Source organism: Cohnella luojiensis (assembly GCF_004564235.1).
GTDB classification, from domain to species: domain Bacteria; phylum Bacillota; class Bacilli; order Paenibacillales; family Paenibacillaceae; genus Cohnella; species Cohnella luojiensis.
The window spans coordinates 115,343-203,522 of the sequence record NZ_SOMN01000005.1 but is presented as its reverse complement, the minus strand read 5'-3'; the positions used below and the strand labels follow the sequence as shown (position 1 = coordinate 203,522).

Sequence of the window (88,180 nt, the reverse complement as noted above, 5' to 3'; positions counted from 1 at the left end):
TGCGCCGTGTTTCCCAATCCGCCCATGCGGGCGAATTGTTTATCCGGTCTTAGCATCCGTTTCCGAATGTTATCCCGATCTTGGGGGCAGGTTGCCTACGTGTTACTCACCCGTCCGCCACTAACCTAAAAGTTAGCAAGCTAACTTCTAGATTCGTTCGACTTGCATGTATTAGGCACGCCGCCAGCGTTCGTCCTGAGCCAGGATCAAACTCTCCATAATAGAGAGCCAAAAGGCTCATTCAATGCTGGTCTTACTTGTTTGTTTCTTACGCTCAATGTTCAGTTTTCAAAGAACAATTCGTGTTTCTTTTTTCTTGTTTATCGTGTGCCCTCTTGAAGCGGCTTAAATAATATATCACAGCCTATAACCCGATTGCAACCCTTTTTATACAGGAAATATAATACAGTTAATAATGCTTAGAAAACGCATGTCCGTAGGTTCACTACATTAATAATGATAACTACGGCACTACCCATTGCTATATCCCTTACAAACGGTTACATTAAATACAAGTAAACATATTGATAAAGAGGTGATTATGCATGCGTGAAGTTCCAATGCGTTATGTTAAAGCCAACCAGATAGGAATCGTTCTAACCGTTATCCTCTCATTGCTTTTCCAACAACCATGGATATTGGCCGCATTATGGGTAATTCAACTAGCGGGTCTATTATCGGAAGGCCGGTTGAATCTCTTCGTATTCGTTGCCAAGCGTCTTATTAAGGATAAGGGACGAGAGACGCAAGCCGCCGAACTTCAAAGATTCAATAATACGTTAGCCGTCCTCTTCTTAACTCTTGCCCTCATCTCTTTCGGTTTCGATTGGCAGATAGCCGGATATGCCTTTGCTGTCATGCTCCTCCTTGCAGCTGGAGCCGCGGTACTCGGTTATTGCATCGGATGCACCATTTACTTCTGGATCAAACAAATTCGTGCAGGTCGCTTTAGAAGAACTTAACAGTGCTTCAATTAGAAACAGGGTCGCCTCCATTCGGAAGCGACCCTGTTTCTAATTGCAACCTATTCCATTTCGTTTCGTCTTCTTTCCTATAAGGAGGAAGATGCGATATGCGATCCCTATTGCTTTTCGCGTTAGCGTGTCTGATACTCGCCGCATATAATCAAACAATACCGCAGAGCCAATTCACACCTGACAGAAACTTAATCCTGGAACTAAGCAAGCCGGATATAAGAGGCAGACACTACGAAATTTACAAAACGATTAAAGATGCGACGATTGCTGCAGAGATCAAGTTTATGCTGAAGCAGGCCGACGAGAGCAAGATGATGGTTTCTATGTCCCGTAATCCGGATCGAAGGATTTCAATCATCAATACGAGTCCGCTCGCATCAGCGGAACCGAGGATTTAAGGGATCTGGCGTTCATCGAACTCAAAAACCGCAGAAATCGTTAGCGAGTCTGCCGGAGGAGGTTACGTTAAGCTTAACGCGGAGGATAGCAGAAAAATATTAGACGTGTTGTATTAAGGTATATAACTATATAAACATGCAAATATATAAATGAAGATGAATGCACGTACGATCAAATAATCTCGCGCTGCTTCTCGTCGGGAAAAGAAAACCGGATGCGTAATTGATCCGCCTAAGGAAAGCTTCGTCCATATTCTGCAAGTAGTTGGCAGCCAGTATCAGAAAAAGGGGTGAATCCGAATTCGGATTCACCCCTGGGAATTCCTTTTTTACGCTCCGCCCAACAGCCGAACCAGCTCCGCCTCGTCTTCGAGGACCGGAACGCCAAGATCGCGAGCTTTGGTCAGCTTGCTCCCCGCGCTTTCGCCGGCAATGACAAGGTCGGTTTTCTTCGAAACGCTTCCCGACACTTTGGCCCCGAGGGCCTCTAGCTTCTGCGCAGCCTCGTCCCGCGTCATGACCGAAAGCGTTCCGGTTAGCACGACGGTTTTACCGAACAGCGGATGACTTGCATCCGCGCTCGCCGCCGCAGGCGAAGCGGCTTCGGCTTTTACGCCCAGCTCGCGCATGCGGGCGATGCTCTCTTGCACGAGCGGATCGCGGAAATAGCCGTAAATGCTCTCCGCCACGATACCGCCCACATCCGGTAATCCCACCAGCTCTTCCGCTTCCGCCGCCATCAAACGATCCAAATCCCCGAAGTGGTCGGCTAGCATTTTCGTGGTAGCCTTGCCCGTATTCGGGATGCCCAACGCATTCAGGAAAGGAGCGAGACCTCGCGACTTGGATTTTTCCAACGCCGCAAGTAAGTTAGTTGCCTTCTTCTCGCCAAATCGTTGTAATTTAACCAAATCATCATAGTTAAGGCTATATAAGTCCGCAGGCTCGCGAACTTTCAATTCCTCGTACAGCTGCTCCGCGGTTTTCCCGCTGAAGGTTTCGATGTCCATGCAATCCCGGGACGCGAAGTGCGTGATCCGGCCGATGATCTGCGGTTTGCAGCCTAGTCGGTTATTGCAGAATAAATGCGCCCCTCTCATTTCGAGCGGGGAACCGCAACCCGGACAAACGGTCGGAACCTCGATCGTACCGCCTTCCTCGTCGTCCGCCTTGCCAAGAATCTCGGGAATAACATCATTAGAACGGCGGATGAATACGCGCGTACCCAAGGCATGCGACAAGTTCTTGCGTTCGATATCTCCGATGTTGTTAAGCGTGCAATTCTGTACCGTAACGCCGGCCAGCTCAACGGCTTCGACTCGCGCAAGCGGAGTCACCTTGCCCGTCCTGCCTAATTCCCAAGACACCGATTCCAATACCGTCGTCGTTTCTTCCGCTTCGAATTTGAACGCGACAGCCCAACGCGGGAACTTGTCCGTATACCCGAGAACCTCTCTAGTCCTCATATCCGCAAGCTTGATTACCGCACCATCTATCAGATAATCCAGCGTATTGCGCCGCTCGACGATGGATTCCAACTCGGCGACAAGATCATCGGCGGATGAAAAATAAGCGATATAAGGATTAACCGGGAACTTGTTATCGCGCAAGAAAGCCATCATCTCGCGATGATTAGCGAAAGAGACGCCTTCAGAATAACCGACGTTATAGAAAAAAGCATCCAGCCTACGGGATGCCGTGACCCGAGGATCTTGATTGCGAAGCGCTCCTGCCGCACCGTTGCGCGCGTTCTTGAGAGGTTCGGCCGCCGTCTTGTTGTACTCGTCGAGAACGGATAAGCGCATAAATCCCTCTCCTTGCACTTCAATCGTCCCGCCAGCGAAATCGATCGTTAACGGAATCGTACGAATCGTGCGAGCTTGCGCCAAAATCCCTTCGCCGATTTCCCCGTTCCCCCTCGTAGCGGATTGGGTAAGCTCACCACCGCTATAAGTTAAGTTGAGCGAAAGGCCGTCGAACTTCAGTTCCACCACGTATTCCGGGGGAGGAAGCCGCCGGTTCGGATTCTTGGCATTATAATCGGCAATCAGGCGATTCGCCCGCGCCGTCCAAGCCTTTAGGTCTTCAATATCTTGAGCTTTGTCCAGGCTCCATAACCGGGACAGATGACGGTGCGGCTCAAAGCCCTTAAGAATATCGCCGCCAACCCTGCGGGTCGGAGAGTTCGGCAAAATGGTCCCGCTCTCCGCCTCCAATTGGCACAATTCATCGTAAAGCACGTCGTATTCTTTATCGCTGATCGTTGGATTATCTTCCGTATAGTAACGATGGCTATGCGCGTTGAGCTCAGCGACGAGCTCCCGCATCCGCTCCAGAAATCCCGTTTGCGCCATGCTTGATCGACCTCGCTTTTATCAAATAATGGTAGGCTTTTTCCCTAGTCTATTTCAGCTCCGGAAGCGTGTCAAATCCGACTTTAGAGCCCTCATTCCAAGCTGCCGCTTGTTTCACTCCCCAGACCCCGGTTTAATGATTGTTAGCCACACAACTTAGGAGGTGAGGGAGATGGACAAGCAACGTTATTACGTCTCCGTCTCTGAAAGCATGGTAGGCAAGGAGCCTTCGTTGACGGACCAGCTTACCGTATTTGCATCGGAGGACGAACGCGACCACTTGCTCGCGCTATTGAATCGGGAACAGAAAGCTATGGAGAAGACTTACATCCGGGCGCAAATTCCGTATAAATCCGCGGACCATGATAAAGCCACAAATAGTTACAACGATAGCATGGTCGAGATTTACCGATACATTTATAAGATCGGTACCATCGAGACCAAAAGGCATATCGAGTATATGGATATTTTGCAGGAGTTGCGCAATCCGGACTATCACCATCAAGGCTATGGGCATAAGGGAGATAACAGCCCACGCGTGCAATAAATACAAAACGGGCTCCTTGGAGCCCGCGGAAGGCCGCCGGTCATGACTGGCGGTCTTTTGTTATATCTTGGTCACCGGAGCGAAGGCAGCGAGCAGCCTCTTGACCCCGGTCGGCGCCGGAAACGCGATTTGCAATTCCGCGTCGTTGCCCGTTCCTTTGACGGCCACGACGGTGCCGACGCCCCACTTCGCATGCTGAACCTTATCGCCGGCAGCGATAGCCATTCCGTCTCCAACTGGTTTGGCTGCGGAAGGAGTCTGCGGACGGATAACGGAACCGCTATTCGTCGGACTAACGGCAGGCCGGGCTCCGAAGCCCGACGTTGCGCCTCCGCCTGCGTTGGGAGATACCGGGCGCGCTCCGAATCCGCTGCCGCTTCCGCCGCCGAGTCGGGAGCTATATCCTCCGTAAGAGCCGAAACGTCCCCCGCTCGCCGATTCGACCGCTTCCTTCAACTCGCTTGGAATTTCCTCCAGGAAGCGCGAAGGCGCGTTCGTACTCGTCCGACCATAGAGTAATCGCATCCGGGCACAGGTGAGATAGAGCTTCTTCTCTGCCCTTGTAATTCCAACGTAAGCGAGCCTGCGCTCTTCCTCCATCTCCGCGTTGTCCATGAACGAACGACTGCTCGGGAACAAGCCTTCCTCCATCCCGACGATGAAAACGACCGGGAACTCCAGTCCTTTGGCGCTATGCATCGTCATAAGAATGACGGCGTCTCCGCCATCCTCATCGTCATCATCCATTGAATCGATATCCGCGACCAAAGCCAATTCCGTCAAGAATGAGATCAGGGACTTGTCTTCGTTGCGCTTCTCGAATTCCTGCGTAACCGATAGGAACTCTTCGATATTTTCCAACCGCGACTTGGATTCGAGCGTATTCTCCCGTTGCAGCTCCAAACGGTATTCGGTGAGTTCAAGCAGCTTCTCGGTCAATTCCGTTACGGACAAATATTCTACCATCGCGCTTATATTATTAATGAGATCGCGGAATTCGGATAATGCTGCCTTGGCACGGGATTGGATGTCCAAGCGGTACAACCCGTCACCGAGCAATCCGTCCCCTTCGTTAAGGAGTTTGAGGATGGATATGCCTTTGCGCGACGCTTCTTCCTGTACTTTCGCCATCGTCGTATCGCCTAAGCCCCGTTTCGGCACGTTCACGATCCGATTCAAGCTATTATCGTCATCCGGGTTGGACACTAATCTTAAATAAGAAAGGATGTCCTTGATCTCTTTGCGATCGTAGAACTTGATGCCGCCGACGATCTGGTACGGAATCTCAGACTTGATCAGAATTTCCTCCACGACCCGGGACTGCGCGTTCGTCCGGTATAGGATCGCATGATCGGCGTAACGCCGAGCGTTCTGGCGGTTCTTGCGAATCTCCCCGGCGATGAAGTAACCTTCCTCGTGTTCGGAATCGCCTTGATAGACCGTAATCTTGTCGCCGCCGTTCTGATCCGTCCAGAGGTTTTTCGCTTTGCGGCCTATATTGTTCTTAATGACCGCATTCGCCGCGTCCAGGATATTCGAGGTGGAACGATAATTCTGCTCGAGCAAGATGCTTTGAGCTTCCGGATAATCGGCTTCGAAATTCAGAATATTCGTAATGTCCGCTCCGCGCCAACGGTAGATCGACTGATCGCTGTCTCCGACTACGCAGATATTGTGATGCTTTTCCGCCAACATTTTGCACAACGTGTATTGCGCTTTGTTGGTATCCTGATACTCGTCGACATGGATGTATTTGAATTTGTTCTGATAAAATTCCAGCACCTCGGGAACGTCCTTGAACAGTTGGATGGTCAGAAGCAACAAATCGTCGAAGTCGAGCGAGTTGTTAGCTTTAAGTCTCCGTTGATATTGCGTATACACTTTGGCAACGATCGATTCGAAGTAATCCCCTTGGCGTTGCTCATACTGCTGCGGGGTTACTAATTCGTTTTTCGCCGCTCCGATAGCCCCTTGAACGGCTTTGGGCTCTATTTTCTTCGTGTCGATGTTGTTGTCCTTCATGACGTTCCGAATAACGGACAGTTGGTCCGTGGAATCCAAAATGCTGAAGTTGGAGCCGAATCCAATGCGCTCGATATCCTTGCGAAGAATGCGCACGCACATCGAGTGGAAGGTGCTTACCCAAATGTCTTTGCCGGATGGGCCGATAAGCTTGGCAACCCGCTCTTGCATTTCCCGGGCGGCTTTATTCGTAAACGTAATGGCCAAAATGCTCCAAGGGGCAGCAAGACGCTTGGAGATCAGATACGCGATACGGTGCGTCAGCACCCGCGTCTTGCCGCTCCCCGCGCCTGCCATGATGAGGAGTGGGCCGTTGGTGGCAATCGCCGCTTCCTTCTGCTTCGGATTTAGCTTATTAATAGAGGCATCGATATCTACCGAATTCGTGTTATCCCGTTCAAAAAACATGATCTTGCTCCTTTATCGAAGGATGAACAGCGCCTACCGTAGAGAGCGCGGCATCCAGATTTTCATAGATGATGTTGCCCACGACGACCGTGTCCGCCGCTTGTGCCGCTTGCGCCGCCCGTTCGGGACTATCGATTCCGCCGCCGTAGAATAAATGCGCCTGTTTCAAGTTAGATTTAATGCGCTTAAGAATCTCCATATCGCCGAAAGCTCCACTATATTCCACGTATAGAACAGGCACATTCCATAACCTGTCCGCCACTTGGCTATAGGCGACTGCATCCGCGCTCGTGATGTTCGCCTCTGCTCCGGTGATGCGCGCAACCGTCGAATCCGGGTTCAGAACCAAGTAAGCTTCTCCTACGATCGACTCCCATGGGAGCAAATGACCGAAGTCTCGTAATGCTTCGACATGATGGCCAATGAGCCATTCGGATCGCTTCGTATTGAGCACGCTTGGAATAAAATAACCGTCGAATCCCGGCACGCCGCAAGTAGGATCGGATAGCTCGAACGCACATGGCACCTCGTATCTGCGAATCCGCGACATCAAATCCACCGTGTTATCGAAGGTAACCCCGCTTGATCCGCCAACAAGGATCGCGTCCGTGCCAGATGTGCATATCGCGTCTAAAGTTGCGTCGTCTATCGGACGTTCCGGGTCTAGCTTAAACACGTGTCTCCAGCTGCTGTAAAAGGAAGGGAGCATATAGCCTCCATCGGTGTAGGTATTTAAGGTTTCGTATCCCTTTAGTCTACAGGAATTCGAGGCTTCTTCCAAGAAGGAATGAGAGGGAGTTGGGGTGTAAGGGGCGAAAGGTTCAGATTCTGAACCTTCGGGCGGTTCGTGCGCGCTTTGTGGCGATGCAGGTTCAGATTCTGAACCTGCGGGCGGTTCGTGCGCGCTTTGTGGCGATGCAGGTTCAGATTCTGAACCTGCGGGCGGTACGTGCGCGCTTTGCGGCGATGCAGGTTCAGATTCTGAACCTGCGGGCAGTTCGTGCACTCGCTGAGGCGCTTTAGGTTCAGATTCTGAACCTGCGGGCGATTCGTGCACTCGCTGAGGCGATGCAGGTTCAGAATCTGAACCTGCGGGCGATTCGTGCACTCGCTGAGGCGATGCAGGTTCAGAATCTGAACCTGCGTGCGAAAATCATAAAAACAATGATCTAGCAGCATCTTCTAACTCATAGGCATGAATCCGAAGTTTAGCGTCCCCTACCGGTCTAATTAAACCTTTTCCCAATAATGTCTTTAGTACTTTTATACTTGTCGTTCTCCCCATCTGCAAGCAGTAACAAGCATCAGCCAGGTCGAACGGGCGATTCAGCCGTATCGCATAGCGAATGATTTCTCGTTCGTAAACCGATAGTTGATATGGGGTTGCCGCGCCCGAGCTGCTATATTGGCCAATGATCGCATACAACTGCCGCCTGCAGACTTCAGATTTCTTGTCTATTTCATTCCAGCTAAAAGGAATGAATCTATATTCGTACTGAGCAATCGTGCGGATTCTCATTTTCTCGAAGTCGAACCTGTCCCGGGTGATCACCTCCGCATGGGTAACGAAGCCTTCGCATTCGATGATCATCCGAAGCGGCTCGTAAAAGAAATCACCGAATATCCTCACTCCCGTCAAACCCATCATTTCATACTCCATTTCCAACCCATGGAATGAACCTAATACCGGATAGATCACCTCTTTAAGCAGCTCGATCTCTCCCGTTAATTTCCTGTTTAACATCTCCAATCTCCTTGGGTTGGCCAAACGCTTCTGCTCGCTGAAATACTCCTTAAACTGCCTCTCAAACATTCTGCCCATCTCCTCATTCCGAAAATAAAAAACGCCACCTGCTCCCTTAGGGGAACAAGCGGCGTGTGCTTCACGCTGTACGATATATAACGATATTAACAATTAATGGAGTTGATGTAAACTAGCTGTAAACAAACTGTCGACAAGCTAACCCTTTAGCTTCTCCATCAAATAGGCGCGTACATCGTCCTTTAAGTCGGGACGCTCCAACGCGAAGTCGATGATCGTCTTCAGGTAACCCAGCTTCTCGCCGGTATCGTAGCGGGTCCCGCGGAACTTATAGGCGTAAACCGATTCGTCGCGCATCAGACGATAGATCGCGTCGGTTAATTGAATTTCCCCGCCGGCGCCAACGTCCTGGTTTTCTAAGATAGCGAAGATAGCCGGTGTTAAAATATAACGGCCGATAATCGCAATGTTGGACGGAGCATAGTCCGGTGCCGGCTTCTCTACGACGCCGCGCACTCTCATAACCCGATCTCCATCGCCGCCCGAAGAATCCGGATCGACGATTCCGTATCTAGACACCTCGTCATCAGATACTTTTTTCACCGCGAGCACCGAGCCTTGGACTTTATCATAGACGTCCATCATTTGTTTGAGACAGGGCACATCGTCGGATTGAACAATGTCGTCGCCTAGAAGCACCGCGAACGGCTCATCGCCGATGAACTTACGGGCACACCAAATGGCGTGACCTAACCCGCGCGGCTCCTTCTGCCGAATATAGTGAATATCGATCAGATCGGAAGGCTTCTGCACCTCCGAGAGAAGGTCCAGCTTGCCTTTGGATAACAGGCTTTGCTCGAGCTCGTAAGAGCTGTCGAAATGATCCTCGATGGCGCGCTTGCCTTTGCCCGTTACGATGAGAATGTCTTCAATGCCCGACGCAACCGCTTCTTCGACGATATATTGAATTCCGGGCTTGTCGATAATCGGCAGCATTTCCTTGGGCATCGCTTTCGTGGCCGGAAGGAATCGCGTTCCCATTCCCGCTGCGGGTATGATGGCCTTGCGAATTCTCATGACTGGCATCCTCTCTAGACTTTCGGTACGAGATCCCCGGACTTCCGCGCAGACTCATTCGGAACGACCGGCAAACGTCCGACTCCAATGCATACGACGCCTTGCGCGTTAAGCGCTGCGGCGTCAAGCGCATTTCTTCCATCCATAATTATAGGGCGATTCATCCAAATTTTAAAGTCGTCCGCCTTAATCTGACGAAACTCTCGCCACTCGGTCACTAATATCGCCGCATCGGCACCCTTCAGAGCCTCTTCCGCGGAATCGCATATCTTTACGCTCGATGGCAGCAGCTTGCGCGCGGCGTGGTTAGCTTCCGGATCGTACGCGGTTAACGTAATTCCCGGATGACGCCGGCTAAGCTCCGCGATAAGACGCAGGGACGGGGCTTCGCGCATGTCGTCCGTCCCCGGCTTGAAGGCAAGGCCAAGAAGCGCAACTCTGCGGCGTCCAGGATCGGAGAGCGCTGCCTCCAGCTTGCGAACCATACGCAACGGAAGCATGGCGTTAGCGCGAACGGCCGCCTCCACAAGAGTTTGCGGCGCTCCCGCCTCATCAGCCATTCTTACGAGCGCGCGAGTATCCTTTGGAAGGCAGGATCCTCCGAATCCTAGTCCGGCGGCAAGAAAATGCGGACCGATCCGCGGATCCAATCCCAGCGAATGCGCTACGGAAGGATAATCCGCACCCGTCTGTTCCGCAAGCGCGGCGATCTCGTTAGCGAAGGAGATCTTTACCGCAAGGCATGCGTTCGCGGCTAGCTTCGCAAGCTCCGCGCTCCGGCGATCCGTTGCCAGAATCGGACCCGGCAACCTTTGATGCAGCTGCGTTAACCGTTCCTCCGCATCAACCGAGGCGGTTCCGATCACGATTCGCGAAGGCTCGAAAAAGTCCCGCACCGCGCTCCCTTCCCTCATGAATTCGGGAATGGAAACCACGTCGACCAAGCAATTGTCCGGAAGACGACTCCTCAGCCTCAATTCCACTCTCTCCGCCGTACCGACGGGAACGGTGCTCTTTATCGCAATCATTCGTCTAATATCCGTATCCGGCCACGCCTCGATTTGGTCGATTACCGACCAGAGAGCCGCAAGAGACATCTCGCCCGTGTCGCCGGAGGGAGTGCCGACCGTAATAAATAAAAGCTCCACGTCATTCAGAAGCTTGGAGGGATTATGTCCGAAGGTAAGCCGCCCGGCGGACGTATTTCGAAGGACCAACGCCTCCAAGCCCGGTTCGTGGTAGGGGATGCTTCCCCGGGATAATAGAGCGATCTTCCCCGTATCGATATCCACGCAATGGACCGAGTGCCCAAGATCCGCAAACCCCGCTCCTGTAGCCAGCCCCACGACACCTGCTCCTACGATTGCCATTTTCATGGATTGCGCCTCCTCTATGTCTACCGCTCGCTATAACGCGGATTTGCTTTGTTCCGATTGTAGCACCGGATTGAAAACGAACTTCGATGTTTGTGTTAGAGGGAGGTAAATTATCCGGCAGGCAGCAAGATAAAAAAGAGACCGTCTCCTACTTGCTCTAGGAAACGGCTCCCTCTTACCGGTTACTTCACCAATTGACCGCGAGTGACCCCGAGTTGATTGATGGCTTTAAGCTTACGCCATACTTCCGTACCGCCGATCTTGCCGTCGATGGCTGCGCGGTAGAGCGTCAGGACCTCGCGCACTTTGTCGGCGGGTTCTTCCAGGAACTCGACACGGTAAGACCGTACGCCAAGCTCCATGAACGTGCTCAGGTACTCCGCGCCGGATTGCTCGATCGCGTTGTACACCGTGTTCCGGCATCCTTCATCTACGCGAACGGGATGGGACATCCCGATCCGGTCCTGCAACGATGCCCGCTTCTCCTCGCACGGACGTCCGCAGTTGGTGTAATCCGTTCCTTCGCTCATGAAGGTGCAGTACACGCAATGCTCCGTATGGAACATAGGCATATGCTGGTGGATGACCATCTCCAACCGGGAGGTATCGGCACGGCGAAGCATGTCGACCATCTGCTGAATGTTCAAATCATAGGATGGAGTGACCCAATCGCACCCCGCTTCGCGGAAAAGATTAACGGTCTTATGGTTCGCCACGTTCAGCGAGAAATCGCCGATCAGAAGCGGATGCTCGGCATCCGGCTTCTCCATGCGTTCCTTCAAATAATAGTAAAGAGCGCCCGTATTGCGGACGAGCACGGCATCCGGCTTCAGGTTCAAGATATTGCGGTGATACCCGTTCTCTCCCGGCATATGAATGCGCGGGGTAACGAGCGCGATACGTTTGCCCGCTTCGCGGCAGACGGCAATCGCGTCCGGAAACTGCTTGATGAATTCGAAGTCCGCATAGACGAGCGATATGTCCGTCTGGACGACGGCTTTTACCTGCTCGAGCGTCCGGCAGAGAGCCGTCATCTCCACTTCGCTCGGCTGTACGGAGACGTCATGATCGGCTGTAAACGAATCCGCGTATTCATCCACTTGACGCTTAATGTATTTCGGAGGCTGCTCCCGAAGGATCTCCAGCTGTTCCGCTGCCTCCCGGCGCATCCGGTTCAATTCGCGCATTGGAACGATAACTTCGCCTTTAAGAGCAACTTCCAACTGATCCAAATAGTAAAGCGTCCCGCCCAATCGGCCGAGCTGCTCTTGAAGTACTTCTTGACCGAGCGGGCGTTTTTCCGCGCGCTCCAACGGAATTTCGGATTCCACGGCTACCGTCGTACCTTTGCCGATATCCGTCCAGATCGTACGCAATGGCAAACCTTCTTGTCCGAACACCGATACGGCAAGCGGGAACGTCCGATAAGGCTTCTCCGTCTCATAGCTGCTGCGGAGCCTTCTATCCAAAGCTGGATCGCTTGTTTTCCAGATCCGGTCTCCCTCATGGATCCGGTTCAGATCCACGTCGTTCCTACCCGGAACGATCTCGATGAGCTCGCCCTCGGCCGCTTCGCCTTCCAGCTTCACGCCCGAGTCGCGAACGTCGTACACCCGTCCGCCTTCTTCTTTTTTCGTCGGATCCCCCGCATCGAAAACAATTCCGTCTCCGCGCTTAAGCGGGGCTTCCAATCGACAGACGACCGCATCGCGAAGGATTTTCTCTACGGTACCGAGGTAGACTCCCCGACTCTTCGGGAAAGTTCCTTCCACGAGCTGCTTATTGTTCGTACCGTCCAGGAATCCGTGCGTGAATCCCCTGGAGAAGCTTTGCTGCAGCTCCCGAACTTCTTCCTTCGAAGGCTCGGACTCGTCGCCGCCGAAGTATTTGTCGATCTCTTTGCCATACTTGCTTACGACGTTCGCCACGTACTCGGGGCTTTTCAGACGCCCTTCTATCTTGAAAGAGGTAACCCCTGCTTCGATTAATTCCGGAACGATGTCGATGGCTGCGAGATCCTTAGGAGAGAGTAGATAAGCGATGTCCCCCATCGGCTGATGCACGCCGTCCACCATCAGATCGTATGGCAAACGGCAAGCCTGCGCGCACTCCCCGCGATTGGCGGAACGTCCTCCCCATACCTCGGAGGTCAAGCATTGTCCGGAATAGGAAACGCAGAGAGCGCCATGCACGAACACTTCCATCGGAAGCTTCGCCTGATCGCCGATCTTCTGGATTTGCTTCAGATTGTTTTCCCGGCCGAGAACGACCCTCTCCAGAGCGAATGGCTTCGTAAACTCGACAGCCTCGGGAGAGGTGATCGTCATCTGCGTCGAGCCGTGGATCGGGAAGTCCGGCGAGATCTCCCTAATCATTTTCACTAGGCCAAGATCCTGAACGATAACCGCATCCACGCCCGCGTCGATACAAGCCTCGATAAGCTTGCGCGCCTCAGGAAGCTCGTCCTCGAATACGAGGATATTAAAGGTTAGGAAACCTTTCACTCCGTACTTGTGCAAGAAACCCATGATCTCCGGAAGCTCATTCGTTTGAAAATTGCGAGCGCGAGCCCGGGCGTTAAACTTCTCCACGCCGAAGAAAACAGCGTCCGCTCCGTTCGCGACCGCCGCCCGCATGCATTCCCAGTCCCCTGCCGGTGCCAACAACTCAATATCTTCACGCCTCAAGGCGTTCTTGTCCGTCATTAGTGCGTACCCTCCAAACCGCGTCTTTATGCGGCAATCTTCTCCTGCTAGTATACCAAAGTCCGCGCTAAGGGGCCAAGAAAAGCGGAAAACCGCCCTCCGGAGGAAGATCCCTCCAAAGGGCGGCCTGAGTCTGCCGCTTACTTGCTCGTGAACTGGAATGAATTTATCGCGGCATTGAAATGATTACGATTCATCTCGGTGCCGCTAAAATCGTTCATGCTGCCTTGAATCAAGTATACTTTACCTTTATTCTCGAAGAGATATGATGTAATTCGCATATTGCTGTAGGTAGAAGATATTTCATACTTTGTCGCATTAACGCCCGCAAACGTTACGTTCGTCTTAGAATCTACCTTATATTCTCTAATCTCAAAACCCGTTTCCATCGACTCCTGAAGCTCACTTAGCGATGATTCCGGGTCAATCCCTATATAGATATCCAACCCGTAACCTGAGAACAGAATACTCCCGGACTCCATGTCCGTAAGTCCCTTTGTCCAATACTTAGGTACCGTTATGCTGAATTCGTCCGTTTTGCTCGTTTTGGTAACCAAGGCTTGGTAGTCCGCCGTATCATTCGGATCGGGGATCTCCCCAAAGGACTTCTCGATCACGGAGAAATCAACCTTCATTCCATGCAGGATCTCCTCCAGAACGCCTTTTACCTCATCCGTGTCTTTGTCTTTATCTTCGAACGTGTAGTTGAGATAATACTTGTTATTACCCTTAATGGCGTAAACCTCGTATTCGCTCCACCAGGTTTCTTTATCGTAAGTATAGGAATACTCCACTAATGTCGCCGGAATACCATTCCACGTAATAGCGGTCGTGATCGGATCCTTCTGATAAGTCTGCACGATCTGATCTTTATAAAATTGAAGCTTGCGCTTGATTAAATCTTCCAGCGTATCCCCCGGCTTAATAGAATTCACCTGGAACATAAGGGAAGTACTATCTGGGCCGTAAAAATAAGGATTCGTATCCTCCGTATCTTCGGACCATTCTTTAGGAAGATGAATTTTCAGTCCATAATCTTTATTCTCGAACACGACTTTGCCATTTATTATTCGCGCCAAATCTTTAAGCGATTTGTTAGACGAATCGTATTTAGGTTGGAAGCTGTCAAGCAGACCGGCATGCTGGTTCAATTCCGAAGCCGACTTGGCTTGCTTGCCGAATACGACCGTATAAAAATAACCGTTTGCTTGGATTCCCCGATACTCGTAAAAGAAATCGTATTGTTTCGTAACGATTCGCTCGAACGATCCGCCAGAACGCGTAATTGTTTTTACGTCGACAATCGTTTCATCATCTTCCATGTTTTCTTTAATAAGGTCGCGTTTATCCTCGACGTCTAATGGATCTTCAGCCTCCATTATGCTGATCGCCATGTAGTAATCGCCCTTCACGTCGCTGAAGGATATCCATTCTCCATTAGTAAATTGAACATCTTGCACCAGTCCGGTAGGATAATTCATCGACCATTTATAATGGCTATCTCCGATTTGGGACTTGCCGGAGTCCGTATCGATCCCCGACTGAGAGCCTGTACTGTCTGAAGCTACCGTCGCTTTTATGACGATTTCTTTAGTCTTGGCATCGATAGCTTGTTTCGCTCCGAAGGTTTTAACGAGGATCGTCAGAGGAACCATCGTAACCCCTTGTTTATTGACCGGAGCTGCCGCCAGCGTCACTTTTTTGCCGTCGATGGTCGCCGATTTGCTGCCTAGGGTCAGAACTACGATATGCTTCTCGTATGTTAACGTAATGATTTTATTATTCTTTAATTGCACCTTCGCTCCGAAGCCTTTCGTATTCGTGAATACGCTTAGCGGAACCATGACATTGCCGGCGGATTTGAACGGAGGCTGGACTTTAACGGCTGCTCCGTTGATTTTCATCTGATTGCTCCCAACCTTTACGCGAACTTCAAGGCTGGTTCCGCTTTCCGCGGAAGAAACAGGAATGGCGGCAAGAACGAACAAAACCGCCGCCAGCAATAAAGCGACCAAACCTTTGCCTTTTAAACGAATGAATGCTGACATGATTGTGTACTCCCCTCGACGTTACGATGATGTTTAATTCGCTAGGCTTTCGGATAAAACAAGCTTCTTGGTAATCAAATCTCCATCGGATAACAGAGTCACGTCAACGGTTTGGCCTGGCAAATGCGCCTTCAACAGCTCATTAAGCTCTACGGCCGATGCTACTTGCTTCCCGTTAACGGAATAGAGTTGATCTCCTGCCTTGACTCCCGCTTTGCCCGCATTGGCGGAGGATACCGCTATGACTGTCATCGGTTCTTCCGTAGGAAGTCCCACGACCGCCGACCAGCTTTCCTCCAGCTCCAAGCCCAAGGATGGACGCTTGACCTTGCCGTATTTATAGAAATGATCCAGAACGTACTGTACGGTATCGGCTGGAATCGCAAAGCCCATGCTATCAATATCGACGTCCACGAACTTCATGGAGTTAATGCCTACGACCTCGCCTTTCAAATTCACCAACGGACCGCCGCTATTTCCCGGATTAATGGCGGCATCCGTCTGCAGCAAGTTATAGTCGGACGTTACCGAACGATTCATCCCGCTAATAACCCCAACCGTTGCCGTGTTGCGAAGGGAAAATGACACCGGTGTTCCGATGGCAATAACAGACTCTCCTACCTGCACTTTAAACGGATTTGAAGCTAACTTGGCTATTTTCAGTTTCGTTGCGTTAATCTTCACCAACGCAAGATCGCTCGTGTAATCGATTTGCTTGCGGGTTCCCGCATACTCTTTGCCGTCCGCCGTCACGACAACGATCTTGTCCATATCTTTGACGACATGGGCATTCGTAACGATCCAGCCGTCGCTCTTCACGATTACCCCGGTACCATGAGCAAGCGAAAATCGGTTGCTTGAATGCTCATCCGCGGGTTTGCCGATGATGGCTACGACCGAGGGGGAAACCTTCTTAATGACATCCGGTATGATCGAATTTGGCGAATAGGTATATTTCTTGGTTGAAGAGTTATACGTACCCGTTCCTCCGATTTGGGACAACAGGGATGCTGCTTTCACATACACTTCGCCATCAATTACTTTGGCGTCTATTGCCACGCTATTTCCCGCAGCCGCTGCCCCCAGCGTTCCGCCCAAAGCCAAAAATGCCGATATCACGATGCCTAGCATCCAATTTCGACGATTTCTCTTTCTCAACTCGTCTCTCTCCCAACATCATCTAATACAAAATAGGTTATCTTTTCCATGTATTTATATCGGCACCTCAACTTGAAGTTATTAGGGGAATATTAAAAAAAAAAAAGGGCCGAGAGCAAAAGCTCTCGACCCATTCGCGTTACATGGATTCTTTTACCAACCGCTAACCATTTTGTAATCGGCAATCAAAAATACGAGAAGCGCAACGGTTGAAAATCCGATCGCCAGCACGTTTTTGCGAGGCCTTTGCATTAACAAACGTACCAATCCTATGGCGATGAGAACCGTGAATATAACCATAAAGATATCGAAGTTTGTGTACGTGCTCTCTACAGCCGCCTCCGTTACCGGTACTGTCTCAGCGAAATACATAAAGGGGACCTCCTTTATCGACCTAATGAACCCATCTTCATCTATGTTAGCTTCTGGACGCCCGGCTTGCAAGTCCGAAGTTCATGCCGTAACAACTTTGTCACACATTTAACCTAAAAGCCGAGAAGTCCCGCACCTCTAAACACTACCATACTCACGTAGTGAGCGTGAAGGTGGGGGATGAATCGGTGCATGTAGATTTTGGTTTGTCGACAAAAAAGCGAACAAATATTCCCCTATTTGTGGTATAATCTACCTAAGGGGTGATCACATGAATAAAGCTTATCGGTTCCGAATTTATCCCTCAACAGAGCAGTTGGCGATGATTCGTAAGACGTTTGGCTGTGTTCGGTTTCTCTACAATCAGATGCTGGCAGAACGTCAGACGAAGGTTGAACGATACAAAGACGATAAAGAACAGCTGAAGCAGCAGAGGTACCGGACACCGGCTGGATTCAAGAACGAGTTCGACTGGCTGCGAGAAGTAGACAGCCTCGCGCTGTGCAATGCGGAGTTGAACCTGAAGACGGCCTTCCGGAACTTCTTCCGTGACAAGCGCCTCGGGTATCCGAAGTTCAAAAGTCGGAAAAACCCGGTTCAGAGCTACACGACCAACAATCAAAATGGGACGGTTCGAATTGCAGAAGACGGGAAACATGTCCGTGTCCCTAAACTTGGGTGTATCCGAATTAAGCTCCACCGACAGATTCCAGATGGACATGCCATCAAATCAGCGACAATCAGCCGTAACCCAAGTGGGAAATACCATATATCCATACTGACAGAATACAAGGCAAACTTGGAGCTTTTCATCCCCCGCCTTGAAAGCGTACTGGGTCTGGACTACAGTTCACCGTCGCTGTACATCGACCACATGGGCACATCCGCAGACTATCCGAAATATTTCCGCCAGATGGAAGCCCGGCTGAAAAGAGAACAGAGAATACTCTCCAGAAGGAAAAAGGGTGGCTCAAACTGGCAGAAACAAAAACTTCGGGTAGCCCGGCTCCATGAGAAGATATCCAACCAGCGGAAAGATTTCCTGCACAAAGAGAGTAGACGGTTAGTTGAAGCATGGGATGCAGTAGCTGTGGAAGATCTAAACATGAAAGCGATGTCCCGAACGTTTTCCCTCGGAAAAGCAACGATGGATAACGGAAACGGAATGTTCAGAGCATTCCTCAGCTACAAACTGACCGAACGAGGAAAACCGCTTGTTCGGATCGACAAATGGTTTCCTTCCAGCAAACGCTGCAGAGCATGCGGAACGATCAACACGGGACTGATGCTGAAGGATCGCGTTTGGGTATGTGACGGTTGTGGCACCACCCATCAGAGGGATGAAAATGCTGCCGGAAACATACGGGACGAAGGGATTAGAATACTAGGCATTGCATAGATGAATAGAGAACCGCCGGGCTGGCGGGGATCGCCCAGTAATGATATTCTGTTAACAGGTATGTCCTGGGAAGCCCCCACTTCTATAAGTGATGGGAGCATGTCACCAATCTACTATAAGTAGGGATTACAAATAGTATCAGTAACTTTTATGGATCGTATTCCCGTATCCTCATTGTCCCCCCGTGTAAACTATGATACGATTTAAACACTATTCAAACAAAGGGTATCGGAATTGATTGATATCCCGACGAGGGGAGTCGCAATAAATGGCTTACGAAGCGGTGTGGATGGATCGCGATCCGTCCAAGTTGAATAAATTCGAGTTCTATAAGATGGAGAAAGACGGCCTTGATATTATTCGGGATATCGTCGAGAAATACTCCAAGGAGGGCTTCGCTTCCATTCCTCAGGAGGATTTCAACCTGTTCAAATGGGCGGGCGTCTATCAGCAAAAGCCGAACACCGGCCATTTTATGATGCGTATCCGTATTCCCGGCGGCGTTCTTACGTCTGCTCAAGCACGGGTGCTTGCTCAAATCGGACGCGATTACGGACGCGATCTAATCGACGTTACCACGCGTCAAGCCATTCAATATCACTGGTTGGAAATCGAGCATATGCCGGACATCTTCAACCGTCTGGAAGCCGTCGGCATGTCCGCTTTCGAAGCGTGCGGCGACTGTCCCCGTACGATCGTCGGCAATCCGCTTGCCGGAATCGACCCTAACGAGCTGTTCGACACGACTCCTTGGGTGGATGAGCTTGAGCGCTTCTTCCTTGGCAACCGCGACTTCTCCAACCTGCCCCGGAAATATAAAATGTCCGTATCCACCAATATTTATAACAGCGCGAACGCGGAGATCCAATGCTTATCGTTCACGCCTGCTTCGAAAATCATCGACGGCCAAGAGGTGCTGGGCTTCCATGTCATGGTAGGCGGCGGATTGTCCGCTAAGCCGCATCTTGCCCGCCGGTTGGATATGTTCGTTAGACCCGAAGAGATGCTTAAAGTAGCTATCGGCGTAACCACTCTATTCCGCGACCATGGATACCGCGAAAAGCGCCACTACGCGCGCTTGAAATACCTCGTAGCCGAATGGGGCATCGAGAAATTCCAGGAGGAGCTGATCAAGCTGATCGGCGAAATGCCTTCCTTGGGCGACGATCGCACGGTTGGCTGGAACGCTGCCTACTTCGACGGCGTACATCCTCAGAACGCGCCCGGCCTTAATTATGTTGGCCTGAACGTTCCCGTAGGACGCACGAACAGCGATGAATTCGATCTTCTTGCCGACTACGCGGACAAATACGGCGACGGAACGATTCGTACGACCGTTTCGCAGAACGTCATGCTAACCGGCGTGCCGGACGATCAAGTACAGGCCTTGCTGAGTGAACCGTTGCTTCAACGTTTGAACCCGAATCCGAACCGCTTCATGAGCCGGACGGTTTCTTGCACGGGTAACGAGTTCTGCAACCTTGCCATCGTCGAAACCAAAGAATACGCTCGCCGCGTGGCTTTGTACCTTGATGAACACGTACAATTGGATGAGCCGGTACGCATTCACTTCATCGGTTGCCCGAACAGTTGCGGACAGAAGCATGTAGCCGATATCGGCCTGCAAGGTTCATTGGTGAAAACACCAGAAGGCATGGTCGATGCTTACGACATCGCGGTCGGCGGCACGCTCGGCCCTGGCGCCAAATATAACACGGCTTTGAAAGGCCGCGTCAAAAGCACGGACGTACCTAACGTCCTGGAGCAACTCATTAATTTCTACAAGGATTCCCGTCAGTCCGACGAAAGCTTCCACCAGTTTGTGGAGCGCGTAGGCATCGAGACGATGCAAGGCAAATTAACTGAAATCCTTTCCGTTGCATCCTAAGGACTAATACCGAAGACCTCCCGCTTGCCGGGGGTTCTTTTTTTTCAGGAAAAGGACTTAAACAGAGAAGGATTTCCCATACTATGATCAAAAAACTGGAGGAATCCACATGCACGAGGAGTCGTTCTCTTTAGCTGCATTGCAGCCGGAGGAAGTCGAAGAAATCAAGGAAATGGAGCTGAGGATGTCGGAGAAGGTAGGTCATCCTATCAGCTTGATCGCTTACCAAGCGGACTTGGCCAATAACGGAAAACCAGATTAGAAATGATGGCCCAAAGAATGGAAAATGATTTGTTGTCCATACTAGTGGGGAATCCATCAATTGGGAGGAACCCCCTATGAAGAACAGACTGTCGGCGCTCCTCGCGCTTATCTTGTTAACGATCAGCGTACCGGCTCTCGCCTTGGCCGAGCCCACGCCTGCGCCCGTTCCCGCGCCGAAAGGAGGACATTTTCACGAGCAAAGGTCTCCGCTCGACTGGAAGTCCTATCCCGCGGACATCCAAGCTCTTAAAGGGCAATTGGATCAGATTAGAACCGAGCAGAAGGGCTTGTTCGAACAGATGAAATCGCAGAACGAAACCATTCGCGAGGTTCGCAAGACGCTTTCGCCGGATAAACAAAAAACGCTAATCAAGCCGGCAAAACAGCTTATCAACCAAATGAAAGCTTCGCGAAACGAGATTCGCTCTCTACGCAGTCAGAAGCATGAAGCCTGGGATAGCTTTCATGAGCATGCCGAAGGGAAACAGTGGAGCTCCGCGAAAAGCGACTTGCAGACAATCATTAAGCAGAAGCAGCAGATTCTCGAGAAGCAGCGGACTATCGTGAAACTGCAAAAGCAGTTAATCACGCTAATTAATCCCTCGCAACAATCTCACGTCCATATCGGCGACTAGAATCGAGGAATAAAAGAAAAGACGAATCTCCCCTTTGCGAAGGAAGGAGATTCGTCTTTTTTACTTAAATGTTGGGAATTTGTTTACACTTTCGTTAATGCCGCTTCCGTCCTCACGCGATCGCGTTCCAGAACGGGACCTAAATACTTGCCCGTATAGGAGCCGGCTACCTTGGAAACATCCTCCGGCGTGCCGGTAGCCACGATCGTTCCGCCGCCGTTTCCGCCTTCGGGACCGAGGTCCACGAGATAGTCCGCCGTCTTGATGACATCCAGGTTATGCTCGATAACGAGCACGCTCTCTCCGGAGTCTACCAGGCGATGCAGCACTTGCAGCAGCCGGTCGATATCGTCCACGTGAAGACCCGTTGTCGGTTCATCAAGAATGTAGAGCATCTTACCCGTGCTGCGCCGATAGAGCTCAGCTGCGAGCTTCACGCGTTGGGCCTCGCCCCCGGACAGGGTTGTTGCCGGCTGTCCAAGATCCATGTAGCCCAAGCCGACATCCATCAAGGTCTGCATCTTCCGGTGAATCCGCGGAATGTTGACGAAGAACTCGGTCGCGTCCTCGATCGTCATCTCAAGCACTTCGGAAATGCTCTTGCCTTTGTACTTCACTTCCAGCGTCTCGCGGTTGTACCTCTTTCCTTTGCAAATCTCGCAAGGGACGTATACGTCCGGCAAGAAGTGCATCTCGATCTTGATGATTCCGTCTCCCTTGCACGCTTCGCAGCGTCCGCCCTTGACGTTGAAGCTGAACCGGCCCTTCTTATAGCCGCGTACTTTGGACTCGTTCGTCATCGCGAATACGTCGCGGATATCATCGAACACTCCGGTGTAGGTAGCCGGGTTGGACCGCGGCGTACGTCCGATCGGAGATTGATCGATGTCGATCACTTTCTCCAGATGCTCAAGGCCGTTGAATTCCTTGTGCGCTCCCGGTCTTGTCTTCGCCCTGTTCAAATCCCGCGCAAGCGTCTTGTACAGGATTTCGTTGACTAGCGTCGACTTACCCGATCCCGAAACGCCGGTGACGGCGGTAAAGACCCCGAGAGGAAACTTGGCGTTCAGATTTCTGAGGTTGTTTTCCTTGGCGCCTTTAATCTCCAACCATCTGCCGTCAGGCTTGCGTCTCTCCACGGGGACGGGGATAAACTTGCGACCACTCAGATAAGCGCCGGTCAGCGATTTCTCGTTAGCCATCACTTGTTCCGGGGTGCCTTCCGCGATGACCATTCCACCGTGCACGCCCGCTCCAGGTCCGATATCGATGATCCAATCCGCGGCCATCATCGTATCTTCGTCATGCTCGACGACGATAAGCGTATTTCCAAGATCGCGCATATGGTTAAGCGTCTGGATCAGCCTGTCATTATCCCGCTGATGTAATCCGATGCTTGGCTCGTCAAGAATATAAAGTACGCCCATGAGGCTAGAACCGATCTGGGTCGCGAGCCGGATCCGCTGCGCTTCTCCGCCGGAAAGCGTTCCGGCAGCGCGCGACAGCGTCAGATAATTCAAACCTACGTTCACGAGGAAGCCGAGTCGATTATTAATCTCCTTAAGAATTAGGCTTGCGATGGCCTTTTCCTTCTCGCTTAGTTCAAGTCCGGAGAAAAACTTCTGCGCTTCGCCAATCGACAAGGAGGTCACGTACGAGATATTCTCCTTGCCGATCGTAACGGCCAGAGATTCCTTCTTCAAGCGTTGTCCTTTGCATTTGCCGCACGGCTTCGCGCTCATGTAGACTTCGATGAACTCGCGAATGCCCTCCGAGCCGGTTTCCCGGTAACGGCGCTCCAGGTTATGAACGACGCCTTCGAAAGGAACCTGTGCGTCGCGGGTGTGGCCGAATTCGTTCTCGTAGCGGAAACGAATTCTCTCCCCGCCCGTTCCGTACAGAATGACCTGCATTTGCTTATCGTTAATCTCTTCGACAGGCACGTCAGTCGGGATACCGTAATGGGAGCATACGGCATTCAGAAATTGCGGGTAGTAGTTGGACGTGCTTCCCGCCCATGCCTCGAAAGCTCCGTCATCGATGCTCTTGCTGCGGTCCGGGATAAGCAGGTCGGGATCGACGACCATCTTCACGCCAAGACCGTCACATTCCGGACAAGCTCCGTAAGGGGAGTTGAACGAGAACATCCGGGGTGCCAGCTCATCTATGGAGAAACCGCATTCCGGACAAGCCAGATTGGAGTTAAACATGAGTTCTTCTTTGTCTATGATATCCACGATGATCTGCCCGCCGGAAAGCTTCAAGCCGGTCTCCAAGGAATCGGCAAGCCTGGAGGCTACGTCATCTTTGACCACGATGCGATCCACGACGACTTCGATGGAATGCTTCTTATTCTTCTCGAGCTCGATGGTATCGGATAGATCCCGAATTTCGCCGTTGACGCGCACCCGCACGAAACCTTGCTTCTGGATATCCGCGAGAAGCTTGGTATGCTCGCCTTTGCGACCCGAGACGATAGGCGCCAGTATCTGAAGGCGCGTCCTTTCGGGATACTCCATAATGCGATCGACCATTTGCTCTACCGTCTGCGAAGTGATCTCGAGACCATGATCCGGACAATGCGGTTTTCCTACACGCGCGAACATCAAGCGCAAGTAATCGTAGATTTCCGTTACCGTACCCACGGTAGACCGCGGGTTTCTGCTGGTCGTCTTCTGATCGATGGAGATGGCCGGAGACAATCCGTCGATGGAATCCACGTCCGGTTTGTCCATCTGGCCGAGGAACTGCCTCGCGTATGCGGATAACGACTCCACGTATCTGCGTTGCCCTTCCGCGTAAATCGTATCGAACGCCAGCGAGGATTTACCGGAACCGGACAACCCCGTCAAGACGACGAATTTGTCGCGCGGGATCGTTACGTCGATATTTTTCAAGTTATGGGCGCGTGCGCCCTTGATCACGATTTTCTCGTTAGCCAAAGCTAAAAAGCCCCTTTCGCGACATGGCGGGAGGCTTCTCTCGAACAACCCGGCCGCAGTCGCACACAAATAGGAATGTGTGTTCCCGTTCATTATACAGAACTACGGCGGGTCATGCAAATGATTTGTAAATTAGTGTAACTCTCTAAGATGCCGCGGCTACATGCTCGCCTTGAGCTCCAGCAAAGCATCGCGAAGCTCGGCGGCGCGCTCGAACTGAAGGCTCTTCGCCGCTTCCTTCATCTCGAATTCCAACCGCTCGATGATGGATGCGCGATCCTTCTTCGACAGCTTGCTGAGATCCTCGGCCCCGGTCAGGTAGGTGCTCTTCGTCTCGGCGACTTTGGTCGCTTCGATCAAATCCCTGACTCTCTTCACGATCGTCTGCGGTGTAATGCCGTGTTTCTCGTTGTACGCGAGCTGTATCGTACGGCGACGATCGGTCTCGCCGATCGCCTTCTCCATGGAATCGGTTATTTTGTCCCCGTACATGATCACTCGGCCGCTGGAATTCCGCGCGGCTCTGCCGATCGTCTGAATGAGCGAACGTTCCGAACGAAGGAACCCTTCCTTGTCGGCGTCGAGTATCGCCACCAGCGATACTTCCGGCAAATCGAGACCTTCCCTGAGCAAGTTGATCCCGATAAGCACGTCGAACACGCCAAGACGCAGATCGCGCAAAATCGCCATCCGCTCCAGAGTCTTGATATCAGAATGGAGATAACGCACTTTGATTCCGACTTCCTTCATGTAATCGGTCAGGTCCTCGGACATTTTCTTCGTTAAGGTCGTCACGAGCACCCTCTCGTCCTTGGCGATCCGATCGCGAATCTCGCCGAGCAGGTCGTCGATCTGTCCCTTCGTCGGACGAATCTCGATAATGGGATCGATCAAACCTGTAGGACGAATGATCTGTTCCACGACGGTCGGACAATGCTCCAGCTCGTACGGACCCGGCGTAGCGGATACGAAGACGAGCTGCTTGGCCTTCTCTTCGAACTCCTCGAACCTCAAAGGCCGATTGTCCTTAGCGGACGGCAACCTAAAGCCATGGTCGACCAGCACGGATTTACGGGCTTGGTCGCCGTTATACATAGCGCGCAATTGTGGCAGCGTCACGTGGGACTCATCGATTACGATCATGTAATCATCCGGGAAAAAGTCCATCAACGTATACGGCGTCGCCCCGCGCTCGCGGAACGTCATCGGTCCGGAATAGTTCTCGATACCGGAGCAGAAGCCCATCTCGGCCATCATCTCCAGATCGTAACGGGTCCGTTGTTCCAGGCGTTGCGCTTCCAGAAGCTTGCCGGCGTCCCGCAACTCGACGAGTCTCTCTTCCAGCTCCCGTTCTATATTCACAAGCGCTCGCTTCATCTTCTCCTCGCCCGTCACGAAGTGGGATCCCGGGAAAATAACGACGTGATCCCGCTGGCCGGTAATCTCGCCCGTCAGGACGTCGATTTCCGTGATCCGTTCAATTTCGTCCCCGAACATCTCCACGCGGATCGCCGAATCTCCCCGCGATACCGGGAAAATCTCGATAACGTCCCCGCGTACGCGGAACGTTCCGCGCACGAAGTTCAAATCGTTCCGTTCGTATTGAATGTCGATCAGCCTATGAAGGATAGCGTTCCTCGACTTCTCCATCCCGACGCGCAAGCTCAGTCGCAAATCCCGGTATTCCTCCGGGGAACCGAGGCCATAGATGCAGGATACGCTCGCTACGATAATGACGTCCCGTCTCTCGAATAACGAGGCCGTGGAGGAATGTCGCATCTTATCGATCTCGTCGTTGATGCTAGAGTCTTTCTCGATGTAGGTATCGGTGGACGGAATGTAAGCCTCCGGCTGGTAGTAATCATAGTAACTTACGAAATATTCAACCGCATTCTCAGGGAAAAATTCCTTGAACTCGCTGCAAAGCTGCATCGCCAGCGTCTTGTTGTGCGCGATGATAAGCGTCGGCTTGTTTACCTTGGCGATCGTCTGCGCGATCGTGAACGTCTTCCCCGTGCCTGTCGCCCCGAGCAAGGTTTGATACCTCGCCCCAGCCGTTATCCCTTCCGCCAGTTGCTTGATCGCCCCCGGTTGGTCCCCATCCGGCTGATACTCCGATACCAGCTTGAAAGGTTTATCCGCTATATCCGATACGGACATGATCCATTTTCCCCCTCTCGACTCGCTCGTTATTCAGAATGTATGTTCTCATCTTCATCCATTATATCTTTATCCGTTAGCACCGTCAAAAGCAACAAGCAGCCGTAAACCAATAGGTTATCGAATGGCTGGACGACAAGGGGGTCCTCGTATACAGATTCCCCGCTTACGACAACGCGATCAAGATGGGCGCCAAGCTCGTCGTTCGCGAATCGCAGAATTCGTCCGTATTTGCGTAGTCCAAACTAATTGGGTGCTCGGAGTCGGCGCGGTGGGGCGTTGTTGGCTTTAGTCTAACTAATTGGGTGCTCGGAGTCGGCTCGGAGGGAGGTTGCTCGGAGTCGGCGCAGAGGGCCGTAGTTAGCTTTAGTCAAACTAATTGGGTGCTCGGAGTCGCGCGGTGGGGCGTAGTTGGCTTTAGTCTAATTAATTGGGTGCTCGGAGTCGCATCGGAGGGTCGTAGTTAGCTTTAGTCTTAACTAAATGGGTGCTCGGAGTCGCGCGGTGGGGCGTAGTTGGCTTTAGTCTTAACTAAATGGGTGCTCGGAGTCGCGCGGTGGGGCGTAGTTGGCTTTAGTCTAATTAATTGGGTGCTCGGAGTCGGCGCGGTGGGACGTAGTTAGCTTTAGTCTAACTAAATAGGTGCTCGGAATCGGCGCGGTAGTTCGTAGTTGGCTTTAGTCTAATTAATTGGGTGCTCGGAGTCGCATCGGAGGGTCGTAGTTAGCTTTAGTCAAACTAATTGGGTGCTCGGAGTCGGCGCGGTGGGGCGTAGTTAGCTTTAGTCTAAATAAATAGGTGCTCGGAATCGGCGCGGTAGTTCGTAGTTAGCTTAAGTCTAACTAAATAGGTGCTCGGAGTCGGCGCGGAGGGTCGTAGTTAGCTTTAGTCTAACTAAATGGGTGCTCGGAGTCGGCATGGTGGGGCGTAGTTAGCTTTAGTCTAACTAAATAGGTGCTCGGAGTCGGCTCGGAGGGTCGTAGTTAGCTTTAGTCTAACTAATTATTGGGTGCTCGGAGTCGGCTCGGAGGGTCGTAGTTGGCTTTAGTCTAACTAAATAGGTGTTCGGAGTCGGCGCGGTAGTTCGTAGTTAGCTTTAGTCTAACTAATTGGGTGCTCGGAGTCGGCGCGGTAGTTCGTAGTTAGCTTTAGTCTAACTAAACGTGTGCCTTTTTCGCGCGAAAAAAGGTTGACGATGTTCAATATTTAGCTTATCATCTAAATATAAGATTTAGACGTTTATCTAAACATTAAATTAAAATCCCTCATGAAAGGAGGAATTCCATCCATGAACGATGCATTCAAGGCATTATCCGACCCCACACGCAGAAAGATTCTCCAACTTTTAAAAGAGAAAGACCTCTCCGCAGGCGACATCGCCGACCAATTCAACATATCTAAACCGAGTATCTCGCACCATCTGAATATCCTAAAGCAAGCAAGGTTAGTCGAAGACGAAAGACAAGGTCAGAGCATCATTTATTCCATTAACCTTACCGTCATGCAGGAAGCCATGGGTTGGTTCCTCGGCATGATCGGAACAAAAGGAGAGTCACATGATGACGAACGCAAATGAAAATCCGAAAATGACCTGGTCGAGGAAAGACTGGATTCTGCTCGGCGCGAACGTGCTGTTATTCGCGATCCTATACCTTATTTTCAACGATCAACTTCCCGATACCGTCAATTCGCACTACAATACGAAGGGCGAAGCGGACGACACCATGGCCAAAAGGAGCTTCTGGCTATTGTATGCCGGTATAGGCTTAGTGTTGCCGACAGTCCTTTCCTTATTGAGATATATCGATCCCCGCAAAGGCAACTATACCCGTTTCGAAGGCTATTACAATCTAATGCGCTGGTCTATCAGCTTTTTTATCCACGCCATTATGTTGGTCGTCATTATGGATAACCTCGGAGAAAAATTACCGGTTGTAAACCTGATCAACGGCGGACTGGGTATTCTCTGGATCATTATCGGAAACCGAATGGGCCAATTGCGCAGCAATTTCTTTATCGGAATCAAGACGCCTTGGGCTTTATCCGACGACAATAACTGGCGGATGACTCATCGCTTGGCCGGACGGTTATGGGTAATAGCCGGACTGGTTATGTTCGTCAGCGCCTGGTTCGTTCCGGCGACTTGGACTATTGCGGTGTTGCTGATTTGTACAATGGGGAGCTCTCTCATCCCTCTTGCGTACTCCTATCTCCTCCACAAACGCAAGGCAGCTGTCTAGCATTCATTAGCCACGGGTCAGTTTCCAAGAATCTTAAGCCCGATAACGGCTCCGACGACCATACAGAGGAAAAAAATCCGGCGGATCTGGCGGGACTCTCCGTAAAATAACATTCCAACGAGAGTCCCTCCCACCGTTCCGATCGCCGTCCATATCGCATACGCCGTCCCCATGGAGATGTCCTTCATAGCAATGGACAATAGGATGAAGCTAGCTGTAAATCCTCCAAGCATCAGAACCATGCTGAGAACGCCTTTGTTATTATTCAGCCGATTGATTCCGAGTACGCCGACGACCTCGAACAACCCCGCTAACACCAATACGATCCACGCCATTATTCCTCCACCTCCCCCGTCGCAACCTTTGTCGTCATCTTAAGCCCAGCTATTCCGATGATCATCACGATAACCAAAGCCAGCTTACCCGCTTCCAAAGTAACGCCAAAGAAGATCGACTCCGCCAGTACCGTGCCCGCAGCCCCTATTCCCGTAAAAACCGCATAGGCGGTGCCCACCGGAAGGACGCGGGTCGAATAGATCAAACCCAAGAAGCTCAATAGGATTCCGATCGCGGTCAGCGCCCATTCTCCAGCGTTAGTCGCGTGCTTCAGACCCGACACCCAACCAATTTCGCATAGCCCCGCTAACCAGAGCAACAACCAATAACGATTCATGCCGCACCTCCACCTCGTATTTTCTCCCCGCTTGCTTAAGGAATTCGTCTCTTTGAGAAGACGCAACAAACCCGAAAGCACCGGAGGCATGAGCAACGCGAAACGTCGCTGCTAGCCGTCATCGATACTCCCGGGTTTTTATCCCGCCGTGTTCATCTTAGCCGATGGCCAAGACGCGCTTCCTCTCGGACCTAACCGATACCATTCCATGTATCGTGGAACCCTAGAAAGCCTGCTTCCTGATGATGTCATTACAAAATACATCACACGACATGTTAAGTCAAGGGTTTTTTCGCGATTGCGTGCCGCGAGGCGGAAGACCGGCATCCTCCGCGATCTGCTCTGCTTCGGCAGCCAGAGCCAGTGCTGCAGCTTCTTCAGCCGCTGCCTGCTCCGCTGCCGCTTGCTTGGCTTCCCTGCGGGCCATCATCGTCGGCGAATTTCCGAGCCTGCGCGCGCCCGCTTCCCTGAGCCCTTGCCAGATCGATGCAGATCGGGGCGCCGCAACGTATTCTACATCCTCGTCCGGTGCCAGAATCAGGCCGAGCTGGTAGTGCTCTCCTTCGTATCTTGCGCGCTGCAAAAACTTGATATGACCGTCTCGATTAACAACCTCAAGCTTGCAGAACGCGGATTGCCGTTGAAGGGCCGCATGCAAATCTTCTTTATTTCGTACGGAAATTCCGTTTACTTTCTTTATCAGCTCGCCTACTTGAAAACCCATCTCGAACGCGGGAGTGTTGGGCAGAACGGCCAACACTTTAACGCCGCTTCCGTCCTGGGAGTATCGGGGATCCCTGCCCGCTTCTTTCATGCGACTAAACCACAGCAATCCTTCATGCAAGACGAATGCCGCCAAGGATGCGACGACGGTTAACGGGGACCAGAATTCGGAGCCTGCAGCCAATGCAGCTAATACAATGCCGTATAGGATAAGCATATTACCCGAAGAACGGGCTTTTTCCTCCGGCCAGTATGCCGTCGTCCGGTCGCTGAAACCGATTAGCACGGGGAAGGCCAACAAGCTCCAAGCCGCCGTCTCTCCTCCGCCGCCGAACAAGGGAATCCACGGCAACGTGAACCCCTCTCCCCCTGCCGGGATGAGCCATAACAAAGGAATCGGCCACACTCCTGATAACGCGTATGCTCCCATCGGTTTTCCGCGCTTGCCTTGAAGAAACAAGGGGATGGCCAGCTTCGAGCCTTGGAACCTTACCAATAAACCTTCGGCAATATGCAACAAGCCCGCCATGAAGAGCAATCCGGGAACATCGATAGCGGATAGCGTGCTAAGCGCATCGGCGAATGTACCCTCCGAGGTCTCCATGCCCGTCCTTTGAAAGATGACCTGAAGCAAACCTAAAGCACCCGCGGCATAGGCAAGACATATATAACGCAGTTGGAACAAAGCCAATACTCCCATGGCGATCCATAAGAACATTAGCGTTTCCGAAGTCAGACCCGCGCCGGCTCCAAGCCCCGCTAAGGAAAGCACGAGCCCGACGGCCATGCCGGCAACGACTCTTGTTAACGTTAAATACAGGGTGCTGTAGAGCCTAACGTGAAACAGCTTGCGCTGTAACGTCACTCCTAAGCGCGCATGCCACCAAACAAGACCGATCGCGATATAGAGATACGGCAACGTGAACAATCCGATTACGGCTTGTCCCGCTTCCCGCAATACATTCAGCAGAGGATCCACTTGCCCCTCCCCTTTCATTAAGTAAAACGTCTTCCCCGTCCTTCAGACAGCGGAATACGTTTGTATTGAGCAATAAGTTTGAGCTGTAAGTAAATGCTCGAGGCCCAATTGCAAAGTCTGCTTAGATTGACCGATGAAAACAGGGTTGCACGCAGGTCCGTGCAGGTCGGCCAAGTCCACCCTTCATTTCTAGTTGCACAATATACACTAAGAAACTCAATACTCACTCGTTTGAAGAAACTAGTTGTAGAAAATACACTTATATCCTTCAAAATTCTGATATTCGGACTCCATTCATTCAACTAACTGTATGTTCTGCAATTAGATTCGGATAGGCTGCCTTTTCCTTCAAACTAACTGACTATTTTACACTTAGCTTTCTGCCGATGATGGTGGGGTTGCGGGGGTGCTGCCAGCCGAGCTGGTTGCTAGTTGGTTAATTTTATACTTTCTGAATGTTAAAAAGGAAGTTGACCTAAGGTCAACCTCCTAAGTATTCGACAATAGCGGGAAAATTCCTTCTGCCAAGTATAAACGGCTTTCTATTCAAGGCGATACTTGGATCTTTTCCCGCGCTTCTGTTAATGCCGCTTGCAATTGTTTATCATGAACGGGATTCTGCAAATTAATGTAAAGTGCTTCTTCAAGCCGTTGCGCCGTCTCGGCGTTGACGTCGCCCGTTACCGGCAACGACTCGCTCGCTTGGAATTGCTCCAAAGCCGATTTGGTCGCTTGGCTGAAATAACCGTCCGTACGATCCGCGGGAAATCCGACACCTGCTAAGATATTCTGAAGATTCGTAACCGCTTCTCCGGTGGTATCGTATTTAAGGACGTAATCCCTGGGAAGGCGCGAGGCAAGGAAATATTCAGGCTGGATAACCTCGATGTCCGGCGTAATGCCTTTCTCATGGATCCAGGTTCCGTCCGGCAGAAGCCACTTGTACACCGTAAGCTTGACCATGCTGCGATCGCCCAACTCATCGTTGAAGGGTACTTGAACCGTCCCTTTGCCATAGGTGGTTTCGCCCATAATCACCGCGTTCGCCGATTGCTTCAGCGCTCCCGCCAAAATTTCCGCGGCGCTGGCGCTGCCATTGTTGACCAGCACGATCAGCGGGTAGAACTTATCGTTCTTCGCTCCGTTCGCGGCCACGTCGACTTTGCGCTTGCCGTTCCGATACTCGGACTGCACGATGACTTTTCCTTTCTCCATGAACTGATCCGCAACATCGATCACGGACTGGAGCAGTCCCCCCGGATTATCCCGGACGTCGATGACGAGAGCCTTAAGCCCTTTCTCCTCCATCGCTTTCAGTTCCTCCGCGACTTGAACGGAGGTATCCTCGCCGAATTGATTAATGATGAGATGACCGACTCCGTCTGAACCTATCTCGGAGTGCACGGTTTCCAAGTCGATACGATCCCGAACAAGCTCGAGTTCTATCGGGTCCGCCGCTCCACCGCGCTGTACTTTCAGTTTGGCCTTAGTACCCTTGGGACCTCGAATTTTGCCAACGGCCTCGCTCAGCGTCAGCCCATGCAAGCTTTCCCCGTTAATGGATAGCAAAATATCATCCGGCTGCAGTCCAGCCCTCTCCGCAGGAGATCCGCGAATGGGCGCTTCTACCACAATCGATCCGTTATCGACCCTAAGGTTGGCGCCAATCCCCGTGAATGCCCCTTGGAGCATTTCGTTGAACTGATCTGCTTCAACTTCCGGCTTATATACGGAATAGGGATCGCGCAATGACTCCACCATTCCTTGGATAGCTCCGTCGACTAGCTTCTCCCGATCCATTGGATCGATAAAACGATTTTCGATCAGACCTAAGGCCTTATTCAATTTATCGAGCTCATCCTGGCTCAGCCCGTCCTTTATATAAGGGGCAGCCGTGCCTGTTTGCGCTGAGGAAGATTGAAATCCCCACTCCGGAAGCTCGAAATAAGCGTAAGTCGCCATACAGGCGGCAATGGTTGTCAGCACCATCATGGCCACAACGGTGCGACCTCGGAACCACACGCGCAACCCACTCCTCGATTGATGGCATATTGTTAGATTATTACATATTCGGACCGTTTATCCTAGTATAAAATAAAGGAAAACAGCCGACGCCCGACTATCGGAGTCGGGGTATCGGCTGCCCTCTTGCGGTTATTTCAAATAAGGCGCGGGATTGACCGGTTCGGAATTTTTGCGGACTTCGAAGTGCAAATGATTGCCCGTCGATTGGCCGGTCGAGCCGACCTGACCAATCTTCTCTCCCCGCTTGACGGTCTCGCCTTTCTCCACGAGAATGCCGCCGTTCATCAGATGCCCGTACAACGTCCACAATCCGCCGCCATGATCGATGATGATACAGTTTCCGTAGCCGCTCCACGATTGGGCGACAATTACGACGCCCGTCTCTGCCGCGTATACCGCCGTCCCCTTAGGCGCTGCCATATCCATGCCGGCGTGCAGCTTCTTCTTCCCGGTTATCGGATGTATACGGTATCCGAACTGCGAAGACAACCGGTATTCCGATTTCAAAGGCATGCCCAGTTTGCCGCCCTTGTAATAATTCTTGATCCGGTTCTTCTTCGCTTCCAAGGCAGAGGCTTGCTTCGCGAGCTCCGTCAGTTGTCTCGCGGATTCCTCGCTAATTTCCTCCAGGTCTTCGATATCCTTGGCAATCTTGGAGACCAACACTTCCTTGTCGTTCTCGTCTTGACGAAGCTGCGCCTGGTGCCCTTCGAGTTCTTCGTAAAGATTCTTGATTTCCTTAAGCTCTTGCTCCCTTTGCAGCTTCATATCGGCGACTTCGTCCGTATATTTCTTCTTCTCTTCGGCGATGTTGCGATCTTGGGCAGCGATCGACTCGACCGCGTCGAAGCGATCCAGGAAATCGGAGAAGCTCGTCGAACTCAGGAGCACGTCAAGATAGGATACCGGACCAGCGGTATAAGCCATCCGAACGCGCGAGTCCATCAGTTCCATCCGGTTATCCCGTTGCTTGATCGCACCCTCTAGCTCTTGCCCCGTAAGGAAAAGCTTTTCTTCCGCCGCCGCGATTTTGCCTTGCGTCGTTTCGAGCCGTTTCTGAACCGCGTCGATGCGATTCAGCAAATTCTGAATATCTTCCTTGGTTGCTTGCTGCTTGCCGGTTAAATCCTTGACCGTATTTTCCGCGTATCTCTGGTTGTGCGCAGCGCGTTCCATGTCCTTCTTCAGCTTCTTCAGGTCCTGCTCGATCTTCTCGACCTCGGAGAGAGCTTGACCATCGTATGGCTTGGCTATAAGTCCGGTAACCAATAGCATGGCCACCAGCAGCAATAATCTTCTTTTCACGGGAGTCCTCCTTCGAAAACGGGTTTATCGCTTCCAAATACCGGTTAATAACCATTAGACTTTCAAATATCTGCGAACCGAGATCGTGCTGCCCCATACTCCGAGCAGCGTTCCCAAGGCAATAATCGTTCCGCCAACCAGTACTCTGATCTCGTCTAAGGACGAAAATTCGATCATATATAAACCAACGGCCGCGCTAGTCGATTGCACCAGCTGGGAATATCCATACAGTAGGACCGCGGTACTGATGAAAGATCCGCCGAACCCGATAATCGCGCCTTCAATGAAGAACGGCCATCTAATGAAGCTATTCGTTGCGCCTACCAGCTTCATAATCGAGATCTCGCGGCGACGGGCGATGATGGTCATCTTGATCGTGGTCGAAATCAGGAACATGGCCATAACGGCAAGGCCCAACACGATGAAAATTCCGATATTGCGCACGGCGTTCGTTATGCTGAACAGCTTCTCGATCGTTTCTTTGCCGTATTTTACCTTGGATATGGATTTAGATGGATCGGTTAAATTAATGGCTTCGATCTGTTTGGCTACGTATGCTACCTTCTGAGGATCGAAGGCTTCAACCTCGAAGGCATCGGGCAATGGATTATTTTCCTTCTCGTAGCCTTCCAATGCTTCCTTGCCCTCTTCGCCCATGCTTTCGCGGAATCGCTTCAAGCCTTCTTCCTTAGGGACGTAAGTGACCGACTTGACCTCGGGTATTCTCTTGATCGTGCGTTCGATTTCTTCCGCCTTTTGTTTCGCCGTATCGACCTGGAGATAGACGTTGATCTGAACCTGGTTGTCCAATTGATCGGCTAGCTTGTTCACGTTAAGCGCGAGCAACATGAAAATCCCGAGAATAAACAACGATACCGCGATGGAGCTCATTGAGGCGAATGTCATCCAGCCGTTACGGCCGACATTCTTAACGCCTTCGCGAATATGGCGGGTTACGGTACTAAATTTCATAGCCGTATTCCCCTCTCTGTTGATCGCGAACGATGCTGCCCCGTTCAATGGCAATGACGCGTTTGCGCAGCGTGTTCACGATCTCTTTGTTGTGGGTGGCCATGACGATCGTCGTACCGCGGAAATTAATCTCTTCCAGCAGATTCATGATGCCCCATGAGGTTTCAGGGTCCAAATTCCCCGTCGGTTCATCGGCGACGATAACCGCGGGACTGTTGACGATAGCGCGGGCAATCGCCACGCGTTGCTGTTCTCCCCCCGAGAGTTGGGCAGGCAGGCTGCTTGCCTTATGCTTGAGTCCTACGAGCTCCAACACTTCCATCGTGCGCCTGCGAATCAAACGGCGAGGCGTCTCGATAACCTCCATGGCGAATGCCACGTTTTCGAATGCGGAAAGCTTCGGCAACAGCTTGTAATCTTGAAAAATAACTCCGATATTGCGACGAACGTAAGGAATCTTACGATGCTTCAGCTTGCCTATATTGAATCCGTTGACGGAAATTTGCCCTTTGGTCGGCACTTCTTCCCTGTAAATCAGCTTCATGAACGTGGACTTCCCAGCACCGGAAGGACCCACTATGTACACGAACTCGTTACGGTCAATGACGACGTTAACGCCTTGAAGCGCGGTCGTACCGTCGGCATAGGTCTTCCAAATGTCCTGCATTTCAATCACGGTATCACTTCCTGTTAAGATTCAGACCTTAGTTACTTCGACATCATGCCTGATAATCCTCTCTTTGTCGATCTTTAAACTGGAGAATTATGTCGAGTCGTGGGCGGCGAACCTATGGCGGGCTTGGGCTTTAGTTGAATTTTAAGAATTTTTTAATATTTGGTGAAAACGATTCGCGAGATTCGTTGTATATATAATTAGAAAGATTTGTAAGATAGATGGAGTGTAGAAAGAGGGGTTCCCGCATGAAAAAAGGTTGGTTCATCGCAGGCTTGCTGACACTCGTCCTCATTGGCGCAGGGGTTGGCGGAGCGATCAGTTACGGCAGCGTCGATACGCTGCCGGATAACTTTATCGTTGGCGGTTTGAATGTCGGGGGGCAGTCGGCCGAGGAAGCTCTGAAAGAAGTACGGGAACAGGTTGCGAAGATGGAATCGACTTCCGTGAGCGTGGATCCGAAGGAGCTTGGCGATGATGGTGCGGTCGAGTCTGCCATACCCTCTCTGACTCTTAAGCAGCTTGGGCTTAAAGTAGACGCAGCGGAAGCCATGAACTCAATCGAGCGCTTCCGGGATTATTCCTGGTGGGAAAGAGCTAAACTTCGTTACCGAGGGGATATCGAATCGACCTATGGAATGAAGGTGTCTTGGGATGATGGAGTGTTCGATAAGGCAGCTGGCGAGGCTTGGGGCTCTCTCGTGACGGGTCGTTCTGAGAATGCTGCACGGACGATTAACGATCAGGACATCGTCGTATATACCGAAGAAAAGCTAGGGCGCCAGCTTGATTTACCTGCTTTATTCGAGCAATTGAAGAAGCACGAGCCGGCTAACTTGACTGCAGTACCGAAAGAGACACTGTTGTTGGAAACCGAAGTAATAGAGACTCCACCCGAAATAACGGTAGCTAAGCTAAAAGAAGAAGGCATAGAGCGCAAGATCGTCGAATTCACGACCTCCTTCGCGACAAGCGGCGAAGGACGCACGCACAACGTGACGGTAGCCGCCAAAGCGTTAAACGAAACGTTGCTCATGCCGGACGAAGTATTCGAATACGGGAAGATCGTCGCCAAAGCGGAGAAAGAATTCGGCTACAAAGAAGCTCCGGTTATTCTTAAGGGGAAGCTGACACCCGGTATCGGCGGGGGAATCTGCCAAGTATCCAGTACGCTGTATAATGCCGCGTTATTGACCGGCCTTGATATCGTCGAACGCCGCAATCACTCGCTCGTCGTGCACTATTTGCCTAAAGGGCTCGACGCGACGTTCGCAGACGGCTACGTCAACTTCAAGTTTCGAAATTCGACAGGAAAGCAATTATTAATTCGTACTGTAGTGAAGGATAAGACGCTCACCGTTAAATTTTTCGGCACTATGCCGGACAATGTGTCCTATCGCACGGAAACGGAGGAAGTGAAGGTTAATCCTCCGAAAACCGTTTACGTCGCCAACGCCATAATTGCGCCAGGTAAGCAGGACACCATGCAGAAGGGCGAAGCTGGTTATGTGGTTGAATCGTATCTGGTGAAATTGGTAGACGGGGAGTTCGTCGAGCGTAAGAAGCTGTCCAAGGATACTTACCGCTCGCAGGACACGCTGATCGCGGTCAATCCGAGCGATCCGAGGCTGCACCCGGAAGGCGCGACGCCTACGCCTACGCCGAGCGAAACTCCCGATCCCGACGAGGATGAAGGGCCTGTCGAGCCGGTTTGATACAATCGCAATGCAAAAGCCCTCCTGTGAAGAAAATTTTTCATGGCCGGGTGTTTAGTTGACCGTCGAGACTTTCTCGACAGTCTGAGGCTATCGAGATCATATCTCGATAGCCTTTTTCCGATTGCATGGCCGCGTGTCATGAAAATGTTATGTTGCTATCATAAAAATCGAAAGCGCTGCCATAGTCTATAGAAAGGAGGGGATTGCGTCCGGTCGGACAACCAGAAAAGGTATCGTACTTAAAAAATTTTAAATGATGGAGGTTACGATGATAACTAAGAAATGGATTCGGAAGTTGGCCGCAATCGTTGGAATGTTAGCTTTAATCGCGCCAATTGTCATACCTGCAGAATCGGCAAACGCAGGCACTCCTTGGAGAAGTTCTTTATATCCATCCGATTGGACTCCGGGGTATAAAGATGCGCAAGGCCGGATTCTTCAGGACTTTGCATATGCCGGCTATTGGAGAGGCGAGAAAAGCATCCCCGCCACTCCGCCAGGCGCCACCTATAACGTCGTCACCCAGTATGGGGCGGATCCAAGCGGGGCCGCCGATTCCACGAATGCCATTCAGAATGCCATCAATGCTGCCGGAGCAGCCGGCGGAGGCATTGTGTATTTGCCTGCGGGGACGTATCGCGTGAAGCCTCAAGGAACAAATACCAGTGCACTTTGGATCAATCAAAACAATGTCGTGCTTCGGGGCACAGGAAAAACATCGACGTTCATTTACAACGATTCAACGAGCATGCGGACGAAATCGGTCATCCGTATGGCTCCGATCTCATCTGCGGATTGGTTTACGCCAACGAATACCTCTACCTCCATCCGAAGCGATGTACCGCCGCTTGCGATGACCATCCCCGTTAACAGCGTCACTGGGTATAACGTCAACGAATTTATCATCGTTCACTCCGATTGCACAGCTGAGTTCATTGCGGAGCACGGGATGACCGGCAAATGGGATGCATCGCTGAAGGGACCGACGTTCTATCGGAAAATTACGGCGATTAATGCAACCGCCAACACGCTGACGATAGACATTCCGATCCGTTACGACTTGAAAACAAGGGATAATGCGCGCGTATACAAAATAGGAGAACCGATTTCAGAGGCAGGGATCGAAGCTTTGTCGATCGGCATGAGACAGCATACGGGAACAGGCTGGGGAGATTTGGACTTTAACACGCCTGGCACAGGGGCTTACGATGTTCACGCCTCCAAGGCGATTTTAATCTCAAACGCCAGAAACAGCTGGGTAGATAACGTGAATAGCTACAAGCCTGGCTCAAACAGCGGGGATTATCATTTGCTATCCCACGGTATAGCGGTATACCAATCCCGAACGGTTACCGTTCAGAATACCCATTTTCAGAAACCGCAGTATCGAGGCGAAGGCGGTAACGGGTACATGTACTTGGCGCAGGGCTCGGATAATTTGGTGCAAAACGCTGCGGCCACGAACGGAAGACATAACTTCACTTTCCAATACATGTGGTCGAGCGGAAACGTCATCCACAACAGCACATCGAACACTCCCCGTCTCGCCTCGGATTTCCATATGCACTTAAGCATGGCCAATTTATTCGATAACATGACGATGAACGGAGACTTTATCCAAGCCGTATATAGACCGTATGGAACGATAGAGCATGGGTGGACGACAACGCAATCGGTCATCTGGAATACGAACGGTATCGCCTATGCACCCGGTCAGTCGTCTATCGTGACATCGAAGCAATTCGGTCAGGGCTATGTGATCGGAACCCGCGGAGCGGCAAATGGCGTGACGTATACGGTGCCGGGCTCCGACGGCTCCGCACCTCAGGACCTGGTGGAGGGGATCGGTACGGGAGCAGATTTGTCGCCGCAATCCTTGTATCTGGACCAAAAAGCGAAGAGAGATTCTCGTCTGAATGCTTCCACAACAATCCCTGCCCAAATCGAAGCCGAAAACTACAGCGCCATGAACGGCATCCAGTTGGAAACCACTTCGGATACGGGCGGAGGACTCAACGCAGGCTGGATCGACGCAGAAGACTGGATGGACTATAATGTCAACGTACCGGCAGCCGGAACCTATACGGTGCAATACCGTGTTGCCAGTCCGTCAACGTCCGGCCAGATCCAATTGAAGTCGGGAGATACGGTTTTGGACACGACAGCCGTACCGAATACGGGAGGCTGGCAGAGCTGGGAGACGTTGACCTCTTCGGTTAACCTGAACGCCGGACAGACCACTTTACGCGTATTTGCAAGCGGATCGGGGTTCAACCTCAATTGGATCAATTTCGGTGGAAGCACTCCGCCACCCCCGCCTCCTCCTACAAACCTCTTAACGAATCCCGGGTTTGAAACCGGAGATTTGACGGGATGGACGGAATGGCACAGTGGCGCTCTGGCGCAAAAAGTAGACACGGATAGCCCATTAAGCGGAAGTTTTAAGCTGACCCATTGGGCTTCCACCAGCTACAAGCAGCTCACGGGTCAGGCGAAGACAGTGCCCAACGGACTCTATTCAGTCAGCGTATGGGTCCGCTCCGGCGGAGGTCAGAACGTGCTGCAGCTATACGCCAAAAACTACGGCGCTGCAGAGCTCGATGCCGTTATGGGATCCGGTCCAATCACGACTTATACGAAATATACGATCGACAACATCAACGTGACTACCGGTCAAATCGAGATCGGCATCTGGAATGACGCGAATGCGAATAACTGGGCGGTATTCGATGATTTCGAATTGGTGAAGAAGTAAGAAGGCAAAACGATCGTCATTTTTTCAGAGGCCACAAGTTTTATACAGGATACCTTGCCTCAAATTAGAGGAAGGGTATCCTGTGTTCCTGTATAATAAAGCTTTATTATGCTAATATAGCACGGGCGTTACGGAGTACCGCCTTAAGGAACGACTCGTGTTCCGGCTGAACGCTGCCTATAATTCTGACCCTGCGTTTGATGTAGTCTAAGCTTTTTAATTGGTCCGTTAGCACAACACCGGATACAGGAAGTCCTTCCGGGACCGTTACCTCAAAGGGGTAATTTTTTGCATTACTCGTTATCGGACACATGACCGCGAAGCCTGTCAGTTGGTTAAATGCTAATTCCGAAAGTACGATTGCCGGACGCCGTCCCGCTTGTTCATGTCCTGCTTGTGGATCAAAATCCATAACAACTAAATCTCCGCGAGCTGGGACGCTCAAATCAACTCGTCTCCTTCAACGCCATAATCGACCTCTTCGTGACGCTTCGTTTCTGGCTTTATCTGATCAAGAAGCGTCTTCAGGTGAGCACGCAAGTCTTCATTCGACTCCTCAGGTCTTGACGAAGGCCTTATAAGGATTTCATTGTCCGTAGTCATCATAATCTGCAGCTCTGCCCCCTCTTCCAAATTAAGCCTCTTCAGGAATTGGTTCGGAATTCGAATTGCGCTACTGTTTCCCCACTTGCTTAACGTAACAGTCGCCATACCTAACACATCCTTCCCTTTCTTATTTCCCAATTATATCTCACCACCCGCAAAAATGTATATACTCATGATATACATTAATGGACTTAATAATGCTTTGCTTAAAAGAAAAAGACGCAGCTCTCAATAGCCACGCCTATTTGAATCCAATAATAAGTTACCGACTCTTCGCCTCGTACTCCGAAATCCATTCCACTGTGCGGGAAAGCTCGATTTGAGCGCGAGAGATTGCGGCTTCCACCTGGGGAGTCGCCGTACCGCCGTACACGTTGCGGGCGTTTACCACCGCTTCCGGCTGGAGCACCGCGTAGATCCGGTCGTCGAACAGCTCGGAGAACTGCTTAAATTCTTCTAAGGTCAGGTCGAGCAGGAACTTGTTCTGCTGGATGCAGTACAGTACCGTTTTCCCGATAACTTCATGAGCTTGACGGAATGGCAGGCCTTTGCCTACGAGGAAATCGGCGATGTCCGTCGCATTAGAGAAGTCTTGATCAACCGCGCGACGCATCTTCTCCTTGCGTACCTTCATCGTCTCGATCATCGAGGCGAATAGCTGGAGCGCTCCCTGCAACGTTTTAACGGTATCGAACATGCCTTCCTTGTCTTCCTGCATATCCTTGTTGTATGCCAGCGGCAGCGACTTCAGCACGGTTAGAAGGCCAACCAAGTTGCCGTACACGCGGCCGGTCTTCCCTCGCACGAGTTCAGGTACGTCCGGATTCTTCTTCTGCGGCATAATGCTGGAGCCCGTGCAGAACGCATCGTCGAGCTCCACGAACTGGAACTCGGTGCTGGACCAGAGGATGAGCTCCTCGCTAAGACGAGACAAGTGCATCATGATCAGCGAAGCTCCGCTCAGGAATTCAACGATGAAATCGCGGTCGCTGACGGCATCCAGGCTATTCTCGTAGACGCGGCCGAAGTTCAATTGCTGTGCCGTGAATTGGCGATCGATCGCGAAGGTCGTGCCCGCAAGCGCGCCCGCTCCAAGAGGCAGCGTGTCGATACGCTTGTAGCTGTCCTGAAGGCGCTCGATATCGCGACCGAACATGGACACGTAAGCCATCAAGTGATGAGCGAACAAGATTGGTTGAGCACGCTGGAGGTGAGTATAACCCGGCACGATCGTATCCAGGTTCTGCTTAGCTTGTCCGATGAGGGCAGCCTGCAGCTTATGCAGCTGATCGACGAACTCGACGACGCGTTTGCGCAAGTACAAATGCATGTCCGTCGCTACTTGGTCGTTGCGGCTGCGTCCCGTATGAAGCTTGCCGCCGACCGGACCGATTTCGTCGATCAAAGCTTTCTCGATATTCATGTGAATATCTTCGTCCGCGATCAGGAATTGCTGTTCCCCGCTCGCGATGCGTTGGCGTACTTTCAAGAGACCGTCCTTGATCTTCTCGACGTCCTCGGCCGGAAGGATGCCGCACTTGCCCAGCATCGTCACGTGCGCCAAGCTGCCTTGGATGTCCTCCTGCGCCAACTCCTTGTCGAACGTGATCGAAGCCGTATATTCTTCCACAAGCTGGTCCGTTTTTTTCGTAAAACGGCCGCCCCATAGCTTACTCATTCGGTATACCCCTCTCTCGTGTATCGCGCTTAAACGGCAAAAGGGGAGCGCCGGCTAGCGAAAGTGCCTCCCGCATTGCCCCGCCAAGCGGGGGATGGTTCGGCAGGCTGCGCGCCCGGTTCTCCCTTTTGTCTTTATCAGTTAATGCCGGAGGCGCCGTTGACGCCCGAAGAAACCTTCAGACGCAGCGCGTTAAGGCGGATAAAGCCGGTAGCGTCGCCTTGATCGTACGCTTTCGTAGGATCCGCTTCCATCGTTGCGATGTGCGGATTGTAGAGGCTTACGGGGCTCTTGAGTCCCGCCGCCATGATGTTGCCTTTGTACAGCTTCAGACGGACGGTACCCGTCACGTTCTTCTGGCTTTCGTTCACGAGCGCTTGAATAGCGATACGCTCGGGAGCGAACCAGAAGCCGTTGTATACCAAAGTGCTATATTTGGAGATCAAGGAGTCGCGAAGATGCATAACGTCGCGGTCCATGGTCAACGATTCGATCTTACGGTGAGCGGTGAAAAGAATGCTGCCGCCCGGGGTTTCGTACACGCCGCGGCTCTTCATGCCGACGAAACGGTTCTCCACCATGTCGACTCGGCCAACGCCGTGTTTGCCGCCGATTTCATTCAATTTCTCCATGACGGCTAGCGGACTCAGGCTTTCTCCGTTTACCGCGACGCAGTTGCCGCCTTCGAAATCCAGCTCGATGTACTCGGCTTGATCCGGCGCTTTCTCCGGAGAGACGCTTAGTACGTACATATCTTCCACGTCGGCCGCGCTGGAGTCGAACCATGGATCCTCCAGCATGCCGCTCTCAAAGCTGATATGCAGCAGGTTGCGGTCCGTCGAGTACGGCTTGGAAGCCGAAGCTTGAACCGGGATGCCATGCTTCTCGGCATAGGCGATCATCTCCGCGCGACCCGGAAAAGCTTCGCGAAACGCTTCGTCGCGCCATGGAGCGATGACTTCGATGTTCGGAGTTAAAGCCGCAGCCGTCAGTTCGAAGCGAACCTGGTCGTTTCCTTTGCCCGTCGCGCCGTGCGCGATAGCCGTCGCGCCTTCGGCAATGGCGATTTCCACCATGCGCTTGGCGATGAGAGGACGGGCGATGCTTGTGCCGAGCAGGTATTGGCCTTCGTACAGCGCGCCTGCTTGGAACATTGGATAGATGAAGTCCTTCGCGAACTCCTCGCGGAGGTCGTCGATGTATACTTTGGATGCTCCGGTTTTGAGCGCTTTTTCCTCCAAGCCGTCCAATTCGTCCTTCTGGCCGATATCGGCGGTGAAGGTAATGATCTCGGCATCGTACGTTTCCTTCAGCCATGTCAGGATGACCGAGGTGTCCAGGCCTCCGGAGTAGGCTAGAACGATTTTATTTTTCGCCATTAGAATGAGAGCTCCTTTAGTCTTGATTGATGTCCCTACCTACATAATCGCGGCCATGACCGCTTTCTGCGCGTGCAGGCGATTCTCGGCTTCGTCGAAAATAACAGAATGCTTGCCGTCGATTACGCCTTCGCTTACTTCTTCCCCGCGATGGGCAGGCAGGCAATGCATGAACATATAGTCGGACTTTGCATGCTTCACGAGCTGCTCGTTGACTTGATAGTCCTTAAACGCCTTCTCGCGTTCCTTCTGCTCTTCCTCGAAACCCATGCTTGCCCAGACGTCCGTGTAGATGATATCGGCGCCTTCGACGGCTTCGCGAGGATCTCTCAGTACATCTATGCGTCCACCGGTTTGGGCTGCAGCTTCTTTAGCCAGTTGAATGATGTCGGCAGCGGGTTCATACCCTGCGGGGGAAGCGCTGGTGAAATGCATGCCCAGCTTAGCCGCTCCCATCATCAAGGAATGGGTCATGTTGTTGCCGTCTCCGATGTAGGAAATCTTAAGGCCTTCCAGCTTACCCTTCATCTCGAGCACCGTCTGGTAATCCGCAAGCGCTTGGCATGGATGCGATTGGTCGGACAAAGCGTTAATGACCGGAACGGTCGCTCCGCGAGCTAGCTCGACTACGTTGCGATGACCGAACGTACGTATGATGATGCCGTCCAAATACCGGGACATCGTCTGAGCGGTATCGCGAATCGTCTCCCCGCGTCCCATCTGAATGTCGTTCTTGCTTAAAAATAACGCTTGACCGCCCAGTTGATACATTCCGACTTCGAAGGAAACTCGCGTGCGGGTGGACGATTTTTCGAAAATCATCCCCAGTGACTTCCCTTTGAGCGGTTGGTATACCTCTCCGGATTTCTGCTTGCGCTTAAGCTCGATGGCTAAATCCAGCAAATAACGGATTTCTTCCGGCGAGTAATCGATAAGGCCCAGAAAATCGCGGCCTTTCAACTGCAATGCCATATCTTCCAGGTTTGCCGTCGTGGATGTCATAGCAAAACCCTCCTTTATCCTTAAGGGCTGACGGACTTCGCCGCCGCCTGTTCCGTAAGCACGGACGCGATTAAACTTACCGCCGTATCGATATCCTCGCGAGTAACGAGCAGGTTCGGGAGCAACCGGATGACGTTAGGACCCGCAGGCACGACCAACAATCCGCGGTTATGCAGCTCCGCAAGCGCTTCTGCGACTGGTCCGGTGCAGACGATACCGATCAGCAGCCCTTTGCCGCGAATTCCCGTTACGTTCGGCAGACCGCTTACTTTCTCTTGCAGCCGTGCCATGAGATAATCGGAAGCTTCTGCCGCTCGTTCTACGACTTTCTCCTTGAGCATCGTTTCGATCGTGGCCGCGACGGCAGCCATGGCGATCGGAGTTCCTCCGAAGGTCGTCGCATGGGCACCGGGCACGAAAGCCTGTTTAACATGAGCTTTAGCGAGCATCGCTCCGACCGGGAACCCGCTTCCGATTCCTTTGGCTAAGGTGAATACGTCCGGTTCCACGTCATAGTGTTCATAAGCGAACAGCTTGCCCGTACGGCCCATGCCGGTCTGGATTTCATCCAAAATAAGCAGAATCCCGTGACGATCGCACAGCGCGCGCACTTTCCGCAAGAAGTCCTGATCGACGGGGATAACTCCGCCTTCGGCTTGGACCAGCTCCAGCATAACGGCAGCCGTCTTGTCGTTCACCGTCGCTTCCAAAGCATCGATATCGTGAAGAGGCACATGGCGAAAGCCTTCCGGCAAAGGCAGGAAACCTTCCTTCACTTTATCTTGCCCCGTTGCGGTCAGCGTCGCCAAAGTGCGACCATGGAACGATTGATTAAACGTAATGATCTCGTACCGGTCGTTGCCTTTTACCTTCTGGTGATAACGGCGCGCGATCTTGATCGCCGCTTCGTTCGCTTCCGCGCCGCTGTTGCAGAAGAACACCGCGTCGGCGCAACTGTTATCGACAAGCAATCTCGCCGCCTTCTCTTGGGTCGGATTACTGAACAGGTTGGATACGTGCCACAGCTGGTCGAGCTGCTGAACGAGAGCGTTCTTGACGGCGTCCGGCACGTGCCCTAAGTTCGTAACCGCTAAGCCGCTCATAAAATCAAGATATTCCTTCCCTTGATCATCCCATAGCCGGCTTCCTTTTCCTTTCACCAACGTGATTGGAAACCTCGCATAGGTCGGAAACAACGCGCTGTCACTCATCCCGATCACTCCTTTTTCCCTAGTAAAACGGCTTCGCCGGCCATTGGACGGCAGTATACGTTTGTATCGAGCGATAAGATGAGTATAAGGACTTAGAAACTTATACTTTCTTATTGTCCAAAAATGACTTAAGACCGTATGATCCGTGTACCAATGTCGCCTTCCGTCACCGCTCGGCTAAGCACGCGATCCGCGGAGCCGTTGACGATCAGCACTTCTTTGACGTTGCCGTGCAGACAGCTCATCGCAGCTCGAACCTTCGGAATCATGCCGCCGTAAATTTCCTCGCTTCGGATCATTTCTTCTATGTCTGCGAAAGTAACCTGCGGCAAAACGATTTTCTCCCCGTCCACCGTGCGCATGATCCCCGGAACGTCCGTCACGACGATCATCGTATCCACACCCAGCTCAGAGGCGACTGCGCCAGCCGCGGTATCCGCATTGATGTTATAACGTTGGCCTTCTTCATCGATGCCGATCGGAGCAATGACCGGGATAAAACCAAGCTCGATGATGCCCTCTACCAACGACGCGTTCACTCCGGTTACGTCGCCGACAAGCCCGACTTCGTGGGCATTCGCCACAGGTTTCGCCAAGATAAGCTTACCGTCCGTACCCGATAGCCCGATCGCCTGGGCGCCGTTCTTCTGCAGCTTGCGAACGATTTCCTTATTGATGCGTCCCGCCAGCACCATCTCAACGACGTCTAGCGTAGGCTCATCCGTCACGCGTAATCCGCCCACGAATCGGCTTTCGATGCCAAGCTTCCCGAGCGTCTCGTTGATTGCCGGACCTCCGCCATGCACGATGACGGGCTGAATGCCTTTCTCCTGCATGTCGCGCAAATCCTCGAAAAAAGCATCCGGCAACGCGGCTAGCGTGCTTCCGCCGCATTTCATTACAAAACGTTGATCCTTCATGCGTCGCGACCTCCTTACGTCCGATATGCGGCGTTGATGCGAACGTAATCGTACGTGAGGTCACAGCCCCATGCCGTCGCTTGCCCGCTTCCCATGTTCAGGTTGACGTTGATGCCGACGGTATCGCCTTTTAAGTACTCTAATGCTATTTCTTCGTCGAAGGGAATCGGCCGCGACTGCTCCAGCACCAGAATATTCCCCAGACGGATGTCTACCGTACCCACGTTAACCGGCTGTCCTGCCCGGCCGACCGCGGCGATAATCCTTCCCCAGTTGGCGTCAGCTCCATAAACCGCCGACTTAACCAAGCTAGAGCCGATGATCGTCTTCGCGATCGCTTGCGCCGCTTCGTCGCTTGCAGCGCCGATAACGGTCGTCTCGATTAATTTCGTCGCCCCTTCGCCGTCGCGCGCGATTGCCTTGGCCAGTTCCGCGCACACATGCCGTAAGCCGTCCACGAACGCCGGGAAGTCAGGGTGGTTCCGGGTAAGCTCCTCATTTTCCGCTAATCCGCTTGCCATCGCCACCAGCATATCGTTCGTGCTCGTATCGCCATCGACGGTAATCATGTTGAAGCTGACGTTCGTTACTTCGCGAAGAACTTCTTGCAGAAGGGCGGACCCAATCCGCGCATCCGTCGTAACGAATCCGAGCATCGTCGCCATGTTCGGATGAATCATCCCCGAGCCTTTGGCAGCGCCCGCGATCGTCACTTGCCGGCCATCTACCGATAGGGACACGCAGCTTACCTTTTTCACGAGATCCGTCGTCAGAATTGCCTGGCAGAAATCGTCCGAGCCTTGAATGTCCGATCGCAACCTCCCGGGAAGCTTCTCGATGCCGGGAATTACCCGATCCATCTTCAGCAACTCCCCGATGACGCCGGTCGAAGCGACGGCTACCTGATCCTTACTCACTCCTAGCGCTTCCGCCGTATTCGCCTGCATCGCGCGGGCGTCGGTTTCCCCTTGCTCTCCCGTACATGCGTTGGCGTTGCCGCTGTTCACGATAACCGCGCGCAGGGTGCCGCCTTCGCTTAGAGATTCGCGAGTCACCAGAAGCGGTGCCGCTTGAAACAAGTTGGTCGTATATACGGCTGCCGCAGCCGCGGGAACCTCGCAAACGATCATTCCGAGATCGTGGCGATCCGTTTTTTTCAAACCGCAATGAAGGCCTCCGGCTTTAAAGCCCTTAGGCGTCGTAACGCCTCCGCCTTCCACTATGGAGTAACTCTTGTGTCCCATGATAACAAGTCCGTTCCTCTCATCCGCTAATTAAGGGTAAACCGGCGTGAATTGAAGCCCGAGGGTTTCGTCCCATTTCATTAGCAAATTTAGATTTTGAATCGCTTGACCGGCCGCTCCCTTGACCAAATTGTCGGTAACCGATATGAAAGTAATGCGTCCCGTTCTCTCGTCGACGGAAAAGCCGATGTCGCAGTAATTCGTGCCGTATACTTCTTTAGTCGCCGGCCAATTGCCGTCCGGACGAATGCGGACGAACTTGCGGCCTTCATAAAATTGCCGGTATAGCTCCACGAATTCCGCGCTTGAACGTCTTTCGGTCAGCGTGGCGTACATCGTGCACATGATCCCTCTCGTCATCGGCACGAGATGCGTCGTGAACGTCGTGATGACGGGGCGTCCCGCCGCTTCCGTAAGCACTTGCTCGATCTCCGGCGTGTGCTGGTGCTTGTTTATTTTGTAAGCCTTGAAGTTCTCGTTAATCTCGGAGTAATGGGAGCTTAGATTCAATCCCCGTCCCGCTCCGGACACGCCGGACTTCGCGTCAATGATAATGCTGTCCGGGTTAATCCAACCTGACTTGACCGCCGGATATAATCCGAGGAGAGACGTCGTCGTAAAGCATCCGGGATTGGAGATGAAATCCGAGTTGGCCACCTGCTCGCCGTAAACCTCAGCCAAACCGTATACCGCGCGTTCTACTAGCGTTTGATCGGCCGGTTCATGCTTATACCATTGCTTGTAAGTATCGCCGGACTTTAATCGGAAATCGCCGGACAAGTCGATGACCTTAAGACCGGCATCAAGGAAATCCGGTGCCAGCTTCATGCTGATGCCGTGCGGCGTCGCAAGGAAAACCACGTCAGCCTTGGCACGGATGAGCTCCACGTCGATCCCGTCTAGCAGGTCGGTACGAATTTCCGTTAAATGTGGAAAACCCTCCGCAATAGGCGCTCCTGAATTAGAAGAGGAAATCACCGAAGTGACGGTCACCTTTGGATGAGATTGCAGTAAGCGAATAAGTTCGACGCCGCCGTAGCCTGTAGATCCAACGATAGCCGCGCGGATTTGTGATGATGACATAATGATTCCCCCGATTTCCCCATACCTAGGAACGAAGCTTCTCAATTAATAACTATGTATGATTATACACTGTATGTATTATTTATTCAATGGTTGGAAACATTTTTAGACTCCCTTTTTAACCCGTGAATTGCTCCGTTATAATATCCTTTCATCGTGGAATCCTTCGCCCAACACTTCCGCGGCATTGGTGATGATGACGAAAGCATCCGGATCCGCATCGCGGACGAGCAGCTTCAATCTTACTACTTCATTCTGCGCTACCACAGCTAACAACACAGGACGGTCATCGCCGGTATATCCCCCAACCCCCTGCAGCTTCGTAAGTCCTCGGTCCAACTCATGGAGAATCGCACTAGTTACGCGATCCGGGTTCTTGGATATGATAAACGCCGCTTTCGAGGTTTGAAGTCCGGACTGAATGATATCGATAGTCTTGCTCGTAGCAAATAAACCGATCAACGCATAGAGCGCGTTCTCCAGAGAAATGAATAAACCGGCGGATAAAATGACAAGGCCGTCGAGAGCGGCGACCGCTAGTCCGAGCCGAATGCCGAGGACCCGGTGAACAATCTGAGCGGCCACGTCCAATCCGCCGGTCGAGCCTCTTCCCCGAAACACGAGTCCGAGACCAATCCCAACGCCGAGACCGCCATATAGGGCCCCAAGAAGAGGATCTTCAGTCGGAGGAGTCCAATGGGCGGTCATCAGCACGAACAACGGGAGCACGACGGAGCCAATCGCCGTTTTCACGCCAAACTGTTTGCCGAGTACAAGAACGCCCGCTACGAAAAGCGGAATGTTAAGCGCCCATTGCGTATAGGCAGGAGGAATCTGGGTGAGCGTGTTCAGGATGATGGAAATGCCCGACACTCCCCCCGAAGCAATCCGGTTAGGCAATAGGAACAGATTAAAGCTGGCCGCTATGAAAAAAGAACCGACCAGCATAGCCAGGTAGCTAAACAGCGTTCTTACGCCACGCGAGAACCGCGGAGTTGCTCTCTTGTTGGTTAGCGTGGGGATTACTGATCTTTCATGATCTGGTGTCGCGGACATGGATGTTCCTCTTTCCAAGTTTATGCATTACCTCGTTAAAGTCGTCGTTATACTAAGAAAACTTCCCACACCTGTTCAGTGTAAGAAGTTTCCGGGTAAGCTATGCATTTCTATTGAACTTCCTGCTTGATCTGGCTCCTGAGGTAGCCGTCAATGAAGGCATTGAGGTCGCCGTCCATGACCGCTCCGATGTTGCCGGTTTCCACAGAAGTGCGGTGATCCTTGACCATGCTGTACGGGTGGAAAACGTAAGAGCGAATCTGGCTCCCCCATGCGATCTCCATCTGTTCCCCGCGCACTTCCGCCAGTTCCTTCTGCTGCTCCTGAATCTTCAGCTCGTAGAGCTTGGACTGGAGCATCTTCATGGCCTTGTCACGGTTCTGAATCTGGGAACGCTGGGTCTGGCAAGCTACCACGATACCCGTCGGGATATGCGTGATTCGGATGGCTGAGTCCGTCTTGTTGATATGCTGGCCTCCGGCTCCACTGGCACGGTAAGTATCGACCCGCAAATCCTCCTGACGAATCTCAATATTAATCTCGTCATTGATCTCGGGAACGACATCGCAGGATACGAAGGAAGTGTGACGTCTGCCCGATGCGTCGAACGGAGATATCCGCACGAGCCGGTGAACGCCTTTCTCCGCTTTGAGATATCCATATGCGTTATGGCCTTTGACGAGTATCGTGACGCTCTTGATTCCCGCTTCGTCTCCAGGAAGATAATCGAGCAGTTCGACCTTGAAGCCGCGCTTCTCCGCCCATCTCGTATACATCCGATATAACATCTGCGCCCAATCCTGCGACTCGGTACCGCCAGCTCCGGGATGAAGCTCCAGGATGGCATCGAGCTTGTCATAAGGCTGGTTGAGCAGGAGCTGAAGCTCGAAGGAGTCGACCTTGGCGGTCAGACCCTTCACGCTATCCGTCCATTCGGTTGCCATAGATTCGTCGGATTCCTCTTCCAGAATCTCAAGCATATCCTCTAGATCCTTGCATTCGCTCTCTAAACCCTCGAATTGATCGACGACCGCTTTAAGGGCGTTCATCTCGCCGATGGTGGCTTGCGCCTTCTCGTTGTCGTCCCAGAAATCAGACTCGCTCATCTTGACTTCATAGTTCTCGATCTGTTCTTTCTTCAGATCTAAGTCAAAGCGACCCCCTGAGTTGCTGAAGTCGCTTCGCGTTTCCGCGAAGGTCTTGCTTAACCGATACGTCTAGCTCGAACATGTTGAAATCACCTCATGAAGTCTTGTGCATGCAGCTTAGCGAACGGAACGCTCAGCTTAGGTCTATTCTATGCGACCGTGGCACAATTTGTATTTCTTCCCGCTTCCGCACGGGCATGGATCATTCCGTCCAACCGCGTTTGCGCTGCGGGTCTTCGGCTTCTTCGGACCTTCCTCCGCTTTCGCGTCGACGGCTTGGCCTTCCGCCACCGCCTCGCGCTTAGGAGGCGTCTGTACTTGAGCCCGCATGATATACATCGTAATTTCTTCTTCGATGCGCTCGATCATGGCCAGGAACATGTTATGGCCTTCGAATTGATACTCGCGAAGCGGATCGTTTCCGCCGTAAGCGCGCAAGTGAATCCCTTGGCGCAGATGATCCATGGAATCGATATGGTCCATCCATTTGCTATCTACGGCGCGTAGTACGACTACCTTCTCGAATTCGCGCATCGTGTCGACGCCGATAGTCTCCTCGCGCTCATCGTATAATTTCTCGACTTGCTCCAAGAGGAATTCGACGATCTCTTCTTTTTCCTTGCCCCACAAGTCATCCTTGCTCAGGCGATCCTCAGGCAAGAAATGCGCATGAGCGTAAGTTACGAGGCTATCCATATCCCAATCTTCCGGCACGTCGCTTTCGGAGCAATGGCTATCTACCGCACGGGTGATGACGGACCGGATCATTCCGGTAATGACGTCGCGGATATTGTCGGAGCTAAGAATTGCGCGGCGATCTCCGTAAATCTTCTCCCGTTGCAGGTTAATGACGTCATCGTATTGGAGTACGATTCGGCGAGTATCGAAGTTGTTGCCTTCTACGCGCTTCTGAGCGGACTCGATGGCGCGGGAGATCAGGCGGCTCTCGATCGGGGAATCCTCGTCAAAGCCCAGACGCTCCATCATGCCCATGATATTGTCCGCGCCGAAACGGCGCATGAGCTCATCCTGCATCGACAGGTAAAATTGCGAAGAACCAGGGTCCCCTTGGCGACCCGCACGACCCCGCAGCTGGTTATCGATCCGGCGGGATTCATGGCGCTCGGTACCCATAATATGAAGTCCGCCAGTCTCGACCACGCCAGTTCCGAGATGAATATCCGTTCCCCGTCCGGCCATGTTCGTGGCGATCGTAACGGTGCCATGCTGTCCGGCTCCCGAGATGATCTCAGCTTCCTCTGCATGGTACTTCGCATTCAGCACCTTGTGCTGGATGCCCTTCTTCTTCAGCATCTCCGAGATGCGCTCGGAGTTCTCGATCGAAACGGTACCGACGAGCACGGGTTGTCCCGTCGCATGACGGCGCACGATTTCTTCGACAACGGCACGGTACTTGCCATTCTCCGATTTGTAGACGACGTCCGGAATATCGCTTCGAATCATTTGACGGTTCGTCGGCACCTGAATAACATCCAAGCCATATATACGCTTGAACTCTTCTTCCTCCGTCTTTGCCGTACCGGTCATGCCGGCCAGCTTGCGATACATCCGGAAATAGTTCTGGAACGTAATCGTCGCGAGCGTCATGCTCTCGTTCTGTACGGTCAGCTGTTCTTTCGCCTCGATTGCTTGATGAAGGCCTTCGCTATAACGTCGACCCGCCATCAGACGTCCCGTAAATTCATCGACGATGACGACTTCGTCCTCTTGAACGACATAATCGACATCGCGTTTCATGATATATCTAGCGCGGAGTGCCTGATTGATATGATGGTTAAGCGTCACGTTGTCATGAGCGAACAGGTTCTCGATATTGAAGGCGCGTTCCACTTTCGTAACCCCTGCTTCGGTCAGGGCTACGCTGCGCATTTTGATATCCACCGTGAAATCTTCGACGTCCGTAAGACGGCTGATCATCCGATCTGCGGCGTAATACAACTCGGTAGACTTCTGCGCTTGCCCCGAAATGATTAGCGGAGTCCGAGCCTCGTCGACGAGAATGGAATCCACTTCATCGATGATAGCGTATTGCAGCGGGCGCTGAACCATCTGTTCTTTGTAAAGGACCATGTTGTCTCGCAGGTAATCGAATCCGAATTCGTTATTCGTACCATAAGTAATGTCGCAAGCGTACGCTTCCTGTTTCTCTTCATGGGTAAGGCCATGTAAGTTACAGCCGACGGTCATACCTAGGAATGAATAGATTTGTCCCATAAGTGCGCTATCGCGTTGGGCAAGATAATCGTTGACGGTGACGACGTGCACGCCTTCGCCTTGAAGGGCATTCAAATAAACGGCTAGAGTTCCGACCAGCGTCTTCCCTTCGCCCGTTTTCATCTCGGCGATCTTGCCGTGGTGCAGCACCATACCGCCGATTAATTGCACGTCGAAATGACGCATCTTCAGCACGCGTTTGGACGCTTCTCTGACAACGGCGAACGCCTCTGGAAGAATATCATCAAGGGACTCGCCTTTGGCGATGCGGCCGCGGAATTCATCCGTCTTCGCGCGAAGTTGTTCATCGTTTAGCGGTGCAACGGAAGACTCCAAGCCATTGATCTGATCGACTGTTTTAAGCAGCCGCTTCACTTCACGTTCATTGGCATCTCCGAATATTTTTTTAACAAGTCCCAGCATTAGGATGTACCCCTCTCTCTCGCGGGTCTAACAACATCTTCTCATTTTATCAGTTTGGGGAAAAGGGGGCAAGGAAGGGCTATTGGAAATGGTAGGCGCAGCAAAAAAGCGCGATTAGGATCAAAGTATCCCGGTCGCGCAGATGTATGATTATTCTTGGTGCAAAGTCGTCACTTGCTTCTCTGCAACTCCCTAATTACCGTTTCTTGCTCCAGAGAATGAAGTGCCAAGGACTCTAAAATGCGGTCTTGTCTTTCTTGGCCTTTTTTCAACTCGGCTACATCCGACTTCAATACGGCTACATCCGACTTCAATACGGCTACATCCGACTTCAATACGGCTACATCATGTTGAATAGAGGTGATTTTTGCATCCATGACTTCGACGACATGTTTGATAGCTAAAAGGATTTCTTTCGTTTCATCCACATGATCAGCCCCTTTATTGCATTATAGCAGATTGATTAATTTACATCATTATTTCATATGTCTACGTTTGTTCATTGCGCAAAAAAGCCCCGGCAATGGGAGCCGAGGCTTACATATATTCAATGTATTTATTCAGCGGATTCGATTAGTCCGTATTTGCCGTCGTTCCTGCGATACACGACGCTTACTTCTTTCGTTTCCGTATTCGCGAATACGTAGAAATTGTGCCCTACCAGATTCATTTGAAGAATCGCTTCTTCAACGTCCATCGGTTTCAAATTAAAGCGTTTCGTACGAACGAGCTCCAGATCGTCCTCTTCATCCCTTGCGAGCGTAGTAACGGCTTGGCCGTTGCCGAAATCCTCCTTAAAGAGAGCCCTTGCCGAACCGGCTTCCCGGAAATTACGGTTGATTTTCGTTTTGTGTTTGCGAATTTGCCGTTCGAGTTTGTCCACTACAAAGTCAATCGATGCGTACATATCCTCTCTTTTCTCCTCTGCGCGCAATAGCGCTCCGGGAAGTGGAATGGTAACCTCGATGGCCTGCTGGCCTTTGGTGACGCTTAAGGTTACGGATACATCTGATTGGGGAGGCGCTTCAAAATACCGCTCTAGACGACTTAGCTTCTTCTCAACATACTCACGAAGAGCATCTGTCACTTCCAAACGTTGGCCACGAATGTTGTATTTCATGGGCATTCCTCCTTTGCATGACTCTATGATAACATACCCGGAGGAGGGGTTTCAAAACATTCCGAAAATAAATTTGAATTATCTGAAAACTTGTCTCTCCAGCCAATAATTAGAAAATCCGCATAAAAAAACCCTGGATTTCTCCAGGGCAGCACAGCATTGCTTAACTACATGAAAGCCACATCTTGTATGATTGTTCGACGACGATGCGTCGGTATGATTACAGTCTTGTAACGTTAGCCGCTTGAGGGCCTCTTGCGCCTTGAACGATGTCAAACTCAACAGTTTGGCCTTCTTCAAGAGCTTTGTAGCCGTCCATTTGAATAGCGGAGAAGTGAACGAACACGTCGCCGCCTTGCTCTGTTTCAATGAAGCCGTAACCTTTTTCTGCGTTGAACCATTTAACTTTACCTTGCATGCGTTAAACATTCCCTTCATATTCAAATGACGTTAAGTCTAGGCAAAATTGCCCAGCCCACATTTCGAATATAACATTTGTGAAAGATTTGTGTCAACGGTTTTTTGTAAGCGGTGTCATTCCGTTTTCCAAAGTTTAAACCCACACTAGTCTGAAATGAGTTGTATCTGCATTTCGGCCATTGCAAAATCAAACAAAGTGTCAATATCCAGAGACCTTTCCCGGGGCATCATGTATGCTTTCGTCTCGGGCTGCAAAAAACCTCTATGTTCCTCCAAATGCTCGCGAGTTGCAACGTATATAGCCCCGTTTAAAACGTAAATGGGAGGAAGCTTTTGACGAGAAACGTTCCGGTCCTCAATATCCAGCAATGGTCGCATCGTACCGAGTTCATTAACGTGATACATCCAGAAAGGAGATTTATCCACTGTAGTGACCGATACGCATGAAGAGGCACTAGAATCGACCATACGCTCCAAACAACCATCTATATCGGCAGCAACCCGCAATGGTGACGTTGGTTGAAGAAAAACTATAATACCATAACCGGAAACTGAACGAATGGCATGCAGCACAGGATCGATGCCGGGCGTATCATCCAGCGCAAGCTCTGCAGGACGAATAAACGGAACATCTCCTCCAAAACGGCGGGACACTTCGGCTATTTCCGAATCGTCAGTGCTAATGATACATCGGTCAATATAGCGCGAAGAGGATGCACAGGCAATGGTCCATGCGATCAGCGGTTTTCCTGCAAGTTCGCGGATGTTTTTGCGGGGGACCCCTTTGGAGCCTCCACGAGCCGGGATGACGGCCAGCACTTTTTGACCGTTAATCATAGGAACCCCTCTTGATACACTTCGACATTCGCCCGTTCAAAGTCATCCATCCGTCCGATATCGATCCAGTACTCTCGGATAGGAAATACGGATGTATGCAGTTCCTTTTGGATGATCGCTTCGAAAAGGCTTGGCATATCGAAATAAGTGTCTTGCGGAATCATGTGAAGAACCTCGGGATCCAAAACGTATATGCCGCCATTGATAAAAAACTTTTGCATTGGTTTTTCTTCGATTTTACGCAGTTTGTTATTATCCACCTGAACGACACCGTATGGAATTTGAATCTCGTATTCACGGACGCACATCGTCGCCTTCGCTTTCGAATCCGAATGGAAATCAACCAATTGGCGAAAATTCACCCTGGTCAGCAAATCCCCGTTCATCACGATTAACGGCTGACCCGGAATTCCCGGAATCAGACTTAGCGCTCCCGCTGTACCCAACCGCTTATCCTCATGTATATAGCGGATTTCGACGCCCCAGCGAGAACCGTCTCCAAAGTAGTCTTTGAGCATTTCCCCTTTGTAATTGACGGATAAATAAAACCGGTGAAATCCGTTGGCTATGAAGCTTTCCAAGATCACTTCCAGAATCGGCTTCGTCCCGACTTTCAGCAATGGCTTTGGAAGGTCTTTCGTCAGTTCTCCCAGCCGCGTTCCGAGTCCCCCGGCCATAAGCACGACCCAGTTGTCCCGACTGTTCCGCTGCAACAGTTCATCAATCAGCTCAAGCCGTACAACTCGGCCCGACTCGTCCAGCACGGGAAATTGGCGTAAATTCAAATATTGCATAACACTCAAGATCATGTCCCGATCCATATCAGTCTTAGCTGTACGCGGTTCGCGGTTCATCACTTGCGATACAGGTGAATCCAGGCCGACTCCACGTAAAATACCCCGCCGAACGTCGCCATCCGTAACGGTTCCAATCAAACGCCGTTCGCCATCCACGACAAGTGCAATTTGCACCGATCCTCTATCAATAATTTGGAGAGCCTCCAGAATAGTTGTTTCTTGGGAGATAAATACATCTTCGACTTTTTTCATCGGGTTCTCTCCTTCGCTGGTACGCCGACGACAAGCGTGTCTGCCGGTACGTTTCTCACGACGACCGATCCGGCGCCGACCACGCTGCGCTCTCCGATCGAAATACTCTGGATGACCGTCGACCCGGCGCCGATCAATACCCCGTTTCCGACATGGACGCCGCCACACAATGTCGTTCCCGGCGCAACATGGGTATGGGCGCCGATCCAGCTTTCATGATCGACAGATGCTCGGGTATTGATCACACTGTTGGCACCGATCAAAGCTCCAGCCTGAATAACCGCTCCCGCCATCACCTGTACGCCTTCAGCAAGGATTGCGCTATCCGCCACAATCGCATGATCATGAATCAGCGTTGCAAAAGAATAGCCTTGTCGCTTCATCTCTTCAAATAGATGCTGCCTGCGAGAGGAACCAACAGCCCCTCCTACCCCGTTGACTAGCTCGAAATCTTGCGGCGGGTATGCGTCGGCAATAAGCTCGTTTCCAAGGAACGGAATCAACGGCTTCTCCATTTGTTCCGTAGGCGTCAGTGCCACATAACCGATAATCTGCCGTTTGCAGCGAATCAACAAATCCAAACACACAAGAGCGTGGCCGCCGCCGCCAAGTAAAATAATAGGCTTCGAATCTACCATCGTTCAATCAACTCATCTATCTCGTAGGATCGCTGTGCGGTACGACCAAGCAACTCCCAGAACGCGGACGGTGGAAGCCCGGTTCCCGGACGCTTAAAGGTCAGGTTGTTTTCATCCAGCCGTTCTCCCGCTTTAATAGATCGGGAGGCTACGATGCTCTTTCTTGCCGGAGCGATGTTTTTCAATTCCGATACGGCTGGCTTCTTCACGCGGCTGCCTAGAGCCCGTTCCACATTTCGCACCTGACGCACGAATTCCGCCAGTTCATGTGGCTCAAGCGACGCTTGATGATCGGGGCCTTCCATCGTTTTGTCCAACGTGAAATGCTTTTCAACGACGGTCGCACCCAGCGCAACAGCCGCTGCCGAAACTTCGGACCCCAAGGTGTGATCGGAATATCCCGTGCGCAGTCCGAATGCTTGCACCATGGTTATCATTTTGTTCAAGTGAACGTCTTCATATGGCGCAGGATATTCCGTCGTGCAGTGCAGAAGAATTACGTTGGCCTTGATCGCTTCCTGCCCGGCAACTGAACTGTATGCACTGTGAAAAGAAGACAAAGAAGGCTGTTCATTTCTGCTGGCTGTATAACCGAATGCCACCGCTCCCAATGCTTCTTCCACTTCTCCAAGCGTTGCCATGCCCGTCGATAGAATAAGTTTGCATCCCGATCGAGCTGCCGCCAGCAGCAGAGGCAAGTTCGTTAAATCTCCGGATGAAAACTTTAATTTACTTAACCCGAATTCATGAACCAGAAGGTGAAAGCTTTCTTCATCGAAAGGAGTGGAAAGAAACTCGATGCCTTTTTCCCGACAATAAGAGATGATAGCCCGATGATCAGCGACCGACAGCTCCAACCGACGAATCATTTCCAATTGGGACTCATTCCGATCCGTCAACTTTTTCTGATACTCCGCTTTCTCCGCATGCCGAGAAACGAGCTTGTCCGCTTTAAAGGTTTGGAATTTTATCGCGTCCGCTCCGGCTTCAGCCGCTTTTTCTACTAGCTTCAGAGCCAGGTTAAGCGATCCGTTATGATTGACTCCCGCTTCCGCAATGATGAATACGGGTGAACTCATTCCACTACCTCCTTTAGAAGCTTTATAAGCTGATTATGTGATCTTAGCTTCATAAAAAGTTTTGAATAAAATTCCTTCCAAAGGAACTGTCTTTAATATCTCTTTAATAACCGGCGCCGAATTTCCTTCTCCATATAAGGACTTGCAATCCGGCAGCTTAGCTTGAAATTCCGGAGACAATGCCAATTGCACCGATTCAATAATCTCCTGACATGTATCGCCGCAGTCGATTACGGAAGAACCTTTGACCCTGCCCTTCTGCCTTTGTCCGATGTTTACTGTAGGTTTGCGAAACATTGGCACTTCGATAATGCCGCTGGACGAATTTCCGATCACCGCATCCACATATTTCAGAAGACTTAAATATTTCAACTGACCGAGAGAAACGAACGATACGGCCCGCTCCCGGTTCTCGTTCACATATTCATCGATCATCCGTGAGATGATGCGACCGTCCGTATCGGCATTCGATTTAGTGAAGATTATCTTCGCATCCTTGAAATGATCCAGAGCGCGAAGAAGCATTTCCATATACTCAGCAGGAGATTGACGGGACAACGTTAAAGGGTGATAGGTAACGAGAAAACAGCGAATTCCCAGCTCAAATGAAAGCGATTGCTCCAACTGTTCCCGATTCAATAAAGTTAACCGATGAACATTATCCAATCCTACGGCTCCCACATTAAACACCTTGTCCGGCTGCTCCCCCAATTGAATCACTCTTTGGCGGTATTTCTCCGTGGCGGTAAAGTGCAAATGCGCCATTTTCGATATGGAGTGTCGGATAGCTTCATCCATAACTCCCTCGGTACTTTCCCCGCCATGAAGATGGGCGATGGGAATTCTGGCGATCATAGCCGCTTGGGCCGCAACCATGATTTCATAACGATCTCCGAGCAATACTACGGTATCCGGACGCAGACGTTCAAACACATCGGCAAACCCGATTAGTCCCAGCCCCATCGACTTCGTTAGTCCGACCGGAGTGTCGCTAGAAAGCAGCATTTCCACCTTCGCATCGATTTGTAAGCCGTCCTGCTCAATTTGGCGGTACGTCAAACCGAACTCGGGAGACAGATGCATTCCAGTGACGACAAGCTGCAACCCCAGCTCCGGATCATCCTGTATTTCCTTCATGAGCCAGAAAAGCAGCCCGTATTCAGCACGGGAGCCGGTTACTACACATAGCTTTCTCATATTCCCTCCCGGAAGATCGAAGGACCGCTTGGCAGGTTAATGATCTTCCCTAGTAGATCGGCGGTTACTGGCAATTCCATGCGAGGACATTGTTGATACATGGGAAGTTGATGCAATGGCGTCCACACCGGTCTTGTCAATATACCTGCTTCGTTGGTGAGCCGTAATATTTCATCTCTCAGTATTAGATCCGATTTATCCAGAATGATGGCATTCAACCAGTAATTGCTTGTCGCATAATCTGGTTCTTTGAGGAAAGAAACACCTGGCACCGACAGAAAACGTTGTTCGTAAGCTTCCGCCAATCGTCTTTTCCGGGTCAAAAATTCAGGAACTTTTTCCAACTGCGCGCAGCCTAGAGCCGCGTTGATGTTGGGCATCCGATAGTTATACCCGACGCGATCATGCTCAAACGCCCACGAATGCGGAATTTTGGCGGTCGTCGTCAGATGTTTGGCCATAGCGGCCATCTCTTTGTCTTGCGTGAGAATGGCGCCGCCCCCGCCGGTGGTCATGATCTTGTTTCCGTTAAAACTCAGTATTCCAAAAAGACCGAAGGTTCCCGTCGATTTGCCTTTATAGAGGGAACCCAGTGACTCCGCCGCATCCTCGATGACAGCGAGACCATATTGCTCCCCAAGATCGAGAAGAGCTTCCATATCTAAAGGATGTCCGAATGTGTGCATAGGGACGATGGCGCGAATTCGCTTGCCTGTTTTCCGGTTGTACAACGCCCCATCGCGCGTTCGCTCGCCAATTTCCCGCAAATATTCGCCTAGCCGAATCGTATCCAGCCCCAACGTTGAAGAGGAAACATCCGCAAAATGAGGAACAGCCTGACAATAGGCTATCGCATTCGCCGTGGCTACAAAAGTGAGTGACGGAACGATCACCTCTTCTCCAGGCTTGACTCCCGACAATAGCAAAGCGATATGAAGCGCAGCCGTACCGTTCACAACGGCAACCGCGTGCCGAGAGTTCGTGAACGCGGCCAGTTCGCTTTCCAATCGGTCGACGAACCGCCCAGCGGAAGAAACCCATCCGGTATCCAGACACTCCTTGACATATAGCCATTCGTTTCCGGAAAATTCGGGTTCATGCAAAGAAAGGATCCCGCTATCGCTCCCGGCGATTTGCCTGATCACGTCTACGATTATCGATCCCAACAGTTGTGTATCTTTAATCAAGAGACCGACTCCCTCTTATCACGATGAATTTCATATATTGTATAAATCGGCTTTATAATGTTTCAGATTCGAAGAATGCGTGAACCACTCGATCGTCTGTCGAAGTCCCGTTTCCAACCCGGACTGCCCTGCATATTGAGGCTTCCAGTTTAGCAGCAACTCCGCTTTCCGATTGTCAGCCCATAGCCGCTCTACTTCACTCTTTTCAGGGCGCAAACGCTGATGATCCATATTCATTTCCAGATCCACATTCATCAGACGGGCAATCATGTCAGCAGTTTCTCCAACGGATATTTCGTAATTGCTTCCGATATTGATCTCTTCTCCGATACTCCGTTCCGATTCCATGAACGCGATAAATCCGCGGACGGTATCCTCGACAAAATTGAAATCCCGAGTTGGATGGACGGATCCCAGTTTAATTTTATTTTTCCCTTGAGCGAGCTGGGTAATGATCGTCGGGATGACGGCCCGGGCTGACTGGCGGGGACCATATGTGTTAAATGGGCGAATGATCCCAACCGGCAATCCGAACGAGCGGTAAAACGAAAGAGCCATTTGATCGGCTCCGATTTTGGACGCGGAATAAGGGGATTGTCCTTGCAAAGGGTGTTTTTCATCTATCGGCACATACAGAGCGGTTCCATACACCTCGCTTGTGGAAGTATGCACCACTTTGCTGAGTTCAAGCTGCCTTGCGGCCTGGAGAACATTTAGCGTCCCCTTGATATTCGTATCCACATAAGTATCCGGAGAATGGTAGGAGTATGGAATGGCGATCAGTGCCGCCAAATGCAGGACGGCATCGCAGCCTTTCATCGCCTCAGTTACACCGTGCGGGTCTCTTACATCTCCGGAAAAGACTTCAAAGCTTCCCCGCACATCTTCCGAACAATGATCAAGCCAGCCCCAGGTGTTAAAAGAGTTATAAAGTACAAAAGCGCGCACGTCGTATCCTCGACGAACGAGCGCTTCTGTCAAGTGAGAGCCGATAAAGCCGTCAGCTCCCGTAACCAACACTTTGCGAAATCCAACCATAAATTGCTGCTCCTTATCGGGACAGCCCTTCTGCTGCCGTTATTTGCGTTTGCAACTCTACTCTGCGCACAGCTTCCTGCACAATTACATTTAACTGAGGAAAACAGTCTTTCATTGCTTTAATAAAGGTTCCCAGCACTTCGCAGAACAAATCAGCCTTTTTGACGATATTTTTCTCTTGAGCCAGCTCTGGAAGATTACGATCATATTCAATAACTTCGATGGGAATAGCCACTCCGATTAAGGCGGTGAACAGCTCGTTATTCATAATTGGTTCCCACATCTCTTCGATTTCCACCATTGTATTTTGACACTTGTTCGGCTTCATTCGCCCTAACTCCCGAAGCCCTCCAAGCTTATGTTCGATCCGCTTCAGTTTCGTTTCCATCTCTGCAAGCTTCCCTGGCATTTGAAACAAGCGATTTGTTATTTCCGTCTTGCGCGATTCACTATAAGGTTGCAAATGATTTGCCATCGACTCGTCCATGAAATCATGAGGAACGATTACTTTATCTAATCGCGCAAGAACACTCTCCATAGATTGCCATTCGGTATGTTCGATTTTGGCGCCCGATTGGGAAGTATTGATAAACCGGATTTCCGGATAACTTTCAAGAAGTTTTTCAATTTCCCTTAACGTAACGCGCATCATACTATTCGTCCGATTCATTCCGCCCTGAACATTTTCAACCTGCATGTCAGCATTTTCTATCATGAAATCGCTTTTTTCCTGGCTTACATGTTTGGCGCCGGGAGCATAAATGTGTTCGCCGGGGTACGACAAGTCCTGGCCCGTAAAAACAATTTCCTTGCATCCCATATAGATCGCTGCTTGAATCGCCGGTCCGGTTACGGAAGGAGGAGAACTAAAAACGGGGTCATCCATTTTCCATCCGACCGTGTAACGGGAGGTCAAATCACCATCAATCAAAAAGTGAAACAACTTATTCTTGTTCTCGATAATTTTGTTGTGTATCAGCGGATTATACAAAAAGGGAACATCATTCACATCCAGATGACTAAACGCATCGTAGTTGGCTTCCGAACCATCTACGGATACTATCAAATGCGGGGCGATATTGAAATGCATTAAAGATTGAACTGAAGTACCGGCAGCAATGATCAGCGCATGCTCTTTCAGTTTCCGCAAATTCTTGATGTCTGCTTCCAAAGAAGGGCCTGCGCCTACAATGACAGCGGTTATGCCCGTCAGCTTGTCTTGTAATCCACGAATCGAGGGGGTATTCATTATATGAGCCAAATTGTACAGCTTGTTTTGGAGCCATTGAAAGCCGAACACATTTCGAGTCCGTGTCGATACCTCAAATAGCATAATGGCTGTTTTGGCATCTTCAAAAAACTCCAGTTTTTTGCGGATATCCAGTTTATCATACACGGGAATTGCGGTGATAGCTGTTTCGCCTTTTTCACGTCTCGCGAAATAATAAAACGCGGAATCCCTTAGCGTTTTATTCCAACCCACAATAAACAATTTGATATTGATCTTAGAGAATAACTCCTGAAAATCGACAGCTTCCATAGCCGCAAGAAGTAATTGTTCATCCGGCTCGAAAATAACCAGCTGATGTTCCGGATACTTTCGGTTCAATTGCAGCAAGTGGTAACCCAAACCGAATCCGAAAACGAGCACATTTGATTTACCGTTTATGGTATCGTCAATCGATTCTACCCATCGTTCAGCTTCGTGATACGGATCATAATTGCTGTATATATTAATCTTTTGGTTGCTTGCCGTTAATACGCAAAGATTGGGAAGCCCATTTCGGGTATAAGTTACTTGATAGCGGGAACGATCTGGTTTCAAGCCGCGAACAACTTCGTACACATAAGCAAAATGTTGCTCCAGAAAAGCAAGATTAGCAGCAAACCTACGTTCTTTAACCGCTTGCTCATCGCCAAGAAATGACTTCAGATGTTGAAACAATGAAGCAAGTTCATACCTGATATGATCCCCAGCTTGGACATACTCCTCTTTATCAACGTGACTGTTCAAAGTTTCAAATTGCTCTGTCATTTGCGAAATAAAATTTGCAAATACAGGGTGAATGGCAGCATAATCTCCTGATTGCACAAGTTCGTTATGAATGGTTTTTGATGCTCTATATAGATCGTCCATTGCTTGCACAAATTGACCAAACATCTGCCAGCTCTGCTCCGTAACCGACTCGTAAAATATATCCGAGACGTCTTCACTGGCTTCAATCAATCCCGGTAAAAATCGTATTATTTCATCCACTGCGGATTCAATTTCAAAAGTCTCGCCGCCCATACCCGTACCTCCATCTATTCTTAAACACGAAATGAGCACGGATCTTTTGCCCGCTATTTTCGCTTATTAAACATAATACTTTCATGGAAACCTGAAGTATTATACGCCGCTTTCTGTTTTTTGGAGGCATTCAGGCGGTTCAATCCTTGCATAGCCTCATCTTTCAAACTTTGCATATGACGCATAATGATCGGATCATATTGTAAGATCTCACGAATCAGACGCTTTTCCTGCTGCGTCAAATCCCCTTTTTGCTCTACCGCTACAGTCAATAACTGCCTTGTTTCTACAAAACGTTCAAATCGTTCATAATCTTCCGGTTGAATCAATTGACTTAACTGCTTCGACTCATCCAGCACCAGCCTCAGCAGTTCATCCATGATGCGACGAGATCGAAACAACCTGTTTAGCGGCTTGTGCCCAAGCTTCCTTTAAATCCATCATATACGACAGCGCTTCGATTGCGGGTTCTTTTCTCTTATTCACATTCGCCGTTATGAGCAAGTGTACTATATACTCATAAATACGCGCCAGATCCGTTGACAACGGGTACTGGAAATTAAGCGAGGCGGTTAGTTCATTAGTGATTTTTTGCGCCTTAATTAAGCTGCTGTTGGCTTTTTCAATGTTGTTACTCTCAATGGATTCAATGCTCTGCCTAATAAACCTGATTGCGCCGTCATACAGCATGAGTGTTAGTTGTGCTGGAGACGCCGTCTGGACGGTAGACTGTTGATATTTCTGGTAAGGGTTCGAAACCATGTCTTTCACTCCTCATTAATTCGAAGCTCCGAATAGACTGCCGGCTTGCGCGTTATACTTGTTCATGGCAACCTCCATGGCCGTAAATTGTTTAAAGTAACGCGTCTCAATCAAGCTCAGTCGACGGTTTAAATCAGCTACTCTCGAATCGATCGACGTCAATTTTTCACCAATATTACTGGTCGGAAGAAATGCAGCGTTTATGTCCGTACTGTATTTGATCGTACCTGCTTTTGTCGCAAGTTCGTCCAACGCAGTCATGACGACGTTAGTAAGACGGTTAAACAAGCCGTTGTCGGGATTGGTCGGCAAAACCTTTAAGGTCGGATCGGTTTCCGCCGTTGGTTGCGTGAAAAACTTCATGACCTGATCCGGATCCGCTTCAATCGCTGCGCGAAGCTTTGCTTCATCCTGAATAACCAGCTTGCCGCGCTGTTCCCATGTTCCTGTCACAATGCCTAGTGAAGCCAATTCAACTTGCGTACCGCCAACCGTTACGCTGGTAATGGAAGCCAGCCGCGCATCACTAATCAGTTTTGAAAGAGTAGAATCATTACGGAGAAGGCCGCTCTTCGCTTTTTCCTCCCACAGCCTAATCTCGTCTTCTTTCATATCTGCCCTCTGGTCAGCGGTCAAAGGCGGATATTTGCGGTCTCGCTCTTCATTGATCTTGTTGTTAACTGAATCGAATACATCATTATAATCTTTGATAAAGGACTTTATCGTATCGACAATTTTATCCGTATTTGATACAACGTTTAAAGAAGCTTCGGCGCCCCCGGCTGCATTCAGCGTAATTTCGACACCGTTTTCCGTGAAGGTGTTGGTTTTGCGAGTCGTTGCAATCCCGTTGATTATTACATTGGCATCTGTTCCCGCAGTTGAGACGGTCATATCGAAATTATCCAGCAGATCTCCAGCAAACGTTATGTTACCTGCCCCGGTTGTCTTGGATGTAATCGACATTTTACCGGTTTCGCTGTCTACGAACGCATTGGCATTTGCGGTGCTGTTGCCGTTAATCGCCGCAGCCATCGAAGCCAATGTATCGGTAGTTTCATTCAGTGTAATGGAAGCGCCGTTAACCGTAAAGGTGACATTTCCGGATCCATCCGCCGTATAATTAATCGTCCCTGCTCCCTTAAGAGCGCTAAGCGTCTGGCTGGTGTCTACTGCACCAATTCCTCCGCCGTTGGAGCTTCTTACGGAAGCCGCGGTCGCAAGTGCGTCCACTTCGACGGTTATCGTGCCCGCTACGGCGCTGGAAGTCGCTTTGGCGCTGACGGCGGTCGTATTGCCGGTGATGTTGACTTGCTTGGCATTGATCGATCCTTCTAAGCCGTAATTGAACAGTTTGTTGTTGCGGAAATCAACTAATTTAATATTTATGTCCCGGAACTGCTCTCTCTGCCATTCTAGCGTCGTTTTCTGCTGCGTCAACTTATCGAGCGGTACGCGCTTAGCCTTCATTAAATCCTTGACAATTTGATCAATGTCCAGCCCTGACGAAAAACCTGAAATCCTCATATTGGCGCCTCCTTAGTCATACTTTCTCATCAATTAATATGCCGGCGAACTCCATCATCTTTGCGACCAAATCCAGCGTTTTCTCCGGAGGAATTTCACGAATGACTTCACCAGTGTCCTTGTTGATGACTTTCACCATGATGGTGTTAGTCTGATCGTGCACCTTCATTTCGAAAGACGTAGATGGGCCTTCTAACGCTTTAATAGCCCGGTCGATCGCCCTGACCAACTGCTCTTGGCCAACTGAAATTTTGGTTCCCTGATCTTCTGCTTTTTGTAAATCCTTTCCTGTTCGAACCTGAACTTCTTTCGCGATCGAATCCCGCGATCCGGTAGCCAACTGATAGGTTTGCTTTGCGGGTGCTGCTGGTTGAACTGCCGATTGGGAGGTGTTATTGGTTATTTGCACCTTCATTTCGCTCACTCCGTTCTTCAATATTGTTACTCTATATATCGACGGATGGAGGCGCATTGTTTAGTTTTATTTTTCGCTGCGTACGTAAACAAAAACAGAGACCCCGGATAATCCGAGGTCTCTGTCAGATTGCTTTGAACGATTAACGAAGGAGCGAGAGAACGCCTTGCGGTGCAGAGTTCGCTTGCGCCAGCATCGCTTGTGCTGATTGAAGCAGGATTTGGTTCTTCGAAAGATTAACCATCTCTTTCGCCATGTCCGTGTCGCGAATACGGGATTCGGAAGCAGTCAAGTTCTCAACTGTCGTGCCTAAGTTGTTGGAAGTGTACTCTAGACGGTTTTGTTTAGCACCGAGTTTGGCGCGTTCCGTGGAAGCGTTGGTGATCGCCGTCTCGATGTTAGCCAATGTCGTTGCACCATTCAGACCCGTCAGACCAGCGTTTGACACCCCTGTGATAAGGATAGATTGAGCGTTATCATCAGTTTGAATCGTCACGTTGGCCGTAATATTAATGCCATTAAATGTAGTGTTATTAATAATGCTGTCAATCTGTGATCCTAGTTGTGTCATCTCGGCGGTGATATTCGCTTTGTCGGTTGCTGAATAAGTTCCGTTGGCCTTCTGAACGCTTAGTTCTTTCAACCGCGAAAGCATTGAACTCACTTCGTTCATTGCACCTTCCGCCGTCTGCACGAAGGAAATACCGTCCTGCGTGTTGCGCTGTGCTTGTTCCAAACCGCGGATTTGTCCGCGCATTTTCTCGGATACCGCCAAGCCGGCTGCATCGTCACCCGCACGGTTGATACGCAATCCGGAAGACAACTTCTCCATACTTTTGCCTGCAGCAGTGTTGTTCAATAGCAGGTTACGGTGGGTGTTCAAAGCTTCGATGTTGTGATTAATACGCATGATTAATTTCCTCCTTGAGTGTGTGTTCTTCCACATCCATGTGGTTTTGGCTTGTTCCGATCGGCCGCCCGGAACCTGCTCTTATTACTTTATCGGACGCTGGTTAGGATTGCATTATAGCTATTCGGAAAAATTTTTCATTTTTTTGATTTTGTCAGACAGACTGCGGACATCCAGTTGTAATCCCGCAGCATCCCGGTTCGTTTCCTTGATCGAGGCGAGCAGTTCCTTACGTACGATTTGGACTTCCCTCGGAGCGGATATTCCCAATTTTATTGTCTCGCCGTCAATTTCCAGTATGGTCACTTCAATCTGATCTTGTATGATAACAGACTGTCCTTTCTTGCGGGAAAGCACCAGCATCTATTTCCGCCCCCTTCTATTTCGTAGCATCCGGCGCTAACAAACGGTGTTTCGTCGTATAGTTTGTTTGCGAGAGGACCACTTGCTTGCCTGACCTTGAACTCTTATTCATGACAATGGGAGCAACCAAGTTGGCAGTCGCGTGCTCAAGTTCGCCAGTAACGCTTACAATTGTCCGGACGATGATTTGGTCTGCGGACTCCATTTGCAATTCCTTCATCGCAAGCTCGGGCAATTCGAATTCGTAATTCGGAAAAAATTCAAACGGATCGACCACAATGAATGCAAGTTCTCCATCATCAACTGATTGTAAATAGGCCAAAGGAGAATGATCCTCGTTTGCAATCAGCACAAACTGGTGTGACTGCTCAAATCCAGGTATCCCCGCAGAAAACTGTACAACGTCCTCTTCCCTTACTTCGAGCTCACCAAACCTCGCCGTGTCCAGTTTCATATAACTTCCTCCATTGTTGAAAATAAGAAAATAGCTACGGCGCGCGATCTCGCCTATAGCTATCATACCCTGAACCTGTTTTATACCCTAATATTAATCTGAGGCGGCGTAATAGTCACCTTAGGGTAATGCATCATTTCAACCTTCACACTTCCCCGGTGGTACGTCACTTCCGGACGATGTACCTGTACATTCATATTTTGTTTACCTGGTTGCACTTGCATGTTTAAATCTCTTGGTACATAGTCGATGTCGACGTTATCCGGCGAAGCTTCGCCATACACTTGCAAGTCGGGAGCACCTTCCACAAATTCATCTAGCGCCAGATCCGGAATCAGGTTGCCGGATATCCTTAAATCGCCTAAACGGTTGCCTTCCTCCACAATCCGTATCCTGTTTTGCAGCGCGATATCCTTATACTGCGAATAAATTCGCTTCCAGAACGCATCCGGTTTCCCGCCGGTCAGCGCGTTTAAAGATCTCGACTGGTCGATAATCAGTTCGCCTGGCCCGTTATTAGCAGTGATGACCGGCAAAGTCGATTCAACATGGACATCTGGTCGAGGTCTTCGTATATCAACGCGAGCCGGCTCGGATTCTACACTAATGAGCCCCCTCTGGGACTGTATGGATAAGAAGGGAACCACGCGGCAATCACCTCAGCCTTGTTCTATCTCAGAAAATCCACTAAAGACGGCGCTATTATTTTGGCCCCGACTGAGAGCGAAGCTTGATAAACGCTCTCATTTACTTTGGACTTGATAATCAAGTCTTCCATATCCGCATCCTCGGTCTTAGATTGCAAGGTCTCTAGATTAAGATTCAAGTCTTTCAATCTCTGTTCCATCAGTTCGACGCGATTGACACGCGCACCGACTTCCGCTTGCTGTGTAAGCACCTTACTTATTCTGGTTTCAAGCGCAGGGAGTTGTCCAGATACTCCTGCATTATTGCCAATCGTCAGGTTCGCTACCATCTGATCGATAACATGGAATAAATTATCATCTTCATTCTTTGGAGCCGCAACGCCGGTTGGCGGGTAACCGAACACATTATTGCCCGTAAGATTAACTGTAAGCTGGATACCTGTATTAATAGCATAATCAAGATTTCCGTTATCTGTAATAACAGTTGCAGGGTTAACTGCAGGATCGTACGTTACTTTGTCCGTAAATTGCCCGTTAAACACGTATTTCCCCTTGAATTGACTGTTGGCAATATCGACAAGCTGCCCTTTCAATTGCTTCATCTCGCTTGCGATATTATCCAAAGCGACTTGTGGATTTGTTCCATTGGAACCTTGTACGGCCAATTCCTTAAGTCGCTTCGTAATATCACCTACTTGAGAAAGCATTGTATCATTGAAATCCAACCACGCGGTGGCCGAATCCACGTTACCTTGATAGCGTTCATTAAGCGACAGGTCGCTCCGGTAACGAAGCGAATAAGTGATTCCTACAGGATCATCGGAGGGACGGTTGATCTTCATACCCGTAGACAGTTGCTCTTGCAGACTCTGCATCTGTCCCATGTTTTTATTAATGTTGCGCAGCAATTGGTTAGTTATGCTACCTTGCGTAACGCGTCCTACCATTTTAATCATCCTCTCAATCGGGAGATGCTAATGATTATCTGCCAACGGTACCCATTCCGTTAATTATTTTGTCTAAGGTTTCATCAATCGTGGTCATGAAACGGGCTGCTGCATTATAAGCATGCTGATACTTAATCATGTTGCTCATTTCCTCGTCCAAAGACACGCCGCTAACGGATTGCCTACGGGAATCCACTTGGTCTACGACGATCTTGGAGTTGCCCTCTTGCCTATTGGCTTCATCCGTTTCCACACCCAATTGTCCTACTACGGATCTGAAAAAGTCATTCACCGTTCCTATTGCGGTCGCGGCACCAGTAGATACCGAAGAGTAGTCGATTTTCATCTCGCTAAACTGAGCAATCAACATCGCCAAATCTTTGTTACCTTTCACGACCTCTTCCGGCGTTCCCGCGGTGCGCATGGAAGAGGCAATATTGCCAGCATCCGCTAGAATATCCGTGCTCAACGTAATATTTCCAGCTGTGATCGGTCCCCCGTCCTTGGAAGCGAAAAACGCGCCGCCAGCCTTCGGAGGATCCATCATGGTATAACCTAATTTATGCAACCCGTTAAGCCCTTTAACAGTTGCGGTTAAATCCGAAGCCAATGTACGAGACGCACCTGTATAAGTGACGCCGTCCAGTGTCGTTCCCTCCGGCAATACGGAACCTGCCGGAATCGTGACCTTGATATCCCCGTTAGCCAGCCCGTTTACTAACGTGTTTAATTGCTGTTGATAGTTAGTGACGAATTGGTCACGAGATACAATCATTCCGTAAACTTCGCCGCCATTGAGATCGCCGGCTTCAGCGCTAGCCTGTAGCCCCTCAACGGTCACGGGTGTAAAAGCATTGTCCGCAACTAGCACCGTACCGCCCATGGATACTTGAAACCCGCCGTCCGCGGTTTCTACGCTCGTCACGTTAATAACCTTGGATATTTCGTCCATCAGCAAATCCCTTTGGTCGCGAAGATCGTTAGCGCTATCGCCGAGACCTTCGATCCGTCTGATCTGAAGATTTAAATTAGAGATGGTCTCTAGGGATGTGTTGATCTGGTTCGCTTTGACTCCGATGTTCTCGGTGATATCCGCGCTAAGTTCATCCAGTTGCCTGCCGGTTTGGTTGAATGCATCCGTTACCGCCTTCGCGGTTTCTCGAACCAGCTTCCTAGCCGTGATATCTTCCGGATTCTCGCTTAGATCATGCCAGGATTTCCAAAAGTTATCCATAACGGCACGTAATCCGGTATCGGAAGGCTCGTTAACGATCGTCTCTAACTTCTGCAAGGTGTCGGCTTGAATTGACCAGCTGCCGTAGGTCTTATTCTCATTTCGAAATTGCGTATCGAGGAATTTCTCGCGAATACGAGTGATGGAATTAAACTCAACGCCCGTTCCCAACTGGCCTTTAGCAGTAGAACGCGACATTCCCACCGCTTCCATCGGTTTGGACGCTATCATATTAACGGTCTGGCGAGAATAGCCTGCCGTGTTCGCGTTCGCAACGTTATGTCCGGTCGTCTGGAGAGCGGCTTGTTGCGTAAATAGACTGCGCCTCGCCGTTTCTATCCCGTGGAAGGTAGATCTCATCATTCTCTTCCCCATTTCGCCTTGAAGATGTGTGTTCTATGCTTTCGAATCGAATAGTTTGAGATTGTGCTGCGCATGCGATTGATCCGATGGCCGCTTATACACATAATCCTGATCGTCGTATGCGCCTGCCAACAAATCCAGGGAAAAGTCGTTGAATTCGATCGATTGTTGAGTCAGTCTCATGTTCACGTCGTTAAGAGCTCTTAACCGTTCGACGGCAGCGCTCAATCTGTCGGCTAAATCGGACATCCTAAGCTTGTCCTCCGCGTTCGTGATCATGCGGATGATGTTGGCTACATTAGTGGAAGGGGTCGAACTTAATCCCCTCTCCTTGAGAAAGTCGTTAACGGCTTGAACCCGTTTATTTTCCGTCTCGACGATTAACCGTAACAGTCTGGATTCCTTATTGACCATTTCATTCAGGACATCCACGTTATTCGCGATTAAGGCCTCTTTCTTCTGTTCCGCAAATGAGATCATCTGCTCGTGCTGAAGCAGTAAAGTTTCTAAGGCTTCGCACAATTCGTGAAGTGCCATTTCGTCACCTTCTGCCCTGTATATTACATCTGCTACTCTCTCACGAATGGCAACAGTTTCTCGGCAAGCTTGCCCGAATCCACTTTATAAGTTCCAGCAGCAACTTCCTTCTTCAATGCCTCAATACGCTGAGCGCGATTTGGATCTTCTGTGCGTTGCGCTCCCAACAGTTCCATAGCCTCTGCGGAAAATTGAACCTCATCCTTGCGGCGTTTGCCGGAGGTTTGGCTTGCACGCGTTTCGGATTGCTGTTGATAAGTGCGATACGCACCAATACGCTGGGAATCGTTAATTTTCATTTATATCACTCCAATATATAAAAAAACCGATAATGTCTACCCCTATTATCGGTCAATGTTTATGAAATGTTTAGAGTTGCGTTTATTTCCGGTCATTCAGATGATTTCCGATCTGGTATGCACCTTTGCCCTTGTCATCCGGATTGTGTTGAAGTATTCCGGTCGAGCTTACATTCTTTAAATCTCGGTTAAGACGTTTTTTACACGAATCGCAAATGTGCCCTTCACGGATAAGCGTTCCGCAGGCTTCGCAAGGATAAGACATATTCGGAGCATTCATCAACGATATTCGGCCTTCGCGGATCCATTTGGTAATCTGCTTGATGCTGATCTCCATTTCATCGGATAGCTGCTGGATATCCATGCCTTTATGCAAGCGGAGATGCGCAACGCATCTCTCGTAATCTTTCTCCAATTGTTGGTAGCAATTATTGCAGACATCGCGGAAATTCTTGTTGAACAACTTCCCGCATTTTGGACAGTTGATTAAATTCACGCAAATATCTCCCTGATCTCCGACATTAATCGACCTTCGCCACATTATTGTACTAAATTTTTCTAATTCTTGCTATCGATTTATTTAGGCTGTAGCAGAAGGCGTTGCGGCTGGCGTCTCTATCACTGGCTTCCGTTGCGTTGCAGCTCTCATCTGCGCAGGAACACTGCCGAACAGCAGCCACGACCAATTTGTCATTCGGCTAAGAATCGTTACGACGATCCAGGAGATGACTAGAGCGCATAGAAAGCCCCCGGCATACCACGCATGATGGATCATCGTACCTCCGCCCTGCAACGGAAACTTCCTATATACTAGCAAGACGAGCGGATGGAACAAGTAAACGCCGAACGATACAATCCCCAGATGGCGAAGCCTTCCAACCCAGAACGAGCTGTACATCCGGCCTCCGATAAGGAAAGCGATCTGAATCAGAATTATCGACGTGAGCATCGTATATATATCCCACAGGCCGTCATAAAGGGCATTGTGATAGACCGTCTGGTACATTCTCTGATTGTAGAAAATCGTAACATAGGCGATCCCTGAAGCCAGCCAAACTGCCCATAGGCTAACCCACGCGATAACTTTGGACTTCGTCATGTTTTCTTTTGCGATGATCAGCCAGGATTTAATACGGTCGAAGTAAATGCCAAGCCACGCCCCGAGAAAATATTGCCCGAAGTAGGTCGGCGACCAGCTGCCGCGATTCGTAACCTGCCAATACTCCCTGTTGTAGAGAAAGAATGCCCATTGCAGCCCCACGCCCACGATGACTGCGGAAGCCGCCAACCATCGGAATCGCTTGAACAGAAATAGCAGAATCGGAAACAGCAGGTATAGCTGAATGCTGATGAACACAAAATATAAATGCGTATACGCCTGCCCCGTCAATATTTTGTCCCGGAAGCTTGGCCACATCAAGGATAAATCCCAAGCAGCTCCGTTCTGGTACCAACGCAATGCGAAATACAGCGCCGAGAAGAGCAAGTACGGAACCAATATATACATCAAGCGGTTGCGATAAAATTTCTTGAATCGCTGAACCGTTAACGGTTGCGGATAGTAGTTATAGAACAATACGAAGCTGCTGAGAAGGATGAATGACGTCGTCCCGATCTTGAAGAAGATGTTGAGGAAATTATATACGCCATATAAGCTCGCTTCCTTCATATCCACCGTTGCGAACGAGGTGGAGTGCACCATCAATACGCCCAAGATGGCGATGCCGCGTATGATATCGATTTCCGTTAATTTAGCGCGACGTTCCATGACTCCTCCTTCTGGTATTCACCCGATATATTTTCCTATCATTTGGCAAGTCTCTCTATCATAACATAGGATGAAATACGTCGAAAAGAATATTCTTTTGTCAGCAATGACGGAAATTGCTATGAACGCGCCCATAAAAGTCCATATATCTCCGCCGTAGTTTCCGACCGGGAAGCTAACTTCAACACCCGCGCGCATTCGTCCAAGGTACTGCCGGTCGTGTAGATGTCGTCAATTAGAATAATTCGTGGGGACGCAACATTTGAAAATAATTCCGAGGTTGCGGCCGAAAAATTGCCTCTCATGTCGACTACGCGGCTGCGACGGGTTTTGAGGCTTTGTTTCTCGGTGTGACGCAGGCGGCTAAGCATCGGACGGTATTCCACCCCATACCATCCGGATAACCTAAGCGCTAATCGTTCTGCTTGGTTAAAGCCTCTGTCTTGTAATCTCTCTGGCGCTAAAGGCACGGAAGTTATTGCGTGAAACTCGGAATGAGCGGCTGCTTCGCACAGACGCTCATAAGCGAATGCTAGCATCGCGGTCAGGATGGATTCGACGCCTTCGTTGCCCCGGTACTTGTAGAGCGCTAACCAATCTTTCATCCGATCGTCGTAGCGTACGGCGCATCGGCTGATTGAATAGTACCTAGTTTGCCTGCGGATACAGTCCTCGCAGCGTTCCGCCCTGCCGCAGATTCGGCATACCGGATGAGCGATCCACGGAATAGATTGTCTACAGGAGCCGCACAGGGAAGTAATCGCTTGACGTGCTTCCGGATGTTTGATCGGGATGCTAGCCGTGACTTGTGCGGAGTCTCGTCCGCAGATCAGGCAAGCTCGTTTAGCAGGGGCGAACCAGGAACTGATTTTCAATGGCATATGAGGAGCACTCCTATTAAACGAATATTGAGGTTGTATTGTTTCGAACGTTGGAGTCTAAACGCTAAATCAAGTAACCATCTCGCTTAGCCAAGATGTTCATGTCCCGGATCTGGCGGATCGAGCTTTTCTGGGAGGTTGTCCATGCCGGACCTCCGTAGTAGACAAATCCAGAAGGATCCGACGCTGAGCGGCCAGCTCGCCCGGCCATTTGAACCAATGATGCCGAGTCGAACATCGGGTTATGCGAATCGAGAATAAATACGTCGCTCTTTGGAATCGTAACTCCGCGCTCCAGAATGGTAGTTGTAACGAGCAGGCCAATTGAATGCTCACGGAACGAAACTACTTTATCCGTGCGATCGGCATCCTTTGAAGAGGTACCTGCTATCGCAATCGGATCGATACCTAGCTTCGCTGCATGGCGATGAAGAAGCATGACAAGCGGTTCTACTTGTTTGACATACGGGACGAATAGGAAGATTTGCGCGCCTCTCTTAGCTGATCGCTCGAGGGCTTTCAGCAGCTTGGATGGCAGCTTTCGCTTGCGTAGAAGGTCTGATACGGCAGGAAAAACAAGCCTCTTAGGTACCGGCAGTGGATGCCTATGATATCTAACCGGCACGCGCGCGCAGGGAAGTCGCCTCCTAATGGCTGCCCTCTGAATAGTTGATGGAGGGGTGGCGCTTAGCAGGACGGTTGTTCCCGTTGTTTTGCGGCATTTGTCTGCGGCGTAATGCAGCATCGGATCGTTGTGATAGGGAAAAGCGTCTAATTCGTCGATCAGCACGAGGTCGAAAGCCTCTTGGAATCTAAGCAATTGGTGCGTCGTAGCGAGCGTAAGAGCCCCGTTCTCCCAGCGATCCGCGCTCCCGCCGTAGAGAACGGTCCGAGCGGAATCCGGAAAAGCCTTGGCCAACCTCGGCGCAAGCTCGAGCACCACATCCCGGCGGGGAGTCGCTACGAGAGCTCGACCGCCTCTGGCAAGTACGGACTCGAGAAGCGGGAAAATCATCTCGGTTTTTCCCGCTCCCGTGACCGCCCAGAGCAGGAAGGTATGGCCACTACGGGAAAAGGAAGGGCGGTTTAAGAACTGTAGCGCTTGGGCTGCCGCGGCGCTTTGGGCTGGACTGAGGCCCCAGCGCTTGGCAAGGGCGTTGGGGGTGACAGGCTGGAATGATTGGCTACGCTGGCTTGTATATGCGGTAAGAGACTGGGCGGAATAAGTTGGGGCATGCTGGGTAATGTGGGTAACGAGAGACTTGGCAGAATACGTAGGGGCAGGCTGGCTCGTGTTGGCAGCAAGAGACTGGGCGGTATCCGCAAGGGCAGGCTGGTTCGTGTTGGCAGCAAAAGACTGGGCGGTATCCACAGGGGCAGGCTGGCTCGTGTTGGCAGCAAGAGACAGGGCGGTATCCGCAGGGGCAGGCTGGCTCGAGTTGGCAGCAAGAGACTGGGCGGTATCCGCAGGGGCAGGCTGGCTCGTGTTGGCAGCAAGAGACTGGGCGGTATCCGCAGGGGCAGGCTGGCTCGAGTAGACGGGAACAGGGATGGGCAGGTCCTTACCTGCCCCGGCTACGCCGATGACGAGCAGCCCGCACTCGCGGCTGCGTCCCATCGTCAGGCAAGCCTCGCAATACGCGCAGGCTTGCCCGCAAGCGGCGCAAGGCGTTCGCCGCAGCTTGTCCTTGCCGCTGCCGCATCGCCGGCAGGCAAGCTCTTCCGCGGGACGGCGGCGCGAAGCCGCTAGCCCCGTCGGGCGAGCGAGGCGCAGCCGCTCGGCCCAAGCGCGCAGCCCGCTCCGCGGCGGAGCGGATGGCTTGGGGGCCACGGCAGCGGCGAGCTGCAGGGCCCCGGTTAGCGACGCGAGCTGCAGCGTCGCGAGGTAGGCGGAGGCGTCGGCCGTCGGCAAAACGCCGTCCAGCAGCTGCGTTGCTTCCTCCCGAAGCAACGCACGCCCCGCTAGATTAAGGCTGGCTAACCGAGCCGTCTCGACAAGGTACTCCATGTCGCGTAACGCATGCCTATGCGGGTCTAGCGTCACATCTTCCACATCGAGGGACAAGCTATTGCCCGCCTCGCCCTCCCCGCTCACCCATCGAACAGCCAACTTCAAATCGTCATTCCAATCCTGAGCCGGCGAATGCCCTTTCCTTTTTTCAACGACAACATTGCTCCACTGCTCCCCTAACAGCCCATAAACTCTCTCGGCCCATCCAAGCGGTATCTTCTCCCTCAACCGTATGATGCGCTCCGCCTTGTCACTCCAATAACACTCGTCCACCTCCCAAGCAACAGAGAAGAACGCCTTGCGACTAGCCCCGATTTGTACCGCATAGAGAACGACCTTCATTTTTCCACCCTCCCCCTCCGAACCGATTAAGCCAACAACAAAAAACACACCCCCGATCGCCATCAGCAGCGACCCAGAGTGTGCTTCACCCGGATTTCCATTCTTGTTCAGTTACCCGTATTGTATGATACATTTCTCGCTGCGGCAACCCTTTTTCAATCCTCCTTCTATTCTTCAACCATTCAGAGCGGCAATCGATTCACGGCGTCCGTGCGGCTCAATTCCACCCAAACTACTTTCTTGTCTCCAACCTGTCTGCCATCTTCTTCCGTAACCCTATCCTCCTGCTCAAGGCCAGCGGCTATGTCGGTTAGCGGATACTCGGCTTCTTTCCTAATCCACTCTATTCCGGCATGGCTTCGAGCAAATCGTTCCATGATCTTCCCCGTATCGTCCGTCGATTGATCCAGCACGACCGTTATTCCGATTTCCGTCCCCGTCCGTCTCGAAAATTGCTGCAGCGCCCTGATATACCATTCAATCTGCATTTGGTGGTTGCCCGCGACCAGCACGTAATGACGACGATTTTCTCCCGAGCCTCGCCGTATGATCCAATGCGCCAATGCCGCAGCCGCTGCGTAAAAGCCGATTATCCACAAAAGATCGGGAATCACGGCGGCCACCTCCTTTGGGTGTATGAAGGTGAGCGACTAACCGCCGAACGGCCGATACTCAGCCATCTCAAGCGCTCCGTCTACTCGTTCCACAATATATGCCGCAAGCGAGACGGGAGTTCCCGCAGGCGGTTTCTCATTTGTTTGCGACGGAATATATTGACAGATTTTAGGCTGCGGAATACAATAAGCTTGAATTTCATCATATTTAGGGTCGTGAAGCACACGCCGCTTTCTCGTCAGCTCTCGCTGAACGGGTGAGTGGCTATTTCTATTTATTGGGGGCTAAGGATATGAGTTTCGAAAGCGCACACTCTTTGTTCATGGACAAACATAAGAAAGGTCGTCGCGGAGAAAGACTACGGAGATTAATTGAAGGTCATAGTCATGGCGAAAAAATGTTGCTTGAAAAGGTATGGTGGCCAGCATTCCAGAACTTCGACGGCTTGCATCCGGAATACGAAGTGAGCGACTTTAAAGATGGTAACCGATTTCTGGATTTCGCTTTTCTCTCGGGCAATATTATGTTGAATATCGAGCTGGATGGTTACAACTCCCACGCAAAAGAAATCAGCCGCACTAAATTCTCGGACAACCTGATGAGGCAAAATCACCTCATCCTAGATGGTTGGAAGGTTATTCGTTTTTCTTATGATGACGTGAACGATAGACCGCGGATGTGCCAGCAGATTTTATTGCAGTTCATAGGAAGGTGGGTAAATCATAGACAAGTAGATCAACTATCTGATCTTTCGGCAGAAGAGAGGGACATTTTACGGCTCGGCCTACGTAAAGCAAACAAATTATATGTGTCTGACGTATGTCTGCACCTTAAGATTGGGGATAAAAAAGCGCGCAAGTTACTCCATCGCCTCTTAGATCAACAGTTTCTTCTTCCGCCCAACGAACGGTCCAAACAAATTAAATACTACCTTGTAAACCCCATAGTTAATCTTGACCTTCTGGGTGTTTAGAATGTAACGGTCAGTTTGGCCGTATGGCGCTTGGCTGGATCGACTTTACTTTATGAGACGGTCATATTGACTGTTACAAGCTACATGTTGCGCCAAAATGTGATATTTTGCTGTCTGTGACGGTCATAAACTCCGTCTCATGAGCTCAATTATGTCAAAGTTGCCTTGTAACAGTCAGAATCACCGCCTCAATAAAGAAAAGGATGGTTACTTGAGTTGGCGGCAAGCGGGTGGTGGTTGGCGGGTGACGGGTGATGGGTGGCGGATGCCGGGTGGCGGGTGGCGGATCCCGGGTGCGATCGTAATTGAGGAACAAATCAAAATTCGCGCCTCCTTGGCCGGTGAGAGACCAAAGAAGACGCGAACGAAGCAGAGTTGCGTTATGTAGTTAATACTTGATAAAGTTAATACTTAGCTGAGTTTAGACAGTCACCCAGCCGTATTTAATCGAATTAATTACGGCTTGCGTGCGGTCGTCCACTTCCATCTTCTGCAGAATGCTGCTGACGTGGTTTTTGACCGTTTTCTCGCTGATGAACAGGTTCTCCCCGATCGACTTGTTGCTCTTGCCCTCTGCCATTAGGCGAAGGACTTCGGCTTCCCGACGGGTCAAAGGATTGTTGCCGCGCGGGATGAACTTCGTAACCGTCTCCCGGCTAGCCGCAGCTCCCGAAGAGGCTCCGATCTCGTCCAGATAAGTCATCCGTCGAAGCTGGTTGATCAATTTGCCCGTAACCTTCGGATGTATGTATGCATGTCCTTCCGCTACCGTGCGGATCGCATTGATGAGAGATTCCGCCTCCATGTCCTTAAGCAGGTAACCCGTCGCGCCCTTGCGAAGAGTTTCGAACACGTAGCTCTCGTCGTCGTGGATCGAGAGAATGATAACCTTGATCTCCGGAAAAATATCGCGAAGACGCTCGGTCGCCACCACCCCGTTCTCCGTCGGCATGTTAATGTCGAGCAGGACAACGTCCGGTCTCTCGTGATTGCAGAATTCTAGAACCTGAATTCCGTCACCGCACTCGCCAATAACCTCCAAGTCGCTCTCCATGTTCAGAATGCGCTTCAGCCCTTCTCGGAAAAGCTGATGATCGTCAGCCAGGAGAACCTTAATCTTTCGTAACGCTGGTTTATTTTCCATGTGCGATTAACTCCTTTCCCGGCTCTGCTTTAATGGGGACATTTATATATATTTTCGTGCCTTGTCCTAGTATGGATTCGAACTCGATCTTGCCTTGCAGCAATTCTACACGTTCCTTCATCCCTAAGAGTCCGAAATGAGCATGCGACTTACCCTTTGTTTCCAAGACATCCGGATGGAACCCGACGCCATTGTCTTCAATGAGCATTTGCATGGTCTCTTCCAGAAAAATAAGCTCTAGCGAGACGAATGTCGGCTGCGCGTGCTTCAGGGCATTATTGAAGCCTTCCTGCACGAGCCTGAACATGGCCGCTTCCATCGGACTGGGCAGTCGTTTTTCCTTGCCCGATGTTTCGAATACCGCCCTGATCCTCGTCTTCTCCTCGAAGTCCTGTACGAACTTGCGGAGCGTCGGTACAAGCCCCAGATCATCCAATGCCATCGGGCGCAGGTTGAAAATAATCTTGCGAATCTCTTCCAGACCAATGCGGATTTGCGATTTCAAGTCAACGAGCTCGTCGCGAACGACCTCCAGGTCTTTCGTTTCGAGCAATCTCTCCGCGATCTCTGTCCTTAACACCAGATTGGCCAGAGACTGGGCCGGACCGTCATGAATTTCCCTCGCGATCCGCTTGCGTTCGTCTTCCTGGGCCAGGATGATCTTAAGGCCTATCATCTGCCGGTTCTTCGCCGACTCTAGAATCCGCGTCACTTCGGTCAGATCGCCGGACAGGTAATCTAACACGACGCTCATCTGGAGATTTATCGTATCCGCTCGTTCTATGGAGAGCTCCACGTTCTTCACGCGCAGCTGCAATTCGTCCCGACGGGCTTTCAAGTAAGATTCCTTTTCCCGGTAGACCATCAAATCCAATTGAAACTGCGTTGCTCTCTCATAGGCGGACTTGATATCTTGCTCGGAATAACGTACGAAATCCCGGCTCACTTCCGTCAGACGGATTCTGGAAAGACGATAATCCCGCTCCAGACCATCTACCTTGTCTATGGTTTGCGATGTTTCGTGCAATACGGTCTCTAGCTCTTGCATCAGGGAATGAAGCTCGCGACGGGCGATCTCGCATATTTCGAAGACTTGAATCTTGCTATCTTCCATGACGGAGATGGCATTATGGATTACTCGATCGATCTGGTCCACATGATAATCCATCATTTTGACACCCCTGTACCCGGTAACGCCCGTTTGTGTACTTCTTTCCCTTTAACTATAGGCCGCTCGACATTTGCTAGCAATGCTTACATCATACCATATTTCATAGATTCATCGAGCGATGGAATAGGACTTTCGATATAAATTAGTGAATTGTAATCGTTTTTGTTTTGCTCGCCCAATCTACTTTCTGCCCCAATTGCTCCGATATGACGCGAACCGGGACATACACGCTGCCTTTGATAACGATAGGCGCGACGGCGATCGGCTGACGAACTCCATTTACCGTCATATTCTCGCTTCCAACCCACAATTCGAGCATTCGATCGCCGCGTAATACGGTAACTCTCTTAGTTTTGTTGTTCCATACTACCTGCGCGCCAAGAGAATCCGCAACGAATCTCAAAGGGAGATAATTCGTGTTCGTTCCCTTCTGGACGAAGGGCGCTCCCGGTAATTTAACCTTCACTCCATCGACCGTCGCTTGCGTCTTCCCGACCGTCATGACGATTGTCGGATGCTCTACTTCGATAGCCCCCGAAGGGTATTGCAGTGCAAGATTATCGAAAGCCAATTGGCCAACTACCGCACGTTCATCCTGATCCGCTTCCTGATTGACGATATAAAGCTTGTTAAGCTTAGCCGGAAGTTTAAGTCCTGTTGCCGCCAAATCTACCCGGAAGCTTTTCCAGCCCGACCAATCGATCTGATCCGCGATCGTGGCGTATGCGGCTTTCCCGTTAGCGTCTATGAATTCCGCTCTCAGCCAGTGCATGCTTTGGTCACCCAACACATCCAGCGTAAGCGCGCTTGGAGTTCCGTTCATGGCGATCCCATTGCCATCATTAAGAATGGCGTTCGCATACTTCTTACCGGTTCCCATCGTAAAATCATAATCCATGGCGAGCACCTTGGATGTTTCCCTTCCGGGCATGCCCGTCGCGATGTAAGAAGTGCCGACCGTTTCTACCGGAGTGCCGCTGAAGCCTACGTTATAGGATACGTTCTCGAAGTTCTCCAGCGATTGTTCCGTGCTCGGAGACAGAACGGCTACCGCTCCGTAGCCATCGTATCTCGCTATGGCGTAACCGACCGCGAGATTGTTCTGGACTTTATTGACGGTTATCTTGCCATCGCTGGACGTTGCCGTGAATCCACGGAATTCCCACGTGACCGACGATGCCGGAACCGATAACAGACGACCGTCCGTTAACTGCGCTTTCACCGGCATGTTGATGACGGTACCCGGCTTTAATACTGTCGAGTTGGGCTCGACGAGCAACTTCGCGACCTGAGCCTCGCCGATGACCTCGATCGGGATTGCGTCCGATGCGCTTCCCGATTTGACGCTAAGCATAGCCGTCCCCGGTTTGGAGGCTATGAACGTGCTTCCCGCGAATGCTCCCAGCGGCTTATCGAGACGCCACGCGGGCTTTAAGCCGTTGGGATCAATCGGATTGTAATAAGTATCGTAAGCCTTCAGCGAGTATGTCGCCTCTTGGCCCATGAACAGAGTTTTTATGCCGCTGGCTACGATGCCCTTGAGTGAGCCTTGAGGTGCAGTCGTATAAATACCGATACCATTTGCAACATGCCGCTGAGTCGTCCCGTAAAAAGTCGGATGCGTCAACTGGACCTGGAAATCCCCAAGCGGACGGGATACCATTGTCGTCGAGCCGCCCCCGTCAAGGTTGACCGCTTTCCAAGCGCCGATCTCGACCAACATCTGTTGCAGCTCTTTGAGCGTCACGCCCTCGCGGCCGCCGTTCTCCTCCACGGTCAGAAGGTAGGCCGTTTCTCCGTCCTTCGAGTATCCGACAGCCGTGCGAGCGCGATCCGCGCTGCCGCTTACGCCGCTAATATCTCTGGAGAAAGGAGCAGCAGCTCCATTGTCCAATAGAAGCGTATGTCCGCTCACCATCATTTTGAAGCTAGCCGGATCGTACGTTTCCCCGCTGCTTAGCGATTGAAGGGAATAATCCGCTTGGAGCTTGTCGCCTACCACGAGATGCGTTTTGATGAAATCCGCAGCTGTTTTCTCCCCGTGACCGCGCAGGATGTACCCGTTCGCAGGGATTGGAGTCGTTATGGGTTGGCCTGCCGATATTTCCGTGACAATACCGTCTACGATTAACGCTTCCGTCGGTGTCGTTGCGCTTGCTGCCGGACGTTCCGGGGCGGTCCATGCACTTGTATACATATAGAGCTTGTCTACATGGCTGTAAGCTTTGTCCGGTTCCGTACGGTAAGCGGATTTGTTTAGTCCCGTTAGTGCAAACGAGGTTCCGTCTGCGGCAGTAACCGTACCCGAGAATACGAATCTATCAATAATCGGTTGACGGTCATTCGTTACTCCAAACGCATACATGCCTTGCAGTTGTTCCGTGCTAACGAGTAATTGACCGGAAGTGATATGCGCTCCCATCGGAACACCTTCGCTGCCGCTACCCGTACGGAACACGTCTCCGTTAATGCCGGCAATCGCGCCGGTTTCCCTAGCCATCGCGCCAACGGACTGCCTAGCCGTAACACTACCTTTTGGCCCGCCCATCGCATCTAACTGCACGTACGGGTTCTTGAGATCGACTTGCAGTACATAAAGCACTTCAGTTGGTTTCGTCGCATCGGACGGTACCCATGCATAAGTCAATTGGCGTACGCCGGACGTGACGATAGATTCGGATTGTTTTACAAGCTTGTAAGTAACTGCCGCCTTTTCCGTGATGGATGCAGCATAAGTAGAAGGGATGATTCCTGTGTTAGTAGAAGCGGTAAATACAAGTACTCCGGCGAGAAACGGCAGAATGAAGCGTGAACGCTTGTGTCTAGATTGAGATGTAATTTGCAGCATTTGATTCTCCTGTAAGTCTATTAGAATTGGGAAGAGGCGTCGCAGCCTACTATTGTCCCTACTCTATTAGACTCATGAACAGGCGAAAAGTTACACACTATACGAAAATGTCAGGAAATATTAATAGAATTGCATGGACTCGGGCATAGAAAAAAGCGGCAGAGTTCGCCGCTTCCCACTTGTTACACTATTTAAGCTCATCCCGCTCCCGCTTGGTCAACTTACCCCATGCTAGCTGGTAGGACTGCTCCATCATAGCCAGGACCTCGCTGCCGGGAACGGAGCCGTCCAGCACGACCGTGTTCCAATGCTTCTTGTTCATATGATAACCAGGAAGCACGGAGCTAGGGTACTGCTGCCGAAGCAGCCAAGCTTCTTCCGGCTCCGCCTTCAGATTAACGCTCTCGTGATCCCCCGTCCTACCGAATAAGGCGAACATCTTGCTCCCCACGAACAACACGGGCAAGTCCGGATCGAATGGATACTTTAAGCTCACGGCCCGCCACTTCAACCCTTGCGCAATCAGTTCTTTGTGGCTCATAGGAAATCCACGTACTCCAAGAATCGTTTGATCATGATGGCCGCTTCCGCTCTCGTTGCGTTGCTTTGGGGATTGATCGTCTGAGTCGTTGAACCCTTGATGAAACCCGCGTTCACGCTGATCGCGACTCCATCCAATGCCCACTTGCTTATCTTGCTCTTATCCTTGAAGTTACTCAAACCCGCACTCGAGGAGTTAGATTGAACGCCAACGTAGTTCATAGCGCGCACAAGCATCGTGGCCATTTCTTCGCGGGTTACGGCAGCATTAGGGCGGAACTTACCATCCGAGCCCCCTTCTACGATCCCAGCCTTACTTACCGCGCCAATATAAGCAGCCGAGGTATTAGTCGAAGACACATCCGTGTATCTGGAAGCCGTTGTACGGTCTCCGTCCAATCCGATCCCTCGGGCAATGAATTCCGCGAAATCGGCTCTCGTAATACTTTTACCCGGAGCAAAGGTCTTAATCGTATATCCGCTTACGACGAATTTGGAAGCTAACAACAATACGTCATTGCTGGCCCAGTGATTATCCATGTCGGTAAAAGCGGCGCTTTTCCTAACGACCGCATAAGAGCTATTCCCTCTGCGTAAAAAGTTAATTCTAGTCTTGCCGCCGCCGTTCTCGATCACCGTTGGAACGTAAGATAGCTCGTTGGTCGCCGTATCCAAGCGGATAACCGATAGGTTATTCGTAGAACTATTCACAGTTGGCAATACGAAAGTTCTCTTGACGTATTGATCGAAGCTGTCTATCGGTTTAGCATTGCTTCCCGTTAATATACCGGCAGAGAAGTCAGCCGGAGTTGCAAGCGACTGGGCACCACTGATATTCAAAGCCGATACAACTGGTGCATTAGGATTCTTTTCAATGCTTAACTGAAGGTAAGACGAAGTCGTATTTCCTCCGGCCAAGTACAACTCTTTACTGTAATTGATCGCCGTAAGAGGGATTTCGAATTGCAAATCTCCATAATCCACGCGGAATGAAGCATTAGATGCCCTAGAAGAAGCGTCCATGATAGCGCTAATCGGGATCGCTACCAATGCTCCCGGCTCCGTGGAAGGAACTTTGAAAGTAATCCTCGGAACGCTAATTCCGCTGCTAGATCTAAATACATCAAAAGCGGCAAGAAACTTGGCTCCATCCAAAGTATAGCGGGTTACGGATTTACCTGAAGGCGTAGATCCTATTGCCGTCGTAGAAGATTTGGAATTAACGAACTGAAGCCCTCCGGTGCCATCCGCTTCAAGGTACTCCGGAATGTTGTCTATCGTCGAAGATTGGTTGGTAACCGCTGTTTCCGTGATTGCCGGAACTGGTTGATTCAATTGATCCTTTAACGGAACTCCGGCAGCCATATAACTCAGGAGGACGACCTGGTTAGATTTAACGGGAGTCGCTAGCGTCAGCTTAACCTGAGTTCCCGTTACGTTAACGGAGCTGATGCTGGAATGAACGCCGTCTACTTTGACAAAATATTGCGAAGCGTATGGCAAGGATGTCGTGTTGAGCGGCGCGCTATAGGTTAGCGTAAGCTCGCTTGATTTGATAACCGCGGAGGAGAGGACAGCCGGGATCGCGTTTCCTGCAACGATCTGATAGCTATTAATAGCCCCTGCAGCGTTGCCGGCTAAATCCTTGATGCCTTGGCTGGTCGGAATATAAGAAACATAAAGGATCGCGGCAGCTTCTATCGCCTGTGTCATCGTCAGTTCAACTGCGTTATTCATAACCGCCACAGACGAGATAGCGGCAGTCACGCCGCCCTTGATAACCGAGAAGCTAGATTTTAATGGAACCGAAGACAGATTTAACCCCTCATTGAACGTTAGGGTAATCTTCGTTCCCAATGCCGTTGCCGAGGCTAGAGTCGGCGGGATCGAATCGTTGGTATTCTGCACGAAGAAGTCGGCGAATCCCGTCACCGCGTTACCGCTTAAATCCCTTAGAGGAGCAGCTCCCGGGGTATAGTTCACACTTACCGATTGAATGTTTACTCCGCTCGAAGGCAGGCTGAGCGTAACCGT

Annotated in this window: 78 protein-coding genes, 1 rRNA gene and 1 riboswitch (1 of these 80 only partly in view); of the genes, 13 read left to right on the top strand and 66 right to left on the bottom strand. The window is 50.9% G+C overall.

Annotated features, from left to right (window positions below; genetic code table 11):
• Nucleotides 1-222, bottom strand: a 16S ribosomal RNA gene (locus tag E2980_RS06815); the annotation flags it as partial.
• Between the two features lie 323 nt (nt 223-545).
• Here E2980_RS06815 and E2980_RS06810 point away from each other — a divergent pair.
• Nucleotides 546-962, top strand: coding sequence for a DUF4395 domain-containing protein (locus tag E2980_RS06810; RefSeq protein ID WP_135151384.1), 417 nt, complete (start codon nt 546-548; stop codon nt 960-962).
• 110 nt (nt 963-1,072) lie between these two features.
• Nucleotides 1,073-1,375 (top strand): hypothetical protein, encoded by a 303-nt coding sequence (locus E2980_RS06805; protein ID WP_135151383.1) that lies wholly within the window; start codon nt 1,073-1,075, stop codon nt 1,373-1,375.
• 329 nt (nt 1,376-1,704) lie between these two features.
• Here E2980_RS06805 and ligA read toward each other — a convergent pair whose 3' ends face one another.
• A complete protein-coding gene (ligA, locus tag E2980_RS06800) occupies nt 1,705-3,729 on the bottom strand; it encodes an NAD-dependent DNA ligase LigA (protein WP_135151382.1) in 2,025 nt (674 codons plus the stop codon).
• A gap of 172 nt (nt 3,730-3,901) precedes the next feature.
• On the opposite strand from ligA, the gene E2980_RS06795 reads away from it, so the two are divergent.
• A complete protein-coding gene (locus E2980_RS06795; RefSeq protein WP_135151381.1) occupies nt 3,902-4,276 on the top strand; it encodes a hypothetical protein in 375 nt (124 codons plus the stop codon).
• Between the two features lie 60 nt (nt 4,277-4,336).
• Here E2980_RS06795 and pcrA read toward each other — a convergent pair whose 3' ends face one another.
• From pcrA to E2980_RS06750, 10 genes are all read right to left on the bottom strand, one after another.
• Nucleotides 4,337-6,706: a DNA helicase PcrA gene (gene pcrA, locus E2980_RS06790; RefSeq protein ID WP_135151380.1), complete on the bottom strand. Its 2,370-nt coding sequence runs from the start codon at nt 6,704-6,706 to the stop codon at nt 4,337-4,339.
• Complete coding sequence (gene pcrB / locus E2980_RS06785; RefSeq protein ID WP_135151379.1) at nt 6,696-7,415, bottom strand: heptaprenylglyceryl phosphate synthase; 720 nt, start codon at nt 7,413-7,415, stop codon at nt 6,696-6,698. The genes pcrA and pcrB overlap by 11 nt, the downstream gene beginning before the upstream one ends.
• 41 nt (nt 7,416-7,456) lie before the next feature.
• Nucleotides 7,457-7,885, bottom strand: coding sequence for a hypothetical protein (locus E2980_RS24120; RefSeq protein WP_167747014.1), 429 nt, complete (start codon nt 7,883-7,885; stop codon nt 7,457-7,459).
• On the bottom strand, nt 7,860-8,519 hold the full coding sequence (locus E2980_RS06780) for a hypothetical protein (RefSeq protein WP_135151378.1): 660 nt from the start codon (nt 8,517-8,519) through the stop codon (nt 7,860-7,862). The genes E2980_RS24120 and E2980_RS06780 overlap by 26 nt, the downstream gene beginning before the upstream one ends.
• Nucleotides 8,520-8,666: 147 nt before the next feature.
• Entirely contained in the window at nt 8,667-9,545 is an 879-nt protein-coding gene (gene galU / locus E2980_RS06775; RefSeq protein WP_135151377.1) for a UTP--glucose-1-phosphate uridylyltransferase GalU, read from the bottom strand.
• A 14-nt stretch (nt 9,546-9,559) separates the two neighbouring features.
• Nucleotides 9,560-10,921 carry a UDP-glucose dehydrogenase family protein gene (locus E2980_RS06770; RefSeq protein ID WP_135151376.1) on the bottom strand — a complete coding sequence of 454 codons (1,362 nt, stop codon included), beginning with the start codon at nt 10,919-10,921 and terminating at the stop codon, nt 9,560-9,562.
• Nucleotides 10,922-11,103: 182 nt separating this feature from the next.
• Nucleotides 11,104-13,626 (bottom strand): U32 family peptidase, encoded by a 2,523-nt coding sequence (locus E2980_RS06765; protein ID WP_135151375.1) that lies wholly within the window; start codon nt 13,624-13,626, stop codon nt 11,104-11,106.
• A 140-nt stretch (nt 13,627-13,766) separates the two neighbouring features.
• On the bottom strand, nt 13,767-15,674 hold the full coding sequence (locus tag E2980_RS06760) for a stalk domain-containing protein (RefSeq protein ID WP_135151374.1): 1,908 nt from the start codon (nt 15,672-15,674) through the stop codon (nt 13,767-13,769).
• Nucleotides 15,675-15,707: 33 nt separating this feature from the next.
• Complete coding sequence (locus E2980_RS06755; protein WP_240702913.1) at nt 15,708-16,832, bottom strand: S1C family serine protease; 1,125 nt, start codon at nt 16,830-16,832, stop codon at nt 15,708-15,710.
• 153 nt (nt 16,833-16,985) lie between these two features.
• Nucleotides 16,986-17,204, bottom strand: a complete 219-nt coding sequence (locus E2980_RS06750) for a hypothetical protein (RefSeq protein WP_135151373.1) — start codon at nt 17,202-17,204, stop codon at nt 16,986-16,988.
• 271 nt (nt 17,205-17,475) lie between these two features.
• Between E2980_RS06750 and E2980_RS06745 the strand changes: the two genes are divergently transcribed.
• The 4 genes from E2980_RS06745 (at nt 17,476) to E2980_RS06735 (ending at nt 21,390) form a co-directional block, all read left to right on the top strand.
• Nucleotides 17,476-18,603, top strand: coding sequence for an RNA-guided endonuclease TnpB family protein (locus E2980_RS06745; protein ID WP_135151372.1), 1,128 nt, complete (start codon nt 17,476-17,478; stop codon nt 18,601-18,603).
• A gap of 268 nt (nt 18,604-18,871) precedes the next feature.
• A complete protein-coding gene (locus E2980_RS06740; RefSeq protein WP_135151371.1) occupies nt 18,872-20,491 on the top strand; it encodes a nitrite/sulfite reductase in 1,620 nt (539 codons plus the stop codon).
• Between the two features lie 109 nt (nt 20,492-20,600).
• On the top strand, nt 20,601-20,753 hold the full coding sequence (locus E2980_RS24115) for a hypothetical protein (RefSeq protein ID WP_167747013.1): 153 nt from the start codon (nt 20,601-20,603) through the stop codon (nt 20,751-20,753).
• A gap of 76 nt (nt 20,754-20,829) precedes the next feature.
• Nucleotides 20,830-21,390, top strand: coding sequence for a hypothetical protein (locus E2980_RS06735; RefSeq protein WP_135151370.1), 561 nt, complete (start codon nt 20,830-20,832; stop codon nt 21,388-21,390).
• 83 nt (nt 21,391-21,473) lie between these two features.
• On the opposite strand, the gene uvrA is transcribed toward E2980_RS06735, so the two are convergent.
• On the bottom strand, nt 21,474-24,332 hold the full coding sequence (gene uvrA / locus E2980_RS06730; RefSeq protein ID WP_135151369.1) for an excinuclease ABC subunit UvrA: 2,859 nt from the start codon (nt 24,330-24,332) through the stop codon (nt 21,474-21,476).
• 159 nt (nt 24,333-24,491) lie between these two features.
• Nucleotides 24,492-26,492 carry an excinuclease ABC subunit UvrB gene (gene uvrB / locus E2980_RS06725; protein ID WP_135151368.1) on the bottom strand — a complete coding sequence of 667 codons (2,001 nt, stop codon included), beginning with the start codon at nt 26,490-26,492 and terminating at the stop codon, nt 24,492-24,494.
• Between the two features lie 119 nt (nt 26,493-26,611).
• On the opposite strand from uvrB, the gene E2980_RS25085 reads away from it, so the two are divergent.
• The 3 genes from E2980_RS25085 to E2980_RS06710 all read left to right on the top strand — a co-directional run bounded on the left by E2980_RS25085 (nt 26,612) and on the right by E2980_RS06710 (nt 28,732).
• Nucleotides 26,612-26,731 (top strand): SPFH domain-containing protein, encoded by a 120-nt coding sequence (locus tag E2980_RS25085; protein WP_135151400.1) that lies wholly within the window; start codon nt 26,612-26,614, stop codon nt 26,729-26,731.
• 1,049 nt (nt 26,732-27,780) lie between these two features.
• On the top strand, nt 27,781-28,068 hold the full coding sequence (locus tag E2980_RS06715) for an autorepressor SdpR family transcription factor (protein ID WP_135151367.1): 288 nt from the start codon (nt 27,781-27,783) through the stop codon (nt 28,066-28,068).
• On the top strand, nt 28,052-28,732 hold the full coding sequence (locus tag E2980_RS06710; protein WP_135151366.1) for an SdpI family protein: 681 nt from the start codon (nt 28,052-28,054) through the stop codon (nt 28,730-28,732). Before E2980_RS06715 ends, E2980_RS06710 begins: the two co-directional genes overlap by 17 nt.
• A 17-nt stretch (nt 28,733-28,749) precedes the next feature.
• Here the strand turns inward: E2980_RS06710 and E2980_RS06705 are convergent, their stop codons facing one another.
• The 7 genes from E2980_RS06705 to ftsE all read right to left on the bottom strand — a co-directional run bounded on the left by E2980_RS06705 (nt 28,750) and on the right by ftsE (nt 36,085).
• The gene (locus tag E2980_RS06705) at nt 28,750-29,067 is read right to left on the bottom strand and encodes a DMT family transporter (RefSeq protein ID WP_135151365.1); all 318 of its coding nucleotides are present in this window, start codon (nt 29,065-29,067) and stop codon (nt 28,750-28,752) included.
• Nucleotides 29,067-29,405 carry a DMT family transporter gene (locus E2980_RS06700; RefSeq protein ID WP_135151364.1) on the bottom strand — a complete coding sequence of 113 codons (339 nt, stop codon included), beginning with the start codon at nt 29,403-29,405 and terminating at the stop codon, nt 29,067-29,069. The genes E2980_RS06705 and E2980_RS06700 overlap by 1 nt, the downstream gene beginning before the upstream one ends.
• Nucleotides 29,406-29,530: 125 nt before the next feature.
• A riboswitch (guanidine-I (ykkC/yxkD leader) is annotated at nt 29,531-29,643 on the bottom strand.
• A 42-nt stretch (nt 29,644-29,685) separates the two neighbouring features.
• Nucleotides 29,686-31,107 carry a PDZ domain-containing protein gene (locus E2980_RS06695; protein WP_167747012.1) on the bottom strand — a complete coding sequence of 474 codons (1,422 nt, stop codon included), beginning with the start codon at nt 31,105-31,107 and terminating at the stop codon, nt 29,686-29,688.
• A 546-nt stretch (nt 31,108-31,653) separates the two neighbouring features.
• Nucleotides 31,654-33,129 (bottom strand): S41 family peptidase, encoded by a 1,476-nt coding sequence (locus E2980_RS06690; RefSeq protein ID WP_135151362.1) that lies wholly within the window; start codon nt 33,127-33,129, stop codon nt 31,654-31,656.
• A 132-nt stretch (nt 33,130-33,261) separates the two neighbouring features.
• Entirely contained in the window at nt 33,262-34,437 is a 1,176-nt protein-coding gene (locus E2980_RS06685) for a murein hydrolase activator EnvC family protein (protein ID WP_135151361.1), read from the bottom strand.
• 54 nt (nt 34,438-34,491) lie between these two features.
• Nucleotides 34,492-35,409: a permease-like cell division protein FtsX gene (gene ftsX / locus E2980_RS06680; protein ID WP_135151360.1), complete on the bottom strand. Its 918-nt coding sequence runs from the start codon at nt 35,407-35,409 to the stop codon at nt 34,492-34,494.
• Complete coding sequence (ftsE, locus tag E2980_RS06675; protein WP_135151359.1) at nt 35,399-36,085, bottom strand: cell division ATP-binding protein FtsE; 687 nt, start codon at nt 36,083-36,085, stop codon at nt 35,399-35,401. The genes ftsX and ftsE overlap by 11 nt, the downstream gene beginning before the upstream one ends.
• A gap of 245 nt (nt 36,086-36,330) precedes the next feature.
• Here ftsE and E2980_RS06670 point away from each other — a divergent pair, with 245 nt between their 5' ends.
• Entirely contained in the window at nt 36,331-37,797 is a 1,467-nt protein-coding gene (locus E2980_RS06670; protein WP_167747011.1) for a VanW family protein, read from the top strand.
• A gap of 271 nt (nt 37,798-38,068) precedes the next feature.
• Nucleotides 38,069-40,555 (top strand): carbohydrate-binding protein, encoded by a 2,487-nt coding sequence (locus E2980_RS06665; protein WP_167747010.1) that lies wholly within the window; start codon nt 38,069-38,071, stop codon nt 40,553-40,555.
• A 106-nt stretch (nt 40,556-40,661) separates the two neighbouring features.
• On the opposite strand, the gene E2980_RS06660 is transcribed toward E2980_RS06665, so the two are convergent.
• From E2980_RS06660 to E2980_RS06465, 40 genes are all read right to left on the bottom strand, one after another.
• Nucleotides 40,662-41,000, bottom strand: a complete 339-nt coding sequence (locus E2980_RS06660; protein ID WP_135151356.1) for a type II toxin-antitoxin system PemK/MazF family toxin — start codon at nt 40,998-41,000, stop codon at nt 40,662-40,664.
• Nucleotides 40,997-41,266 carry an AbrB/MazE/SpoVT family DNA-binding domain-containing protein gene (locus E2980_RS06655; RefSeq protein WP_338080636.1) on the bottom strand — a complete coding sequence of 90 codons (270 nt, stop codon included), beginning with the start codon at nt 41,264-41,266 and terminating at the stop codon, nt 40,997-40,999. The genes E2980_RS06660 and E2980_RS06655 overlap by 4 nt, the downstream gene beginning before the upstream one ends.
• Before the next feature lie 157 nt (nt 41,267-41,423).
• Nucleotides 41,424-42,839 carry an argininosuccinate lyase gene (gene argH / locus E2980_RS06650; RefSeq protein WP_135151354.1) on the bottom strand — a complete coding sequence of 472 codons (1,416 nt, stop codon included), beginning with the start codon at nt 42,837-42,839 and terminating at the stop codon, nt 41,424-41,426.
• A 137-nt stretch (nt 42,840-42,976) separates the two neighbouring features.
• Nucleotides 42,977-44,218, bottom strand: a complete 1,242-nt coding sequence (locus E2980_RS06645) for an argininosuccinate synthase (protein WP_135151353.1) — start codon at nt 44,216-44,218, stop codon at nt 42,977-42,979.
• Nucleotides 44,219-44,257: 39 nt separating this feature from the next.
• Nucleotides 44,258-45,220 (bottom strand): ornithine carbamoyltransferase, encoded by a 963-nt coding sequence (argF, locus tag E2980_RS06640; RefSeq protein ID WP_135151352.1) that lies wholly within the window; start codon nt 45,218-45,220, stop codon nt 44,258-44,260.
• Nucleotides 45,221-45,240: 20 nt separating this feature from the next.
• Nucleotides 45,241-46,431 (bottom strand): acetylornithine transaminase, encoded by a 1,191-nt coding sequence (locus tag E2980_RS06635; protein WP_135151351.1) that lies wholly within the window; start codon nt 46,429-46,431, stop codon nt 45,241-45,243.
• A 128-nt stretch (nt 46,432-46,559) separates the two neighbouring features.
• On the bottom strand, nt 46,560-47,351 hold the full coding sequence (gene argB, locus E2980_RS06630) for an acetylglutamate kinase (RefSeq protein ID WP_135151350.1): 792 nt from the start codon (nt 47,349-47,351) through the stop codon (nt 46,560-46,562).
• Between the two features lie 14 nt (nt 47,352-47,365).
• Nucleotides 47,366-48,595, bottom strand: coding sequence for a bifunctional ornithine acetyltransferase/N-acetylglutamate synthase (gene argJ, locus E2980_RS06625; RefSeq protein WP_135151349.1), 1,230 nt, complete (start codon nt 48,593-48,595; stop codon nt 47,366-47,368).
• A gap of 30 nt (nt 48,596-48,625) precedes the next feature.
• Nucleotides 48,626-49,678: an N-acetyl-gamma-glutamyl-phosphate reductase gene (gene argC / locus E2980_RS06620; protein WP_135151348.1), complete on the bottom strand. Its 1,053-nt coding sequence runs from the start codon at nt 49,676-49,678 to the stop codon at nt 48,626-48,628.
• A gap of 138 nt (nt 49,679-49,816) precedes the next feature.
• Complete coding sequence (locus tag E2980_RS06615) at nt 49,817-50,734, bottom strand: YitT family protein (RefSeq protein WP_135151347.1); 918 nt, start codon at nt 50,732-50,734, stop codon at nt 49,817-49,819.
• A 110-nt stretch (nt 50,735-50,844) separates the two neighbouring features.
• Nucleotides 50,845-51,964 (bottom strand): peptide chain release factor 2 gene (gene prfB / locus E2980_RS06610; RefSeq protein ID WP_205699932.1). Its coding sequence is split into 2 segments (ribosomal slippage): nt 50,845-51,885 and nt 51,887-51,964, totalling 1,119 coding nucleotides; the frame shifts between segments, so codons are not numbered across the junction.
• Nucleotides 51,965-52,026: 62 nt separating this feature from the next.
• A complete protein-coding gene (gene secA / locus E2980_RS06605; RefSeq protein WP_135151346.1) occupies nt 52,027-54,540 on the bottom strand; it encodes a preprotein translocase subunit SecA in 2,514 nt (837 codons plus the stop codon).
• 170 nt (nt 54,541-54,710) lie between these two features.
• Entirely contained in the window at nt 54,711-54,968 is a 258-nt protein-coding gene (locus tag E2980_RS06600) for a hypothetical protein (RefSeq protein WP_135151345.1), read from the bottom strand.
• 128 nt (nt 54,969-55,096) lie between these two features.
• Entirely contained in the window at nt 55,097-55,660 is a 564-nt protein-coding gene (hpf, locus tag E2980_RS06595; RefSeq protein WP_135151344.1) for a ribosome hibernation-promoting factor, HPF/YfiA family, read from the bottom strand.
• 220 nt (nt 55,661-55,880) lie between these two features.
• Complete coding sequence (locus E2980_RS06590) at nt 55,881-56,078, bottom strand: cold shock domain-containing protein (RefSeq protein WP_135151343.1); 198 nt, start codon at nt 56,076-56,078, stop codon at nt 55,881-55,883.
• A 146-nt stretch (nt 56,079-56,224) separates the two neighbouring features.
• Nucleotides 56,225-56,917: an acylneuraminate cytidylyltransferase family protein gene (locus tag E2980_RS06585; RefSeq protein WP_135151342.1), complete on the bottom strand. Its 693-nt coding sequence runs from the start codon at nt 56,915-56,917 to the stop codon at nt 56,225-56,227.
• Entirely contained in the window at nt 56,914-57,966 is a 1,053-nt protein-coding gene (locus E2980_RS06580) for a nucleotidyltransferase family protein (RefSeq protein WP_135151341.1), read from the bottom strand. The genes E2980_RS06585 and E2980_RS06580 overlap by 4 nt, the downstream gene beginning before the upstream one ends.
• Complete coding sequence (locus E2980_RS06575) at nt 57,963-58,604, bottom strand: acetyltransferase (RefSeq protein ID WP_135151340.1); 642 nt, start codon at nt 58,602-58,604, stop codon at nt 57,963-57,965. The genes E2980_RS06580 and E2980_RS06575 overlap by 4 nt, the downstream gene beginning before the upstream one ends.
• On the bottom strand, nt 58,598-59,683 hold the full coding sequence (gene neuB / locus E2980_RS06570) for an N-acetylneuraminate synthase (protein ID WP_135151339.1): 1,086 nt from the start codon (nt 59,681-59,683) through the stop codon (nt 58,598-58,600). Before neuB ends, E2980_RS06575 begins: the two co-directional genes overlap by 7 nt.
• Nucleotides 59,684-59,716: 33 nt before the next feature.
• Nucleotides 59,717-60,880 (bottom strand): UDP-N-acetylglucosamine 2-epimerase, encoded by a 1,164-nt coding sequence (gene neuC, locus E2980_RS06565; protein WP_135151338.1) that lies wholly within the window; start codon nt 60,878-60,880, stop codon nt 59,717-59,719.
• Complete coding sequence (locus tag E2980_RS06560; RefSeq protein ID WP_420808617.1) at nt 60,877-62,064, bottom strand: LegC family aminotransferase; 1,188 nt, start codon at nt 62,062-62,064, stop codon at nt 60,877-60,879. The genes neuC and E2980_RS06560 overlap by 4 nt, the downstream gene beginning before the upstream one ends.
• Before the next feature lie 33 nt (nt 62,065-62,097).
• Nucleotides 62,098-63,105: an NAD-dependent 4,6-dehydratase LegB gene (locus E2980_RS06555; protein WP_135151336.1), complete on the bottom strand. Its 1,008-nt coding sequence runs from the start codon at nt 63,103-63,105 to the stop codon at nt 62,098-62,100.
• Between the two features lie 13 nt (nt 63,106-63,118).
• A complete protein-coding gene (locus E2980_RS06550) occupies nt 63,119-65,395 on the bottom strand; it encodes a motility associated factor glycosyltransferase family protein (RefSeq protein WP_135151335.1) in 2,277 nt (758 codons plus the stop codon).
• Nucleotides 65,396-65,448: 53 nt separating this feature from the next.
• On the bottom strand, nt 65,449-65,775 hold the full coding sequence (gene fliT, locus E2980_RS06545; protein ID WP_135151334.1) for a flagellar protein FliT: 327 nt from the start codon (nt 65,773-65,775) through the stop codon (nt 65,449-65,451).
• The gene (gene fliS, locus E2980_RS06540) at nt 65,768-66,157 is read right to left on the bottom strand and encodes a flagellar export chaperone FliS (protein WP_135151399.1); all 390 of its coding nucleotides are present in this window, start codon (nt 66,155-66,157) and stop codon (nt 65,768-65,770) included. Before fliS ends, fliT begins: the two co-directional genes overlap by 8 nt.
• Before the next feature lie 15 nt (nt 66,158-66,172).
• Nucleotides 66,173-67,684, bottom strand: coding sequence for a flagellar filament capping protein FliD (gene fliD, locus E2980_RS06535; RefSeq protein WP_135151333.1), 1,512 nt, complete (start codon nt 67,682-67,684; stop codon nt 66,173-66,175).
• A 16-nt stretch (nt 67,685-67,700) separates the two neighbouring features.
• Nucleotides 67,701-68,099: a flagellar protein FlaG gene (locus E2980_RS06530; RefSeq protein ID WP_135151332.1), complete on the bottom strand. Its 399-nt coding sequence runs from the start codon at nt 68,097-68,099 to the stop codon at nt 67,701-67,703.
• A 142-nt stretch (nt 68,100-68,241) separates the two neighbouring features.
• On the bottom strand, nt 68,242-69,009 hold the full coding sequence (locus E2980_RS06525) for a flagellin N-terminal helical domain-containing protein (protein ID WP_135151331.1): 768 nt from the start codon (nt 69,007-69,009) through the stop codon (nt 68,242-68,244).
• Between the two features lie 120 nt (nt 69,010-69,129).
• On the bottom strand, nt 69,130-69,372 hold the full coding sequence (gene csrA, locus E2980_RS06520; protein WP_135151330.1) for a carbon storage regulator CsrA: 243 nt from the start codon (nt 69,370-69,372) through the stop codon (nt 69,130-69,132).
• Between the two features lie 16 nt (nt 69,373-69,388).
• Entirely contained in the window at nt 69,389-69,826 is a 438-nt protein-coding gene (fliW, locus tag E2980_RS06515) for a flagellar assembly protein FliW (protein ID WP_167747009.1), read from the bottom strand.
• 80 nt (nt 69,827-69,906) lie between these two features.
• Complete coding sequence (locus tag E2980_RS06510) at nt 69,907-70,473, bottom strand: DUF6470 family protein (RefSeq protein WP_167747008.1); 567 nt, start codon at nt 70,471-70,473, stop codon at nt 69,907-69,909.
• A gap of 23 nt (nt 70,474-70,496) precedes the next feature.
• Entirely contained in the window at nt 70,497-71,420 is a 924-nt protein-coding gene (gene flgL, locus E2980_RS06505) for a flagellar hook-associated protein FlgL (protein ID WP_135151398.1), read from the bottom strand.
• Between the two features lie 34 nt (nt 71,421-71,454).
• Nucleotides 71,455-73,014: a flagellar hook-associated protein FlgK gene (flgK, locus tag E2980_RS06500; protein ID WP_135151397.1), complete on the bottom strand. Its 1,560-nt coding sequence runs from the start codon at nt 73,012-73,014 to the stop codon at nt 71,455-71,457.
• Between the two features lie 36 nt (nt 73,015-73,050).
• Nucleotides 73,051-73,554: a flagellar protein FlgN gene (locus tag E2980_RS06495; protein ID WP_135151327.1), complete on the bottom strand. Its 504-nt coding sequence runs from the start codon at nt 73,552-73,554 to the stop codon at nt 73,051-73,053.
• A gap of 32 nt (nt 73,555-73,586) precedes the next feature.
• Nucleotides 73,587-73,853, bottom strand: a complete 267-nt coding sequence (gene flgM, locus E2980_RS06490) for a flagellar biosynthesis anti-sigma factor FlgM (protein WP_135151326.1) — start codon at nt 73,851-73,853, stop codon at nt 73,587-73,589.
• An 82-nt stretch (nt 73,854-73,935) separates the two neighbouring features.
• Nucleotides 73,936-74,349 (bottom strand): TIGR03826 family flagellar region protein, encoded by a 414-nt coding sequence (locus tag E2980_RS06485; RefSeq protein ID WP_135151325.1) that lies wholly within the window; start codon nt 74,347-74,349, stop codon nt 73,936-73,938.
• An 84-nt stretch (nt 74,350-74,433) separates the two neighbouring features.
• Nucleotides 74,434-75,621 carry an acyltransferase gene (locus E2980_RS06480; RefSeq protein ID WP_135151324.1) on the bottom strand — a complete coding sequence of 396 codons (1,188 nt, stop codon included), beginning with the start codon at nt 75,619-75,621 and terminating at the stop codon, nt 74,434-74,436.
• A gap of 119 nt (nt 75,622-75,740) precedes the next feature.
• Nucleotides 75,741-76,502: a ComF family protein gene (locus tag E2980_RS06475; protein WP_135151323.1), complete on the bottom strand. Its 762-nt coding sequence runs from the start codon at nt 76,500-76,502 to the stop codon at nt 75,741-75,743.
• Between the two features lie 64 nt (nt 76,503-76,566).
• Nucleotides 76,567-78,855 (bottom strand): helicase-related protein, encoded by a 2,289-nt coding sequence (locus E2980_RS06470; RefSeq protein WP_240702912.1) that lies wholly within the window; start codon nt 78,853-78,855, stop codon nt 76,567-76,569.
• Nucleotides 78,856-79,037: 182 nt separating this feature from the next.
• Nucleotides 79,038-79,469 (bottom strand): hypothetical protein, encoded by a 432-nt coding sequence (locus E2980_RS06465; RefSeq protein WP_135151322.1) that lies wholly within the window; start codon nt 79,467-79,469, stop codon nt 79,038-79,040.
• 293 nt (nt 79,470-79,762) lie between these two features.
• Between E2980_RS06465 and E2980_RS06460 the strand changes: the two genes are divergently transcribed.
• Nucleotides 79,763-80,443 (top strand): DNA-binding response regulator, encoded by a 681-nt coding sequence (locus E2980_RS06460; RefSeq protein WP_205699931.1) that lies wholly within the window; start codon nt 79,763-79,765, stop codon nt 80,441-80,443.
• Between the two features lie 421 nt (nt 80,444-80,864).
• Here the strand turns inward: E2980_RS06460 and E2980_RS06455 are convergent, their stop codons facing one another.
• From E2980_RS06455 to E2980_RS06435, 5 genes are all read right to left on the bottom strand, one after another.
• Nucleotides 80,865-81,587 (bottom strand): response regulator, encoded by a 723-nt coding sequence (locus E2980_RS06455; protein WP_135151321.1) that lies wholly within the window; start codon nt 81,585-81,587, stop codon nt 80,865-80,867.
• On the bottom strand, nt 81,577-82,755 hold the full coding sequence (locus tag E2980_RS06450; RefSeq protein ID WP_135151395.1) for a sensor histidine kinase: 1,179 nt from the start codon (nt 82,753-82,755) through the stop codon (nt 81,577-81,579). Before E2980_RS06450 ends, E2980_RS06455 begins: the two co-directional genes overlap by 11 nt.
• Before the next feature lie 145 nt (nt 82,756-82,900).
• Nucleotides 82,901-85,606: a phosphodiester glycosidase family protein gene (locus E2980_RS06445; RefSeq protein ID WP_135151320.1), complete on the bottom strand. Its 2,706-nt coding sequence runs from the start codon at nt 85,604-85,606 to the stop codon at nt 82,901-82,903.
• A gap of 187 nt (nt 85,607-85,793) precedes the next feature.
• Nucleotides 85,794-86,147 carry an MmcQ/YjbR family DNA-binding protein gene (locus E2980_RS06440; protein WP_135151319.1) on the bottom strand — a complete coding sequence of 118 codons (354 nt, stop codon included), beginning with the start codon at nt 86,145-86,147 and terminating at the stop codon, nt 85,794-85,796.
• A protein-coding gene (locus tag E2980_RS06435) for an Ig-like domain-containing protein (protein ID WP_135151318.1) crosses the window boundary here: on the bottom strand, nt 86,144-88,180 show its end. The gene runs 2,235 nt beyond the window's last position; only the last 2,037 of its 4,272 coding nucleotides appear in the window; its start codon lies off the right edge, out of view; it ends in the stop codon at nt 86,144-86,146. The genes E2980_RS06440 and E2980_RS06435 overlap by 4 nt, the downstream gene beginning before the upstream one ends.

Excerpts from the sequence above, each read along its gene's own strand:
- E2980_RS06495 (WP_135151327.1), bottom strand. The coding sequence starts at position 73,554 with ATGGCACTTCACGAATTGTGCGAAGCCTTAGAAACTTTACTGCTTCAG.
- E2980_RS06480 (WP_135151324.1), bottom strand. The coding sequence starts at position 75,621 with ATGGAACGTCGCGCTAAATTAACGGAAATCGATATCATACGCGGCATC.
- E2980_RS06460 (WP_205699931.1), top strand. The coding sequence starts at position 79,763 with ATGAGTTTCGAAAGCGCACACTCTTTGTTCATGGACAAACATAAGAAA.
- E2980_RS06525 (WP_135151331.1), bottom strand. The coding sequence starts at position 69,009 with ATGCGTATTAATCACAACATCGAAGCTTTGAACACCCACCGTAACCTG.
- E2980_RS06705 (WP_135151365.1), bottom strand. The coding sequence starts at position 29,067 with ATGGCGTGGATCGTATTGGTGTTAGCGGGGTTGTTCGAGGTCGTCGGC.
- E2980_RS06590 (WP_135151343.1), bottom strand. The coding sequence starts at position 56,078 with ATGCAAGGTAAAGTTAAATGGTTCAACGCAGAAAAAGGTTACGGCTTC.
- fliW (WP_167747009.1), bottom strand. The coding sequence starts at position 69,826 with ATGAAACTGGACACGGCGAGGTTTGGTGAGCTCGAAGTAAGGGAAGAG.
- E2980_RS06655 (WP_338080636.1), bottom strand. The coding sequence starts at position 41,266 with ATGGCGACTGTTACGTTAAGCAAGTGGGGAAACAGTAGCGCAATTCGA.
- E2980_RS06575 (WP_135151340.1), bottom strand. The coding sequence starts at position 58,604 with ATGGTAGATTCGAAGCCTATTATTTTACTTGGCGGCGGCGGCCACGCT.
- E2980_RS06760 (WP_135151374.1), bottom strand. The coding sequence starts at position 15,674 with ATGTCAGCATTCATTCGTTTAAAAGGCAAAGGTTTGGTCGCTTTATTG.
- E2980_RS06795 (WP_135151381.1), top strand. The coding sequence starts at position 3,902 with ATGGACAAGCAACGTTATTACGTCTCCGTCTCTGAAAGCATGGTAGGC.
- csrA (WP_135151330.1), bottom strand. The coding sequence starts at position 69,372 with ATGCTGGTGCTTTCCCGCAAGAAAGGACAGTCTGTTATCATACAAGAT.
- E2980_RS06555 (WP_135151336.1), bottom strand. The coding sequence starts at position 63,105 with ATGGTTGGATTTCGCAAAGTGTTGGTTACGGGAGCTGACGGCTTTATC.
- argC (WP_135151348.1), bottom strand. The coding sequence starts at position 49,678 with ATGTCATCATCACAAATCCGCGCGGCTATCGTTGGATCTACAGGCTAC.
- galU (WP_135151377.1), bottom strand. The coding sequence starts at position 9,545 with ATGAGAATTCGCAAGGCCATCATACCCGCAGCGGGAATGGGAACGCGA.
- E2980_RS06450 (WP_135151395.1), bottom strand. The coding sequence starts at position 82,755 with ATGGATTATCATGTGGACCAGATCGATCGAGTAATCCATAATGCCATC.
- ftsX (WP_135151360.1), bottom strand. The coding sequence starts at position 35,409 with ATGAAATTTAGTACCGTAACCCGCCATATTCGCGAAGGCGTTAAGAAT.
- pcrB (WP_135151379.1), bottom strand. The coding sequence starts at position 7,415 with ATGCTCCCTTCCTTTTACAGCAGCTGGAGACACGTGTTTAAGCTAGAC.
- E2980_RS06700 (WP_135151364.1), bottom strand. The coding sequence starts at position 29,405 with ATGAATCGTTATTGGTTGTTGCTCTGGTTAGCGGGGCTATGCGAAATT.
- E2980_RS06530 (WP_135151332.1), bottom strand. The coding sequence starts at position 68,099 with ATGAAGGTGCAAATAACCAATAACACCTCCCAATCGGCAGTTCAACCA.
- E2980_RS06715 (WP_135151367.1), top strand. The coding sequence starts at position 27,781 with ATGAACGATGCATTCAAGGCATTATCCGACCCCACACGCAGAAAGATT.
- E2980_RS06550 (WP_135151335.1), bottom strand. The coding sequence starts at position 65,395 with ATGGGCGGCGAGACTTTTGAAATTGAATCCGCAGTGGATGAAATAATA.
- fliS (WP_135151399.1), bottom strand. The coding sequence starts at position 66,157 with ATGGTTTCGAACCCTTACCAGAAATATCAACAGTCTACCGTCCAGACG.
- E2980_RS06740 (WP_135151371.1), top strand. The coding sequence starts at position 18,872 with ATGGCTTACGAAGCGGTGTGGATGGATCGCGATCCGTCCAAGTTGAAT.
- E2980_RS06665 (WP_167747010.1), top strand. The coding sequence starts at position 38,069 with ATGATAACTAAGAAATGGATTCGGAAGTTGGCCGCAATCGTTGGAATG.
- E2980_RS06580 (WP_135151341.1), bottom strand. The coding sequence starts at position 57,966 with ATGAAAAAAGTCGAAGATGTATTTATCTCCCAAGAAACAACTATTCTG.
- argF (WP_135151352.1), bottom strand. The coding sequence starts at position 45,220 with ATGACATCCACGACGGCAAACCTGGAAGATATGGCATTGCAGTTGAAA.
- E2980_RS24115 (WP_167747013.1), top strand. The coding sequence starts at position 20,601 with ATGCACGAGGAGTCGTTCTCTTTAGCTGCATTGCAGCCGGAGGAAGTC.
- E2980_RS06780 (WP_135151378.1), bottom strand. The coding sequence starts at position 8,519 with ATGTTTGAGAGGCAGTTTAAGGAGTATTTCAGCGAGCAGAAGCGTTTG.
- fliT (WP_135151334.1), bottom strand. The coding sequence starts at position 65,775 with ATGGATGAACTGCTGAGGCTGGTGCTGGATGAGTCGAAGCAGTTAAGT.
- E2980_RS24120 (WP_167747014.1), bottom strand. The coding sequence starts at position 7,885 with ATGCTGCTAGATCATTGTTTTTATGATTTTCGCACGCAGGTTCAGATT.
- E2980_RS06475 (WP_135151323.1), bottom strand. The coding sequence starts at position 76,502 with ATGCCATTGAAAATCAGTTCCTGGTTCGCCCCTGCTAAACGAGCTTGC.
- flgK (WP_135151397.1), bottom strand. The coding sequence starts at position 73,014 with ATGAGATCTACCTTCCACGGGATAGAAACGGCGAGGCGCAGTCTATTT.
- E2980_RS06670 (WP_167747011.1), top strand. The coding sequence starts at position 36,331 with ATGAAAAAAGGTTGGTTCATCGCAGGCTTGCTGACACTCGTCCTCATT.
- neuC (WP_135151338.1), bottom strand. The coding sequence starts at position 60,880 with ATGAGAAAGCTATGTGTAGTAACCGGCTCCCGTGCTGAATACGGGCTG.
- E2980_RS06440 (WP_135151319.1), bottom strand. The coding sequence starts at position 86,147 with ATGAGCCACAAAGAACTGATTGCGCAAGGGTTGAAGTGGCGGGCCGTG.
- ligA (WP_135151382.1), bottom strand. The coding sequence starts at position 3,729 with ATGGCGCAAACGGGATTTCTGGAGCGGATGCGGGAGCTCGTCGCTGAG.
- E2980_RS06770 (WP_135151376.1), bottom strand. The coding sequence starts at position 10,921 with ATGAAAATGGCAATCGTAGGAGCAGGTGTCGTGGGGCTGGCTACAGGA.
- E2980_RS06805 (WP_135151383.1), top strand. The coding sequence starts at position 1,073 with ATGCGATCCCTATTGCTTTTCGCGTTAGCGTGTCTGATACTCGCCGCA.
- fliD (WP_135151333.1), bottom strand. The coding sequence starts at position 67,684 with ATGAGGATTTCAGGTTTTTCGTCAGGGCTGGACATTGATCAAATTGTC.
- E2980_RS06635 (WP_135151351.1), bottom strand. The coding sequence starts at position 46,431 with ATGAGTGACAGCGCGTTGTTTCCGACCTATGCGAGGTTTCCAATCACG.
- uvrB (WP_135151368.1), bottom strand. The coding sequence starts at position 26,492 with ATGTCCGTATCGGATATAGCGGATAAACCTTTCAAGCTGGTATCGGAG.
- argJ (WP_135151349.1), bottom strand. The coding sequence starts at position 48,595 with ATGGGACACAAGAGTTACTCCATAGTGGAAGGCGGAGGCGTTACGACG.
- argB (WP_135151350.1), bottom strand. The coding sequence starts at position 47,351 with ATGAAGGATCAACGTTTTGTAATGAAATGCGGCGGAAGCACGCTAGCC.
- flgM (WP_135151326.1), bottom strand. The coding sequence starts at position 73,853 with ATGAAAATTAACGATTCCCAGCGTATTGGTGCGTATCGCACTTATCAA.
- E2980_RS06750 (WP_135151373.1), bottom strand. The coding sequence starts at position 17,204 with ATGTATTTCGCTGAGACAGTACCGGTAACGGAGGCGGCTGTAGAGAGC.
- E2980_RS06615 (WP_135151347.1), bottom strand. The coding sequence starts at position 50,734 with ATGTCCGCGACACCAGATCATGAAAGATCAGTAATCCCCACGCTAACC.
- E2980_RS06810 (WP_135151384.1), top strand. The coding sequence starts at position 546 with ATGCGTGAAGTTCCAATGCGTTATGTTAAAGCCAACCAGATAGGAATC.
- E2980_RS06445 (WP_135151320.1), bottom strand. The coding sequence starts at position 85,606 with ATGCTGCAAATTACATCTCAATCTAGACACAAGCGTTCACGCTTCATT.
- E2980_RS06455 (WP_135151321.1), bottom strand. The coding sequence starts at position 81,587 with ATGGAAAATAAACCAGCGTTACGAAAGATTAAGGTTCTCCTGGCTGAC.
- E2980_RS06735 (WP_135151370.1), top strand. The coding sequence starts at position 20,830 with ATGAAGAACAGACTGTCGGCGCTCCTCGCGCTTATCTTGTTAACGATC.
- E2980_RS06585 (WP_135151342.1), bottom strand. The coding sequence starts at position 56,917 with ATGATTAACGGTCAAAAAGTGCTGGCCGTCATCCCGGCTCGTGGAGGC.
- flgL (WP_135151398.1), bottom strand. The coding sequence starts at position 71,420 with ATGGTAGGACGCGTTACGCAAGGTAGCATAACTAACCAATTGCTGCGC.
- argH (WP_135151354.1), bottom strand. The coding sequence starts at position 42,839 with ATGAGTAAGCTATGGGGCGGCCGTTTTACGAAAAAAACGGACCAGCTT.
- E2980_RS06765 (WP_135151375.1), bottom strand. The coding sequence starts at position 13,626 with ATGACGGACAAGAACGCCTTGAGGCGTGAAGATATTGAGTTGTTGGCA.
- neuB (WP_135151339.1), bottom strand. The coding sequence starts at position 59,683 with ATGAGTTCACCCGTATTCATCATTGCGGAAGCGGGAGTCAATCATAAC.
- E2980_RS06470 (WP_240702912.1), bottom strand. The coding sequence starts at position 78,855 with ATGAAGGTCGTTCTCTATGCGGTACAAATCGGGGCTAGTCGCAAGGCG.
- hpf (WP_135151344.1), bottom strand. The coding sequence starts at position 55,660 with ATGAAATACAACATTCGTGGCCAACGTTTGGAAGTGACAGATGCTCTT.
- E2980_RS06745 (WP_135151372.1), top strand. The coding sequence starts at position 17,476 with ATGAATAAAGCTTATCGGTTCCGAATTTATCCCTCAACAGAGCAGTTG.
- E2980_RS06645 (WP_135151353.1), bottom strand. The coding sequence starts at position 44,218 with ATGGCGAAAAATAAAATCGTTCTAGCCTACTCCGGAGGCCTGGACACC.
- pcrA (WP_135151380.1), bottom strand. The coding sequence starts at position 6,706 with ATGTTTTTTGAACGGGATAACACGAATTCGGTAGATATCGATGCCTCT.
- E2980_RS06710 (WP_135151366.1), top strand. The coding sequence starts at position 28,052 with ATGACGAACGCAAATGAAAATCCGAAAATGACCTGGTCGAGGAAAGAC.
- secA (WP_135151346.1), bottom strand. The coding sequence starts at position 54,540 with ATGCTGGGACTTGTTAAAAAAATATTCGGAGATGCCAATGAACGTGAA.